This window comes from Psychromonas sp. psych-6C06, assembly GCF_002835465.1.
Taxonomy (GTDB): domain Bacteria; phylum Pseudomonadota; class Gammaproteobacteria; order Enterobacterales; family Psychromonadaceae; genus Psychromonas.
Map to the genome: position 1 here is coordinate 362,398 of NZ_PIZM01000002.1, position 115,343 is coordinate 477,740.

A 115,343-nucleotide genomic window follows, 5' to 3' on the forward strand; every position below is an offset into this window, starting at 1 on the left:
AGCTGTTAGCTGTTAGCTCAAACATTTTCTTACAGGCACAAAAAAAGGCAACCCCTTAGGATTACCTTCTATTCAAACATAATGAGCTAGTTTTAGCTCATCGAAGCAATATTAAAGAGCTACGATGTTTTCTGCTTGAGGACCTTTTTGACCTTGAGTAACAGTGAACTGTACTTTTTGGCCTTCAGCAAGAGTTTTAAAACCAGTGCTTGCGATTGCAGAGAAGTGTGCAAATACGTCTGGACCGTTTTCTTGCTCAATGAAACCAAAACCTTTAGATTCGTTGAACCATTTTACTGTACCAGTAGTAGTTGTAGACATAATAGTATCCTATTTAATTTTTGAGTAATTTAACCTTGCTATTCAAGGCATTTTTGCTAGAAGTGTTGCTATTACTTATGAAGTATAGGATTCGGTACATAATACGGAACAATGAACATAAATATAAAACTAACTCTCAAGCTGTGAAAGAGTATATATGGCTTTAAATAGCTGTCAACACCTATTTATTTAAAATATAAAATTTTTAAAAATAAAAGCCTTCTATTATATATTCCTCACATTATTGGAAATTCCGGTATAAAATGGCACACATATTGTTTATCAGGAAATAAAAAATGACGATTTGGATAGATGCAGATGCTTGCCCAGTTCCAGTACGAGAGATAGTAATAAGAGCCAGCGAACGAACTAGTACGCCACTTATTTTTGTTGCTAATAGTACATTACCAGTGCCACGCAGGGCGTTAATAAAAACCGTGCAAGTTGCACAGGGCTTTGATGTGGCAGATAACTACATTTCTCAACATGTTGGAAAAAGTGATCTTGTTGTTACACAAGATATCCCTCTCGCTGCCGAGATAGTAGAAAAAGGGATCACGGCACTTAACCCTCGTGGCGAGCTATATACTGCCGAAAATATCCGTCAACGATTAGCAATGCGCAATTTTGCACAAGAGATGCGGGATATCGGGCAGATGACGGGTGGACAATCTAAGTTTGCTGATAAAGAGAAGCAGGCATTCGCAAATGCCTTAGATAGATGGTTACAAAAGAATAAGGCTTGAAAAGACAAGAAGGTTTGAAAGCAAGAAAGTAATAAGGCTAGAAAGCGGGAAAACTCTCTAGCCTTCAAGCCTTTAACCTCTCCAGCCTTCTAGCCCTCTAGCCTTTATGCCTTACCGCTTTTAAACCTTCCAGCCTTTAAGGCTAATACCTATAATATTTGTTCGGCACTTTTAAGCTTCGCAATACGCTCAGCTTCTGCGTTTTTCTTTTTTCGATTATCACAAGGTTCCGGACAATCACACTCTTTATCGATACCTACCGATGCTAAGCCTCCGCAACTTCCTCCAATGGTTTTTTTATTAACAATATAACCAATGGCCATCGCCACGATCACCACTAAAAAGACCACAAATGTAGCAATAAAATAAATCATTATTTTTCCTCAAATAGATAAGGCTTAAATTCAGCAGTAAACTGCTCGATATATTCATCGCCTTGTTTAACAAGTAAAAATACCGCTAATTTTTGTTGTTTAGCAAAGGTAAGCCCTTCTTCTGGCCCTAATACGCTAATCACCGTAGCTAATCCATCAGCCATCATACTACTTTCATGAATAACGGTCACCGAGACTAGTTTGTGATTAATCGGTTTTCCCGTTTTAGGATCAATGGTGTGAGAATACCTAATACCATCAAATTCATAGTAATTACGATAATCACCTGAAGTTGCAATAGCATTATCACCAATTTGAAGCAGTCGCTGTACATTTTGTCCAATGTTAGGTCGCTCGATAGCAAGCATCCATTGTTCGTTCTGAGGCTTAACACCTTTAGCACGTAACTCCCCACCAATATCAACAAGATAATCATTAATACCGCGACTTTCTAAATATTGAGCAACCACATCAACGCCATAACCTTTAGCGATAGATGACAAATCAACATATAGTTCAGGTTTCGCTTTATACAGCGTATTGTCCCTCACTCCTAAATACTGACTTCCAACCCATTGTTGTCTTTTTTTGATAGTTTCATCACTCGGAACTTTAATTGGTTTTTTATCAGGACCAAAGCCCCATAAATTAACCAACGGCCCGACCGTCACATCAAAAGCACCATTAGATTGATTAAATAATGCTAAAGAAGCTTTAACAACATAAGCTGTCGCAGGTGATACCTCTAAGGTTTCCTTAGCTTTGTTAAATCGACTTAACTCTGAATCAGGCCTGTAGGTAGACATCTGATCATTCACCAATTCTAATTGTTTATCTATTTCGACTTGAATTGCTGAGATCTTATAAGCTGCGTCAAGTTGTTGCTGCTCATTGAGAGCCATAGTCACCTGGTAATAGGTCCCCATGGTTTTCCCCTGCACTAAAACAAGTTTAGTTTTTGGTGTGGGGTCACTACAGGATGAAATAAAAAAGGCTAGCCCTATTAAGGCTAGCCATTTAGTTATCTGATGCATCATTAATGATCAACCGAAGTCATCAAGCATGATATTTTCATCTTCAACACCTAAGTCTTTCAGCATTGAGATAACAGCAGAGTTCATCACCGGTGGACCACACATGTAAAACTCACAATCTTCTGGCGCTTCATGATCTTTCAGGTAATTTTCTAACAATACGTTATGGATGAAGCCAGTGTAACCTTCCCAATTATCTTCTGGTTGCGGATCACTTAGTGCAACATGCCATTCAAAGTTTTCATTCTCTTTCGCGATAGTGTCGAAATCTTCTACGTAGAACATTTCACGCTTAGATCGGGCACCGTACCAAAAGCTACATTTACGTTTTGTATGTAAGCGACGGAACTGGTCGAAAATATGTGAACGCATTGGTGCCATACCAGCACCACCACCAACAAATACCATCTCATTTTCAGTTTCTTTAGCAAAGAACTCACCAAATGGGCCTGAAATAGTGACTTTATCGCCAGCTTTAAGACTAAAGATATACGATGACATTTTACCACATGGTAGAGATAGATCACGCGGAGGTGGCGTAGCAATACGCACGTTCAACATGATAATACCTTCTTCACCAGGGTAGTTCGCCATTGAGTAAGCACGAATCGTTTCTTCGTCTACTTTTGACTCTAAATCGAAAAACTTAAAGTGCTCCCAATCACCACGGTACTGCTCTTCAATATCAAAGTCTTTATATTTAACATGATGTGCAGGCGCTTCAATTTGGATATAACCACCGGCTCTGAATGGTACTGATTCACCATCTGGGATTTGAAGTTTAAGCTCTTTAATAAAGGTTGCTTCATTACCATTAGAGATAACTTCACATTCCCATTTCTTAACACCAAAGATCTCTTCAGGTAGCTCAATGTCCATATCTTCTTTAACATTTACCTGACAAGAAAGACGCTCACCCTCCTTCGCTTCTTTTTTACTAATATGATCTAATTCTGTAGGTAGAATATCGCCGCCACCAGATTTAACTTTAACGCGACACTGACCACATGTACCACCACCACCACAGGCAGAAGATACAAAAATACCCGAGTTTGCTAATGCACCCAGTAGTTTTCCACCTGCTTGTGTTGTGATGTTTTTATCTGCATCACCATTAACAGCAATTGTAATGTCACCAGAGCTTACTAGTTTTGCTTTTGCCGATAAAATAATTACCACTAACGCCAAAACAACAATTGTAAACATGGCAACGCCGAGAAATATTTCTATCATCCGACTTTTTCCTTGTTCTGTGGAGGCCTAAGCCTCCGAAATTACTAATAGATTAAACAGTGCAATTACAACTGAATACCAGAGAATGACATGAAACCTAATGCCATTAAACCTGTTGTTACGAATGTAATACCCAGACCACGTAAACCATCTGGCACGTCTGAATATTTCATTTTTTCACGAATACCCGCTAGGGCAATAATTGCTAATGTCCAACCAACACCACTACCAATACCGTAGACCGCTGACTCTAATAAGTTATATTCACGTTGTACCATAAATGATACACCACCGAATATTGCACAGTTAACGGTAATAAGCGGCAAGAAAATACCTAATGCTTGATACAAAGCAGGGAAGTATTTATCTAATACCATCTCTAGTATTTGTACTAGCGCAGCGATTACACCGATGAATGTGATAAAGCCTAAGAAGCTTAAATCTGCATCAGGGAAACCAGCCCACTCTAGTGCGCCAGGTGCTAATAAGTTAAAGTAAATGATTTGGTTAACCGGTACCGAGATACCTAGTACCACGATAACCGCGACACCTAAACCCATCGACGTTTTAACTTTCTTAGATACAGCTAGGAACGTACACATCCCTAAAAAGAAAGCTAATGCCATATTTTCCATGAAAATAGAGCGAACAAATATGCTTAAATAATGTTCCATTCAAATTACTCCTTTGGCTCTACTTGTTCAGGTTTAACGGTACGAATCGCCCAAATAATGCCACCAATGATAAAGAAGGCACTTGGTGGTAATAGCAATAGACCGTTACCTTGGTACCAACCACCATTAGAGATTAATGGCAAGATTTCAAAACCAAACAGTGCACCAGAACCAAATAGTTCACGGAAACCACCTACAAGGATAAGAATGAAACCGTAACCTAAACCATTACCGATACCATCCATTAAACTTGGGAAAGGTTTGTTCTTCATCGCAAATGCTTCAGCGCGGCCCATTACAATACAGTTTGTGATGATAAGACCAACATATACTGATAATTGCGTCGATAAGCCGTATGCATAAGCACGTAGCACTTGGTCAACTAAGATAACCAATGAAGCGATAATAGCCATCTGCACGATGATACGTACACTATTTGGAATAAAGTTACGAATCATTGAGATAAACAAGTTAGAGAATGCAGTTACAAAGACAACCGCCAGCGTCATTACAAACGCTGTTTCTAACGTTGCAGTTACTGCTAGTGCAGAACATACCCCTAGAATTTGTAGTGCAATCGGGTTATTGCTGACTACAGGAGAGGTTAGTACCTCTTTCAATTCACTTGATTTAGCCATTATTTAGCGCTCCTTCACGTACTTTGCTAAGAAATGGACCAAATCCATTCTTACCTAACCAGAAGTCAAAGGTGTTCTGTACGCCATTTGCCGTTAATGTTGCGCCAGATAATCCATCAACATCATGCTTTGACTCTGGTGCAGCTTGACCTTTAACAACGTTAATTGCAGGTTGACCATTCTCATCAAATAGCTCTTTACCTACAAACACAGCACGCCAGCGAGGGTTTTGAACCTCACCACCTAGCCCAGGTGTTTCACCTTGATCGTAGTAAGTAAGACCTTCGATAGTATTGCCATCAGCTTTAATCGCCACAAATGCATACATCGTTGACCATAGACCAGCACCATGAACAGGCAATATGATACGTTGTAGTTGACCATTATCGTCATTCACTAAATAGACAGTTGCCAGGTTTGCACGACGTCCAATTTTAGCTACATCTTGCTCAGCATCTAGCTTAATACTTTTTGCCGGATCTTTGGCAGCAATACGTTGGTCGTATTTGGCATTATCAGCAACAAATTCACCTGTGTTTAAATCAACAATTTTCATTTTAATATTTGATTTAAAGGCTTCTTCTACTGTTTTTTCGATACCTGCAACGGCAAGAATATTACTTTGTTTATCAAGCTCTTTATTCTTAACCTGCATAGGACGTAAACCAACAGCTGCGCCCGCTACAATAATTGAACATACTAGACACACTGCTAGTACAACAATCATCGTTTTGCCGAATGTTTCTTGTTGATTAGACATTACGTGTCAACCTCCGTTTGATGTTTCCTTGCACTACAAAGTAGTCAAATAATGGAGCGAATAGGTTAGCAAATAAGATAGCCAGCATCATACCCTCTGGGAACGCAGGGTTAACCACACGAATAAGAACAACCATTACACCAATCAAAGCACCGTAAGCCCAGCGACCTTTGTTTGTAAATGATGCAGACACAGGATCTGTTGCCATGAATATCATACCAAAGGCAAAACCACCCATTACTAAGTGCCAATACCAAGGTAATTGGAACATATGGTTAGTATCACTGCCAATCGCGTTAAATAATAATGAAGTCGCAATCATACCGATCATGACACCACTTATAATTCGCCACGATGCAATGCCAGTAATAACAATAAATGCACCACCGATTAAGATTGCTAGCGTTGAAACTTCACCAACACTACCCTGCATATTACCGATGAAAGCATCCATCCAAGATAAGTTAGCCTGAACAGCTTCTAAACCGCCTTGAGACATTACACTTAGTGATGTTGCACCAGAGAATCCATCAACTGCAGTCCACACTGCATCACCAGAAATATCAGTAGGATAAGCAAAGAATAGGAAAGCACGGCCAGCAAGCGCAGGATTTAAGAAGTTACGACCTGTGCCACCAAATATCTCTTTAGCAACAACAACACCAAAGGTAATACCTAGGGCAACTTGCCAAAGTGGAATAGTTGCAGGTACGATCAATGCAAACAGTACAGAAGAAACGAAGAAACCTTCATTAACTTCATGCTTACGCACACTTGCAAATAATACTTCCCAAAAGCCACCAACAATAAATGTTACGGCATAAATAGGTAGGAAATACATTGCCCCGAACAGGAAGTTATCAAATAAATTAGCACCAGACCCCATGGTCACGCCTAACATATTTAAGATAGCAACACGCCAATCGTCAAGTGCAGCATAACCGCCAATGATTGCCTCATTAGCTTGTAAGCCGGTGTTATACATACCGTAAAACATCGCAGGGAATGTTGCTAACCAAACAAATATCATCATTCGTTTAAGGTCAAGGTTATCACGCACATGCGTGATCCCTTTTGTAACATATCCAGGAGTATAGAAAAATGTCGCAGCAGCTTCGTACAGAGCGTACCATTTTTCATGGCGTCCCCCTGCCTCGAAATGCGGCTCCATTTTCTCAATTATATGTTTAAGCCCCATGTTTAGCCTTCCTTCTCAATTTTATTTAGGTTAGCACGTAGGTAATTACCGTAGTCATACTTACCTGGACATGCATAAGTACATAACGCTAAATCTTCTTCATCTAACTCTAAACAGCCTAGTGTTTGAGCACCATCGCTGTCGCCAACAATTAAGTCTCGTAATAATACCGTAGGCAAAATATCCAGAGGCATAACACGTTCATATTGACCAATTGGCACCATTGCACGTTTACTGCCACCCGTTGTGGTAGTGAATGCAAAACGTTTAGCTTTATTTAAAGCAGAAAGGAATACACGTGCAACAGAATGTTTGTTTACACCAGGAGCCCCCCAGCCAAACAGCTCTTTTTCGTAACCTTCTAGTAAGACAGACACTTGGTTATGGTAACGACCAAGGAAAGCATGAGGGCCGTAAGCGGTTACACCACATAAAACCGAACCAGAAATAACTCGCACATCACCAGCGACCAATTCATTTGCAGTTAATTGAGCAGTTGAAGCACCTATTACTGTACGTAATAAACGTGGTTTTGTGGCAGCAGGGCCAGCAAGAGAGATAACTTTATTTACATAAAGCTCACCCGTTACAAACAGTTGACCAAATGCAATCACATCTTGGTAATTGATTGACCATACTTGCTTATTAATTGAAACCGGATCAATGAAATGAATATGTGTTCCAGCCAGGCCTGCTGGGTGAACACCAGAGAATAACTTCTCTTCAACACGACTTATGTCAGAGGTAGGTAATTTACCTTCGCCTTTACAAACATAAACATTACCAGCCGTTAGTTGCGATAACACAGCTAAACCATCGGTAAATGCTTGTTGGTTTTCATTAATAATCAACTCAGCATCTGCAGCTAGTGGATTAGTATCCATAGCAGTAACAAAAATCGATGCAGGTATTGCATCAACCGCTGGTACTTTACTGAAAGGACGCGTACGAAGGGCTGTCCATGCACCAGAATCAACTAAGTTTTCAACGATCGAAGTGCGCTCAAGTTTTGCCAGTTGTGCACTTTCATATTTTGGGAAAGAGACTGACTCTTGACCTTCAACTGAAATAACAACAGATTGCAAAACACGTTTTGCACCACGATTAATCTCTTTAACTACACCAGATGCTGGAGCGGTAAATTTAACACCAGGGTTCTTTTTATCAGCAAAAAGAACTTGGCCTTTCTTTACAGTATCGCCGGCTTTAACAGCCATTGATGGACGCATACCAACATATTCTTCGCCTAGTATAGCTACTTCAGTAATGGCTGGACCATCCTGAATAACTTGCTCTGGTGCTCCGCTAATAGGGAGATCCAGTCCTTTTTTTATAGTAATCATATTTATTTGCACTATGTTTACGGGAAGAAGAGTTAGATGCCTTTCGGCATAAAAACATTACAAGTTACGCGATTGTGAAAAATAACTTTAACAATCGATTAACAAGTAGACTAAAAAATTCCGCGCTATATTACCATTATTTGCCCTGAGATTACCATCGCTATTGCATCTAGTAACTCTATTGAGTTCAAACTTTTATGTGAAATAATTTTACATAACCGATACTGTTTTAACATTTTCTCTTTGCTACTTACCGCCTCCCATACAATCAGCTGAGAGCGGTGAACGATTGCCTTTCTCTTGCCATTGCAATGGTGTGTATGTATGCATAGCGAGCGCGTGCACGGGGCCAGCTAACTGTTCTGCTAATAATTCATTAATTAACCGATGTCTTGCAATGAGCATTTTTCCATTAAACTGCTCGCTCACAACGGTCACTTTAAAATGGGTTTCTGAATTAGCAGGAACAGCATGTCGATGACTTTCATTTTCAACCTGTAAATATAGACAATCTATATTTTCCGTTAATATTTTTTCGATAATACCTTGTACCTTCATTGATCTATCCTTAAGCTATTAATTTCACTTTATATATTTTAAAGGTAGCCGATTAGCCTGAGCCTATACCTTTATCAAATCACAATAGCAGGTGTTTTTTGTCGACTCAATCTACTTCCCTTAATGTAGGGATTACAAAGCCATTCCCTTGCTCCTATTTAGCGGATCATCAAGAAACATTAATCATGTTAATTGAACCCGAAATAAATGCTAAAACCTATTATCCAACATTGTTAGCGAATGGTTTCAGACGAAGTGGCGATCAAGTTTACCGACCTCACTGTGAAAATTGCCAAGCGTGTCAATCGCTTCGTATTCCTGTGAGCCACTTTTCACCATCACGAAGTCAAAAACGTTTAACAAATAAGAATAAGCATTTCATTATTAAAATCGCAAAAAACACCTCAGCTCAATATTTTTCCCTTTACCAGCGCTACATCTCTGAAGTTCATGCAGATGGCCCAATGTTCCCGCCCTCAAAATCACAGTATGATGATTTTATCCAAAGCCAATGGAATGAAGCATTGTTTATTGAAATTTATGATCAAGAAAAATTAATTTCGGTGAGTATTACAGATCAAATTCAGAGTGCTACCGGCATTGCATGGAGTGCATTTTACTGTTTTTATGATCCTGATTATCAAGCATTTTCACTGGGGAAATTTGCAGTATTAACACAGTTAAGGCTCGCCAATGCCCATAAAATTGACTGGCTCTACCTTGGTTATTACATCGCATCCTGTCAGAAAATGAATTACAAAACACAATTTAATCCACACCAGCGTTTTATTGATGGCGATTGGAAAAGTTTTCAATCGTAGATATTTTAGTAAATAGCACAATAAACAAGCAACAAACCTTTACCCATTCATATAATTCTGGCATGATGCGCCGATTGAAATTAGCACTATTCCTCGAAATGATTGAGGAAACCAAAAAACATTAAGGATCCATTACGAATGGCAAAAGAAGATAGTATTGAAATGCAAGGCACCATCATGGATACCCTGCCTAACACAATGTTCCGTGTAGAGCTAGAAAACGGCCACATGGTAACAGCGCATATCTCTGGTAAAATGCGTAAAAACTACATCCGTATCTTAACGGGTGATAAAGTAACAGTTCAATTAACACCATATGACTTATCTAAAGGTCGCATTGTGTTCCGTGCACGTTAATTAATAATTAACGTCCATGAAAAAACCAGCCTAGTGCTGGTTTTTTAGTTCTTAGACTTATATTTTAGCAACCTAATAATCAATCTTTTTACTTCTCAGATTTTTAGTCGCTCCACGTTGTGTTTTTTTATCAACGCGTCTTACCTGTGAATTTCGTGTCGCTCTTGTGGGACGTCTTGCTTTTTGTACCACTACCGCAGATAAAATCAGCGTTTTCAAGCGTTCCAAGGCATCTGAACGATTTTTTTCTTGAGTACGGTGATTTTGTGCTTTTAGTACAATAACACCATCACTAGTGATACGCGCATCAGAAAGCTGCAATAGACGCTCTTTATAGAACGCAGGTAATGTTGACCTATTAACATCAAATCGTAAATGTATTGCTGAACTAACCTTATTAACATTCTGTCCACCTGCCCCTTGAGCACGAATAGCCGTTAATTCTATTTGCCAATCGGCAATTTCGACGCCGTTAGAAATTTTCAGTGGCATTATATTAATCCTTTGTTTTATCTAAATAATGGCGACGGTATAGATCCGCTGGCATCTTAGATATTTGATAATCGATCATATATTCAAAGCTTTCCAGAAGTGGGAAAAACTTATCTGTGTCGTCTTCTAATTGTGATAGCAGATAATACCCCGCTTCGACTGTTGATAATCCATCATCCCGGGGAGACTTACGTAAACGATAATTACTCTTTGCGTCAGCATCAATAGAAACCCTAGGTAAGGCTTGCAAAAAAGGGTTACTCATTAAAAGCTTATAGGCTTTTTTCCAGCTCCCATCAAGTAATATAAATACGCTTTGATCGTTTAATCTAAATTGTTTATTACATTGAGTTGCGGAGATCGCTTCGTCACTCGGGAACAAGAGATAACAGTTATTGAGATCGAACTCTTGTTCATTAAACAACTCTCCCACCGAAAGTTGTACATTTTTTAAAGAGAGCTTTAAAATGCGCGCCGTTCCAATCGCTTTTTTCTCTTCACTGGGATCTTGTAAAATATGTAAGCGATGTACATTATTAATTGCTTTGATAGTGTGACAAATACAAGCAGAGCTCGCTTTTAAACAGTTATCGCAACGCGCTCTTTTAGCCATTATTTAACCTTAATGTAGAAATGAAAACACATGCGCTCACTTTATATTGAAACCACTGTTTATGTTTTACTTTGCATCAGCATCTACCTGTTTGAACCAAAAACAAGTCATTGGCTAGCATATTACCACAGCGATATCTCCCAATTCGAGCTTTGGCGATTAATAACGGCCACTTTTTGCCACACCAACTTTAATCACCTTGCCATGAACCTACTAGGATTATTAGTCACAATCGGGCTATTTTTCGAATCGTTCAAAATAATGACGCTCACGATGTTAATTATTTTTAGCTCCGTTATCATCGGCCTATCACTCTTTTTCCTTGAGCCATCTCTCATCGGGTATGTTGGACTTTCCGGAGTATTACATGCGTTATTTAGCTTCGGGATTGCTTGCGATATACAGCGTAAGACGGCATGGGGATATTTATTAGCAGTGGGACTGTTACTTAAGCTTGCGCATGAACAATTTTTTGGCGCAACACAAAGTACCATGGAATTAATTGACGCTCCTGTCATGGTAAATGCACACCTATATGGCGCAGTAGCAGGGTTACTCTTTTTTGCATTATTAAATGCAATAAATAGAAAAAGGTAGCCATAGGCTACCTTTAAATGGGCGAGTCGTCGGAGAAAATGAGAGTAAAAACCAAAGAAATTTTCACCCATTTTTCTGCGATGGAAAGCTGATGTTCAGCTTCTCATCGGCTATTACTTAACGTCTACCCTTGTAGGAGCGATAATACGTTTTGTGTACTTGCATTCGCTTGCGATAGCATAGAAGTACCAGCTTGTTGCAAGATTTGCGCTTTACTCATTTTCGACGTTTCAGCAGCAAAGTCTGCATCATAAATACGTGATTTTGCACCCGATAAGTTTTGCGATACATTTTCAAGATTCGAAATTGTTGAGCCTAAACGGTTTTGAATCGCACCTAGATTTGCTCGTGAATCTGATATTTTTTGTAGCGCGTCATCAATACGATTGATGGAGTTCGACGCATTAGCTGCAGTATTCACACTTAAGCCTTTACCCACAGCACCAGAGTTTCCGCCCATATCTGTTAAGCCAAGCTTATCAAAGGCTTGTTCCTTTTCTGCCTCTGTTGATGCTGTGCTAGTAATTGTAACATCAGCTCCATCTTGACCTGTAAGCGTTATTTCACCACGGGTTGTTAGACCAGTACCAGTCGTAGTATTACCAACAAATGGGTTACCTGTTGTTGTCGTCACATTAACGTCATTGCCTGACTGTGAGGTTAATATTAATTTACCATCTTCACTTGCGCTTGCAACTACACCTTGAATACCAGAAGCATTAATTGCCCCTACAACCTCATCAAGCGTAGTGGGTGGAGCAGCAAGGGCACTGTTAGTGGCCGTCATATCAATAACCGCACCATTAATGGTAAATCCTGTCGCCCCTTCAGCCGCCATAGTTGAAATTTCTACAGAGTACTCGATTGTTGTCGTTGCAGAAGCTGATACACCAGTCTCATCTGAAATTGCATTAATAGCAAAGGCTTTATCTGCTGCTGAAGTCCCCGTTACAGCGCCTAACTCAACACCGTTAATAACAATACCGTCATTAGCTGTAATTGCACCATTGCTCACTTTTACTTCGCCACCTTTAATGACATCCGACCCTACAGAGACATTAAAGCCCATATCTTGAACATCAGAAACAGTTCCGTTCGTCCCCGTAGATACTTCCACCGGGCTTCCGTCTGCACTAGTTAATGACACGTAGCCTTCGTAGCTATCAGCAACTAGGCCTACTTGAGCAGCACCAGCTCCACCTATAGTAATAGATTTACCAGTATCATTACTTAATATCAAACCACCTTCACTATTAAGTGCAGCTGTCACTCCACCTACATCACGGTTAATGGTATCAACTAAATCTTGAGGACTTGATGTCGCACCAATCGGAATTGCGGTCGCCCCATCAACGGAAATTGTTAAAGATCCATCAGTCTTACCATCTATGCCAGCAGCACCTTCTACAACATTGTATGCCGTTGCAGTGACACCTGTTAAGCCTTGTTTGTCATTAATCGCAGTTGCAATTACATTAGCGCTTGCAATGGTACCTGCGGTTGTTGCAACAGCGCCAATATCAACACCATTAATAGCAACCGTACCTTCGGGAATAGCACCAGCCGTACCAACAGGGGAAACAGCACCAGAAACACGTCCACCATTTAAATCACCCAAACCAGAGACTGCATTTAAGTTAAGATCGGTGGTTGTTACCGCATCAATAGAGAACGTTAAACGCTCACCGGAGTTGGCACCAATTTGAAGTGTTGTACTACCACCACTACCATCAAGTAAGTTAACGCCATTAAATTGGGTAACCGTTGAAATTCTGTCTAACTCTTCATAAAGTTGGTCAACCTCTTTCTGGATTGATGCTCTGTTTGATGATGAGTTGGTATCATTGGCAGCCTGAATAGATAGCTCACGCATACGTTGCAAAATATTGGTCATCTCATCCATCGCACCCTCAGCGGTTTGCGACATTGAGATACCATCATTGGCATTACGAACCGCTTGGTTAATACCACGAATTTGAGATTCCATACCGGTTGCAATGGCAAGACCAGCTGCATCATCTTTAGCACTATTGATACGTAAACCTGAAGAGAGACGCTCCATCGCTTCATTTTGCGTATTTTGACTTTTGTTTAACTGACGCTGTGCATTTAGCGACATTATGTTGGTATTTATCATTTGAGCCATAATTTACTCCTAGTTCCTTTGCTATCCCGTTTTGGGGGGAATCGGCAATTGTTCATTAATTACCGTCAATTTTTACTCTCATGGTTTACAATGCGATTTGCATGCCAACTTTTTAAACAGGTTGTTTTTTAAACAACAGCACTGCTAAAACAAGGGGTTAGGGGTAAAGACTATCTGTCAAAAGATCTTTTTTTAGATAGTGAATAGGGGGCAAAAAAAAAGAGGCAATTAATTGCCTCTTTTTAATCATAGAAAAACATGAGTTAAATAAGTTTAAACAAACTTAATGATTGCATCTGTACAAATGTTTGTTGCGAGACTTCAAGTAAGCTCATCTGCATTTTAAACTCACTAATAGCGGCAGCCATATCTAGATCTTCCAAATTCGACAATGTTTTTTGATTGGTTAAATTAAAGTCCTGCGTGGATTCACTTTGATTATCGATAGTTCGCATACGCGCACCTACTGAGGTACGAATACCCGAAACATTTTCCATGGCATTATCAACTTGCAGACGTGCCATGTTAAAACGCATTTCACGCTGAGCGGAGGCAACATCATCTTCACCAGGTATTCTTAAGGTATCAATGGCATCTTTAATGGTAGAAAAAATATCTTTTTCGCCACTTTGACGCAGGGCAAATGAATCGGTATTCATCACATTACCTTTTAGCTCTGTTTTAATACCATTAAATTCAATTGACTGGCCTTCCGTATATTTAGTCGGTTCAACATATTTATTAAGTGTATAACTATCAGTAACATCAGGTACCCCCTGAATGTCAAAGTTTAATCCATTCAAATTAACGCTTTGCTGATTCGTATCAGCAGGATCATACATAGCAGCTGGCGTTGCGGAAACACCGTTAACTGTGACCTCGAATAATGGCCCTACGGCAACAAAGCCAACGGTGACACCATTCGCAACGGCGGGATCATACAAAGCGGGATCGAAGCTAGCAAAGTTTGGATCGCTAATATCAACGGAAGCTAGATTGATGGTCGCATTCCCAGTCACCGTTGTTTCTTTTAAACCATACACAGAGTAATCAGGATCGGCGCCAGCGGCAGTTTCAGTGATAGCAACAGTGTAGTCTTCACTTAAAAAACCATTCGCAGCTTTGCTATCAATGACTGATGCCTCATTGATTACGCCCGAGCCATTATTGTTGATATTAGCCTCGGAAACAAAAGTCCCATTACCCTCTGCGATTTCATTAAATACAGAAGCACCAGAATCATTACCTTGCACGAAGACACCTGGTCCCACTTTGTAATTACGATCGCCGTTATCACCGTGGTATTCAATGGTGCCAAACTCATTGCTTTGGTAGGGCTGAGTATCAACTTCAAAACCGGCAAAAATAAACTGACTATTGCCATCGCGAGTATTAGCTACTCCCATGAGTTCTTCACGTAAGCCTTCCAATTCAACGGCAACCGCTTCACGGTTTTGTGCGTTATAAGTTTCGTTACCCGCAGTCACTAACAGTTCACGTACTCTTTGTAGAATATTTGTAACTTGTTGTAAGGAGGTTTCTTCCAACGCATTAGCCGTTTCAGCCATCTCACCATTCTTTAAAAATTGCTCACCCATGCTTAAATCTTGCTTCAATCGCTGAATAGTGGAAATTGCAACGGCATCATCAGAGCCATGAATGACGCGTTTAGATGTAGATAAATGCATGTTTTGCTGGCTTAATTTAGTTTGTTGCCCCAATACACTATCAACATTACGTTGGAAAAAGACCTGTGTGGAAATACGCATAATTGCCTCTCTTAATACCTTTCTAAAGCGGGTGGCTTAATCTAAGTATTTAAAAGAATGCAATAATTATTCCAGTTTGAAATTTAAAAGTATTTTTTTGAAGTGGCAAAGCGATTCAATTAATAGTTATCGCTTTGCTTAGTGTTATCGCGCGGCTTGTAAAATGGTATCAAAGATTTCAGTCGCCACAGAAATGACACGGGCAGCCGCACTATAATGCTGTTGGTATTGCAATAAATTAGCTGCCTCTTCATCCATGTTGACACCACTAGAACTTTGAATACGTTCAAATGATTGATTTTGAAGAATAGCAGTTGATTGCATCGATACGTCAGCATTAGCAGTTTTAGCACCAATTTCTGAAATCATGCCACTGTAGACATCGGCAAAAGTTGCCTTTTTATTATTCATTATTTTCTGATTCTGAAGATCAGCAATCTTCATCATATTGCGGTTATCGCCATCACCCGTTTCATTATAATTAAGCTTAAATGTATCTCCTGCTTGTGGTGATCCTTTTGTCATTTCGACTTCGACACCGGCAAGATCAAAGGTGACTTTTCCTGTTAATAGATCAGGCGTGACCGTTAAACCTGTTAATGGTGCACCAACGGCAACCGCAGGTACATAGTTGTTCGCTGAGCCTGCAGGTAATGTAACTGGAGTGCCGTTTTTATCAACGATATCATAGGTGATCACGCCACCTACATTACCTGTTACGACTATCTCTAATGGATTATCTTCATCCATATAGAGTGGATCTAAAGGGTTATTAATTGCGCTTGTGCGCAATACAGCATCACCAGTATTAGCATCATTAGCAACGGTTTTTATTTCCGCGTCCGCTGCCGCAATTTTTTCAGGATCTTTATGCTGTAGGCTTGCCTCTTGTGCAGCTAGCCTTGTAGGGCGAAGAGTAAACGTTTTACCAGGCTGTGGAAGATCTGTTGCCACAATAGTATCTATACCTAAACTTAACCCCGTATTAGGAATAGAAACGCGCTCTGTCACAGACATATCAGGAATAGAAATTGTTTGTGATGCGCCTGTAGTCCGGTTTGTAGAGATAAATGAGATGCTCTCGGGTGGCCCCACTTGGTAATCATCCACAACCAATTCATATTCATCTGGGGTTAAGGTACTTAAATCATCCACTCTTAAACTAAGTTGCATGCTTCCTAAGCCATCGTTATGCGCAAGCACTCGATTTTGCATAGATTGTAATGAATTAATATCGTTAAAGAGATCTTCACCAATCTTTCCTTCTAGCGTCATTCCCTCTTTTTGTTGTTCATTAATAGAATGTGTTAAGCCAATAATATTTTGTCCAAGCTGATTAAAGGCACGCTCCACATCGTTATTACGAGTATCGAATAACCCCGCGACAGATCCCCCTAAACGGCTCCCGTCAACAAGCGCCATATTACCATCAATATTTAATGCCAACTCTTTACGTGAAGGATCTGGGTCGCCATTAACAGAGATCATTTGTAGTGAAGTACCGCCCATCACTAAAGATTGACCACTACCAATATAGATATTTACCATTCCGTTATCAGCAGGGACAACAGAAACGTCAACATATTGACTTAACTCAGTAATAGCTTGATCACGTTGATCTAAAAGATCGTTGGCATTACTTTGTCCACCTGCTCCTAACACAGCAGAAATTTGTCTATTAATATTGGCGAGGTTATCGGCGAGGGTGGTTATCGTATCTGCTGTATTAACGATATCATTATTAATGCCGTTATATTGAATCTCTAAACTGTCATATAATCGGTTATACTGATTAATCATATTCGTAGCAGACTCAAGAAATACTTTTCTTGATTCAAGCATATTTGGGTGATCAGCAACCCCATTGATCGATTCAAACACTTCTAATACTGGTTTGGTAACTGCAGTACTTTCATCAGAAAGCAACATATCTAATTGACTAGTTTGCTGATATACCTCTTTAGAATAGCCATATTGTGAAGTATTCATAATGTTTTCAGTGAAAGCAAATTGATCGTATGCACGCTCAATGCCGGCAACAATTGCACCACGACCAACAAAATAACCGCCAAACCGATCCGCTCCCGCGGTATTCACTTCAACACTTTGACGTGAGTAACCAGCCGTATTTACATTGGCAATATTATGACCCGTTGTCGCAAGGCTTGCTTGAGAGGTGTAAATTCCCGATAGACCAATTTGAAATAGATCAGCCATTTGACTCTCCTTCTACTAGTGCAGCTTTAAACGACTCGTTGTTCATGATTTGTTTAATTTTTTCAGCATATTGTGGATCGGTTGCATAACCTGCTTTTTGTAGCTCTTCAACATATGCATCCGCATTAGTTCCCTGCTTTAAGGCTTCTTGATAACGCTGATTATGAGTAATAAAGTGTCCGTAATCCGCAAAACTTTGTGCAAAGTTTTCATAAGCTCTAAAGTCTGAACGACGTTTAATACCAACACCATTTTCAACCTCAAGGCTATCCTTAGCGACCTTATCGCCCTGCCAGCTTTTATGTGCTTTGATATTAAAAAGATTAAAGCTACTTTGATTATCAGCACCATTGATTATTTTCTTACCCCAGCCTGTTTCTAATGCAGACTGCGCAATAAGTGCAATGGGTGAAACACCTAATTTATTGGCTACTTTTTTGGCAAATGGCATTAAGGTTTCAATAAATGATTTTTGATCTGTAAACACTTGGTTTGGGGCTTGGTTATTTGAAGTCTCATTGTTTACCTTCAAAACACCAACGCTAGGTTGCATTTTATCTGGTTGATTTAAATCAACCGCAGGCTGTGATTTATTAAGCGTCATCAAAGTGGCAGCTTGCTCACTGTTTGGCATCACCAACTGTTCCTGATCAATCGCCTCAGGACGCGCAATCGAGGTAGGGTCAAGTTGTCGAACTAAAGCATCTGCAAGCCCTAAAGATCCATGACGACTAATATCAAGCGCTAATTGTTTGTCCTGCATATCGGTATAAAACTTAGTATTTTTGTTATTAAAGGGGCTGTCAGTTTCAAAGGCTTCATTCGCTTGGCGCATCGACTTAATAAGCATGCTGGCAAACATAGATTCAAACTGATTAGCAACTTCGCGGATAGATTCTTTGCTATTACCCTGCGCTTTTTGACGCAGTTGATCTAACCCCTGTAGGTCAAAGTAATTGCTTGATTGTGTTACCGCGTTATTACTCATTATCAGCCCCCGCTTTATCTATTTTTACTCTCCACATAGATAAAGCAATAATAATGCCAGTATTAAAATGCAAGGCTGATACGCTGTAAGTAATAAGGTTGATATAGTGCTCGAGTCACGTAGAATGCCCTCATCATTTTTAAGGGGAATATGTTTATGAATCCAGTTTTATTAGCCGTGTGCCTGATGCTCATTCTGTCAATGATGCGTATTAATGTTGTCATTGCATTGACACTGAGTGCACTCGTGGGTGGTTTAAGTGCAGGGTTATCACTCACCGATACGGTCAGTGCCTTCGAGGGGGGCTTAGGGGGAGGTGCAACGATTGCATTAAGCTATGCAATGCTCGGTGCATTTGCAGTTGCTATTTCAAAGTCAGGAATAACCGATCTATTAGCACAAACCGTTATTAAACGTTTGCATGGCCACCATCCAGATAAACTGTCTTTGACCATTAAATATGCAGTATTATGTAGTATTTTATTAATCACCATTTCATCGCAAAATATTATTCCTGTACATATCGCTTTTATTCCTATCTTAATTCCACCACTTCTAACCGTATTTAATAAATTACGTTTAGATAGACGCTTAGTGGCTTGTATTCTGACCTTCGGTTTGATAACCCCTTACATGGTATTACCTGTAGGTTTTGGTGGTATTTTCTTACATAACATTCTTCTTAAAAACCTACATGACAATGGCTTACAAGCGACTGCTGCACAAGTACCAACAGCGATGATTTTGCCGGCACTTGGTATGTTAACAGGATTGCTAATTGCAGTATTTATTAGCTACCGTAAACCACGCGAATACCCCATTAGTGAACAAGATGAAACAAAGCCTGAATTAAAGTCACTGAATAAACGCCATATTAGTGTTGCAGCAGTTGCCATTGTTGCCACTCTCGGTATACAGCTTTATTCAGGCTCTATGATTATTGGTGCATTAGCAGGTTTCACAGTGTTTACCGTCGGTGGTGTTATCGCATGGAAAGAGACCCAGGATGTATTCACTAAAGGGGTACATATGATGGCTATGATCGGTTTTATTATGATTGCAGCAGCCGGTTTTGCAGCGGTCATGAAAGCAACCGGTAGCGTTGAAACCTTGGTGGCATTTTTAAGTGATAGCATTGGTGATAACAAAGCATTAGCCGCATTATTAATGCTCATTATTGGTCTGTTAGTGACAATGGGAATTGGCTCTTCATTCTCAACCATCCCAATTATTGCCACTATTTATGTACCATTAGCCATTGCATTTGGTTTCTCACCAATGGCGACCATCGCATTGGTTGGTACGGCTGCGGCACTAGGTGATGCAGGTTCCCCAGCTTCAGACTCAACCTTAGGGCCGACATCAGGCTTAAATAGTGACGGTAAACATGATCATATCTGGGATACTGTTGTACCTACTTTTGTTCATTACAACCTTCCATTAATCGTATTTGGTTGGGTTGCTGCGATGACACTTTAGAAAACGCTCGAAGGCTAGAAGAAAAAAACGCTGGAAGGCTAGAAGGCTGGAAAACCCTCAAGCTTTTAAACTTTCCTGCCTTTAAGCCCTCAAGCTTTCCAGCCTTTAGACCATCCTTTATAAGTTATATAATAATTAATTCGCCCTGTATCGCTCCCGCTTGTTTTAATGCTTCAAGTATCGCCATTAAATCTCCCGGTGCAAGACCGACCTCATTTACAGCACGAACTAAGTCATTCAAACTCACGCCAGTATCAAATTTAAACATGCGACTATCTTCTTGCGTGATATTAATTGTACTGTTATCGGTAACTTCCGTATTTCCTCTGGCAAAAGCATTCGGTTGTGAAACTTCTTGATTTTCACTAACAGTGACGCTAATCCCCCCATGAGTGATAGCTGTAGGTAATAACTTCACATCTTGACCAACCACAATGGTACCTGTTCTCGAATTAACAATAATCTTTGCATTACCACGAGCGGGCTCAAAGGTTAAGTTTTCAAGCGTTGATAAATACGAGACACGTTGCGAAATTTCACGGGGCGCTAACACTTTAATCGAAGTTGCATCTAATAATGATGCGGTGTTCGGCCCAACTAAATTATTAATTGTATCAGCTAAACGCTTTGCCGTTGTAAAATCAGACTGATGTAAGTTAAAGGTAATGCTATCGCCACTTGCAAAGGGCGATATCACTTCACGCTCCACAATTGCACCATTTGAAATACGACCAACTGTTGGGGTGTTAATCACCACCTTTGAGCCATCAGCACCTTCTGCACCTAAACCACCAACCACTAAACTTCCCTGTGCGAGCGCATAAACTTTTCCGTCAACCCCCTTTAAAAAGGTTTGTAATAACTCGCCACCACGTAAGCTTTTAGCTTCACCAATGGCTGACACTGTAACGTCAATGGTTTGACCTCGCTTTGCAAAAGCTTCTAAGTTTGCAGTGATCGCAACAGGTGCGACATTTTTAATTTTCAATGTCTGCCCTGCTGGAATATTGATACCAAAATTTCTCAGCATAGTGGCAAATGCTTGCTCGGTGAATTTACTACTTTTTTCACCTGTACCCGGTAAACCAACGACTAAACCATAACCCACTAATTGGTTACTACGAACACCTTGTACACTCGCGACATCTTTAATGCGTGCAGCAAATGAAGTACTCGCAAAGCTAGCTATGATGAGACTAATGAGTATTTTTTTAAATGATGTCATGAAAAACTCCTTGAGTGAGACTCAATAGGTAAATTAGATTGGCCAATAAGGGCCATTGAAAAATGCAGTTAACCAACCTTGTTTTTGCGTATTAGCAAAGTCCCCAGTACCACCGTATTGAATACGTGCATTGGCAACACGCATTGACGATACAGTATTATCAGAGCTCACGTCTTCCGAACGAATAACCCCTTTAATACGGACATACTCTTCGCCGTTATTCAGCATCAACCACTTTTCTCCTCGAATAACGAGGTTGCCATTGCTAAGTACACGTACCACATTTACAGTGATACTACCTTGTAGGTTATTGCTTTGGTCAGCATCAGCATCGCCTTCAAATTTACTATTTTGATTTGCTCCAATAGACAAACCTGAAAGCGCTAATGGGTTAGTACCACTGCCTGGCAATGTCATCGGATCAATATCTAAGTTATAACTGTTTTTCTTTTCTTGGCTAGAGCCTGCTTTTTTACTCGCCGAAGTAGCTTCCTCTAAATAAACAGTAATAATGTCACCAATACGGTGAGCTTTAATATCAGAATAGAGATTATTAACGTAGTTATCTTGAAATAGTGAACCAGTATTAACCACATCAATACCCGCCTCCGTAGGTTCGATAGGCGCGAACTCAGGATCATTTTTCACTTCAGTATCTGGTAATGAAGTACAACCTGAAACGAGCATTAAGCCGACTAACGAGATAAACTTAAGCATAAATCCTCCTATTATAACTGCTGACTAACGTAAGAGAGCATTTCATCAACGGCAGAAATCACTTTTGAGTTCATCTCATACACTCGTTGACTTTCAATCAGGTTAACCAGCTCTTCAGTTACATTTACATTAGATGTTTCGAGCATTCCTTGACGCATAAACCCCATGCCATCAGCACCAGGAACACCTTGCAATGGCGCACCACTTGCTCCTGTTTCTGAATATAGATTCTCCCCTAAAGGTTCAAGACCCGATGGGTTAACGAAATCATTAACGTTGAGCTGGCCAACAACTTGGTTTTCTGCTTGACCGGCAACACGCACAGAGACTTCTCCCTCTGCACCAATACTGATTGATTGTGCGTCATTAGGGATTTGAATTTGCGGTAATAATGGGTAACCTGAACCTGGCGTAACAATAATCCCTTCTTCATTTAACTGAAATTGGCCATTACGCGTATATGATGAACTACCATCAGGCATCTCTATTTCAAAAAAACCACGACCATCAATCATGATATCTAAGGAGTTATTGGTTGTAAGTGCATTACCCTGTGTAAAATTCTTTTGTACGGCAACCACTTTTGCACCCGCACCAATCATCAAACCAGAGGGAAGCTTTGTATTTTGCGTCGCATTAGCACCAGGCTGATTAATATTTTGATAAAGTAAATCTTCAAAAACTGCGCGACTCTTTTTAAAACCAACGGTACTCGCGTTGGCTAAGTTATTAGAAATAGTGGCTACGTTAGTTTGTTGGGAATCTAACCCTGTTTTACTTATCCATAAAGCGGGATGCATAAATTTCTCCTTAGATTAATTAAAATGACAGTGATGACTTGTTTACACAACACGCAATAACGTTTCAGAACTTTTATCGATCTCTTCTGCGTTTTTCATCATTTTTATCTGCATTTCAAAATGTCGTTGCAAGTTAATTAAACTGGTTAACTCACTACTTAAATTCACATTGGACGCCTCAAGCGTTCCACTTTGTACCCGAACAGTTCTATCCCATTCAGGATCCTGACCGTCGATTTGTCTAAACAGACCATCCTCTCCACGCATCAAACCTTTTACATCTGGATTTACTAATTTTATTTGTGCAATCTCTTCCATCGCTTCCGCAGGTGCGCCCTCAGGACGTACTTCGACCATGCCATCTTGACGTATATTAAATTTTTCAACAGGTAGTTGGATATAAATAGGGATCCCCTGTATATCAAGTACCTGACTACCATTACTATCCACTAACATGCCGTCATTATTAATATTAAGACCACCTGAACGGCTCATACCTTCACCGCCTAGCTCGCTTTCTACGACAAACCAGCCATCGCCCTGTATGGATATATCTAAATCACGGCCAGTGGTTTGCATAATGCCACTTTCAAAGTTTTGACCAGGCTCCTCTGTCAAAGCAAAAACACGAGTAGGTTGCCCTTGTCCATAAACTTGCATGCTGCGTGCTTGTTCGAAACTGGCTTTAAATCCGGTCTTATTAGCATTAGCTAGGTTGTTAGAATGGATAGCTAACGCATTCATATTCTCTTTTGCACCAGACATTGAGATGTATAAAAACTTATCCATATGTATTCCTTAACCGAACTCATTCGATAGATAGTGACGATTGATGTGACTTATACAAATAGAAATGCAAGAGGTATGCCAAAGAAAATAAGATGCTAATAAAAACAAAAAGGCACCTAAAATTAGGTGCCTTTTCAAGGAGTAACAGTTATAGAGATTGTTTATCTGATCTGTAGAATAGTTTGCTGCAAGGTATTATTAATCTCTAAAGCACGTGAATTTGCCTGGAAATTACGTTGAGCGGTTATAAGGTCCACAAGCTCTGTCGTTAAATTGACGTTTGATTGCTCAAGCGCAGCTGAGTTAATGGATCCAAATGAACCAGATGAGGCCTCTCCGGCAATCGGTTCTCCGGAGTTTTGCGAAGCTATCCAATTAGACCCTGTCTGTGCGAGCCCCTGTTCATTACGAAAACGAACAATTGCAACTCGTGACAATGGCTGTGAAGTACCATTACTGTATGTCGCTTTCACTAACCCATCATTGCCAATCTCAACTCCCGTTAAGCGCCCTACTGTTAAGCCATCTTGCTCTAGTGCCGTTACTTCAAACGCAGAAGCAAATTGTGTCGGCTCTTTAAAGTCCAAATTAAATGCTTGAGTTCCATCTGCCCCAGGGTCAAGCACATTTGCACCACCGACACCTAGTGGCGCAAAATCTAATGCAGCAGGACTACTGCCAGTGTAAGCACCTACTGAGTCAAAAGTTAAGACAGCACCAGTACGCACGACACCATTCGCATCAGTGTAAGTGGCTTGTGCAGTCGTATCCTGTAGACCATCACCAGTAGTATCTTGGCCATAAGTACCACTCACCGGTGCTGGTGGTGTTGCATTTTTATCCCAAGCATCAACAGGTTTGCCATCAACGGTTACAAAAGTAACCCATTGGTTGGTGCCAGTAAAAGATGCATCGTCAGGTTTAATATAATAAGTACTCGTTATATGTGCTTCACCCAGTGAGTCGTAGATAGTCACAGAGGTAGCATTGTTATAAGTAGAAGGATCATTTGGATCAAAATTTGCCGGATCAAGTGTGCTATCACCAGCGGGTAAGTTAAGGGTAATACTAATTTCTGATGTTGAAACCGGTGTACCTGCCGTTTCAGGAATCTGAATCGGTTGTGTCGTACTTAAACTAACCGAAGATGATGTTCCATCAGGATTCACAGGAAATGCTTGTAAATAGTTACCACTATTATCAACAATGAAATTTTCATTATTAAGTTTAAAGGTTCCTGCTCGTGTGAAACTTAAGTCACGATCGCCAATATTGCCAGACGTTGCAAAGAATCCACTACCAGTGATCGCAAGATCTAACGGGTTATTTGTGAACTTTAAACTACCTTGATGGAACTGTTGTGCCACAGCGGCAACAGAAACGCCATCACCTGTTTTTGTTTTACTATTAGAAAATAGAGAGTTCGCATAAACACTGTCAAACTCTGCACGGGACTCTTTAAAACCTACCGTCCCAACATTGGCAATATTATTTGCCGTTGAATCCAAATCTGTTTGCGCAGCCGCGATACCACTTAATGCAACGTTAAAAGACATAATATTTCCCTCTTATTTATTTTCTGCAACTTCAATTGCATCTGAAAGCTCAATACCACCTAACCCTTGAAGGTTGAGGTATACACCAGCTTGCCCGCCACCTAAGCTCACACTTTGTACATGTGCATAACTTGCGACCATTAATTCTTCACCTTGACCATTAACTGTGCCATTTGCGTTGAAAGTATAAGTATCTTCAGGTAAACGCTCACCTGCATTATCAAGGCCATCCCAAGAAAAGCGCTTATTACCCGCACCAATATCGCCTAAACTAATTGTTCGTACCACCACACCCGCGCTATTCTCTACCGAGACCATTGCACCGTAAGCACCAGTAGCACTATTAATCGAACCATCTATACCACCAGTTTCTGCAAGATAACCCTGATTACTTGGGATCAATACCTTTTTACCTACTAAAGAAGAAGCTTGTAACGCTTGACTTGAACTTAATACTTCCTTCATGCCTGCAAACTCTGTCCCCATTGTTGTGATACCTTCAGCAGTGGTGAAAGAAGCCATCTGCGCAATCATTTCTGAATTATCAACGGGTTTAAAAGGGTCTTGATAAGCTAACTGTTGAGAAAGCAGTGCAAAAAAGTCCTCTTGTTGTAGTTTTTGCTGAGCATCAACCTCTTTATTCGCTTCAATCTGTTCATTGGTTAGCGGTGTATTGAGGTTTAGCAATGGATTAATTGCAGTCATAAGTTACCCCTTAGCTTTTGCCCATTTGTAATGTACGGCTCAACATCTGCTTAGCAGCATCGGCAATTTGTACGTTGGTTTGGTATGAACGTGAAGCACTGATCATATTTGCCATCTCTTCCATCACATTTACATTAGAATGATAAATAAATCCATTTTCATCAGATTTAGGGTGGTTAGGTGCATACTCTTGATTCAGCGGTGCAGCACTCTCTACAATCCCCTGCACTTTTACACCAACACTGCTGCCTAGCCCGCCTTTGGCGCGATTAAGTTCTGCAGCAAATACTGGATGACGCGCTTTATAGGTTTCTTCACGATTACTACTCACGCTGTTCGCATTTGCCAAGTTACTGGCAGTGGTATTTAAGCGAAGAGACTGCGCGCTCATACCGGTTGCAGATACATCTAATACTCTTAATAAGCTCATAATAATTCTCCTCGCATCAACTACTGCCCTTTAATCGCTTTACGCAGACCTGAAATTTTACTATTTAAGAAATCTAAACTAGCTTGATATTCCATGCTATTTTTCATAAACAGGTTACGCTCCACTTCTGTATCGACAGAGTTACCATCGCCTGTATCAGGCTGATTTCCTACACGGTATAATTCACCTGATTGTGCCATTGAAAATGATTGAGCAAATTTATGACTTTCATGAGTACGATTTAAAAATACACCAGATCGAGATTTAGCCTGTTGTAACGCATCTTTAAAATCAATATCTCGCGCCTTATAACCTGGGGTATCTGCATTAGCAATATTACCCGCTAAAATTTCAGTTCTTCGCGAACGAATGCCTATTGTGTGCTGATGAATACCTAATGCTTTTTCAAAGTTAATCGCCATAAATTTCTCCTCTGTAAATATAATGCAAGGCATGTGCCAAAAGAGAAAATAAGTGTAATTTATAGGGTGGGGTTAGATAATAAGTATTAAAGGGCAAGTATACTAAGTGGAACAATGGTGACCTTCTTACCAGAACATCTAAAGTGCCATAAAAGAAAGCCAGAATGGCAATAAATTGTCGCTGTTTTTAATACGGGGATAAATAGGGAGGCAACTATTGCCTCCCTCAAAATGAAAGAGGCAATGAAAAAGCTTAACCTTTAAGTTTATAGATGATACCTGGATTGCAACGCACCATATCAAACTTATCCGTCAAGCCAGTGAGGGATTCTGAAGCCCCAAGTATTAAATAACCACCAGGATTAAGGGCACTAGCAAATTGATTTAAAATGCGAGATTTAACATCACTTGAAAAATAGATTAAAACATTACGGCAGAAAATAATATCGAACTTTCCAAGCCCAGCATAACTGTCTAGCAGATTATAATTTCTAAAACTGGTCAATTTTTTGACTTCCGGCTTAACCTGCATTTTTCCAGAGCCGTCATTTACAGGAGAGAAGAACTGCTTTTTACGCTCTTCAGATAAACCGCGTGACAATGCTAAGGTATCATAAATGCCATTTTTACACTGTTCTAGCATGGTATTAGAGATATCTGTACCAATTATTTGGACATTCATTCCTAATTGCGACTGTTTCTTTTGGTACTCCATGGTAGTCATAGCAATAGAGTAAGCTTCTTGACCTGATGAACTAGCTGCAGACCATAGTTTTAAGCTTTTTTTCTTCGCTAACAGTTCAGGGTAAATTTTGTTGGTTAATAATTCAAAGGGATACCTATCTCTAAACCACAATGTTTCATTAGTGGTCATTGCGTCAATGACCGCGGTTCTCAGCTCTCTATTTTTATAACTCATGGATTGATGAATTAAATCAGCAAGTGACAAAATAGAAAACTGAGTCATTAATGGAATCAACCGGCTTTTCACTAGGTACTGTTTATTCGCACCTAGGACAATGCCACATTGCACCTCTAAAAAGTCGGAAAACTGCTTATAAATATCATCAGAAAGTGCTCTCACAGATAATTTCTCACTTATTAATTAATAATTTGATCATCTAAATTGATAACCTTTTGCACTGCAGTTGCTAACTCATCAGGGTTAAACTTAGCAATAAAGTCATCCGCCCCTACCTTTTCAACCATTGCTTGATTAAATATGCCACTTAAAGAGGTATGTAAAATAACATGCAAGGCAGATAAATCTGGATTTCCCTTCACTTCTGAAGTTAATGTGTACCCATCCATTTCAGGCATTTCAACATCAGAAATCATTAAGGCATATCGTTCAATGACAGGTTGGGTTTTAGCCACTTCTTTAAGCAGGTCTAACGCCTCTTTACCATCTTTTACTAAGTCGCATTCAATACCTAATGCACTAATTGCACGTTGTATTTGCTTTCTTGCAACAGAAGAGTCATCTGCAACCAATATTTTTTTATTAGCCATTTTTTCTTGAATATCTGTCTCAATTATTTCAGCATCAACCTCAGTATTTACGGGCGCGATCTCATCTAAAATTTTCTCAACATCTAAAATCTCAACTAACGACCCATCAATATCGGTGACAGCAGTTAAATAGTTATATCGACCCACACCATTTGGTGGTGGTAATATATTTTCCCAATTAATATTAATAATTCGCTCAACAGATCCGACTAAAAACCCCTGAATAGAGCGGTTATATTCGGTAATGATAATGAAGCGCTCTTCGATATTTTCGATAGCACGCCCCCCCGTAGCTAAATTCATATCAATGACTGAAATAGTTTGTCCACGAATATGTGCAATGCCTCGAATAGCATGGTGTAACTTAGGTAGCGCGGTCAAAGGGGGGCATTGTAAGACCTCTTTTACTTTAAACACATTAATACCATAACGTTGAATACCACCGAGCTTAAATAGCAATAATTCAAGTCTGTTTTGTCCTACCAATTGAGTTCGCTGATTCACCGAATCTAACACACCAGCCATATCATATTCCTTTTATCTTAGTTAGGCATTTACAAGCAAATCGTTCTATAATGGAGGTATTTGCATCGTTATTATTACTGCATTAACAGTAATATCTAACTTCAAATAGGACCACTATTTTGATACGTTTTGTCTTTCTTTTTCTTAGTTTAGCTTGCTCTTACAGTTTTGCTGAGGCTAATTACCGAAAAGAGTTAGAAAACTTTGCCCAATCACTTGTTTTTGACAAATATCATTCTCTCTATGAGCTACAAGATGATGAACGCCTATCGGTAAAGTCCGCCCCCTTAGACAAGCGTATTAACTATCCTGAATGCATCACAGGACTCACCGGCGAAGTAATTAAAAACAGTATAAAATCAACCACTTCAGTGAAGGTTACCTGTGCCGATGAAACACCTTGGACCACTTATTTGCGAGTTCGAGTCAAATTACTCAAACAAGCAGTTGTTGTCAGCCGTTCATTAAGCAAAGGACAAGTACTCAATTCAGAGAATATTGCCATCGTTTATATGAGCAAGTCGCAAATTAGAAATGGTAGCTTCTCCTCTCTAGAAAACCTTTATGGCGCTCGCTTAAAACGTAATTTAAACAGTAATAAAATAATAAAAAACCGCGATGTGTGTTATGTATGTACTGGCGATAAAGTCACTATTAAAGCGACAAAAACAGGACTTTCAATTAAAGCGTCAGGTATTGCATTAAGTGATGCTAATATCGGCGGTACTGTAAGGGTAAAAAACAGCCGAACAAAGCGCATTGTGGTAGGTACAGTGTCAAACCTTAAAGAAGTAAAAATCTCATTTTAGAAATAGTTACTCTTTTAATCAAATTAAAGCTAAAATAACTAAAGAAAAAGTTTAACGTGCCGACATTATTAATATGTAATCTTATTGGAAGATAATTATGAGTATAAATATCAATCGCCAAACGACACAAAAAAATATTGTTATTGAGCAAAATAATACTCAAAAACAACAGGATGTAAACAAGAAAGGTGTCAATGAAACTGCTAAGAACCAAGATTCAGTGCAGTTAACATCACAGGCTAAAAACTTAAATAAAATGCAACCTACTGCCGAGCCACAAGTTAATAAGCAACGAGTAGAAACACTGAAAGCGGCTATTTTAAATGGTGATTATAAAATCAACACAGAACGCTTAGCTGAAAAACTGACTAAGTTTGAGAGTGACTTTAGCAAGGCTTTTGCATAAAATTAATTAGTAATAATACAATACAAACTTAAGCGATAGTGATGTTAGCCTTACAATTACAACAACAGTTAAAGAATCTAAATGAACTACAAGCTTCTCTAGAAGAGGAGAAACGCTGTCTAACAGAAAAAGATTTTAGTGCCTTTAATGACATCCTATTTAATAAGCAAAAATTGCTACAAAACATTGCTAATACTGATAAACAAATAAGCACAGAAAAAAACTTAACCATCATCAGCAAAGATGACCAATTAAGCCAAGCAAAAGAATCACTTGAAAATCAGCTACGCGACTGTCAAAAACTGAATGCGATCAATGGTAGGTTAGTTGAGCTAAACATGAAAAGTAATAAGCATTTAATGCAGTTGATGACTCAGGCAACTGGAAAAAATAGCGTGACTTATAATCAAAAAGGCCTTCTTAAAGGTGGCCAACTTCTTGGTAAAAATATTCAAGCCTAGTCTTCCTACTTTTCATTCTGCACAACATTTAATAATAAACAGCCTCTTCCACTTTCAATATTGAAACTCCTTGCTCATTGAAGGATGCGTTGCTTGCAAAGGGGAGCGCCTGCATATCTAACGTCAACTCTGTAATATAAAAATCTCCTTCATGATAACTTTTTACTACACGTGCACCTTTGACTAAACCTTTAACCTTCGCTTTTATTTTATCTTCTTTTAACATAGCCCCCTCTACACGGTTATCAGCACTGAGTAAAACACCGTATATCTGTTCCGCCATTTCTTTATAAGCCTCTAGTTTAGAAGCCTTAATAGCATTCAGCATTTTTACATCAAAGCTGTCGCCTGACTGAATCTCAATTGGCGCGTAACCAACAGAGTAAAAGCTATGTTCGTAGTTAGCCTGTGATTGTGTATCAGAATTATGTGAGTTGCTACTGCAGGCCGATAAAAGACAGATCGCCAATAAAGCGGGTAGATGATATTTCATAACAGTTTCCTTGCATGGTTAATAGCTCTAACTTTAAACCAAGCAAGAAGTAAGCCAGTTGAGGTTAAATTTGTAATATTAACTGGTCAAATTAAATTGGGCTACTTGACCAGACGAACTTGAGTTTTTTTGCCTTGAACATTTCGACTATCACGCGCAAAATATTTTTTACTACGATAATCATACTCACCGCCAACAAACATACTGTGTGGAACAAAAGCGCTACTGGTTGATTCAACGATATTGGTATCTGCATTAACAATACGAATATTAAAAATCATTCCCTCTTCATTTCTAGACATTGTTCCTGTCAAAATACGTTGTACATCTAAATTTTTATTTAGCTTTTTCCAGTCACGTGTTAATGCAAATTCCCCCGCTTCAGTTAATTGAATATTACCTGTTAACTTGAAATCGATAACACGTAATTGCCTGATATGTAACTCATGAATAAACTGCTCAGAAATAGTTTGCCCTAGCCAGTTGGTCACCGAGTGATCATTAAGATCAACAATTGAAGTTAATGCTATATTTTCATTATGAAATTTTTTGGGAAAATTATATAAAAGTTGATCTGCCATTTTACTGACAACTTCCGACAAAATTAATGATTTCTCGCCGTTAAAAGAATACAAGTGCCCATAACCATTGGACTCTGTTTGTACACCAGACTTTTCTCGATTAGCATCAAGCGCCTCTTTTTCAACATCAGCTTGGCTGAAAGAATGAGCGACATAATAGTACAAATAATCATCACTATTTTTACGTACTGCATTTAATTCCGCCTGTTTTGCTACTTGCGCTTGTTTTGCCTGCGCTGCAGCATCTTCTTTACTTGTTTCCGATGTCGTTGAACAGCCCTGTAACAATAAAAGAACCGCACTAATTAGCATTATTTTTTTCATAAAAGCCTGCCTTGGAAAAATATTAATTCATCAATTCAATTAATTTATCGGCACCTTAAAGAATAACTTTAACCGATATAAAGATAAATAAATGAATAATTAATAGGGAGTGGTATAAATTTTGCTTTCTATATAAGTAACTATGTTGAAAAGTAAATATGCAATTAATAAAGGTTACCCATGAATAAATATGTGCTGTTTTTTTTCATTTTTTTCTCGACACTTACTCATGCGCAATGGTTTGAGTCCTCAGCAAGTGCACTAGTCATCGACAATGACTGGGAAAATGCACGCGAGCGCGCACTCAAAAAAGCGGTAAAAAATGCCCTTCTTTTTTCAGGTGGCGCAATATCTAGCTTGCAACAAGTAAATAATGGGGTGTTGATCGAAAATCGTTTAGTATTAAATAGCGAAGGTGAAATAAAAGCACTCAACATCACTAACGAAAGTAAGAATTCTGATAGTTTAACCTTGACTATAAAAGTTGATATTCAATCACCAGAGAAGGTCTGTTACGGTAGTAACTTCGCAAAATCGATCGCAATCACCCGCTTTAAGCTCAACACACCAGAGCAAGCTGTAGACGGTAATATATTTGATATACATAAACAAATAAGCACGACTTTATTTAATCAACTTAACCTTTCCCCTCAAAGCCTGGATGTTCGCCAGTACATTGATGCACCAGTTAAATTAGGAGAGCAATACAAAAATAATAACCAAACAGATACTCTTCGTTCGCTCGCCACAAATAGCGATAGCCAATACCTCATCTATGGTGAGATCAATGATATTTCAGTGAAGTTTGACAGTAAGAACTCAATCTCATACTGGGTAACGGATCCAATGCGACATTTTTATCTCACTATTTATCTATATGATGCATTACAAGGACAGCTCCTTTCTAGCAAGCAATATCGTACGAAAGCAGCTTGGCAATATAATCAACATGAACAAGCAAACCTAAAAAGTAAAATGTTTTGGCAAAAAGACTATGGACAAGCAATTATTTCACTACTTGATGATGTAAGTGTCGATATAGAAACACAATTACAGTGTGAAGCACCGACTGCTAAAGTAGTCTCCATTGACAGCAATAGTTTACAAATAAATCTTGGTAAGAAAAATGGACTAAATAACGGTACTATTTTATCGTTATTCTACTCCAGCAACTACAAAGACCAATTTGGCATCGAACGAAGTTCAAAAAGCCAATACCAAGGTACTATGAAAGTAATTGAAACAACGCACAATAGCGCAGTATTACGTACATTAGATAACTTACCCTTAGGTAATATTCAAATTAATGATTTAGCGCGTATTAAATAGTTGATATACTAAGGAAATCTCTTCATAGCTCAACAGGATAGAGCACCCGCCTCCTAAGCGGATGATCGGGGTTCGAGTCCCTGTGAAGAGACCACCCCCCATGTAACCACATACATAGCTATTACCCGAAAAAATTTAAAACCTATTATCGTTGAAGAAAGATCTCTAATTCCAATCGAGTTGAGTGTGTGATGCTCTAAACTTCACGCAGGGAAAGCGATTTAGCCAAAGGCCAAATATAACGTAAACATCTGTTTTATATGCGATATTTTTAACGAACAGATAAGGATTTTTAACCAGTTAGATAGGTCTGCTATTTATTTTGCTATAAGCATAAAGAATATTTACTACACGCCTCTCACCATACCTATCAAAAATAATGTTCAACTCCAATTATAAACTCAGTGTTAAGTCATCTTAACCAAAAGTTGATTGATAAAACTTTATTAATACCAATCGAATTAAGTATGCGCTCTAAATTTTGCACTGGAAAAGTGACTTAACTCAAGGCGAAACTGACGTAAATAGCTGTTCCCTTTACGAAAGTTTCAACGAAGAGGTAAGTTACTTTAACCAGTAAAATAGATCAGCTATTTATTTCATTCGGTATAACAGGGACTTATCGATAAAAAATAGCTGAACTCCTTAGTTTTCGCTAAATAGCCAAAAGATAACACTCAACAATCATTTGACATTATATGCCACAATGATAATGTATCACCACTTGCTTTTTATGTTACTTTTTACTGACAGGGATTTTACAATGGCTAATTATCAATTCTTTAAACACAACGGTGAAGGTCCACTTGTTCATTTAGATGTTGATTCAAATACTTATTACCACGAGAAAGAACAATTGATTAAACAAGGCTTTGAAACTTTTGGAGATACTATTCAAGCGGCAACAACTGAAGAAGCCTACCAGCGCGCTAACAGTATGATGGATGAAGCAGTGCAACAATACGGCATGGCCCATCCAATGGGTGGCTTGTATTATTTTGTAACAGGCATGTTTGAGCTGCTATTTAAGAAGAAAAAAAGTAGCTAAAAATAAGCTTGGCTAAAAGGTATTGTAGCTATGCAAAGTGTCTCCCAAAATATGCCAAACACTTAAACTTACTTTATAAGTTTAAGTGTTTGCTTAATAAAAAATGGAATTTATAAAGTGCTCGAGTATTGCGTAGCGAAATTTCCACTACACAAACGATAGGTGCAGAAGTGAGTTACTCTCCCTTCAAAACTCACAACACAGGTAGCGTAAATTTTAGCAAGTAAGAGCGATCACCTTTTTAATTTTTTTACTATAAGTGTTAATACTGCAAAAGATTAACCTTTCAACATTATCTAGCGACCAAATTTTTATTGTCGTTATTTTGCCAATAACTCTACAAAGCTAGGTAAATCTTCTGTTTTGTAGCAAGCATCATGCTCTTCAACATCCGCACGATTAACTAATACTGTACGCATTCCTAAGGCCTTTGCAGTAGCAATGTTTGAGGTTTGATCATCATAAAAAGCGGCATCAGAAGCTTTAAAACCAAAGTGTTGGCAAATAGTATTGTATGCATGTGGCGCTGGTTTCATTTGATAACCGGTTAATTCAACACTAAAAATACCATCAAAACAGTCGTATAAGTCGATATGTTTTAAGACTCGAGTTGCATAAGGTAACGGTGAATTGGTAAACACGTAACGTGATTTTTTAAATGCATGTAGGGCATCTTTTAACTTTGTCGCCTTTTCAACCTTGTCTAAATTAACTTGATGCGAGAATTCAGAGAACTTATTAAGGTCAACCTTGGAGTGATGTAATTGGATACCTCGTATTGTCCCACCATAGCGCTGATAATAACTATCACATAAAGCATTAGACTCTGTAATAGAAATACCAAGTTCATTACTAATAAACTCACGCATTCTAGGGGCTATTTGTTCTAAAATAGCACTCTTAGGTGGATATAAAGTATTATCAAGATCGAATAGGTGTACATCACGCTCTAATAGTGGAGTCAAAGGATCGCCTCTTTTTAATTGATAAAAATTGATACTATCATTGTTTGTTTGAAAAACCCAACAAGGTGATCATGATCACTATTTTTGACCTAAGTCTAAGCAGCACACTGACAATCACGGGCAAAATTTACAATTAACTAAAGGATATATTTTGAAGGCGTTTTATGACAATTAATCATTCAACAATACAATCAGTGAAACTCAATAATTTTATACATCGCATTGATTGCAAAGTCGCAATAACAAAAATTGTCCAGCAACATGGTGGTAACCTAAAACGTATTCGTCGCTCGAGAAACTGGCAAATAACGGGCACTGATAAACAACTGACAGTATTAGCGGAAAAGTTACGTGCGCATGGAGCTAAATGGGTTGCAGATGCAATTGAAAAAGCGCTACCAAACCCTACCATTAATTTTGCTCACGTCCTGCGCGATAATCCTGCAATCACCGTCAATGCATTAATGGCTAAATCTGGTTGTACGTTAACGGAGGCACGAACTGCTATCGATGATGCAGAAAACTTCACTTGAGCGCATAGCTTCCATTAATCACAGGATATTTTTAGGCATTATAAAATAACTGACAATCCAATAAACATAGCAATCCTCCATAAATAATTGCCACAGCAAAATAAATCATTGATCTATTTTTCATAATCACCTAGACTACAAAAAATGACGAAGCGTCACAAATATTCACGCCGTCACCAAATGTATGTTAATTATTCATTTTATAGCGAGCTTTGAGTTATACTTAGCCCCAAATAAAAAGGCCACATGCAATGAATACAATACAAACAAATAAAACACAGACCAGAAAAGCACGAGAAGTTGCAGACAGAGAACAACTGTTACTTAATATTGCACTTGAGATTATCGAGGCACATGGCTTTTCAGCGTTAACAATGGACAAACTAACGCAACAGTCAGAATACTCTAAAGGAACGGTTTATAACCACTTTTCGAGTAAAGAAGATTTATTAACAGCGCTTTGTTTGCGTGCGATACGCGTGCAACAAGTGTTATATAACAAGCTAGTTGACTTTGGCACTAATTCTCGTGAACAAGTAGTTGGTTTTGCGTTTGCCTATGAATTGTTTGCCAAACTTTACCCAGCTTTATTTATGGTTGGCTTAACCGTTAAAACTTCTGCAATTAGGGAGAAAGCATCACCACAACGTGGAAATGCGATCACCGAAGCAGAAAATGAAATGATTGAAATGATGAAATCACTGGCTAAAAATGCCATTGATGCCAATGAGCTCGACAAAAAATATGCAGATAACCTATATCAAGTCACTTTTTCAATTTGGTGCATGGGTTTTGGGACGGTTTCACTTATGCGAACATTAGGTGAGTGTGGTGCATCATCATGCATGGAAAACATCTGCGTTCATAATAGCTTGTTATACCATGTATCACTGCTATTAGATGGTTTAGGTTGGCAACCATTAAACAATAACTTTGATTATACAAAGACTTGGGAAACATTAAAAAATGAAACCTTTGCAGCAGAGATTGAGCAATTACGACAATAATTGTAAAGAGCACATTAATACAGAGAAGATAAATAAAAAAGGCAGTTAGCCTTTTTTATTTATCTTTATTGACGATTCGTCAATACATAACACTTTAATCAACAGTTTCGGCTGTTTTTTTATTAAATAAAATGACGATTCGTCATATAAATTCGAATCGTATTTCAACAAGGAATTGGCAATGCCAATAAAGAGGGAAACATGAAAAAAGCAGTGTTTAATTATGTAGTTGATAGGCCACTTATAACCATAGTGGCAATGTTTATGGCCATTTTTGCCTTTGCTTATGGCGCTCAGAAACTTTATTTCGATGGCGACTATAAGGTTTTTTTTAGTGACGATAATCCTCAAATGCTTGCCTTTGAATCGATGCAAAATGTATATAGTAAAAGTGATAATCTCGCGATTGTCATTACTCCTAAATCTGGCAACGTATTTGAACAACAAACCTTAACGCAACTCTACGAAATGACAGAGCAAGCTTGGCAGACCCCCTACTCTTTACGCGTTGATTCGATTACTAACTTTCAACATACCCAAGCTGACTATGATGATTTACTGGTTGAGGATCTGTTACTAGAAAAAGAGATGTTATCGCCAAGCAAGATAGCAAAGATAAAAGAGGTGGCACTTTCTGAGCCTAATTTAGTGAATAAGTTAATCGCGCCAGATGCTTCCGTTGCGATTATTAACGTTACTATTCAGTTACCTAATGTTAATGAGCTCACTGAAATTCCAGAAGTAGCGGCCTTTGGCCGTGCGCTTAAAACTGAATTTGAGGCGAAATACCCAGACAATAATATCCGCCTTTCAGGCATGATAATGCTAAATACAAGCTTCGCCGAATACGCACAGAATGATTCCAGCACATTAATTCCAGCTATGTTTTTAGCGATATTAGTGATGCTAGGTATTTTACTGCGTTCAATCAGTGCAACTTTTGCAAGTTTATTAGTGATTGTAGGTTCGATCGCTGGTGCGCTCGGCATTTCTGGTTGGCTTGGTATTCCACTGACCACCGCAACGGTGAATGTGCCCACGATTGTAATGACACTCGCAGTGGCTGACTGCGTGCATGTTATTAGTACCCTGCTATTTGAGATGCGAGCAGGAAAAAATAAGAAAGAAGCCATTATTAGTAGTTTAGAGATAAATTTAACACCGATTTTTATCACTAGCATTACCACAGCCTTAGGCTTTCTTGCACTGAACTTTTCTTACTCTCCTCCTTTAGCTGACCTGGGTAACTTAGTCGCTGTAGGGGTCATGATTGCCTTTGTATTAGCCATGACTATTTTGCCTGCAACCTTAATGTTCTTGCCATTAAGGGTTAAAAAAAGCATAAAAAAAACTACCCTTATGGATCGTTTTGCAGAGTTTGTTATCAAACGTAGTCGTATTATTCTGCCAGTTTCATTGCTTATTATTGTTGCCCTTGGCACACAAACAGTGAACAACCATGTCAGTGATGACTCACTTAAATATTTCAGTGAGAATACAGAGTTTCGTCAAGATGCAGACTTTATGGCTAAACATGTGTCTGGAATGACAACACTTGAGTTCAGCTTATCGTCAGGAAAAAGCAGCGGTATTAACTCGCCAGAATTTCTTAATGCGCTGAGCAGTTTTACCGACTGGTTACGCGCTCAACCTGAAACAGATCATGTGAGCTCACTGAGCGACACGATTAAGCGTTTAAATCAAAATATGCATAACGATGATAGTGCTTTTTATAAGATCCCCGACCAAAGCACACTCTCTGCACAGTACCTATTAATGTATGAGATGAGCCTGCCCTACGGTTTAGATCTTAACGGCCAAATCAACGTGAAAAAATCTGCAACTCGAGTTATTGCGACTTTCACTAACTTGGGTAGTATCGAGATACTTGATTTAGAGCGTCGCGCGACACAATGGTTTGTCACCAACGCACCCAATATAAACATCGATATCGCGAGTACGAGCTCTATGTTTGCTCATATTGGCGATCGCAATATGACCAGTATGATCCAAGGAACAGCACTCGCTTTAGTGCTTATTTCAGCATTGGTGGGTATCTCTTTACAATCCTTTAGACTTGGCTTTATCAGCTTATTACCTAACCTTTTACCGGCAATTTCTGGCTTTGGCTTGTGGGCCATTATCAGTGGAGAGATTAACCTCGCTCTGTCGGTGGTTGCCAGTCTGACACTGGGAATTGTGGTTGATGACACAGTTCATTTTTTAAGTAAATATCAACGCGCTAAAAACCAAGGGAAATCTCCACAGGATTCGGTACGTTATGCCTTTGCAAGTGTTGGGCGCGCACTGATCATTACCACCGCTATTTTATGCATTGGTTTTGGTATTTTAACGCAGTCCGATTTTGCAATGAATGCAGATATGGGTCTACTTACCTGCATCATCATCCTCATTGCGCTGTTTGTTGACTTGCTGCTACTACCAGCCTTTTTAATTATTTTTGATAGACAAAAAGCAACACAACAGACAGCAATCAATCTCCAACAGCAACCCGTTTTAGCACAAGGAAAATAAGATGAATTTATTCAATAAATTAAAATTGACTCATGGCTTAGCATTCACTTTAGCGCTGAGCTTCATTATCCCACTTACCGCCCAAGCGACACAGGATGAAGCACAAATTCGTGGTTTAGAGATAGCCAAGTCTCGTAAAAACATTGATGCCGGATGGAGAGATAGTCAGTCTTCTTTAGAGATGATACTGAGCAATAAGCAGGGTGAAACGAGTCAACGTGAATTACGCATGAAAAATCTTGAGATTGATAATGATGGCGACAAGTCTATCTCTATTTTTGATTCACCAAAAGATATCAGAGGAGCTGCTTTTCTTACCTTTGCACATGTTAAAGGCGCAGATGATCAATGGCTGTATTTGCCAGCCTTAAAACGTGTAAAACGTATCTCTTCACGCAACAAGTCAGGCCCATTTATGGGCAGTGAGTTTGCCTACGAAGATTTAAGCTCCTTTGAAGTAGAAAAATACACTTACCGTTACTTAGGAGAGGAGGAAATAGAGGGGCAAGCTACCTACATGCTTGAATCGGTGCCAACAGATAAGTATTCAGGTTATAGCAAGTTGATTACTTGGCTACATAAGAGTGATTACCGCGTGCTGAAGTCTCAATACTACGATCGTAAAGGCAGTTTATTAAAAACCTTAACCGCTAGCGACTATAAGCAATACCTTAATAAACACTGGCGTGCTCATAAGATGGTCATGGATAACCACCAAACAGGTAAAAGTACGGAACTGAAATGGCTAAGTTATCAATTTCTCACCGGATTAGAAGAAAGTGATTTTAATAAAAACAAACTTAAACGCGCTCGTTAATCAACAGTCAATAGGGCTAGCTTAGCCCTACACATCTAATTAAGGGATATTATGCGACTATTATTGATAACTTTAATCGCGCTTTTTACATCAATTGCGAGTGCGGCAGAGCTTCGAGGCTATATGGGAGGGGAAGTAAGGTATTTTTACCAAGACCCATGGCAAGACCAGCAAACAGACTGGCAAGCCTCTTTTGTAACACAACCTGAGTTTTATTGGGATTTAGACGAAAATGGCGATAACAGTTTAACGTTCACCCCATTCATGCGCCTAGATAGTGCAGATAAAGAGAGGAGCCACTGGGATATACGTGAATTAAAATGGTTACATTTAGCCGATAACTGGGAACTGGAAGTCGGTGCGGCGATCGTTTTTTGGGGGGTAACTGAATCACAACACCTCGTCGATGTGATCAATCAAACCGATGATATTGAAAGTATTAATGGCGAAGATAAACTCGGCCAGCCAATGATCCATTTCTCATGGATTGATGATTGGGGTGTGCTAGAAACTTTTATTCTGGCAGGGTTTAGGGAGCGCACATACGCTGGTGAACAGGGGCGTTTACGTTTACCCTTTTTAGTTGATAGCGATGCGAGTCAATACGAGTCCTCTCGTGGCCAAAAACATATTGATATGGCGGTACGTTATAGCCAAAATATCGATGATTTAGATTTTGGCATCGCCCTTTTTCAAGGGACTAACCGCGATCCGGTGTTAACATTTAACCCGCAGCAGCAAAACTTGACCCCCTATTACGTCCAGATGACACAATTTAGTAGTGATATTCAGCTCACTCAAAATGAATGGCTCTGGAAACTGGAATGGTTATATCGTGATACTAAACCAACCTCCTACTATGCAACAGTTGCAGGTTTTGAATATACACTTATTGGTTTATTTGAAAGTAATGCAGACTTAGGTTTATTAAGTGAATATAACTGGGATGAGCGCCAAGATGAGGCCACCACTCCCTATCAAAATGATCTTTTTGTGGGTGCACGGTTAGTGCTTAATGATGAAGATAGTAGTGAATTATTAATCGGTGTCGCACGGGATTTAAGCTATATGAGTTACAGCGGACGATTACAAGCAAGTAAACGTATCGGCGAACGTTATAAATTAAGCTTGGAAGCCTGGGTGTTTAACTCAAAAGAGCCTGCCGACCCGCTCTATTATTATCAAAATGACGATATGATTAACCTTAATTTGGATTATTATTTCTAAAAATCCTCTAATTGTTTCGCTTCGAAAACGCTGTATGCCGGTGTTTGATAAGGATGTGCTGCGATCAAAGCTTGTATTACTGCTTTAATACAGCGCTTTTCAGACACCATTTCAACACGGTATTCAGTGACTTGCGATAATGTATCAATGTCGCCAATAAAAGCATTACTGCCTTTTAGAGGGCGAAACTGCCCTCGCCCTTTCACTTGCCAAGCACATTGATCATAATCGCCCATCTTTCCCGCACCCGCTTCGAACATGGCAGACTTTACCGGTTGGCAATAATCTTCTGGGACATAAAATATAATTTGATACATATATTACCTATTTTATTTTTCGTGATTCAGTTAAGCATGGAAGAATCGTAATCGCTGTAAATAGCGCATCTGCTCTACCTGTAAATTCCCCCGCTTAAACGAAAGCGCTGTACCGGGAGCTTGTTGAGCCAGTAAACTTAAATCACAGCGAGCCACACAACCTATCTTAGGGTAACCGCCAAGTGTTTGCCTGTCCTGTAATAACACAATAGGTTGGCCACCACTGGGGATCTGAATACTGCCAAGTGCAATTCCCTCAGAAACAATCCCCGTTAAGCGCCCTTTAATAGCTTCCCCCTGTAAGCGCATGCCCATGCGATCACTTTGTTTATCGATAATATATTCACTATGATAAAAACGCTGTTTTTGGTGCACTGAAAAAGCATCGCACTGGTAAGATTCCAGCACCGATAAACAGACTGGTTGTTGGTAATCTGGAATAAATTTAGTTGGCATTTTACGAGCAATAAAAGGCGCGTTGGGTTGACTTACATGGGTGTTTTTTATTGCTAAAAAATCATTATCCTTTAATGCCTGACCATCTTCCTGCAAGCCCCCTATCGCATTACGTTTTACACAACTCAAACTGCCTAATACCGAAGGAGCATCAATCCCGCCTTGCGCTGCAAGATAAGCACGTACACCACTGCTGGCGAAGGAAAGCTGTAACCTTTGCCCTTTTTCTAAGACAAATGAGCAGTTATTAATTTGCGAAATTAGTTTTCCAGAGTGCAACTTAATTTGCGCATTCATCGGCGCACCAGTGAGTGCCAATGCAATAGTCTGTGTGGCTTCAAACTCAGCTTGCCCAAAACAGATCTCTAACACCGCGCAATCGGGTTTATTACCTAACAGATAATTTGCCCAACCGGCAGCAAGTTCATCACACACACCGCCTTGGCTTAGGCCTTGTTGCGCGTGATTAAATCGGCCTTGATCCTGAATTAAGGTAAACAGCCCAGCTTTAATGACAATTAACCCAGCTTGATCACTCATCAGTCACCTTACCGCCAAGCGCAATAAACTGTTGTCGGGTTATGGGATTAAATTTAACTCGATCTCCTATCTGAAAAGGGCTAATAGGCACTTGTGTTGTATCAAACAACGTCAGCGGACAATTGCCAATAATATGCCAGCCACCCGGACTATCAGAGGGATAAACGGCGGTTTGTGTATCAGCAATAGCAACGCTGCCAGCAGGAACAAAAGCGCGTGGAGAGGTATGTCTAGGCTGGCATATTTTTGCATCAAGCGCAGCTAAAAAAGCAAAACCGGGGGCAAATCCTACCGCACAAACTTGATAGGGTTTATCACTATGCAAAGCGATCACTTGTTCGATGGATAAGCATTTATCCGATGCGACTTTTTGCAAATCCCAACCAACCGATTGATCATAATAAACGGGTAACTCAATCAACTTACCTGTAACCTCACTCAATGTATCAGCCGATTGATTCATCTCATCACACAGGGTAAGTAGTAATGTTTCTGCCACTAACGGTGTGATCGTTAAAAGGTTTATTTGTACTAACGCCGTGGTGTAGGAAGGGGTCACATCCAATAGGCTACCTTTGGGAAAGGTAGCATCAATCTGTTTAACTAAATGAGCAATACGAGAGGTAAGAGAAAGGTCGATACGATCACTTAAGGTAATGAGAAAGCTGTTTTCATTAACCGCTTTTATCATTTAATCAGCTTAGCCAGTTGCTCTATTTGTGCTACGGCAATGGGGTTATCGCCATGCACACAAATTGAGTCCACTTGAAGTGGCAGAACATGGCCATTAATGGTAGTGATCGTTGAGTTTTCAATCAGTTGTTTAACCTGTTTTTGCACCGCTTGTGGCGTTGCCAATAATGCGCCTTTTTCACTACGCTTAAGCAAATAACCCGCATCATCATAGGCACGATCAGCAAAGGCTTCTAAGATAAGCACAATGCCATTTTTTTTTGCAATCTCTTGATAACGTTGCAGATTAGGGTGCGCGAGAATCATCAGTGCGAGACTGCCATGACAATGCAATAGACCATCAATAATCGCACTAAAAACCTGCTCACTTTGCATCATCTGATTATATAACGCACCATGAGGCTTAACATATTGCACTTCCACTGACTGTTGTTTAGCAATATGTTGCAGGGAACTGACTTGCTCAATAATGAGTTGTTTAATTTGCTCACTGGTTAAGGTCATCGGTAAACGGCCAAAATTTTCTCGGTCGTTATAACTCGGGTGCGCACCAATTTGCACGGCATTAGCTTTGGCAATACGAACCGTATTCGCCATTACATCAGCATCACCGGCATGCACACCACAGGCGATATTTGCCTGACCAATAAAAGAGATAACGCTTTCATCACTTAGACAACCTTCGCCAACATCACAATTTAATATCATCATCTACTGCTTTTTAGTTAGCTTACAAACGTGGAACGCTGTAGTTAATAGTATGATCACAGGTATCATCTGATTCACAATCATTGATACCATCATTATTCTCATCCCAAGTACTGTGCATTCTTTTTACTTGTTTGAAGTTTAAAAAATTATTTTGCAATTGCAGATAGATAGCACTGTCTTCGGTTGGGTAATCAGAATAGGGCTGATCTTTAGCATGGCTTAAAAAATCAACCTGTAGGTAATCTTTAATATACGTAATTTTTTCTTCGCGAATACGATTACCCAATAAGGCAGAATCTAAATGCACACTTTTTTTACTTTCTAGATCAAACGAAAACAACCCCACGTACACAAACACCCCACTGCCAACCGTATTGACAATAAAAGGCGCCGCATAATGAACCAGTCCAGCAGGCGACTCATTCAGTATCACCATTTTTGACATATTTAAATACAATAGGCCACGATCATAAACCGCTTCTTGATCTTCAGTCGCTTCCTGTAATACTTTTTGATAATGACCACGTAGGAAATAAACTTCCTCCGCAACTTCCTCTTTATCAACTTGCACCTGTACGCCAGATTCAGGGTAAGTCATCGTCATCGGATAACCAGACGAGAGGTTTTCATAAATGGTCTGAGTCGTACTTCGCTCACAGGTTTCTTCAATTTCATTCCAAACCCCTGCAATTTTTTGGCACTCTTCCGGTGAATTAATTTTGCTCTGCAAAAAATATAATCCCGCCATTAAAATAACAGCTATAAAAATAATTCGATTGACTAGTTTGTGCATAGTTAAATATCCAATGTTAATTCGAGTGTTGCTAATAACGCCTTAAACTTCTTATCTAAAGGTGCATTAATTTCTACTTTTTTGCCACTAACTGGGTGAGTAAAAGCAAGGTATGAAGAGTGTAATAATAAACGATCTGAATCGAAGTTATCACGAAACATCTGATTATGTTTACCATCGCCGTGGGTTGTATCACCAATAATCGGATGATGCAGATGTTTCATATGGCGACGAAGTTGATGGCGACGCCCCGTTTTAGGTGTCAATTCAACTAAAGAGTAACGAGATTGTGGATAGGGGCGAACCGCAATCGGTAATTCGGTAAATGATAACCCTTTATAATAGGTTTGTGCCTCCTGCGCTTCTTGGTCTTGATTAGCATGCTTATCGGCAATTTTATCGAGCTTCTTCTTTAAGGCATAATCAAGCAATCCCTCTCCAATATGCCCTCGCACCACCGCTAAATAGCGTTTTTCTGTTTTCTGCTCAGCAAATTGCTCCATTAAATTGTTGGCGTAACTTTTATCTAACAGAAACAGTAAAACCCCAGATGTGGGCCTATCTAATCGATGCGCAGGATAAACATGCTCACCAATTTGATCGCGTAGCTTCTGCACCGCAAACTCAGTCGCGTGGCTATCTAACCAACTACGATGCACTAATAACCCCGAGGGTTTATTAATGGCGATTAACTGCTCATCACGATAAATAATTTCTAAGTCCGGTGATGCCTGTGGCAATGTTTCTAACATCTATTTTTCTCATTCATTAATAAATCGATACGGGTGATCAGCGCCACTATTTCAAGGTTGCTGTGTGACGCTGTTTTAAAATACTCACTCGCCATCGGTGCAACCGACATCTCATTCGGTAAAGTTAGGTTTAGTTGTAATATCTGCGTCATTTTTTCGATAAAGATAAACTGCAACCATTGGGGAAATTGCAAGGTATCTATCGCAAAAGGCATTTCACTAGCGAGTGCTTGCTCACTAGGGCGAGTAGACTGCCAAAGATTTTCTTTGCGTAATAACGCTTCCAGTTCAGATAATAAAGAAGCTAACCGTTGTCGCTTAATTTGTTGCATCTATTGTACCGCACCACTGTCACATTCAAACAGCGTAATATACCCGTTCCCCCGCCGAGAAACAAAATTAAGTCGGTCAAAATGCGACGTTTAATAGTGCATGATAATAGGGCGTATTTTGTTATAATCGTGTTAATTTACGCATATATGAAACTTCTCTTATGAATATAAATACACTTACCGATTTTTTACAGCAGGCTCAGTGCCAATTTCGCATCTATGATTTAGGGCGTAAAGTCACTAAAATTTCTAATAGTGCTTTTCAAAAGATAGCGGAAAATAAGCTTCCATACCCCTACCCAATTCAACAACATGCTTACTTTGGTTTAACCTTTTGGCAAGTTAATAAACAGCTTCAAGACCACTTTATCTGGTTTTTAAAACTGCCTGTTGATGAACAAGGTTTGCTACGCATTACCGCACAAACAAGCTTCATTAAAATGGTGGTCGAGGCAATGGGTGAAAATTTAACCGGAGAGATCAGCCAAGATCTACAGGAGCGCCTTGCCAGTAACCCTTTTATTTTCAAACCAAGTACCGAAAAGCTAGCGATTTTTAATGCCATCATGAACACCAATTTTGTTCGTCCAGCTTCGATTTTTTACCCCACAGCACAGGCTTACTTTGCCGGTAAAAAACAGTGGAATGAGTGGCAAGAATTAGGTATTCAAGGGATTGCCGACCTCGCTGCACGGCTTAATTACGATAATAACCAGCAAATACTAATCAACGCGTTGCCTCACTTGCCACAACAGCCACTGCAATCATTAGCCCTTTGCTTGGAACATCAGCATGACATAAATACCGATCTTGCAACCGCCATTGCTAAGCAAGCAGAGATGGAATTAAAGGCGAACCATCAAGACAGTGCGATTTTGTTATTACGTGCCCTTTCAAGTGCCCGCGCTGTTGGCATCACGAAAGCACTGTTAGAGCAGCAATTTAACTCTGAGCTTATCCATAATGAAAACTGGTATGTCTGTATTGCAGGTCGCTGTTGGTCATTCCTAGAAGATGAAACCTTGTTAAACCGATTCTTTGAAGCATTAGCTAACCACCATGGTTCGCTATTTCCGCAACTGTTTGTGGATTTAGTGGCGATCCCTTCACTGCGTGAAAACGTATTAAAACAATTACGTTTAACCGCTCGCTCGCCAGCATTATCACAGGCGATAGGGTTACTATTTTCAGGTGCACAAGGAGAGTAACAGTGACCGATCTACTTTTTATATTATTTGTGGTGCTTTTTTTCACCCTTATTTGGAAATTAAGACAGCAGTCTGAGCATGCCAAAACATTGATTGAACAGCACTGTGTGAAGCTTGATCTACAACTATTGAGTGTGTCACGTTCAAACTTTAACTTTAAATTAGGGCCTAATTTTCTACAGGCCAGTTTTGCCTTTGAATTTAGCAGCGATAATGAAAACAGTTACCAAGGCAAACTTTACTTATCTGGCTTACACCGCCCACGTTATGAGCTTCCTGTTTATCGTTCTTTTGATTCAAACGACTCATTCTAAAAAGGTTACCCATGGACAGAATTATTTTAATTGCCCAGCAACTGGTAAAAGAGGGGAAAACCCCAAATACGGCGATGATAAAAGCACGTTTACCAAAAAATATCCCGCTACCCACCATTATCGCAGGTTTAAAGCTTTGGCAAGAAAACCCAAATAAACAGATAGATACACCAACCGAGCCGGCATTAATCGCCAATGAAAAAGCAGAGGTTGGTAGCTTTGATCAACTATTAGAGGCCAAAATTAAACAAATGTTAATCCCATTACAGGATGAGATAAAACAATTAAAAGCAGAATTAAGTACATTAAAGGCGACTAAATAGGTGTTTATTAATGAGTTAAGCTTCGAGTGTTACAAGAATACTCAATATGCGGCTGTTGAACGTGCGATCTAATATTCACAAACTTTTTAAAACAAGAATACAGAAAAGAAGGGGTGAATCATTCAATATTCGAGAGTGATTTTGTGGACTAGTGCTGAGTAGCTATGAATAAGTTGTAAAAAAACATCGCTTGAGACTGTAATAAAAACTGTGTAACTGCTTATTTATAATCCAACTATTTGGAAGGATAAGCAGTTATGGTTCAAAAACAATTAGAAGCGTTTGCTCGTGAAGTAGCTAAACGCAGAATTAGATGATCACCTTGGTTATTCTAAGCACAGTAAATCATCGACTAGTAACAGCCGTAATGGCTCTTCCACTAAGACTATCATCACTGACGATGGCCCGTTTGAGTTAGAAACGCCAAGTATTCTGTTCGAATAGACTGTATTGGCTTAATAGATTTTACTGCCAATTTAGAGGTGTTTAAATTATTGCCCATCTCAGCTTTGAAGCGCACCATAGTGGCTTAGAAAGCTATAATGTTGTGGCTAATATTAATCAGCCACAACAATGAAAAATTAATTAACTTCTTTAATGATGTTATAGGCAGATGGGCATTTATCATTAGATTTTTTATTTGTCCCAGTACCAACAAGGGCTCTGAAATTAACCTTTAGGCCTACCTGAACATACTTATGATCTATCTCTAGTTCTTCTGAACTAAAGTGAAAGCTACCTTTGGCTGTCTCTATAAAACCGAACTGCTTCATTCGCTCCCACTTACGTATTTTTCCTTTGAGTTGCTTGTAGCTAGAGGTTAATTTTTTCTGCTTTAAATGTATAAAACAGCGATCCACCTGTTCATCAACAATGGTAAAAATATCATCTTTCTCTTTAATGAGCTCTTTTAGTCTTAGACAGTTATATGTTCGAGGATCAAATGATGAGTCTAATGTCTTGAGCATGGTACCTAGATCGCCCAAGTAAACTGGCTCATTCGTTTGAGCACATTTTTTATAGGCGGCCACTAGCAAAGCATCAACATCTTCATGTTGCGCAGGGGATAACTCTGAGGCAATTAAGTTTGTTGTATAGACAAAGTTGTGACAGGCCTTTCTAAAGCGCTCAGGCGTGTTCTCTTGGCCAATAGCCATAACATGCAAGCCATGTTCTCTAATTCGCTGTGCAACGCTATAGAAGCCTCCATCGCTTGATACAATACACACTGCATTTATTCGGGTGTTGTTATTAATTAACTCAATAGCATCCATGACTAATGCATGATCTGCTGCATCTTTACCATAGTGGAACTGCTGCTTTGGACTAGAAGCAGTAGCGTGGAGTACATCTTTCCAGCCACTTTGTTGCGCAGAGGTCCAGTCAGCATAAACCCATTTGATAGCTACTAAGCCGTGTTTTTCGACCTCATTCAATATTAAATGGTAATCATTATGTGATGCATTTTCACCATCAACTAATACTGCAAAATTTAAGTTAGGCATAAACATTCTCCTTAGATAAGGTATCTGCTAACTTCATCATTTCTGATTTATCATTTTCAGATATGTCAGGTAAAGAGATCATTTGAAAGCCAACTACTTCCATTGGACCGTAATCATCATAATCCTCACCAGTATTCGCATTTATTGCTCGAAGATCGTCTTTAGTAACATCAACTTCATTATTCAACCCGTAAAGATGCCAAAACCACTTTTCATTTACTGATCTTGAATGATAAATTCTTTCTGCAATTGAATAATTACAAGGATTTACGATTATTTCACTTCCTAACCAGTCAACATAAACGTCTTTAAATGCGTCTTCTGAAAGTGTTTTATGATGATTAGATAAGTAACCAATTGCATCTAATATCATTACGGGTGCATCTTCAAAAAGGTCTGAATATTCTCGATTACAAGCTTCATTAAACTGAGAAACGATAGGTTTAATATTCATTGGAATTGGCAAGTTTGCAGCGTGTTCATCCTTTAAAATATTTTGTAGCAGGTCTTTAAAGCGCTTTACATACACAAAGTGCTCAGCAACTTGTAACTGAAAGGAATTTAACTTTTCACCAGATAATCGTTTCCCATGCCAATACTCACCACCGCGATTGTCAGGGTTATCCTCATAAAAAGATATTTCACCTAGACACATGACTAAAGTGAGTAGGCGTGCCTCTGCACAATTATCACCAATCAAAGAACTCAGAGATGCTAAAACATCTTTACTGATGACTTCTGGAGAATTTTCAAGTTCTTGGATCAACTTCTCTATTTGAAGTGTATTTTGAAGAGGCTGTTGTAATACATTACTAATTATTTTACATGAAGTTAGTCCATCCGCCGCATCAAAGCCTAAAGCAAGGCTTCTGTCAAAACACTGAGCTTGAGCATTTTCTACTTCATCGGGTGTAATTTTATTAAATGATAAGTCACTCTGATACGCAGCGTAACTGCCATAACCACAATACGCAGATACAAGCTCATATACGTGACTTTTCTTGAATTTGGGATTCGACTGTTTTAATTCTGAATAAATGGTGTGAACAAGGTTCTTTAACTTTTTCATAAATATATCCATACGCTTGAGGCATTTCTGCTGTCAATCATTACCACACGCGATTACGGCTGATTTCTCAAGCCAGATATTTATTAAAAATTAAGTTTTTTGGGGGTATTTTATCTTTCGAGATAAATGCTGTTTTTCACTCGCGTGCAAGTGCGGCTAGCGCCATTAAGATAATCCTATCTTATCCTAGGGTGCAGTTCTACAATTTACATCACAATAATCAAATTACATCTAATGAAATTATCAATTAACAAATTGATAATAAGAGAAGTTCTCTCTGGTGTTTGAACAGTAACGCCCTTAAAAAATTGCAAATAAATGCAGATTACAAATATTTCAATCAGGGGAATTCCTGTATTTGACCTACTCACTTTGGTCATCTCCGTGAGTAGGCCTTGGTCGGTGTTTAGATTTAGTTTTATTGCACTATATTCGAAACAACCATTTGCGGGCGCCCATAAACAGTCACCATTTTAAATTCAAACTCTACAACGCAAGGAAAAGTCATAGAGTCCAGCTTGGGGATTAGGCTTTCATCAAATGACACTTTTTCGATATCATAACCACCATTACCGCGTAAATTGTAATTAGTTGATGAATAGCCCTGAATTAACTTGCCACACATTAATAACGAACAATCAAAGTCTCGGCCCTTCTTGCGGGAATAACCATAGCCAGAGCTAAAACCTAGCAGTAAGACTTGATTAGGTTTTGGCTCTAGTTGCGTGTCTTGAGGGGCCTGAGTAATTGAGCTTCTACAAACCAAGTCATATTTAAGCGTTACCAATTGGCGTATTTTATCATTGATTAGCCCTATCTCCGCTTCAAGCTCCTCTTTCATTTCTTGTTGTATCTGTTCATGGACAGGATGAAAGACCCAATAACGAGGAGAGTCATACATCACAGCTTGTATAAGCTCCTCCATATCACTCATTGCACTACACGCCGAAATATCAATGGATAAGGTAGCAACACCACGCTCTTTTACCTTCTCTGTTTTTTCTGGTGATACATCATTGCTAACTACAATTTCTATAAAGATCACCCCATCATCTGTAAAGCATGTTAAGTCCGGTTGAAAGTCTCCAGCTGACTGCTCTGGTATCACGTTGTTAAATTGTAAGGTGTATTTTCTATTAGTAAATTCTTTACTGTGGTATCTACCAACAATATCTATTTCTTTTACTTCAATCGTTAATGGCGCTATTCCAACCACGCATTTATCTTGAATAATTTGCTTACCTAGCTTATGTAAAATAGATTCATTGCAGTTGTTTTTATTGCCATCGTGATGTGCAAAATGATGTACTTTTACATCCCCTTTTCTTGCGATTAAGGGGCTACCACATCCAATGCATTCACAACCACAAGCGAGTCCTTTTTCAACTTCACTAATCCTAATTACCTTGTCATTTTTCATTCCATAAGCAAATTGAGCTACATTAATTTTCGTTTTAAGTTCAGTATTCATGTTAATTATCCTTTGTGTATTTCACATAACAGGTGCAAGGGCTCTCCTTGCGACGCAAATGAATAATTAACTAATAATTAGAGTTCAAACAGAGTATTACTCGGCAATACCCAGTAATATCCACTAAATATCAGTAGGTTAATGTAGGTTCAGTATATGTGTGATAAAACGCAAGCAATGCATGATGCAATTAAAGTGGCAGAGATATTTTGGGATAAATACGATAATGAAAATAAAGGTAACTTGTTTTGGAATGTATTTTTAGCCATCATCGAATTAACAAAAGATTCACCAGAGCTTGCTGCCGAAAAAGCTAATGAATGTTATTTTTCAACAGCAGAAATGTGTCAGAAATTTGAAGAGTTAGCAGACAAAAAAGAAGGCTCTGTTAACAGTAGCCGGCTATCAAAAGAGTATCGTACACTTGGAGAACATTTAGAAGCTGTTGAAGTTAGATTCATATCGATTGCAACAGAGTCTGGCAGCCGATTTATTCCAGTGATCACTAAAGATAAAAATTCTGGAGGCCAAGGTAAACAAACAAATTACCGTTTGTCATACAAAGAAATAGAAACTAATAACTTAGAAAATCAGCCCGCTACTAATGAGCCTAATACACAAGATACTAATGAAATTGATTACTATGTTGAATCAACGCCAAAACTACTTTTCTGGTCAAGCTGGTTACAGAGTTTAAATGTAGAGAGATACCGCATACCAATTATATTATTCACAGCTAGCCCTTTCATTATTGGATTTAGTGCTCTTGTTATGTTCTGGCTAATGGTAATAGGCATTGGATTAGACATTGGCTGGACAGTGATTGGAATTTGTGCGATTTACATTTTGTGTTTTATGATGTTTTTTAGGTATTTCATCACTGCAATAGAGAATAACATAGCGCTTATTCCTGACTGGATGTTACCACTAAATTTAACATCCGCTGTTCTTCAATACGAACTAAACAAGCCAGGTACTAAGAAAAAAAGGCTTAAAAAGCTATCTGTCAAAGTCTATTCAGCTAAGTGCCCAATATGTGGTCATAGAATAATCCTTAAATCAAAAGGTTTACCCTTTAACAAAAGACTAATAGGTGAATGTGATTTAAACCCTGTGGAACACAGGTATAGTTTTGACTTTACCAACTTGCGAGGCAAAAAAATAACATAATACCATTGTAGTGGTTAGGTAAAAGTTATTATCGGTATCGAAGTCTCAACTGTTATACTTCCTATATTATACCGCCGTTAATTGTGCAGATAGATGAATAAAAAACTGCATAAGCAACCTACAACAGAAGAAAAAAACTACGTGTTTATTAAAGAATTAACATTTGAGTGCTATCAGAACACTCAGTACGCAAGCGTTGAAAGAGCCATAAATAGTTACTTCGATATGCTTCGCTACAACGGTCAAATTCTAGGCCGTGAATTTCCCATTGCCATGTTAGGCGCGGTATTCACAACACGTTTGGTTTGCCCCGAAGAACATAGTCTAGACGAACAGTATAATAGCCCGCAGGTAACACATGCACTTAATCAATTAACGCAGGCTGGTTTACTGGCGCCTAAAATTAAAACCGTGGCAGAGGATTTAAACTCACTCGAATGTGCGCCTGACTTTTCGCCAAGCTGGCAGGTGCTATACACCACCTTTTTAGATACCTGCTCACCGATTAGATGCGGTGAAACGCTACAACCGATCCCACTATATCGTACGCCAGAAGCGATCAGTAATGGCGATCGTAAGAGTGTTATAAAATGGCAGGAAGAGTGGATAAACTGTGATGAGTTACAGATGAATGGCTCCGCCGTTTCCACTGCTATTTTAAAAGAGATGGGTGAGATAGATAGCAAGCTTTTTTATCGAGGTAGTAACCTTGCCAAGCGCATTCAATATGTTACTAAAGTACCAACCTACTACTACTTATACCGCGTAGCAGGCATCAGTTTAGAAGAAGAAAGAAATAGAAAATGTCCTAGCTGCGGTGGAGAATGGCGACAACCTTCTCCGCTATTTGATATTTTCGATTTTAAATGCGATGAGTGTCAGCTAGTCTCTAACCTGTCATGGGATTTTAAAAAGTAATCTACAACAATTAAAAAGGAAGTTTTGATGTTAAAAAAGATAAAGATCTATGGTTCACTATTCATTTTATTAGTGATTGCATTCTTCATTTATAAGGGCTATTCGAAAGATGAAGTGGGTAATGTTTCACTAGGTTTGTTTACTACCAAAGACTTCCTTAATTTTTTTAACACAAAGTATGCTTAAAATAGCATAAAAAACCACCTAGTAAACCTTTACAATTTAACTACAATAGCCCTTACCTAAAAACAATATTTACAATTATCACAAGGTATTACCCATGAAAAAGATCTTAGCAATTATATGCTTAACAACTTTACTTACAGCCTGCTCAGATAATGAGGTCGGTGATATCTCACTTGGAATGTTTACAACACAGGACATAAAATTAAATATTTTAAAAGATGATATTGTGTCTGGTGTAACTTGCCATATTGCTTCAATAGAAGCTGACCTTAGTTTTTCCGACCCAAGTGACAGTTCAATCTCTTGTAGACAAACAGGTGAAATAACGCCAGAAATGATTGCTCAAATAGATAAAAGCAAATCAGGTGAAGTGGTGTTTAAAAAATCAAAAAGCATCTTTTTCAAGACAATGAAAATTAGAAGAATACTGGATGCAGAAAATCAAACACTGATGTATGTTTCTTACTCAACAAAAGAAACATCGGGTAGTTTCAAACATAGCCTTTCAACCGTTCCGTTATGGGGAACTAAGGCTTATGCAGAACCTGTATTAACCCAATAACAAAAAAGGCAACCGTGTGGTTGCCTCATTACTCTCTTTCAAATCAGATTGTGACTATATCATTTGAAAAGGTGTAATCTAATTTCCCCTTTCTTACAAAAGTAAAATTACACTCAGCCTCAGCTATCTCCATCAGCTTTAACATCTGATGCGTATAGTAGAGTCTGTTTCCTTCCAAACAATCCCTGCCAAAAATACTCTCTATAATTATTTTCAGCGTCATTTCACCTGTTTTTTCTATTAAGCAAGAGCTAACTTTACCTTCTACGTTTTGCATTTATTTTTAACTTCTTATCCCCTACTAGAGACGCTGTGAAAATTAATTTCTTGCAGACAAACAGGAGAAATGATTGATCAAGCAAATAAACCATACGGCTGCCTCATTCTTTACTCATATAAATTGAATAACAGGCATAGTTTAAAACATCCTATTAACCATAATAAAACTTCAATCATTTAATTTTAAGATCTACAAGGAGGTGGTAAATCGCTATTTTTTTATCCTCTCGAAAACGATACTCTACGGCAGTGATTAATGCAGGCTCTTTCTTCAAAGAAATAACCTCATGGTTATCTTTGTCTACATCTTTAAATCCATCATATTGCTTACTTTTTAGATTTAAAAAGTACTCTTGAACTTTTTCGGTAAAGTTAGAAAAATAACAATATGACACAATGAAAACAGGCGATAATCCTGATAAGTCATAATCCGAAATTTTGTTTAAATGTGCGTCTATGGTTGTATTGTCAAGGGAGCTTAAGTTTAATGCCTCAAAAATAGAAATGGGGGTGTTTCTATTATCCAAGATCAAGCCATCACTTTCCCCCACACCAATTCCACTTGGCGCTTTACCTGTTCTTTTTTGATCACAAAGTGTTAAACCGAACCACGATAACCTATGATTCGCCAATGAAACACACCAATCATTAATTAAATCTTCATTTTTATGTTTATTTAAAATTTCAAGGTTCTTTGCTCTAATTAGTAATTCTTCTACACAAGCTAAAATTTCTCGATATAGAAAAACCTCTACACTGTTTTTCTCATCATTTGATAGGATACATGCAAGGTCAGTCACTGACTTAGCTTTAATCTCTCTAAAAATAACTCTCAGATCATCATTTGATTTATGTGCATTAATCACTTCATGTTTCATCATCTCACGCTGAAGGGGTTGAAGCTTTTCTTTTATGGATGTTGCAATTAGTTCAACCTCTTCAATTAAGTCAGAATCATTGTCTTCTATTGCGTGATATTTTTTGTAATTATCAATTAATTCTTGAGCAACAAGAATGTTATTAGTAAGTCGTAATACCTTACAGTAAGTAATAGTTACTGGTTTGTAATTGATCTCTAACGTATTTAGTTTTGAACATAAACGAACTAGATGGTCATACTTCTTTGCCAAGAACAATGCATATAAGTAATCAGATTTGTAATTGAGAGGTAATGAATCAAACGAAAAGTGGTCACTTTGATTAATATATTCATTAATTGTATTTTCAAATTCACACACAGTTGCATCATCACTAATTAACCCCTGTATTTTCGATGTGAAAATCAAATGAGAAAACAGACTGGATTTATTCTCATTAAATAGGCGTTGAAATATTACACTTGATAATTTTGGATTGTCATGGAGATGTATTAACCCGATGACATAATTTCGAAAAATATTTGCTTCCCGCACCCAATGTTTGAAACTGCTATTGTTTTTAAATTTCACATCTAACTTTGGAATAGACAGTTCATTTATTGATTTCTCTTTTTCAAGAGGTTGATCATCAGAGTAGTATTGAACAAGCAATTCATACTTGTATTCTAAAGTAGTCCATTTAAAAATTAGTTCTTGCACTGAAACATGATTTTTATAGCGATGATTTTCAAAAAATTGTTTAGATTTATTTAAAGCAAGTTTAGCTAAATCCAATTTTGAAGACTCTAAGGCTAACGAAAATGACTTTTCAATAAAATCTAAGCTAGATTCATTTTTCTCTGAATAGTCATTAGAATCAATTTCTGATAATACTCTTTTACGCCTACTGCTAATATGCGTATTTGAAAGTAGGGTTAGCATCGCTGATAATGGGGCTTTTGAACTTAAACCATTTAATAGTTCATCAAATAAATCATCATTAAAATCGTTGAAAATATTTGTTAGCTTATCCCATAAATCGTAACTTTCTTCATTGAGCCTTGTATAACTATCATTTAAAAGTGGAAAGCTGATATCTTGATTCTCAAAGCCAAAATCAAGGATAGTATCCCGAATCAATCTTCCAATTTTATTTTTGTTTGCATTAGGCAAGGAAAATATATTAATTAAAACTTGGATGTAATTTTTAATTGTTTCCGTGTATTGAATAGGGTTATCTTTATTAGTTGAAGAAAAACCTAATGCCATTTTCATTGTTGTTGGCATTAGACTTGTGAATTTGTCTGTAAATTCTCCTTCACCAACCCCTGACCAATATAGTTCATCATAAAATTTCTCAGCCTTCAAACACGATGATTTCTTTAAAAGACTAAATTCAAAGAGCTTTTTATAATGCAGTAATATCTCACCTTTAATTTTATCTACGATACTTATCTCAGATATATTGAACTTTCTTTGGCTGCAATCCAACATCTTGAATAATACGTAGAGCGTATACTTTTCTCTTATAGGATCTAACTCAATAGTTTTAATTTCGTTTAATAAGTGAGGATAAACCTTCACTGCATTGTCTTTGTTAATGCAAGAGATGAGTATATTTAGGCAACTCAAGTTAATTGAATCATCTCGTTCATAACTATTAATACTATCTTTTGCTAAAAAGAGTATTAACTTCGACAATTCCCTTTCTCTGTTATGCTTTATTCCCATATTAATGGTTGTAATACAAAGCAGTTCTAAAATATTTTCTATTGTTTTAACATAATCATTGTGAACTCTGTTACTCGTATATTTTCTTTTAATTTGTCCTATCAGCTTATAAAACCCTGCCAGAAAAGCATCAGGTCTTGAAAGGAGGTATAAATAATAGGTGTTCGTATTTTTTACAAAAGTCTCATTCAGTAAAAAAAATCGTAACACAACGTTATCTTTTGCTTTTTCGTACAATTCATCTACAACTCCATGACTGCTAGCTTCAGAGTAATGGATAAAAATATCATGATCTATAATTGAACGTAATGAAGAACAAACCAGATTCTGATGATCATGCATTTCATGATTGCGATCTGCCCAGTTAATTAAATCAATATCAGTTTCAAAGCTAATGCAGCGATTAACACTATAACTTTTAACGACTTCATCTATATGGATGGTTTTTTCTACGACTTCATCAGCTCTCCTTTTATCTTCTTCATTACCCAAATCTATATTAATATGCATAGTTCGAGAAACAGAAATAATACTGTGATCAAAGCCTCTGTGGCTCCAGAGGATGTTTTTATAACGTTCAAACGGAATTGTTAATAAAGTTGAACACTCAATATTTTCCTTACAAAAATTTATGAATATTTGTTTTTCTTCATGGTTAAAAATATCTTCGTTCGGCATGCCTAAAACATCAATATATGATTGTCTTAAGTCATAATATTTTTCTCTTATCTCCTTTTTATTTTCGTAATGAACGAATTTTTTCCAGAAATAATAATTAATTAGATGTCCATTATGCCATCCATCTTCTGAGATAATAACGGTGTATAATTCACTCTCTTTAGTAATTTCAATATTGAAAAACTTAAACTCATAACTAGAAGGAACAATTTTTTCAAAAAGCAATTTATCAATAGAAAATTGTGTTGGGTTTAAGATCAAATGACGACTATCTATATCTTGAAGGTTTTTAGCAAACCTTATAATAGGTTTTACTGATTCATCAATTACTTCATATCGGCTTTCATTAGGTAAATGTGCGCTTATGTGTACCCATCCATGTTCAAAGAATAGTATGCCTAGCTCTTCAAGAAGAGAAAAATCAAAACTCTCAGCTAAAGATACATCTTCACCATTAATATTTGTCCAAGACATTTCGCCAGAGTGCAATTTTTTTACAACATCACGACTCAATCGAGGAGTTTTCAGTTTTAACTTAAGTAATATGTCTGCGATATAATCAGCTTCTACATGCTTGCTAGCATTAAGATCTTGCCCATTTTCCGACTTATAAAGATCGCTCTGGGTTAATAATTCATTAAGTTCTGATATTTTTAGAGGGTACATATCATAATGCATTGTAGAGGCCTTACAATGTCAGTTCAGTAACTACTGAACTGCATTTATTTAATAGGAGAAAACACAAAATACTCAGAGTTATTTACACCATCTTATATAAATCAGATGCTGCATCTTGATTTTTCGGAGCGTCCCTAGAGAATAAAGAATACCCGTTTTAAACAATTAATCATAAGTACGATTTATTGACAAACTAAAGCTACCGATCAACCTTGCTATTCCTTTAGAAAATTAGGTCGTATTTTTATCCTCCTACTTCATACTTAGATATAGGTTCGATTGGTAGACAAAGCACACCATCACAATAAAGTCGTAGTAAAATTATCTTTCAAAAATTTAAAATGAAGGCATTTTAAATAGCCTGCCATCAGTGCCACGATCATGTAACTCTCGAATAATTTCATCTTTTTGAAAGTATTCTTTTTTATCATCCTTTAAAGGTAGATCGCTATCTAAAACAGTAATAATAAACTGTAAGCCATGACTTAAAGACACATCTCGCCACTCCTCGATTAACATCAATTTAAGGCGGTCATCTAAACTTTCTAAAAGACCATCATGGTAACAAAATCTAAAGAAGTCATCTTGATAGTTCAATTTCAATAAAGTTGCATCGAAAATAGCTGATAATACCCGTGTATATGAAAAACCTTCATTAACTGAGGTTTGATCTTTTAATCCAATTTTAAATTGGATGTTTCCATCTTTATTAGTATCAGTATAAAAGAATGCTGAAAAGTTTAGAATGTGATCTACAAGTTCTGAAAAAATAGTAACCGCACTAGTCAGCTTTTCATTTCCTCTTACTTTAGTTTCAACTTCGAGTTTTTTAGCAACTTTTCCTTTATCTGTCACAGCTTCTTCCAACTTATCACCAAGCTCAGATGCCAGATCGATTTTGGCTAAACGCTCTTTCAATACAGCCACTCTAGAGTCTTCAACTCCGAGTCTGCTTTGTAACTTTTTATATTTTTCAAATGCATCTTTTTGAAGTAAAACAGAAGTCAATTCTTGTTGCCTTTTCCTCTCTCTGGCTAGTGTTAACTTGACCCCCTCCCTTTCATTTAAAATCGAACGCTTTGTTTTGACTAATCGATCTTTTCTACCTATAGACATTTCTTGGTTTATTTTTATAAGATCTTCATATGATTTGGTTAAACTCTCAGGAAAGTATAATTCGACTTCTTCAAACAGAACTAACACTTTTTCCATTTCAAAAGAGAACTCTGCTTTTAGGGATTTATCAATCGCATAAATTTTTTGATCAAGAGAGTAAATTACAGAAAGCATCGATGAGATTTTTTCAGATACATCATCAATTAACTCTTTGCTTACATTTTCATCTGATTTTTTGAAATCAAACTTGTCAAGCTCAAGCCTCATTCTACTGACTGACGCTTCAATCTGGGTTATTTCAGCTTCTAAGCTTTGTCCGCTATCACTAGGTAAATTCTTAACTTCTTTAATTGCATTTTTTAAAGACTCTACACGCCTATTTGCCCCATACTTTTCTTCAACTGAACGAGAGTTGATACCGATTACGGATGCTAAATATGGAGCCCAAGATGCGTCTCCCTCTCTACTATTATTTACCTTAAAAGTATTTTCATATTGCGTTTGTTTTCTAAAACAATAACGCAGACCATTTCGATAGTTAAACCCTAATTCAAATGCTTTTTTCGGGCATATTAGACTATTTAATTTTTCTTTAGCAGTTTTGAAGGCTAATTCTGGATGGTCCCAATTGTGACTATCACTTAAACTAAACCTAGTTTTTTGAGAGGTAGAAGTGATTGATATTTTCCCAACTACAGGTCGTTTTATAGTTACAAAACAACACTCGCTGTATTGAACTTCTAGAAAAAACTCAAAATCAAGGAAGCAATTTTTCTTTAATATATGCTCTTTTGAGATCTGTTTTAACAAACAAAATTCTATAATATCAATTAGTGTTGTTTTTCCAAGACTATGAGATGACTTGTTATCAGCATGATTACTCACACTAGCAAAAATAACATTTAACCCATCTTTAAACTCTATATCAGGGAAAATATTCTTTTTGTTAGAGTATACTTTACTTAATTTAATCATTATTAATCTCACAAATACAAACTAAATCCGTTTCATTTTTATATTCAACCTTTCCAAGTAAATACAAAAAACTTATAGCCAGCATTACATCTTGTTCATTGATTTCCTCACAGCTAGTTTTCGCATATGAAAGCACCTCATGTAATTGCTTATTACCTCTTTCTTTCAAACACTGTAAAACTTGCGATGCGACATGCACTAGCGAATAATCTAAATTCATAAAGCGATGAGGTTTTAACATATAAGCTCCTCTTCTATTTTTCTTCCTATAAAACAATTCGCATACAGGTAAAATAAAAACAAGCTTATTGAATCTTCTTTATTACATAAGGAAGCATATTGTGAGTCTAATAAAACATTTTCAATTGACATCAGAAGCTCTTCGAAAGTATCAAATTGCTTATGTCCAACCAATATTTTTTTGTTTAAACTTTTAATAATTTTACCGACAAGACCTTGTAAATTTTCACTTGCTCTTTGCTTCAAAAAACAATCTAACTCAAAAAAATATGGTTCATAATCTCTGGAGATTATTTCATCATAGAAAGACTGGCTTAAATTATTTAGCTCATTTTTCTTTTCAATGCTGATAGAGCCAAAATCACAAGGTTTCTGCTCCAATTCATGGTATTCATCAGCGATCGCTACAATAACATCACGTAAAGAATTAGGATCAAACGTTATAGCTCCCTTATGCGTCTTCACAAGGTTCTCATATACCAATGGGTAATTATGAATACTTTTATCTATATTTATACTCTGAGAGCCAGAACTACCAAAAGCTTGGGATTGATTAACACTTAACTCATTTGTCATTTTGATCTACTTTCAAATCGATTTTTTGGTCACCTTTTGAGAAAGTACCCGAAGTTTGGTTTATATTAAATTTTGCAGACTTCGAGGCATTGATACGGAAAATTTGAATCAATCCAATTAATATAGCGACAACAATTCCAATTATTGCAATCCATTCACCTGTTGATAAATCACTCATTTAAATACTCCATTGGTCGTAAACGATTTGTAGATATCACTCAATTTCACACTTTATCTTCTCTATTTTAGCTTTCATTGTTTGCATAGAGTCTTTGGGTTTATTTGCCTTACTCAGCAAAATAAATAACTCAATTAAAACAAGCCCTGAACCAATATAAACACCAGCAATGAACAAATCGAAAAATTTTAAACATGCTTGAGTAAGGAGAAAGAACATAGCAAATGATTTAATTCCTAGAGTTATCAATACGACACCACCAACATAACTAAACGTATGAAAACAATCATGTAACATGTTTTTATAGCCAGTTTGACTGACGTAAGTTTCTATTTTAAAAAGTTTATTTTCGTGTTCAACTAGTTTTTTCTTTAAACGTATATTTCTTGTGCCGTAATACCAAGCAAGTAAAACGGATATCAACCCCAAAGAAACACCTAATAACTCTGCAATAGTAATAATGTTCACCTCATAAAATGCAACAGTGTAAATGGCTTAACATATTTTTATCGTATGACTTTAATATACCGCCACTGAATTTTTAATCAAAAACATACTTTATATTTTCTAGCAAGAATAACAATGACCTAGCGTTATATCTGAAAAGAAAGTGAATACTGTAGTGTTATTTGCGGGGGGAGTCACTTGAAGTTGGTAGGAGTCTGATTTGAAAAATAATAAATAAGCCAACCTTAATCATAAGGGTTCCAAATTCTTAAATAATATCAACACCTCATGATAAGATACTGATTAAAAATAAAAAGAAAACTGTTATAGTTTGTGTAATAGAGGCAACATCAAAAGATATTAAAATCGAAAAACTCAGCGATCCGCAAGTGAATGGTGTTACCTGCCATATCTCTAACATTGTTGCTGATTTAGATTTTGCAGATCCTTCTGAGTCTTCAATTAGTTGTCGTCAAACCGGACAAATAACCGCAGATATGCTGGCTAATATTGATAAATCAGCCACGGGTGAAATCGTTTTTAAAAAGTCTAAAAGTATTCTTTTTAAAAGCTTAAAGATAAGACGTATTTTTGATCAGTCTACCCAAACGTTGATGTATATCTCGTATAGCACGAAGGAAGTTAATGGCAGCTATAAACACGCTATGTCGACGGTACCTCTCTGGGGAACAGAGGCTTATACCACGCCTGTTGTTACGCCTTAAAGACGCATAAAAAATGCCCGCTAAGTTCAACTTAGCGGGCATTTTATTGTTAACTTAATAAAATTTTTTAACGATGGAAATTACCTAACATACGACTAATCGTGCCATCTTTATCAATCAGTTGATGCTTTAATCCGCCCGCGACATGCAAAAAGAGTAAAACCAAAATAACGATAACCGCACCGGTATGAATACTGTTGGCTAATTGAGCTAGCCACTCAACTTTATTCTCGCTACCAGCAACCACTTCGAAACCAAACACATTCAACCCGCGCCCGCCACTAATACTCATTACGATACCAGATAGTGGCATCATAACCGTCGCGAGCAACAACAAATGGTGTACCGATGTAGATACAATCGACTGTAGTCGGCTTAATTCTGATATAGGCTTAATACTACCCTCTTTAAAGCGCCATATTAACCTTGCAACGGCGACCACAAATACAATCGCACCAAATGATTTATGTAAGCCCATGATTTCACCTTTCTCTGGGCCTCTTGGCAGGTAATCAAAATAGAGGCCTAATGCGAGTACCAAGATAAAGGTTAAGCCGGTTAACCAATGCAAAAGAATGGTCATTTTTGATAAGTTATTGTTCATTGCTATGCGCCTTTTACGATAAGTAATAGTGAATTGATGATACGCTTAACTTGCCAAATTCAAAATATCATATCACTGTTTACATAAAGTAAAAGTGATAATAATACGATGATAATAGGACAAAAAACGCTTATTCTGTAGCTGTTTTACAGGCTAATTTATAATACTGATTATTATTAAAACTAAACTCATTGATCACCGTTAACGGGGTTTTACGCGTATGCGCTTGATAAGATCGAGGATTAATTTTATTAATAAAAGTCACCATAATCGGATAACGCTTAGCCATTTCAGAAAGAGAGAAGTGAAACACTTTTTCAAACACACCTAAACCACGTACCGATTTATCAACACAAACAGGCCCATATTGATAAGAATTATCCGCCGTTATCGTATCACCCAAGCAGGTTGAATCATCAAGATGCTTGACCATATATTGAAACATTGGCCACTGTGACCAAAAAACCCAAGAAGCCGCCATTGCGTATGCCACCACTTCACCATCAAGCGTTGCGATAAACAGCCCTTGTTCATCGCTAATTAATGCACTTAAATGTGCTTGCGTAAATGCAGTTGTAATAAAACCATCAGCTTTATCTTGCTCACTAATAGAGTCTATTTGGTAACGGTAATGCAATGCTAAAACAGCGTCTACATCATTTAATGTTGCGACTTTTAATTCAATATTCATCTATTAAAATTTCCCTTTTCCGTTACTGATTATTTTTATTGTTGCCAATATAAGGAAACTTAACATGCCCATAACGAATAACCAATATGGCAATGGCAATCACTAGCATCGCACCGGATACCGCTAGCATTCTCGTTGTATCTAAATTCTTCATATCTAAGATCATATAACGTGCTAAGGCGACAATGACAATGTACAACGGCATACGAACCGGTAGTCGTCCTGACTTTAAGTACAAGCCAACCATTGCTAATACTTCTAAATAGATGAACAGCAATAATAGATCTGCTAAACCAACGTGCATTTTTTGAATCATGGTCCAAATTTCACCACCCATTGCAATTACAGCAAGTAGTGCAATGACTAGTAAACTGACATCTTCAACCCACACTAGTGCTTTATGGCCAGTGCTTTTCATTTTATTCACTTTTGACTCCCTTTAACGCGTTACTCATTTAAAAAAACGCATTAGATTACAAATCATCAGTAAAAACAAATTTTTATTGAATAAAAACAGGTGATGGGTGGATAAAAGTCGATAAACAGAGAGGGCAAATTTTAGGCAAAAAAAAGCCCAGATAAACTGGGCTTTTTTGCAATTCGTAAACGTAATATTAACGTTTTGAGAATTGTGGACGTTTACGTGCTTTATGTAAACCAACTTTCTTACGCTCAACGATACGAGAATCGCGAGTAACAAAGCCAGCTGAACGTAGTTCAGAACGTAAAGATTCGTCAAATTGCATTAACGCACGCGTAATACCTAAACGGATAGCACCAGATTGACCAGTAGTACCGCCACCTTTAACAGTGATGTTAAAGTCGAATTTTTCTTCAGCGTTAACTAATTCTAATGGTTGACGAACAACCATTACAGCAGTTTCACGACCGAAATATTCAGAGATATTGCGCTTGTTGATAGTGATTTGACCACTACCAGCTTTCATAAATACACGAGCTACAGAGCTCTTGCGACGACCAGTGCCGTAGTATTGATTTGCCATTGTTTTATATTCCTATTAGATGTCTAAAACTTGTGGTTGCTGTGCAGAATGTTGATGCTCAGTACCAGCATAAACTTTCAACTTACGGAACATTGCGCGGCCTAGAGGGCCTTTTGGCAACATACCTTTAACAGCTTTCTCAATAACACGCTCAGGTGCACGTTCGATAAGATCTTCAAAGTTAATTGATTTAATACCACCGATGAAACCAGTGTGGTGGTAGTAGATTTTACCTTTCGCTTTATTACCAGTTACGGTAATTTTCTCAGCATTTAATACGATGATGTAATCACCAGTATCAACGTGAGGAGTGTATTCAGCTTTATGTTTGCCACGAAGGCGTAATGCGATTTCAGTAGCTAGACGACCTAAAGTTTTACCTTCAGCATCAACTACAAACCACTCACGTTTAACGTCAGCTGGTTTAGCAACAAATGTTTTCATTAAGTTATACCCAAATTAATGATTTAAAAAAATATGATAAGCAATAATTGCATATCAAAAATGTGTTTTCGCCAATTCGTATCCCTTCGAATACGTCTAAAGCGTAATCAAATCCACCATATAAATTTTGGGGTGTGGATAAGGTGGGCGGCGAGATTATACAGAAATAAGAGGGGTAGATCACCCCTTTATTATAAAAAACTGTAATTTAATTATTATCCCGACTTTTTCATCGCGTTGTCATCATTACAGGTCAACATGGTGGGCTTTTTGTAAGTACTCTTGACTCTGCATTTCTAGTAATCGAGAGATACAGCGCTGGAATTCAAACGCCAGCTTATGCCCTGCATAAAGGCTATAAACATCGACTTCTGCAGAGATGATTAACACCACGTGATGATTATAGAATTCATCGACCATGGCAATAAAGCGCCTTGCCATGTCATTCGTTTGTAAATTCATCTGTGGCACATTACTTAAAAGAATAGTGCGATATACAATTGCGATCTCAATATAATCTGCCACTGCACGTGGTCCATCACACAAACTTTCGCAATCAATTAACAGGCTATCCACACTGTAAGCACGAGTGGTAATAGCGCGATCGTTAATCATCAGTGGTGTATTATAATGTTTCTCACCATTAGCTAGGCTTTCAAACGTTTGACTCATTAACGCATCGGCTTCACTACCTAATGGTGAATGATAAATTTCAGCTTCTGTGAGGCGATCCAGACGATAATCTTTACCGCCATCTAAATTATAAATTTCACAATGAGATTCGATCAGTGCAATCGCAGGTAAAAAACGCGCGCGCTGCAATCCATTTTTATAGAGATCTGTAGGGTGGATATTTGAAGTGGCAACTAATACCACCCCTTGCGCAAACAAGGCTTCAAACATACCCGCTAAGATCATTGCATCGGTAATATCATCAACGAAAAACTCATCAAAACAGATTAGATCGGTTTCACTGGCAAACTTTTTCGCTATTTTAACTAATGGATTCTTCTCACCCGCCAATAGCGTCAACTCTTTGTGTACACGCAACATAAAATGATGAAAATGCAGACGCGATTTTCGTTCACTCGTTAAACTATTAAAAAACAGATCCATTAAATAGGTTTTACCGCGACCAACACCGCCGTAAAAGTACAGGCCTTTAATGTCATTTTTTTTAGGCTCAGGGCGTTTAAATAAGCGAGAGAATACCCCATTAGATTGAGTGGGCGGAGTACGATTTTGTAAATCATCGTATAAACGTTGCAGATACTGAATCGCTTGCGCCTGCGAGTCATCGGCGAAAAAATGGGGCTTTTGTAAATCAGCTTGATATAAAGATAACGGAGTCACGTCGAGATTCGCTTGTTAAAAATAAAAACAGCATTTTGTAATTATTTAAGCGGAACTGCAATGAATTCATTAACATTTTGCTAACAAGTGAGAAAACTCGCTATTTTTAGAACTTTTCGCACTGCTTTCAGTCAATACTTTTATATTTTCTCTTTTATATAAGGAAGGATAAAAAACATGAAAAAATCATTTTCAGTATTTCTCATACTATTTACACTAGTTACTTTTCAATCTTCTGCATTCGCAGCCCTGCCCTTTTTTTCCGATGAACCTCCGACACTAGCTCCTTTAGTTGAAAAGGTAAGCCCTGCTGTGGTGAGTATTTCTGTATCAGGTAAGGCAACTGCACAATCGCCAATGAATGACCTCTTTGAGTTTTTTAACCAGCAACGCAGGGCGCCAATCGAACGTGAATTTAGAGGGTTGGGCTCAGGGGTAATTATTGATGCAGATAAAGGTTATATCATCACCAATCATCATGTCATTGAACATGCCGATGAGATAAAAATTGAATTAAAATCAGGAAAAATATTAGATGCTCAATTAATTGGTCAAGATAAACAAAGTGATATCGCGCTACTTAAGGTGGATGTGACCAAGCATCGTAATATAACTTTAAACGAAATAAAATTTGCAGATTCAGATAAATTACGGGTGGGTGATTTTGCTATCGCGATTGGTAACCCCTTTGGATTGGGGCAAACAGTTACCTCGGGTATTATCAGTGCACTTGGACGTAGTGGCTTAAACCTTGAAAACCTAGAAAACTTTATCCAAACCGATGCAGCTATTAATAGTGGTAACTCTGGTGGTGCCTTAGTTAACCTTGACGGGCAGCTGATAGGTGTTAATACCGCTATCCTTGGTCCTAATGGTGGCAACATTGGTATCGGCTTTGCTATCCCTTCCAATATGGTAAAAAACCTTGTCGAACAACTAGTACAGCATGGGGAAGTACGTCGTGGTGTATTAGGGGTGCGTGGTGGTGAAATAACGCCAGAGTTGGCAAAAAGCTTTTCTCTAGACTCACAACATGGCGCCTTTGTTTATGAAGTTAATACCGATTCAGCTGCTGAAAAGGCAGGCATTAAAGCCGGCGATATTATTGTTGCAGTTAATGGACGAAAAATTAAGAGTTTTGCTGAGCTTCGGGCTAAAGTGGGGACTTTAGGCAGTGGTAAAAAAGTTGAGTTAACACTGGTTCGCGATGGAGATACGCTAACTCGTAACGCTATCCTGCAAGATCCAGCGCAAATACAACAAAAACAGGCGGCAACTGTACACCCTGCACTTAACGGTGCGACCTTAGCAAATCTAGGCAAGCGTAAAGGGGTAGAAGTAGTTGCCATTACGCAAGGTTCAATGGCAGAACGTTATGGCTTACAAGTATCAGATGTGATTATCGGGATTAATAGAACACGCATTACGGATTTAGATTCATTACAAAAAATGATTGAATCGGCTCCGGCTGTTGTCGCATTAAATATTAAACGTGGCAATCAACACTTATATATCATCTTAGAGTAGTGATAATTGCCAACTTATAGCCCTAGTTTGCTAAAAATGTAATTAATTTTCAAAAAAAAGCCGAAAAAGCGAAGAAAAATGATCACAAATCATTTTTTCTTCGCTTTTTTCTTGTAAAATATGCGCCATTGAATAGGGATATCAAAAAGATTTAAAATTTTTTTATAAACTTGTAAGAAAACAACATAATCACTCTTGGAGAAAAGACGGTGAGAAAAACTAAAATAGTATGTACGATTGGTCCAAAATCAGAATCAAAAGAGATGTTAGCGAAGCTTGTTGAAAACGGTATGAACGTGATGCGTTTAAACTTCTCTCACGGTGACTTCGATGAGCATGGCGGTCGTATTACTCGTGTTCGTGAAGTATGTGCAGAAACAGGTAAAAACGTAGCAGTATTATTAGATACTAAAGGTCCAGAAATCCGTACGGTTAAATTAGCAAACGGCGATGACGTATTATTAACTGCGGGTCAAGAGTTCACTCTTTCTACAGACCAAACAATCGTTGGTGATAACACTATCGTTGCGGTAACTTACGAAAACCTTACTAAAGATTTAGCAGTAGGTAACACTGTATTATTAGACGATGGTCTAATCGAAATGACAGTTAAAAGCATCACTGATACAAACGTAGTTTGTGAAGTAATGAATACTGGCGAGCTTGGCGAAAACAAAGGTGTTAACTTACCAGGTGTTAAAGTTCAACTTCCTGCACTATCTCCTAAAGATAAAGGCGACCTTAAATTTGGTTGTGAGCAAAACGTTGACTTCGTTGCTGCATCATTCATTCGTAAGAAAGAAGACGTACTTGAAATCCGTGAGCTATTAAAAGCAAACGGCGGCGAAAACATCCAAATTATCTCTAAAATTGAGAACCAAGAAGGTGTTGATAACTTCGAAGAGATCCTAGCTGTTTCTGACGGTATCATGGTTGCTCGTGGTGACTTAGGTGTTGAAATCGCTGTTGAAGAAGTAATCTTCGCACAAAAAATGATGATCGAAAAAGCCAATGCAGCACGTAAGCCAGTAATCACTGCTACGCAAATGCTTGACTCAATGATCAAAAACCCACGTCCAACTCGTGCTGAAGCGGGTGATGTTGCAAATGCAATCATCGATGGTACTGATGCTGTAATGCTTTCTGGTGAGTCTGCTAAAGGTAAATACCCTGCAGAAGCTGTTGAAATCATGGCAACTATCTGTGAACGTACTGACGGCACTATCGCATCAAAAACTGATGAGAAAGAAGCTAACATCCGTATCACTGAAGCAGTATGTAGCGGTGCAGTAAACAACGCTGAGCAACTTGATGCTAAATTAATCATCGTTGCAACAGGCCAAGGTAAGTCTGCACGTTCTTTACGTAAATACTTCCCTTCTGCTCAAATCTTAGCGCTAACAAGCAATGCTAAGACTCGCCAACAGTTAGCATTAACTAAAGGTGTTTCTGCTAAAGTGATTGAGCAACAAGATTCTATCGAAGAGTTCTACAAGCTAGGTATGGACTTTGCTAAAGAGCAAGGTTTAGTAGTTGCTGGTGACAAAGTCGTTATCGTTTCTGGTGCGCTTGTTTCTTCAGGTACTACAAACACTTCTTCTGTACACGTTATTGCTTAAGATTGGCTACAAAATACTTAATATTCTGTTTTCAAAATAGAATAAGATATTTTGTAACGATTTTATAATCACTAACTCAGAATCAAACAAAGCACTGCCTCGGCGGTGCTTTTTTTTAAGTGCAATTTATTAGCTCACAAATCCCATCAAAACATCACTAACTCAACGACATATTACGCTATACTCCCTCTTTTATTTTTCCGATTGATAGGGCCATAAAAGATGAGTGAATCCTTAGATTTAAGCTTACAGGGAATCGAACAATTACCGCTGGCTAAATTTACTGAAGATGCCTACCTCAACTACTCAATGTACGTGATCATGGACAGGGCATTACCACATATTGGTGATGGTCTAAAACCGGTGCAACGTCGTATTGTATACGCGATGTCAGAGCTGGGTTTGTCTGCACTTTCCAAGCATAAAAAATCAGCGCGTACTGTCGGTGATGTATTGGGTAAATACCACCCACATGGTGATAGCGCCTGTTACGAAGCAATGGTATTAATGGCGCAACCTTTTTCATATCGCTACCCATTAATCGATGGTCAAGGTAACTGGGGCGCGCCGGATGATCCAAAATCGTTCGCAGCCATGCGTTACACAGAATCACGTTTATCGGCATTTTCCGAATTATTACTGTCTGAAATAGGACAAGGCACAACAGATTGGAAGCCTAATTTCGATGGCACCATGAAAGAGCCTGAACTGCTACCCGCTCGCCTTCCCCATATTTTGTTAAATGGCATTACCGGCATTGCCGTAGGTATGGCAACCGATGTACCACCACACAATGCACGTGAAGTTGCTAATGCCTGTATTCATCTGATTGATAATCCTAAAGCAGATATCGATCAATTGCTCGAGATTATTCAAGGCCCAGATTATCCAACAGAAGCTGAGATCATTACCCCTAAAAGTGAAATCAAGAAAATCTATGAAACGGGCCGTGGTAGCTTTAAAAGTCGTGCAGTATATAACGTAGAACAGGGTGAAATCGTTATCAGTGCACTGCCTCATCGTGTTTCAGGTGGCAAGATATTAAAAGATATTGCCAAACAAATGGTCGATAAAAAGTTACCGATGGTCGCTGACCTACGTGATGAATCGGATCGTGAAAACCCAACGCGTTTAGTTATCGTACCTCGCTCAAATCGCATTGATATAGAAGCACTAATGCAGCACCTTTTTGCTTCAACTGACTTAGAAGTTAACCATAAAGTTAACCTAAATATGATTGGTCTTAACAAGCGCCCACAGGTAAAAGGGTTAGTTAAAATTCTGAGTGAGTGGCTAATTTACAGAAAAGAAACGGTGCGTCGCCGTTTACAGTTCCGCTTAGACAAAATTGAAGCGCGTTTACATTTATTAGAAGGCCTTTTAATCGCTTACCTCAATATTGATGAAGTGATTGAGATTATCCGTACCTATGATGATGCCAAAAGTGAATTAATGAGTCGTTTTTCACTTTCGGAGCGTCAGGCACACGCTATTTTAGAAATAAAGCTACGCCAACTTGCTAAATTAGAAGAGATTCAAATTCGTGGTGAAATGGATGAACTGAGTGAAGAGCAGAAAAAGCTCGCTTTATTACTCGGCTCAGATAGACGTCTTAATACTTTAATTAAAAAAGAGATCAAAGCCGATGCCCTTAAGTATGGTGATGATCGACGCTCACCACTGATCGAACGTCTTGAAGCAAAAGCGTTATCAGAAAAAGAACTCATGCCAAGCGAACCGGTAACGATTGTGCTTTCTAAGCAAGGCTGGGTACGTGCAGCCAAGGGGCATGATATTGATGCAGCAGCATTAAGTTATAAAGCCGGCGATGAGTTTTTAAGTAGTGCAACGGGTAAAAGTAATCAAAGCTGTACTTTTATTGATGCAACAGGTCGGGCTTATTCGCTTGATGCGCATTCATTACCCTCAGCACGTTCACAAGGTGAGCCACTGACAGGACGCTTTAATCAAAATGATAATGTCCCCTTCGTAGATACTTTCATGGGTGATGATAGCGATCGTTATATCATTAGTAGCGATCATGGTTATGGTTTTGTGGCTAAATTTAGCGATATCAATAGTCGCAATAAAAATGGTAAAGCGCTCATTAACCTTGGTGAAAATGCGCTTCTCATGCCAGCCAAAAAAGTGCACGATAATGAAACAGATCTTTGCCTAACCATCAGCAATGAAGGGCGCATGTTAGTTTTCCCAGTCAGTAGCTTACCAAACCTAAGTAAAGGTAAAGGTAATAAAATGATTAACATCATGGGAGCAAAAGCGACTAAACGAGAAGAGTTTGTTACCATGTTGCAAATTATCCCAGAGAATAGCGCCGTTACCCTGCATGCAGGCAAGCGTAAACTTACCTTAAAAGCCACAGACTTGGCACACTATCAAGGTGAACGAGGTCGACGAGGCAGCAAACTGCCACGTGGTTTGCAGCGAGTCGATAAGGTAGAAGTGCTTAATGTTTTAGAAGAAGAGAATTAACATGTTATTTATTATCCGCTTTATTTTAATTATCCTGAGTGTAGTTTTGCTGAGTATCTACTCACTACTATATTGTGCATTTAGTCCTCGCAACCCTAAAAATACGCATCACTTTGCCATTATTTTTAGCAAAATGGCGCGTATTGTTGGCCTAAAAGTCACCTACCGCATTCCCGATAGTGTCAAAGACAACGGTTCAGTGGTTTACATTGCGAACCATCAAAACAACTACGATATGGTCACAACGACAGGCTCAGTTCAGCCCGGCACCGTTACCATTGGTAAAAAGAGCCTTGTTTGGGTCCCCTTCTTTGGCATCATCTACTGGCTGACGGGCAACATTATGATTAACCGTGAAGATCAAAGTAGCGCTAAAGAGACCATTAAAGATGTTGTAGATCAGATGAAAGCCAAAGATCTATCAGTAATGATTTTTCCAGAAGGGACACGAAGTCGTGGCCGCGGTTTAATGCCTTTTAAAATGGGAGCTTTTCATACCGCGTTACAAGCAGGTGTTAACGTAGTGCCAACTGTCATCTCAAATACACATGAACAGGTTAATTTAAACCGTTGGGATAATGGGGAAGTGATTGTCGAAATCTTAGATCCTATCGATATCAGCCAGTATAAAAAACGCGAAATACGCCGTTTAATGAATGATGCACATGAGATCATGCTTGCTAAATATATCCAACTTAATGAAGAAGTAAAACGCCCAGATAACAATACAAACTGTTGCGGTTAAGGAACTAAACATGACAGAAGAAAATACAAACGAAGAACAACTTACTCAAGCAGAGTTACTACAAGAGCTTGCCGATGAAACACAAGATATTGTTGAAGCCATTTTAGATGATGGTAGTAACCCTGATGCGGTATATATGATTGAACATCATATCTCCTGTGATGATTTTGACCTACTAGAAAAAGCCGCGGTAGCTTGTTTTAAAAAAGGTTATGAAGTGACAGATCCAGAAGAGCTTGAACTTGAAGATGGCTCGATCATCTTAGCCTTTGATGTAGTGGTTGAGATGAACCTTGATGAGCAAGCTATATTTGAAGATGTAGAAAAACTGTTTCACTTAACACAATCTTTCGGAATTGATTACGACGGTTGGGGTACTTACCCAGAACAGTAAAAACTCATTAAACAAAAAAGCCCGATTAAGTGTTACTTAATCGGGCTTTTTATTATCTTATCATAACTTAATTAATGGACTAATTAATGGACAGTCTCATCGCCACTTTCATCTTGAGCAAGCTTTTGAGATTGTTCAATTAATGAGCTTTTGAGTACCTGTGCTTCGATCTCCAAACCGTATAAGTTTTCATCCCAGTTAACACCAGCAAACACATTTTGCTTTTGCATACCGTCTAACCATGAATCAAGAAATACACCTAAATGAATTGGCGTCACTTTATAATTTGACCACTCTTCATTCTGTAATTTAGCTGCCGATTTTTCATCGGACCAAAAGAGGTAAACAGCAGTCGCATCGGCATTATCATGTGCGTGGCAATTTGCCCAACCTTCATTTTCATCGAATAAACCATAAAGGTTCAGGTTTTCACATGCCTCTTCAACGAACTTTTCTGCTTGTTTTAAGTATTGTTCTTTCATTTTATTTCTCAGTTTCTTCTTCTGCGATTGCTTTTGGCGCATTCAATTTACTTTCAAGTTCAGCAAATTTTGCTTCCATCTCAGCGAGTTTTTCGCGAGTACGCAATAGAACATGTGTTTGTACATCAAACTCTTCACGGCTCACCATATCGAGTTTACCCAACTGTGATTGTAATACCTGTTTGATTTTACGATCGACATCTTCACCAAAACTTTTTACGCCAGTGGGCATCGCATCGCTAACTTGCTTGGCAATCTCTTCTAATTTTTTAGGGTTAAACATCGTTGGCTCCTTAAATTTTAAGCCCCATTGTAAACGCACTCAGCGCTTATTTCTATATATTCACCAAAAAGAGTCGCTATATACGAATGAGCAGTGAGTTAAAACATAATAGTTATAGAGGTTAAGATTTTATCGTTCATGAGGGATAGAAGTGATAGGTTTAGCGCCTCATTAAATATTGAAGCGCTAAATAGCGAGCTAACTTACTGAATAGATAGCCCAGATGCTATTTAACCTCAGTTCTGGATAAACAAAGCGATACAGTGCCCCCTTTATTACGAGGATCATCGCCTTGAATTACGCGAAATAACGGCACTGTATTTTAAAAATAATCACTCTCAGATTGAAGGTATTATCATGCCTCTATTACCAGAGTTGAGCTAATTTATTCACAGTCCATCACTTTTTGCCATGGACTCCAATCGACATCCTGCATCGTGGTATTGTAACTCCACCACTTCGCCTGCCATAACGCACCGTCTTGCAGTACTTTATCACCCTCTTCATAAGCAACATTGGTCGACCAAGCCTCTCGGTAACAATGCTCTGTTCCTAAAGCAACAGGAGCTTCCATCCAATCAAGTAGCTCAGCATGACTGACGACACGCACATCTGGTTTACTTAATGCGTAATCAAGAAAATCTTCTAACATTGCTCGGCGATCGGCAGCAAAGGATTCAGCGGGTACCCAACTATCAAATTGATCTGCATAATGCGCAGTGTGTGCAAGAAAGGTCATTGGCGCATGGTTGCCTTTTAAACGCAGATCTAAGTTATGTTTTAAAATCGCTAACACTTCATCAGATGTCAGTCCATATTGGTAAAATAGATTGTAATCAACGGACTCTACTTTGCCGGCGTTAACATCAAACCAAGAAACTTTGGCAGCCATCTTTTCGCGTAACGAGTAGTCAATGCCATATTTTTCGAGTTCTGCTTGTGTTGGGACAATAAACGCATAAATTGGCACTTCCCATAACCCGATATGTTTACCAATCTCAGGTTTAACGCCCCAACTTGCTGAGAGTTCAGCACCAGGGCTGCCGTTATCTAATGTATAAGGCCAAAAGTTATTACTGCCATCTTGGTCCCACTGATAACCTTCCATAATACTTGCATCGTAACGGAAGTTAAGTGCAGTTAATGTTTCATACATCGCGGCGTTATAATCTAAATACGGCGTTCTAAAACCAACACCTGATGCACCGATCCCATCATCATTACTTGGCACCCACATATTTTGTTCAGGATTATAAGGTTTTGCCATCGCTTGATTACAGCCATCGATTTGCGTCGTCCAAGTGGCGATATCCATCCATGCACCACCCCATAAATGTGATGTTGTATGGTTAGCAACTTCATGACCAGCTTCTTTTGCTTCAAACCAAGCTTGTTTAATAAAACTTGCATTCCAAGTGGTGCTATCAATATAGCTACAGGTATTAAAGAAGGTAGTGTGTAGAGATAAACCATCAAAGGTATCTAAGTTGCCATTTCCTGCGGGGTTACGTAAACGCCCCCAAAGGTCAACAACCCATGCTTGACCACCTAACGTGGCTTCACCAGGCGTACCATTATCAATCATATTGTTATCATCAAAAGCGATTGCGATAAATTGCGGAGCTTTGGCCACTTGCACATTACCAGGTGGTAATTGTGAAGGAGGCGTACCAGTGATCATAGGTGGTGGCGATAGCGCAAGTGCTGTCCCCATTGATGATGCTAATGTAATTGCGACACAAATTTTACTTAATTGGGTATTCATAATAATCCTTTATTTGAATGTTCATAAAAACGTACACTGTGTTTTTTCTTTTTAATTAGTTACTTAGATGCAACCAATCAAAAACTTAACATTTAAATAACAATTATTAGTGGCAACAATTATAATTGTGTGGGAAGCATCCCAATTTAACTCACTGTCATAAATTATTTTGTGAGCTACGTTTCAACACAGCTTATAAAAGCATCAATCAATGGTTCATGTAGGCGCTTCTTATGACAACAAACCCCTAAATCAAAGGATTGTATTGTTGCTTCACTGACTAAGTTTTGAACACGTTCACGCACAGGGCTAGTTTCTATCACAACATCAGGAGCAATACCCACACCACAACCAAGCGCGACCATACTTAACAACGCTTCGTGCCCAGCAACAATCGCATAGATATGAGGCTTGCCCACTTTAAACTTCCGAAACCAAGTATCAAAACGACGCCTTACAGCACCATGTTCAGGTAAAATAAAGGGGATATTTTTCCAATCTATATGGCTTTGACTTACCATCGGAGTCACAGCACAGGGTATAGTTGGTGCGATAATAGACAGCGGTATCTCTGCCAGTTTTTTAAAATACAGACCAGAAGGAAAGTTATCAGGATAAGCGGTGATAGCAAAATCCACCTGCTCTTGTAATACTTGATCTACCGCCACTGCGCTATCACCCGTATTAAGCTTGATCTCTATTTTAGGGTGAAGTTGCCTGAAGCGATCTAATATTGCAGGTAGATGGCTATAAGCAGCAGTCACCGAACAGTATAAATTTATCTGTCCTTCAAGCTCACTGTTAGCACTTTTTAACTCCCGCTTTAGCTGCTCCCACTGCTCTATTTGTTGTAGCGCATAGTGTCGAAACAGTTCCCCCGCTTTAGTTAATCGCACAGAGCGATTATCACGCACTAACAGCACACTGCCTAACTCATCTTCAATACGCTGAATGCAACGACTTAAAGTTGATGGGCTAACATGTTTTGCCTGCGCCGTTTTACTAAAATGTAAACTTTGGCTGAGGTGTACAAACAACTTGAGAGATTTAAGATCCATTTAGCTCACCACAGGCAACGATGGATCTGCGCCCCACTCTGTCCAAGAACCATCATAAACAGCCATATTTTGATAACCACACAGTGATGCGCCGAGCGCTAATACACAGGCAGTAACTCCCGAGCCACAACTAAAGATAGCCTGTTGAGAAGTATTTATTCGTTGCCCATAGAGTGTTTTTAATTGCTCGATGTCACGCATTTTTCCATTTTCAAGTAATGTGCTAAAAGGCAAGTTTTTAGCATTTGGCATATGCCCACTTCGTAAATCATCACGAGGCTCCGGCACCTCAGCTAAAAAACGATTTGCAGCGCGCGCATCGATAATTTCAATATTAGGGTTATCAAGCGCAGTGAATACTTGTTGCTTATCAACAATACAATGAGCTTGATATTGCGCAATAAAATTACCCTCTACTATTTCTGCATCAGCTTGCCCTTTAGCAACGGGAAGTCCAGCGTCTATCCAACTGTTTAACCCGCCATCTAAAACGGCAATATTTGCAAAGCCCATGCTTTTAAACATCCACCAAACGCGGGGGCTTGAGAAGATACCAAGGCGATCAAAAACCACGACTGCTGAGTCATGATTAATCCCTAAGGCACGTACCGATTGCTCGAATAAGCTTTCGCTAGGCATCATATGGGGCAATGAACTTGATGCATCACAAATACTTTTATCAAAATCGAAAAATTGCGCCCCAGGAATAGTTTGCTGTTTCCATTCTACTTTTCCATCACGCTTTAACATCGGCATGAACCAACTTGCATCAAGTAAAACTAATGCAGGATCTCCTCTATTTTCTGCCAGCCATTGCACCGACACTAAATCACTCGGAAGCGTTAATAAAGTCATTGAATTATCCTCATTTGAATTGAATATCTATATTTCATATTTTGCAACGTAGTATTGCTAATATATCATTTTGCGCAATATAAGTTATGCGCTATAGTCGCTTTCGTAAATAATTAATTGAATTAATTATCCTTAACTAATGATAGAAAATGGAGCACAGCTAATATGGCTAACTACTTTAATACCCTTCCTCTACGTGAGAAATTAAACCAACTAGGTCAATGTCGTTTTATGGATCGTAGCGAATTCGCTGACGGTAGCGAAGCATTAAAAGGCAAAAAAGTAGTGATCATCGGTTGTGGCGCACAAGGTCTGAACCAAGGTCTTAACATGCGTGATTCTGGTCTTGACGTTTCTTACACACTACGTGCTGAAGCAATTGCTGAAAAACGTCAATCTTGGAAAAATGCAACAGAAAATGGTTTCACTGTTGGTACTTACGAAGAGTTAATCCCAGAAGCAGATCTGCTATGTAACCTGACTCCTGACAAACAGCATACAGCTGTAGTTGGCGCGGTTATGCCTCTTATGAAAGAAGGCGCGACACTTGCTTACTCTCACGGCTTCAACATTGTTGAAGAAGGTATGATCGTGCGTGAAGATATCACTGTAATCATGTGTGCACCAAAATGTCCTGGTTCTGAAGTACGTGAAGAATACAAGCGTGGTTTCGGTGTTCCTACACTAATCGCTGTTCACCCAGCAAATGACCCACAAGGCCACGGTCTTGCATGGGCTAAAGCATACGCTTCAGCTACCGGTGGTGATCGTGCTGGTGTTCTTATGTCTTCTTTTGTTGCTGAAGTTAAATCTGACTTAATGGGCGAGCAAACTATCCTTTGTGGTATGTTACAAACAGGCGCAATCCTAGGTTACGAAAAAATGGTTGCTGACGGTCTAGAACCAGGTTACGCATCTAAACTAATCCAATACGGATGGGAAACGGTAACTGAAGGTCTTAAATACGGTGGCATCACTAACATGATGGATCGTCTATCTAACCCTGCTAAAATCAAAGCGTTTGATATGTCTTTAGAGCTTAAAGATATCCTACGTCCACTATTCAACAAGCACATGGATGACATCATTGAAGGTGAATTCTCTGCAACGATGATGGCTGACTGGGCAAACGATGACGTTAACCTACTTAAATGGCGTGCAGCAACTGCTGAAACTGGTTTCGAAAAACAACCAGCTGGCGACATGGAAATTGGTGAGCAAGAGTTCTACGATCACGGTATCTTCTTAGTAGCAATGATCAAAGCGGGTGTTGAGCTTGCATTTGAAGCGATGACAGCATCAGGTATCATCGATGAATCTGCATACTACGAGTCTTTACATGAAACTCCATTAATTGCTAACACAATCGCTCGTAAGAAACTTTACGAAATGAACGTTGTTATCTCTGATACTGCTGAATACGGTTGTTACCTATTCGACCACGCTGCTAAACCTCTACTTGCAGACTTCGTTAAAGCGATGAGCCCACAATTCTTAGGCTCTGCACTTGAAGTTAAATCTAACTCTGTAGACAACGCACGTTTAATCGAAGTAAACGAGGCTATCCGTACTCACCCAGTTGAGATCATCGGTAAGAAACTACGTGGTTACATGACAGACATGAAAACAATTGTAGAAGCTTCTTAATTAAAGCTTTCAGTTATTAGCTGTCAGCTTTCAGCTTTCAGCTAAAGACTAAAACAGTTCAAGCCAAGCATTTGCTTGGCTTTTTTGTGTCTGCATTTTAGTAAAACTACGTTGTGTTTATTAACAAGACGACTGAGATGTAAACTATCGTTGAAGCTTGTTAATTAAAGCTTTCAGTTATTAGCTGTCAGCCGTCAGCTAAAGACTAAAACAGTTCAAGCTAAGCTGATAGCTAGAAAGCTGAAAACTGAAAGCTGAAAGCTGAAAGCTGAAAGCTGAAAGCTGAAAGCTGAAAGCTGAAAGCTGATAGATGATAGCTGATAGCTGATAGCTGATAGCTGATAGATGATAGCTGATAGCTGATAGCTGAAAGCTAAATTCCAAAAGCATCATTTTTCAACTTGATTATCTATTTTTCTTCACACTGTTTCTGTAAAAATGTTAATCTCTGCAGATTATTATCTACGACCCTAGGACCCTTGAATGTCTAGCTACGAACAACGCTTTGGCGGCATTAAACGCTTATATGGCACCACTGCATTAACACGTTTTAAAAACAGTCATATCTGTGTTGTTGGCATTGGTGGTGTTGGCTCTTGGGTCGTGGAATCACTCGCGCGTTCAGGTATCGGACAGATCACCCTTATTGATATGGATGATCTATGTGTCACTAATATTAATCGTCAAGTACATGCACTTACTGAGTCAGTGGGTAAACAAAAAATAGAGGTGATGGCTGAACGTTGTAAGCAGATCAACCCTGATATTATTGTTAACTGCGTTGATGATTTTATTGATAAGCAAAACTGTTTTGATTATCTCTCTAAAGACATGGATTATGTGTTTGATGCTATTGATAGCATTCACGCAAAGGTCGCATTAGTCGCACACTGTAAACGTAATAAGCTCCCACTGCTTACTTGTGGTGGAGCAGGTGGTCAACTAGACCCGACACAGATTCAAGTGACCGATTTAGCTCGTACTATTCAAGACCCATTAGCAGCGAAGGTACGCTCGGAACTACGTCGCCATTTTAACTTTACCACTAACCCGAAAAGAAAATTTAGAATCGATTGTGTATTTTCAACAGAGCAACTGAGTTACCCAGATATGAATGGCGAAGTGTGCAAAGAGAAAGCGGAATCTGACGGTAATATGAAAATGGACTGTGCCAGTGGTTTTGGCGCATCGACCATGGTTACTGCAAGCTTTGCCTTTGTAGGGGTGAGTTTTATGCTACAAAAAATGCTCAAAAGAATGGATCGACAAGCGAGTTAACTCTATAAATGCCACTTGTTGTAAGGCTCATGACTTTGCATATGGCAGTTTTCTTACGCAGGTCTAAATTTTAAAGACCCCCACTGGCTTTAAAAGTTAATTCTACTTTTCATGTAATTAACCTCAGATCTGGATAAGTAAAGCGATACAGCTACTTCCGCGGACTTGTTTATAAATTATCTAACAACAACCGATTATTGTGACGATAATTCGCCTTGAATTACCTAAAAATAGTGGCACTGTATATTAAAATCATCACAGTCTGATTAAAAATACTATAACACTTCCATTGATTATAATTGAGGTTAGTTAAGATAAACAACTAACGACACATCATTTTAAAGCACAACTCTTCGCGCTAACTAAAGGTTAAATTTAACCGAATAAAAGTAAAATAATTGTAACTTTTAAGCAAAGGTAGATCCCCACACTTAAAGTTATAGATACTTTATATATACTCCTTATGATCACTTAGTTGGCATAGTTTTTTCATTTCTGAGTAATGCTGGTCTTTATATTTTTAATGGTTTATTCAGGCTATTTAAACTGCAGTTTTGTTTCATTATGGGTAATGCTCCCCCTAGACATAACCCTGTCTAAAGTGGCAAGTACATACTTGAAAGGTTAGCCGCCCCTAATAATTTACATACTCATTCGGGCCAATAAAAAGGAATTTACATTGTTATTCAATAGCGTTTGTTTTAGACAGCCCCAACTTAAATATATTGTGGTTTTCCTATTATCAATATTTACAGTCGGTTGTGGCTCAGGATCTGAGGAAAGTAACGCTAACGCCTCACTACTAGATGAGATAGAACAAACAACTGTTAAAGATGATCATTCATACAAAGAAGATATACCGACTGATAACGAAAACACACCGACTACTGATAACGAAAACACACCGACTGAAAATAAAACTGCGCAGGAGCGTGTTGCATTAGCAATGGCTTCGGGAGATCCGTCATTGCTTCCCGAAGGTGATCAAGCAATACTCGATGCGATTTTGGCACGTATTAAACATTACGAAACTCAAGGGCAAGGCTTTCTAACCCAAATTTATAAAGATGACCCCATCAGTTATAGTCCAAGTCGACACTCACAATTTGTCTCTATCAATAAACGCGAAGGTACCTACCCATTAATACTTGGAAATAAAGGCCTTAGACTTGCAGCAGCAAGTGAAATAGATGGACAACGAAATGCAGCCTTTGGCACCAATATTATTCTTAGCTTTAATGATGGTAATTACCTTAGTTATGAGAAGCACTTTAAAAATTTATTAGCTTGGCTGTTAAAGCGCAGTGAAAGTAATTTAGCAGAGCAAGCCGATGTTCGCTTGATGCTGATGGATAACACGACTTACTCACGTACAACCGCGTGGTTAAATAATCAATACCCGAATTGGACCGTCACTCGCTGTGATGATGCGAATAACCTCATCAACTGTGTCAGCAACAATGCAGATTTAGTGATCACTGGTTCATCAACAGATACCGATAGCGCAGTCGTTTCAACAGCGCTTGCTAATGCACAGTCTCAAGGCTCAGCCAAAATTTATGTGCATTTACACAGCTGGAACACAACAGGCTTAACTAACAAAGTGTTGGCTGGTATGAACTTTTCTATGCAATCGCCTGGCAGTGCGGGTAATTATTTTAGTCAAGATGTTGCATCTTGGAACAACTACCAAGAGATGTTCGCATCCACTTGGGATTTAGAAGCGACTCGTACCTTAGTCAAAAACTTTAAAGCTGGCACTTTTCCCTTTGATCTAACAAGCTGTGCAAGTAGCTGTGAAACCGCTTATCAAAATGAGTTTTATGCAGCCACTGAAGCACTACGTTCGACTATTAAGCAATATGATAACAATGCCACCGATATTTTTAATTCAAAAGATTACGATATTGAAAAGTTACTTGTATTATTAGGCGATGTTTACCGTCAAGGTATTGAATACCCAATGGATGTCAGTAGCACAGATCCACTTACCTTCTTAAAAGCTTGGTATGCAGACCACAGCGTTTATAATTATCGTGATATTAATCCTGTGCAAGCGGATCTAGGTAACTTTAGTCGTAGTGACTTTAGCCATATCCAACCAAGCAATAAAGCAGTGAGCTTAACGAGTAAAAAGAGTTTCCGCTCTGCAGGTGTTTATGCACTCCCCGGACAAACGTTTACCGTCACTCGTACAGACAATAGTGCAGTGGATACCTCGGTATTTATCAATTCAATTCGTTCCAGCTCAACTAAGCAGTTTGAGAGCAATAAATATATTCGCCCTAAATATTTATGGTCAGCATCGGTGCCTATTAAATCGGGTGAAACTATTCGCATGACCTCCCCCTACGGAGGCCCAATACAAATCAGTTTTAGCAGTAATGATTTAGCTGTCGAGTTAACCTTTAATAACATCGGCTTACACCCTCATTGGCGAAGCAGTGCTGATGATAATCAATTTTCCGAAGCGCTTGATGCGGGTGAATATGATTGGGCAGAAGTGGCAACAGAACATTTTGAAGTTCACTCTCAACTGAGCAAAATGCGCACTTCGTTATCGGGCGACATATGGACTGATGCTAAAACATTAGCGGCAGGAACTGAGCAATATATACATAATTACCCGCATGTATTAGCCGGTTTTCAAGGACCTGGTATTGATGTAGTGCCTGAAATTCATGATTTTGCGACAAATCGTGGCTGGCTAATTGAGCAGTTAGATATGGTTAAACATATGAATGCCGATCAACCCACTTGTGGTGCAGGTTGCTCAGGTAATCCCTATGATGCGGGCTGGAATTTCAACCCAACAGGGCATGGTGATATTCATGAATTAGGTCATGGTTTAGAATCAGGTCATTTACGGTTTTCAGGCTGGGAAGGTCACGCAAGTACTAACCCTTATTCCTATTATTCAAAAAGCCAATATTCCAAAATCAACAATACTAGTAGTACCTGTCAAAATTTACCTTTTGACGATCTATTCAATCATTTAAAAGAAAGTGTAAAACAACCTGATCCTTTTGCTTACATGCAATCAGCGGATCTTAATGGTTGGAATGAAGGTATGGCTATCATGGTACAGCTGATGATGGCAGCCCAAGCCGAAGGCGCTTTAATTGACGGCTGGCATCTATTAGCACGTTTACATATTTCACTTAGAGAGTTCCAATGGGCTGATGACGAAGAAGTAGTTTGGTTAGTAAAACGTGATAGTTTAGGATTTTCTAACTTTAGCCTTAACGAGGCTAAAACATTATCCACCAATGATCGCTTAGCCATTAGCTTATCCAATGTTACTGAACTAGATTATCGCAATTTACTGACTATGTGGGGACTCAGCTTTAGCAATGCAGCCTCAGCTCAAATAGCTAGCTTTGGTTATCCCGTAATTAATAATAACTTTTATCAAGCCAGTGGTAATAATTATTGCTTAGGGTTGGATAAACCTGCTATTGCAATTATTGATAGTGACAATGATGGCGTGATTGATAGCGAAGATGCTTTTCCTAATAATATCAATGAAAGCAGTGATGCCGATGGAGATGGTATTGGCGATAATGCAGATAGCGAATACACCATCTCCGATGCGGAGCTTCTTTATAAAAATGTACAGGTTTCATCGCAATACAATGGTCGTTGTTTAGCTATAGATAATAATATTGCTCTTGCCGGACAACAGTTGATGGCAGTAGATTGCTCAGCGGGTTTAGGAACACGCTGGAGCTGGGAAAATGATGGTCGCTTGCATAGCAGTGCTGACTTAAGTTACTGCATAGAAGCTAACTCACTTAATAGCGGCGCATCTTTAATACTTTCTAGTTGTAGTAACAGCGCTAACCAATTATGGGAATATAATGTGAATAGCTCAGTTATTTCTGCAACTAATAAAACCACTCAATCCTTTGACTACTACACAAGTAATGGCCAGGTAAATTTATATTCTAGTCACGGCAACACTAATCAACGCTGGAACATTGCACAGTAATACCAATTACACTAATATAGAGTTCAAATTTTACGCAGGAAAAAAGGAGATAGCACAAGGCGAAAGTTACGGTAAATAGTTGTTCTATTTGCAAAACTTTTAACGCAGAGATAGCTTCTTTTAACCAGTAAAAATGATCAGTTATTTAATGGATTTGGTATAAGATTCAAAAATACAGTCTTCATCCATAAAAAACGGTAGCTTGTCGCTACCGTTTAATTAACTTAAAGGCGTTGCTAAGATCACACTTTAAATTGACTCGTTAGCCCAAACAGCTGCTGAGATAAACGTGCTAATTCGTTACTTGAGCAACGTATCTGCTCTGCACTAGCAGAGGTTTGAATAGCACAACTATTAATATTATTCACATTTTCACTTAGCTCTCCAGAAACAACAGCCTGCTCCTCAGAGGCACTGGCAATTTGTGCATTTAGTCCACTAATCGTGCCAACACCTTCTGTGATGGAATCCAATGCAATACCTGCTTGCTGTGTTTGATTAACCACAATATCTGCCGATGTACGACTCACATGCATCACCTCAGTGGCACTTTCAACGCCTTCTCTTATACCATTTACCATGCTTTCTATCTCGTTCGTTGCACTCTGAGTGCGTTGCGCTAATGCACGTACTTCATCCGCAACAACCGCAAAACCACGGCCCTGCTCACCTGCTCTAGCGGCCTCAATGGCGGCATTAAGCGCTAATAGATTAGTTTTGTCTGCGACATCGCGAATTACATCTAAAATTCCACCAATTGAAATAGAGCGCTCTGCCAGTTTTTCAATGACATCAGACGCTAGCTGTACTTCTTTGGCTAGTTTTCGAATCGCACAGCTACTTTCATTAAGGACACTTTTACCCTGCAAGCTATGCCCATTAGCCTGTTCAGTTGCCTCTGCAGCTACAGAGGCACTTCTGGCAACTTCAGCAACTGTTGCACTCATTTGCTGAATCGCAGTGGCAATCTGGTTAGTTTCTTGTTCCTGCTTACTTAACATTGTCGCAGTTTGATCCACCGATACAGCGGATTGCTCAGCCGCTCCGGCTAAACTTGATGAGGCATCCGAGACCTCTTTCACCACGCCTTGAATACGCGCAACGAAGCAGTTAAAAGCGGCCGACAAACGTGACATTTCATCACGCCCTTGATCTGGCAAACGCACCCTTAAATCGCCTTCGCCGGTGGCAATATTATTCATCTCTTTAATTAAGCGCTCTATTGAACCGACAATATTACGCACCATTAATAACAAAACAATCACTAACAAAGCTGATAATAACAAAGCGACACTGGTGATAGTAACTTCCACCTGCGCCTGCTCTTTTTTCGCTAGTACCAAGGTGCTTTCAATTGTCTCTTTTAGTAGGGTCTCAGATTGATGTACGCTATTACGCATTTCACCTAAGACCCCCTCTTTAACCGTTAGCCCCCTTGTTTGATACGCTTTGGTCATCGTTATAAATGCTGCTTGGTATTGCTTCATCAATGATGAGATAGCTGTCTTTCTTTGTTGAGCTAGGTTGCTTTCATCTAACTTTTGCAAAAAAAGTGAAATATTGGCATTAAATTTTGTGATTGAATTAAGATCAAGGCGCTGAATAAAGTCTTTTTCATTTTTCCGCAGTTTCAATGCAACGACTAGCAGACTATCGCCATTCATTAATGCTAATTGATTCTCAACATTTTTAACCGATTCACGTAACTCGCCATGCAAGCCTGATTGATGATCAAAACCAATTAACTGATCAATCTCCACCAAACGTTTAAAATGTAATTGGTATTGGTCGAAAGTTTCGAGTAATTGATTAATAGATTGCGTCGGCATATCTAACGCTTTATTAATGACCGCAAGCTCTGTAACTTGTTGATTAAGCAATTGCATGCTTTCCTCAAACCTTTCTTGATATTTCACCTCTTTACGGGTGATAAAATCTTTCTCGTGGCGGCGGAGCATCAGCATCTGTGAATTAACCTGCCTTGCTAGATTTTGCGCCGTGGAAATTTTATGTAACGATTGAATACTTGACAGAGACAGTGCAACAATTGCAAGTGAAACAAGCCCAACAACTCCTGCAAAGAGATACATCTTTTCTTTTATCGTCAGATTAATGTTCATTTCAACCTCTAATACACCAATGAATGTATAAGAACTTTAGAACAAAAAATCAAAAAAACACCAAATATGTTGCATTTTTGTTACAAAACGTAAAGGTGACGACAAATTATTTATCTTGATACGCTATGGGGATCTTTTAAAGGAAGGGTATATATAAAATAAAAAGCCGGTTCACTACGATGTAGCGAACCGGCTTTGTGGCTAGGTGTTACCACCTAAAACATATGTTTATCTTAAAGAGGACAAACAGGGTTCCAACCAGTTACCCAGTTCTCAGCAGAACCAGGAGTACCGTCATTACCACCCCATGCACGAGCCCAAACTTGGCCATCGTACGTTACCATATCACCTTTTGCGTAGTTAGCAGACCAACCACCTGTCCAAGGTTCTAAAGTAGATACATCAATACCACGTGCTTCACAGCCACCATCAGTGATCATTTTCACTTCTGTTTTAGCAGCGAACTCACCTGAGCCAGTTGTGAATACGAATGAAGATGGACCACCACCAATTGGTAAGTGAGCATCAATCTTAATCGTATGGCTTGCACCCGGTGCAAGGCTTACCGATGTAGCGAAACGATGGAAATCGTCTTGCATACCAGGGGCACCTTTGTTGCCACCGTTATTAGCATGGTTTAGTAACGTACCAACTGCGTTGAGGTCTTTACTCACATCAGTTGAAGACGGAATACTAAATGCAATCTTCGAGATAGTTTGCGTACTGTTATTAGTAAACAACCATTCAGAAGTTTGTGGCCATGCAACACTTTCGTCAGTAACGTAACCAACTAATGAAACAGCAACATCCAATTTCTGAGTAGGAAGATTAACTAAAGGATCAGTCATGTTCATATCCGGTGCGCCTGCAGCGACTAGAATTTCATGACCTAAAGAAGTTAATGTACTACCCATGAAGTACTCACCGTTACCAGCAGCACAGTTAGATTCAGGCACGATAGTTGTTGTACGAACACCATCGACTAACGCGTAACAGTTGTAGTCACCCGCCATTTCCCAGAACATGATACCGCCTAAGCCTTTTTCTGCTACATATTTAGATTTAGCACGAACCGCTTGCTCATCTTCAATATTTAACATTACTTTCTTAGTTGGATTCCATAACCAAGCAGCTTCAGCATCGTTATCGTAGTAACGTGTGTACGTACCTACTAACTTGTCAGCTTCGTTGTTGATTGGATCTAAACCATGTTTCTCAGCGTATGTACCAATATGTGCATTAGCTAAGTTTTTAACATGCCAGATTGGGTTTGCCCCCGCACCTAGCTCATTACCTAAAGGATCTGAATCGTGCCACATGTTGTCGATACCGATAGCACCGTTACCACAACCTTGCTCTGTACCAGTTCCTGTACCACGTTCACATTGGTCAGTTGGTGCTTTACCGCCGTAACCATTTACGCCGCCTTCAACGCCTTTCCAACCACGAGTGTAGAATGGTAGACCAACGTTAATACGACCCGCTGGCACTACGCCACGGAAGTAATGGTAAGCCCAGTCAATGTTTAAGTAACCAATATTATCGTAAGCACCGTATACACCGTAAAGGTTCATTTCTGGATCTTTACCGTTATCGTATAAAGGACCATTGAAACCAACTACTTCACCCCATGAACCAGAGAAGTCGTATGTCATCATATTGATGAAATCAAGGTATTGACCTGCTGAGTAAACTTCCATACCACGTAACAAGTAACCTGATGAAGGCACAGCTACCGTTAGGTAATAATGAACGCCATCTTCAGCAGAGGCTTTATCGATTGCTTCACGCATGTCTTTCATTAATACATTGTAAGACTTCATTAAGCTATTACGACGCGGATTTTGAACTGCGCGATCGTATGGGTTACCACCGTCAGTTAATGCCGTTGGGTATTCGTAATCTAAATCGATACCATCAAAGCCATAAGCTCGAAGGAAATCAACAGAAGATTTAACAAAGGCATCAATACCCGCTTGGTTCACCGAACCATCCGAGTTAGTTGTCATTGAGTAGAAACCACCGTTAACAACACGACCAAGATCATCAATCGGACAAGGACCTGTATTTAACACGCCATTTTTGTCAGTTTGACCAGGCATAGTCCATTTATCATCCGCCGTTGGCGCATCAGTCATTGGACATGTAGAGCCAGCATTCTCGCCCCAGAAACCACCTGTTTCAGCCCAACCACCAACAGAAATAAGTGTTTTCACACCTGTTTCTTTCTTGTATTTGTTGATTAGGTTTAAGTGACCGTTGTACTTCATGCTCGGATCCATATCGGCTTCCGTAGCACCCGGTACATCATTCCAAACCATACCTGTATTTGGGTTCGTTGGATCAACTTTATAGCCAGCTTCTGTTGGATAAACATTATCACCAATAGAAACACGGTAGTTATTATCGATATGTGCAAACGCGTAGTTAATATGCGTTACTTTATCCCATGGCACATCCGTTGCTAAGTAAGTCGGCTGACCATTAGCACCGTTACGCCAGTTAGTGAAGTAACCAATGATACGACGAGATGTACCGTTGATCTCTTGCTCGATACCACCTTTTTGGTAAATCGTACAGTAAGGCACATCTACACCAGGTGTTTTGTATAGCCCTTCAGGACGACACTCTTCGTGAGAAGAGAAAACAGGTGTTGGTGTTACTGTTGGCGTTGGCGTCACTGTTGGCGTTGGCGTCACAGTTGGCGTTGGCGTCACTGTTGGTGTTGGTGTCGCTGTTGGCGTTGGTGTCGCTGTTGGTGGCGTAGTTGGTGTTGGTGTAGCCGTAGGCACACTCACATCTAGCGCTTTCCAAACACCCCATTCACCAGTAGTACCAGGCTCCTGACCTTTAGTCCACCAGCCAGCAACATAAGTCACACCATTGTGTGTTACTTCATCACCCGTGTTGTAAACCGTTGCTTTATCCCAACCACTGCCTACGACAGGTGTTGGTGTTGCAGGAGGAGGAGTTGGTGTTGCTGTGACTGTAGGCGTTACAGTAGGCACAGGTGTAGCAGTTGGTGCTGGTGTAGCAGTTGGCGTTGTGTCACCACATGCTGTTGATGACCAAAACCATGTTGCTGCTGCTGAAGGTGTTTCCCAAGTCCCTGGGTTATTCTGTGCAACATAGCACTCACCTTGATAAGTCACAACGTCACCGTTGCTTACTTTTGTTTTTCCGGGTATCCACTCTGTAGCATCGGCAGCGAATGCTGACGAAGTGCCAAGAGCAGCACTTAGCGCAATGGCTAAGACTGACATATTTTTATTCATAAATTCCATCCTTTGAAATCGTAACCATCCATTGGTTACGATCCCATAAGCTACCAGAATTTAAGCGAAATTTCATAAATAAATCATGAAATTGTGTGCTATTTCAAAGTGTAAGCTGTACTTTAAAATTATCCGTTCACAGGAAAAATTGAATCACGATTGATAAAGCTTGGCGTAATTTTCAAACATTTATCGATTGATTGTTTATTATCTAGTTGATCTAAGAGTAGTTTTGCTGCGGCCTCTCCCATCTCTCTACTGGGCTGTTTAATTGTGGATAATGCAGGGAACATATGTTTTGCATGGAAGTTATCGTCATAACCAATTACCGACACCTGTTTTGGTATGTTAATATTGGCTTCACGTAACGCGAGATATACACCAGCGGCAATATCATCATCACCAGCACAAATAGCGGTGAAAGCAAGGCCATTCTTGAGCAATAACTTAGTAGCAGAATATCCAAACTGATCTTCATATTTTCCACGTACGACATAATAATCGTTATTTGCATATTCTTGCATTGCCTGCTCAAAACCCGCTAAGCGCTTGCCTGCATCTTGATAACAACTCAGGCCAGCGAGGTGTACTATTTTTTTATGCCCCGCCTCTAGCAAACTTTTGGCTGCTAAATATCCCCCCGCGTGATTATCAATTTCAACCGATGCTTGTGCTTGAAAAGCACTAGAGGGGCCAATCGTGATCAAGGGCGTCGTAAATCGTTCCGTTAAAGAAAGATCCGTCGCATCAACACTGTTTTCTAAGTAAGTGATTAATCCATCACAACGACGTTGCATTAAGGACTTGATAGCTTGGATCTCTTTTTCTTTAACTCCATAACCGCTGGCAACTAAAACACTCATACCCTGCTCAGAAAAAACATATTGAATCCCTTCGAGCAAACTACAAAAATACGCGCTAGTCATATCCACCAAAACCACCCCGATGGTATTGGAGCAGTTACGACGATAACCCTGTGCAAATTTATTGTTATGGTAATCAAGTTGCTTAATTGCCAACAACACTCTTTTTCTTGCTAACTCGGAGACACTTCCTGTGTCCGTTAATACTCTGGAAACTGTCGATTTGGAGACATTCGCCAGTTTTGCAACATCAATAATGGTTGCCATTTAACCCCCCTTCCCTAAACGCGCTAAAACATCCGTTGTCTTAGCTCACAAAAGTAAGCGATAAAAATATTTGTTAACTAATTGTTACGCTTACAAACCTCTTTAAAAACAGTAGCTTTCAGTAAAAAAGAAGCGATTCCCACACTTTGTCCCAACCTAAATTTATCTATTGTATTGAACTTAAGTGAGTGATTATCATACAACAAATGGGAACGATACCAAAATAAACCAATTATGAATTGAGAAGGAGATCATCATGTTCAAACGTTCATTATTAGTCACCGCCATAATGTTAGCCTGCGCAACGCAACAGGGATGTGTATCGGCAGATGACACAACTACATCACCAAGGATGCTCAGCAACGACTTAAAAAATGATGCTTTTCTTCGCTACAACCAAGTTGGTTATTTACCCAAGGCTGATAAAAAAATGCTGGTTATTGCTGACCATGATCTCAAAGGCAACTTATGGGTAGTAACGCGTAATAGTAAAAACATCACAGAAGGGATTATTGGTGACTCTATATCGGGCCGAAGCGAATTTGCGGCCAAGCCTTTTAATCACACTATCGATCTAAGTGAATTACAAACTGAAGGTGAATATAAGCTATCGATATACAATAAAGAGCATTTAATCACGCAAGAAAGCTTTTCAATAAAGGCGGATTTATATCCGCCTTTGGCCAATGAAATGCTCAAACATTTAAGTGTTGCACGTAGCGGAGAGCAACGCATCGCGCCCTTTCCTGCATCTCACTTAGGCGATAAAAAAGCCCCCATTTACCAACCTCAAGGAGATTGGAGTGAAGGGCAATGGCAAGCAGATAAACAACAAACTGTTATCGATGTCAGTGGAGGTTGGTATGACGCAGGTGATTACATTAAATTTACAATTACCAATGCGCTGACAACTTATCTATTACTTAAATCATACCAAGTAAACCCTGATTTTTTTCAACAGGACAATGGCAAAGCGTTATTAACAGAAGCGCAGTTCGGTCTTGATTATTTGATGAAGCTTTATCAGCCTCCCTATTTTATTATTCAAGTTTCCTCCGGCGATGACCACAACGAGGGTTACCGCTTACCCGAAAATGATAGCCGTGATGGTAAACGTGAAGCCTTTTCTGCTTATTCCATGCCTCACATGGGGTTAACAGCAGCCGCTTTAGCACTCGGCTCAAGCGTTTTCAAATCGATTGATGAAGAAGAACTGGCAAGCCAATATTTGCAACAAGCAATCGCTATTTATGATGCGATTGATATTAACCAACCACAAGCAGGTGCTTTTGAAAACAACAGTGTTAATGAATTTTATCGGGATAAAACTGGTTACGATAACTTAGCACTGGCAAGTAGTGCCTTATTTCAAGCCACTGATGCCCCACGTTATCGTGATGATATCAATAAAATAGCGAGTAAAGTCGAGATCGGTTATTGGGTAAGTTGGGCTGACTTACAACTCGTTGCAAACAATGCGTTAGCAAGCATACATTCAGAAAGTGCTCGAAAAGCCCAACAAGAATTACAGTATTTTCGAGATTTCTCCAGTGAAAAAGCCAATATTTGGGGCACTTTGACAGCGCCAACTTGGGCCCCAATTCCGAATGCTTTATTGAACTCAGCCACGGCAGCGGAACATGACATAGCTAGCCAAGAAAACAAAAATAAAACCATGATTCAAACTAGCCTCGATTATCTACTAGGTAAAAATAATTGGGGGGTTTTATTTATCGCACTTGAAGATCAACCCAATAGCGCTAAAAACATCTACGGGCAAATTTATAACCTCAGTCATACCTTTCCACAGGGTGCAATCGCAGAAGGTCCGGGCGATAAGACCACCCACGATGAAATGTTGCAATGGATGTCAGTTGATCTAGACACTCCGCTTAGCACATTTAATACAGAGACAGAAGTTTTTTACGATGACAGCCACGACTTTCAGACCATGGAAACGGTGGTATGGGGGCAAGCAGCAGGCATCTATCTGCTTAGTGCCTATGACAAATTAATGAAGCAATAACGATTTCCTTACACTGCCTTTGCACGACCGTCACAGCAAAGTACCTATACGCACTGGCAGTTTTTTTACCCTTTTTAATAAACACAGATGACAGGAGTCAACCATGAAAAGTAACAAATCTCTACTCTCGATTGCCGTATTAACTGCCCTAGGCTGTCTTTCAAGTGGCGCTCACAGTGCAGAAAAAAGTGCCACGGTGCCCGGCTATACCGAAGCCATCGATGAATTTGTTCAAGATGCGACACTTTCGGCAGCAGCATTTGTCGATACGCGTATTCAGAAAAATAAAATAGGTGAAGAGGGAGAGCTTGAAGATGCGCTCAACTACACTGATTATAATTTAGTGTTGGCCTTTCAATCTGGTTTTACCGGTGATAATGGAATCGGCGTCGATTTAACCGGCCTCTATGCAGGCACATTAGATCAAAAAACCACCGAATGTACTGAGATAAGTTATTGTTCTGGCTGGTCAAATAATCCAAGTGAAGATGGCACCTTCAAATTCACTAAAGCGGCGATTAAATATCAACTTGCCAATGTTAATGGTGACTTTGGTTATACCGACATGGGCGTCGGGACACTGGGTAACGTTTGGGGATATGTACCAGGAACTTATCGCGGAGCTAAAATTTTCGCTGCCTTTGAACACTTTAATTTAGGTTACGCTTTCGTAGATTCACATACTGCAACGTGGCAAAAAACGGTGGCTGACTCACCTGATGGTAAATTAAATTACAAATATATTCATGCTGCAGAGATCACCGGTAATATTGCAGGCATTGATGCAAAATTAGGCCTAGGTTACGCTAAACTTACCGAAGAGTATGCGACCGCATGGAAAGAGATAGAAGGCGGAGAATGGGTACAGGGTGATGACGATAGTAGTACCTCATTACAAATAGCACTTGATTATTGGGGCGAAAGCTTTTCTCTCGGATACGATGTTTACATGGTTAATTCTGAACGTGATTATGCCGGACTAGGAGCAATGCATGGTCTGAAATTTGAATTACCTGTTGGCGGTTTAACATGGAATTCAGAACTACAATATACACATTTAGCCGATGCAACCACAGCAGGTCCTGACGGCTTTGCTAACAGAATGGTGGCGGGCGCTTATAGTACTAATGCTGGTACCTTTAGTTTATGGTGGGATGCGATGTCTGACTTTAATCAAAACCAAGAACTTGCTTGGTTCAATAAGGTGAGTTATAGCTTCGATAACGGTATTTGGCTAAATGGGGGGGTTGTATTGGCAACCATTGGTGATGATCAAGCTTATATGGATAAAGAGTGGGCTGTGAATGGTAACATTGGTTATACCGTTCCAACTGGCAACCTAAAAGGTTCAACACTGCTATTTCACGTTACACATCTAAACAGAAATGAGCAAAACCCAGACCTCAATGGAGGTTGGTATGCACAATCTCAACAAGACTTCCGTTTACAGTTGATCATGCCGTATAACTTTATCTAAAGTTATCATTCAGCCAATAAAAAATGGCTCGATTAAAGAGCCATTTTTAATAATAAAAGTTAAACCGATTCTCGCTCGACTAAAGTAGCACCTAGTACCGCATTGATATTGGTACTATCGTTACTTTGCATCATGTTAAGTAACATTTTACCCGCCTGTAGACCAATCTCTTCAATCGGCTGACGCATCGATGTGAGGGGGGGGTTCATATGCCGAGCATGGAAGTTATCATCGTACCCCACTACAGCGATATCCTCTGGGATCTTTTTACCCGCTTCACGAAGTGCCATATAAACACCCGCAGCAATATCATCATCACCCGCACAAATAGCATCAAAATCAGCGCCCTCGGCAAGCAGTGATTTAACGCTTTCATAGCCAAACTCTTCGGTATATTCACCAATCACATCGCGACAATCACTTTTTTGGATATCAGCACTTTCTTCCACAGCCTTCCAGAAACTGTGCAAACGATCACGAGCATCTGATAGGTTTTGTGGGCCAGCAAGATGTACTATTTTACGGCGCCCTGCCTCAATCAAACGTGTAGTCGCAACATAACCACCACTTTGATTATCGACCTGCACAGAACTATAACCGAAAGGGATACCATTGCGTCCCATCAATACAATCGGAATATCACGATTGCATAGCTTGTTAATTTCAGCTTTTGTAAAGTCACTCTCAAGAAACAGCAATAGCCCATCACACTGCCTATCTATCAATGAGCTGATAGTATCAAACTCAATGGTTTTATCGCCGTAACCACTACTCACCATCAAATGTTTGTCGCTATCGATAAATGCTTTTTGAATGCCCCCTAGCATTTCAGCGTAAAAAGCACTGCCCATATTAACAACAACAACACCAACAACATTAGACTTATTACTTTTAAGGCTACGAGCAAAACTGTTTGGGCGATAGCCAAGTTCTGCGATAGAAGCTTCTACTTTTGCGCGGGCTTTTTTAGAAACAGAACCATTATTAGCAATAACACGTGAAACGGTGGATTTTGAAACGCCAGAGTGGGCTGATACCTGCTTAATTGTGACCATATTTTCTTCTTATTTGGGTGATGTAATCAGGGTTTCCTGGAAACTCATTATTGCGCATACGTCACTCATTTTAATATTTCATAATAAGAGGTTACGCAACCAGAAACGAAATAAAGGCTTGCCATTTAGAGGACGTAAAAAAGGGCTTTCGCCCCTTTTCGATACTACTTAATAACATAAACTTTTAGCAGGAAATTGCAAGTAAAAACCAAGCACTATGCGGTATCCACTGCTCACTCCATCGCCATGCATGGTTAGGATCATGGGTTGGTGAAAATGCAATGCTATTTTCATCCCACAATCCCGAGGTGATGCCGTTGCAGATCCCCCCTTTAATGCTTTCATGTAGAGGGTCAAATTCCGGTGGATTATGATAACCTAAGCCATTGAGCATGCAGATATCCATCGGATTTTTTCCTAGAATCCAATCTAATGAGCTCTGCGCAATCAATGCTAACTTATGCTGTAAGGTCGTTTCAACAATGCCACTTTTAACTAATAATTTAAATGCACTCGCGAGGGAGGCCAAACGAGCATTTTCTCCTTGCCACCAATATCCGGACTCATTTTCATGCGGGTAAAAAAAGCTACTCGCTTTCGGGCTGGTGCTGGTCATTTTGTACATGCGCGGATAACTAAAAGGGTTGTTCACCTCTTCCGCTAGTTTTACATAACAACGAGCCATCTGCTGTAAGGTAGAATGAATCTTATCACGCAGTGAGTCTTCGACTGGCATCACCGATAAAAAGCGTAATAATGCAATCATCGGTAACCCCTCTTCTGCAGCGTGAAAATAAGGACGCTCTCCTAAATGATCAGCGCTTAACCAACCATAAAATTGACTGTCATAAGTCAGACGTTTGATTAACGAACTGACACGTGCAACAGCAACTTTTTGATAACGAGACTGCTTAGTGGCAGCATACAACTCAATGGCAGCTAACAATGCACAGTAATCATCGATAATATTTTCAATACCATCATCTAGATAGGAAAGATTGTGCTCAACAAGATGCCAAAAACCAATTTCAGCTTTATGAAGATATAATTCACGCAATTCACAGGGAATTAAACTCGCACGTGCTAAAGAAGCAATCGCCATACCGCCCCCCATTCGCCACCCAGCTTGCCACTGACTATTTAAATATCCTGACTGCGTTTTGTAACTACAGATCATGCGCTTCTCGGGGTCATGGCTCCATTGATCAAACACAGTGGTATAGAAATAGCCCTGTTCATCTTGCATACGCGCTAAAAATTCAGCGCCATATAATATTTCATTTTTTAACGCTTCGCATTGGGGCGCGCTTAACAAAGGGTTTTCAAAGCTGGCCAACATATTCCACACCACCATTGGTGTTTGTTGTGGGTTCATATAATTAGCGTAGGAAAGATGACTCAGATATTTACTTTTATCACCCGAGGCATCATACCAACCGCCATGCACATCCACATTGTCTTTACGTTTATCACCATAAAAACCGATTGAACGATCTTTTTCATCCCACATATCCTGACAGCGTTGATTACTAAAATAACTTAATAACAGATCGAAACTTTGCTTAAAATGCGTCGAGTTTTTAATAACAAATGTCTCACTCTCAATCACCTCTGCCAAGCAATTAACGCGCATAATATATGACCCCTGCTGTTCAAATGCAGAAAAATCTAGAACGCTAAAATACCCCTGAGACCAGTTATCAACACTGCCAATATAATCAATGTAACCACTAAATTCGCATTTTAAGGTTTCACTATTTAGTAATTCAAACAGTACTTCTTGCTCAGCAAACAATGGACTTGTTTGTTGCAAAATAATTTGTTTTGGAGCGTTGCAGTCATAACCTAAATGATTAATTAATAACTTATTCATTTTCTCACCTATAGATATTCAAATTGGCGAATAAAGTGGTTTTTTCCAACTTCCACAATCGGCGCGTTCATATGCGAACACTCTCCAAATTTTCCACTGCATTTTTGTGAATAAACACAACCTTTTCCAAGTGGATCCCAAATATCTCGTAGTGGGTTTTTACCTTCCTTGATACGCTCTGCAATTGGTCGTTTAGGATCAGGAACTGAATCAAGTAATAAGCGTGTATAGGGGTGTTGAGGATTTTTGGCCAAAGTTTGGCTATCGCCCCATTCAACAATATGCCCCCGATAAAGCACCGCAGTTTCTTCAGCGAAATAACGCGCAGTAGCCATATCGTGAGTGATATAGAGAAACGCGATACCCATCTCTTCTTTGAGTTTTTGCAGTAGATCCAATACCCCGGTGCGTAATGATACGTCTAGCATTGAGGTAGGTTCATCGGCAAGAATAATATCGGGTTTAATTGCAAGTACACGCGCAATGGCAACACGTTGACGTTGTCCACCACTTAGCTCATGCGGATAACGAGCAGCCATCTCTTCAACAGGGGTCAACTCAACTAATGCTAATAAGCGATATATTTCATCCTGTATTGCTTGCTCACTGTCAAATTGATGGTGTAATTCAAGTGGCCGACGAAGGTGATAACCGATGGTTAAAGTCGGGTTAAGTGAGCTAAAGGGATCTTGAAAGATCATCTGCACTGCTTTTTGGTAATCACGGATCGATTGCTGGCTCTGTAGTTCAGTTGAGCAGATCCCTTTGTAATGCAATTCCCCTGCACTCGGTGGATAAACTCGCGATAAGATTCGAGCGCAAGTACTCTTACCACTACCAGACTCACCCACTAAAGCCATTGCACGGCCTTTACGTAATTTAAATGAGACATCATGCAATGCATTGAATTTTTTATGGCTAAACCACCCCTGTTTAGTTTTAAAGGCCTTATGCACTCCTTTTAATTCGAGTAACGGGGTTGCTTGTCGCTCTTCATCACTGATCGGCGTAAGCTTTTCTCCCTTTGCTTCATCTAAGGTTAAAAACGCATCACCTAACTGTTTAGTATATGCGTGTTCAGGGTTATCCCATACTTTGGCAGCGGGTGCTATCTCAAGTAATACGCCCTCTTTCATGACGCCAATACGATCAGCAAATTCAGCCATCATACTCAAATCATGGCTAATGAATAGTACGGCAAAGCCTAACTTCTCTTTTAACTCAAATATTTTCTCAATGATATCTCGTTGCACCACTACATCTAATGCAGTGGTTGGCTCATCCATAATAATCAGTTCAGGTTCAAGCGCCATCGCAAGCGCAATCCCGATGCGTTGGCGCATGCCACCACTAAATTGATGTGGAAACTCATTTAATCTGTCAGGATCTAAATCAACCATCATCATCAATTCTCGAGCACGAATCAACGCATCATCAGGTGAGATAGGTTTATGAGCTAGAATGGTGTCACAAATCTGCTCTTTAATACTAATCACTGGATTTAACGAGTCCATCGCGCTTTGAAATACTAAGCTGGTACAAGCCCAACGATAACAGCGAAGTTGATTTTCGTTATAACGCAATACATCATCGCCCTTAAACAGGATTTCACCATCAGTGATTAAGCCGGGTAAACTAGTCAAACGAGCAATCGCAAAAGCAATAGTACTTTTACCACAACCAGATTCTCCCGCTAAACCGAGCACTTCACCTGGGTGGATAGCAAAGCTTACTTTTTTAACAGCTTGCGATATTTCATTGCTACCGATGTAATGTATGGAGAGGTTTTTAACCTCTAAAATAGCCTGTTGCTGCAGGTGCTCTTTAGCGGACTGTTGCATCTCATCTGCATTAATAAGTGGATTATTCATAACTAGCAATGCCTCGACTGTTTAAAAATTTATTAATTTTACGAATTCCTTTTTTCGCGCCTAAGGCAGGGTTAGTTATCTGATCAACAGAAAAATTAATCATTACTAATGCAGCGCCTGTCCACATAATAGCGATTGCCTCAGGAAAAACTTCCCACCATGCACCTTGCTGAAGTGCTTGGTTACTTTCAGCCCAATGCAACATAGTTCCCCATGTCACAGCACTCGGATCTCCAATACCGATAAACTCCAGTCCCGCTTCCGCTAAAATTGCGTAAATGGTACCAAGTACAAAACCACCCACCGTTAAAGAGAGCATGTTAGGAAAAATCTGAACCAAAATTATCCGTAATCGGCTTTCTCCCATTAGCTCAGCAGCAGTGACAAACTCTTTCGTACGGATAGTCATGGTTTGTGTGCGTAAAACACGTGCCATCCATGCCCAGCCGGTGATAGCAAATACTAAGCCGATCACCATTGGACTTGCCCCCCCATCAAAAAAACTCGCTAATACAATGATTAACGGTAACCCCGGTATGACCAACATTACATTGGTAAGAAAAGTTAATATCTCATCGACTTTCCCCCCCATGTATCCCGAGGTCACACCAATCACTACTGCAATTAATGTTGATAACACACTCGCGACAAAACCTACGGTTAAAGAGGTTCGCCCACCATATAAAAGCTGGCTGAAAACATCTTTCCCCATACGAGTGGTCCCCAGTAAATGTTCACTGCTTGGTGGCTCATGAGAAGCACCCGAGCGACGGTAAGGATCATGAGGTGCTAGCACAGGTGCAAGTAATGAAATCAGCACAATAAACAGCAACATTAATGAGCCTATCGCACCTCGTTTATCAAGTACAAAAACACGTAATGGTGCAGGTAACCAAGTTAATTTGGGCTGTTTGCCCAGTTTCAAATCCGCAGATAATTGTTTAATACTCATCGTTAAGATATCCCTTTCGAAATGTTAAGCACCTGCATAACGCAAGCGAGGATCCAGCCATAAATTAAGCAGATCAGAGATGATATTTGCCACTAGAACACATACCGTTACAAGTAGCAGTTGGCTTTGAATAAAGGCGTAATCTCGTGATTGAATAGCAGCTAACGTAAACTTCCCTAAACCGGGGTAGTTAAAAACATATTCGGCGATGAAAGAGCCACCTAAGACATAACCAAAGGTCAGCGCTAATGACGTGATCTGTGGCAAAATGGCATTACGCGCAGCATAACGGTACATCACGCGACGCTGGCTTAATCCCTTAGCACGGGCCATGGTGATAAAATCTTGGTTTAACAAGTTAATCATGGTGTTACGCATACCAAGGTGCCAGCTACCGACTCCGATCACCACCAGCGATAACAGCGGAATAACTGCGTGATAAGCGACATTGCCAATAAATTCAAAGGTAAACCCTGGATCTAATGCAGGATCATGTGCTCTTCCTAGTGGAAACCATTCCAGTTCAATACAAAAACCATAAAACAGCAATAAACAGACAACCGGTTGGGTAAATGCATATAACATCACGTTAAAGGGAGTAAAAAAGGTATCGAAAAAACGCCCCTGACGCCATGCAGACTTAACCCCTAACATCATGCCTAATACAAAACAGATAGCGATTGAGATCCCCACTAAAAACAGTGTCCATCCCGCAGCATAAAAAAGTGTTTCCGAAACCGGAGCAGGAAAGTTGGTAGTTGAAATACCAAAATCACCGCTAAATATTTTTCCTAAATAAGCTAAATATTGGTCCCACAATGAACCATCAAAACCATAGGCTTTTTTAATCGCCTCCAGTGCTTCAGGGCTCATTTTACCTTTTAAACTAACGAACAGATGCGTCGCAGGATCACCCGGCATCCAACGCGGTAAAAAGAAATTAAGTGTGATTGCGACCCAAAACGCACTTAGATAAAAACCTAAACGGGTCAATAGAAACTTCATGTGAAACTCCAGTTGTATTAATCATTAATATATTGAGAAAGTAGAAGTTATAAATGTTGATAAAATTTAGTGACTCAGCGCTAAGTCATTTTGATTAAGTACAAGGCGAAAGCGCAGAGCTTGGTTTACCAAGTGAGCACTTTCAACGCAGTAATTAATCTAAAGAACAACGCGCCGAGTTATTAAGGGGTTATTTTTGATGCAGCTGTAATACATGGAACCAACGCTCAGGCGTTCCACCATGTACCATTGGTCGCACATATGGATTTTCCTCTGTTACCCATCCGGTAATGTTACGCGTTGAATATTCGTACCATTCAGGATTAGCAAACAGTGAGATAACCGGTAAGTTTTCAGCAACTATTTCATGCACTTTTCCAATCAAAGCTTTTTGCTCATCTAAATCAATGGTTTGTGTAAACTTATCAAGTTCAACCATTAATTCAGGCAAACGCATCTGATGCATCGCTTGAAAGCTTAATTTGGGTGGGTTCATATCCTTTGGGTTGAACATATCGTTGTAGGTTCCCCATGGCACAACATTAGAATGAGTCCACATAATGTAGGCATCAAAGTCACCCGTTGGCACAGCATCAAACCATGCATTTTCATCAGGTGTATGTGCACGTGCATTGATCCCGATATCTTGTAGGTTTTCAGAAATTTGCATAACCGAATTTACCCAGTCAGTCCAACCACTTGGTACCGATATTTTAAAGTTAATCGGCGTACCGTCGGCATTATCACGCCAACCATCACCATCAATATCCTTAATACCAGCATCATCTAATATCTTCATCGCAGCTTTAGGGTTGTATTCCATCAGATATTTATATTTAGCGAGATTCTCTTCGTTGTACCAAGACTTATAAAACTCACCAGTACCAATCGGATATTTTGTCGCCGTGGTTAATCCAAAGGTGGCAAACTCAACCAAATCCGTACGGTTAATGGCCATACTCATCGCTTTACGGAACTCAAGGTTATTAAAAGGCGCTTTAGTCGTGTTTAACTGCAAGTTTGTATTACCACCAGGCGATAACCAGAATTTATTATCTTTGGACTTTTTGCTGTAAGACTTGGTATCAGATAAGCCGACACCGAGCCAATCAACACGGCCTTTAGCAGCAGCTGCTAAGGCTTGCTCATTACCAGAGTATTGTGGGAATTTAAGACAATCTAAGTAAGGCTTGCCCTGTTGCCAATAGTTTTCGTTACGACAAACTTTAATAATTGAAGGTGTAAAGCGTTTAACATTAATAAAAGGTCCCGTCGCAACTGGGTTTTCATTACGGAAATTTTTAGGATCTTTGACATCTTTCCAAATATGTTCAGGGAGTGGGTACATTGCCCCTAGACCTAAGTAAGCAAGACCATTTGGTTTTTGTAAGTTAATGCGTACCTGATACTTACCCAATTTTTCAACTGAGGCAATATTGCCTTCGCCACTTGTTTCGTCGTACCACAATACGCCTTGCACATTATAAGCAGGAAATTTTTTAGCAAGTTCAACGGTAAACACGACGTCATCTGCAGTAAACTCTTCGCCATCAGACCACTTCACCCCTTCACGCAAATTAAAAGTGACACTTTTAAGGTCTTTTGCCACATCGTAGGAGGTCGCAAGAACAGGGATAGGTTTATCGGGGTGCATAATATTTGGGATCCACAGCGTCTCATACATAAAATCACGCGCATAATACTGCCCCACAGCATCGTTATAAGGGTTAAAATTGCGAACATGGGCATCTACTAATTTAGTGATCAACGTTAAATCACCACCTTGCTTTATTTGTGCCTTTTCGCTTTGTGCAACAACTGCGCTAGAAGTAGCAAGCCCCGCTAATAAACAACTGACCAGAACTGTTTTTTTCATTTTGACTCTCCATGTTTAATAAACTTGTTATATTCATAAAAAACAATATGTTAAAAGAATACGTCACTGTAATTCACACATTAATAGTGCATATTACATACTTAGTAAGTGCTTTTAATAAATAATGGGAACGAACCCATTTTTACATCGAGATAAATATCAATCAACTATCAGCAAGGCTATTTGTGAGTAAGATCGAATTAAAAACAGACAGTTTATTTGTGAAATGACAGGTTAAAAGCAAATATCAAATAAAAACAGCAAGTTAAAATGTAAAAATAAGAATGGGATCGATACCATTATTTAGCGTAAAATATACGCCTCATGAAGTATAGCTAAGGAAATGATATTTATTTCACAAATAGAAGATCGGCATCACAATATTAACCTCTCATCATCAATATATTAATAAATTAAAGCTTAACTTTAAATTTCAAATGTTTTTAGAATTAATAACTTAGCTTTAAAGCAGGTGAGTCGTACCGCTAAAAAGTAGCAAGCACAGTAGGTCTTGTTGATCTTTCGAGTTTATTTTTGCAACAATTTGTTGGCTATTTGCATCCATTGACTACGTTAATAGCAAGTAATACAAGGCTGAGCCTATGCAATGCAGTTATTCCAGATTAATAGGAGAAAACACAGTAAAGTGCTCAACAAGTATTGCGCTGCGGTTTCAACACAATACGTATTGCATTAGGTTATTTTACTACGCGACAAAGCACATAATGTAAACCCCAAAGTGCTTTGATTTGTTTGAATTAAATCATGTTGATTGACACATAATCTCTATCTCTTCAATCAAGTTTTCAGGCTTTACAGAAGGAGAGTATCGCTTTATCTGGCTTGCACCAGGTGAAACCAAAAACTTTGTAAAGTTCCATTTTATTTTTTCACTGCCAAATATCCCAGGCGCTTGACTCTTTAAGTATTGAAATATTGGGTGAGTATGCTGACCATTTACCGCTACTTTATGGGCAATATCAAAACTAACACCAAAATTTAATTGGCATACCTGTGTCATACTTTGATCAGTTTCTGGCTCTTGTTTGAAAAACTGATCACAGGGAAAGGCAATCACAACAAGTCCTTGCTCATGAAATTTTTCATGCAAATTTTGTAAACCAGTAAATTGCGATGCCAATGCACACTGAGTTGCACTATTCACAATCAAAAGAGTTTTATCTCGCCACTGCGCTAAGGTATTTTGCTTTCCTGCAATGAGAAATTCTGAGTCATAAAATGTTGCCTTCATAAACCTTCCTAACTAGTTGATATATAATTGTAGATCACGCTTGCCAATAACCAATAAAATAAACACACTAGGCTTTGTCTAATGGTTTTGTTAGTGCATTTCCATTACTTATAGTGGCAATACGAAAAGGAAGTCAGATGACGATCACTAATCCGATACAAATAACTATCGACGCTCCATCATTAACTAATAACCGCTTAGGTGATAAGTTACAACGTGAAGTGCTCGTTTATTTGCCGCCTAGCTATCAAGCATCAACAACGCGCCACTATCCTGTCATTTATTTGATGCATGGTTTTGGTGGTAATGCCAACGCATGGTTCAGTGATGAGATACCACTACACGAAATAGCAGATAGCTTAATCGAGCAGGGAAAGATCAACGAGATGATTATCGTTGTACCAGAAAATAGCACGCGCCAAACCTGTAGCGCTTACCTTAATTCACCTATCCAAGGAAATTGGCAAGACTTTATCTGCCATGATTTAATCAACGCCATTGAAGCTAAATTTAGGTGTCAGCAGGGGTGGGAAAATCGTGCCATTATTGGCCATAGCTCAGGTGGCGACGCAGTTTTAAAAACACTGTTTTTATCACCTAATGTATTTAAACATGGTTTTGCGATGAGCGCCCCTAATATCAAGCCCACCTCTTTGATGGAGCTTAAAGAGTTTTACGATGCGCATTTTGAGTCTCTGCAACAGGCTTCGTTAGGAAAACTTGCTATAGAAAATTTAGATATATGGGCACATATCCTATTAAATAACTTACAAATCACACTACCAGAGAGTAATAACCCACCTTTATTCTGTAAATTTCCACTTAGCGGCTTAGACTGGCAAGTCTTGATTAAAGGGACACACTTAGGTAATTACCAGCGCTATGGTAACAATTTAAGTGAAGTTAATTTAGCGTTCGATGTCGGTTTGAAAGAGTATTTTATACAAGATAGTCATGATTTATTTGAACTGCTTCAAACGGATGGACACAAGGTGAAACTGATTGAGTTTGATGGTGGGCATGTTGATCATATTGCCAAAAGCATGCTTTATGTTTTAGCGTTTATCAGTGAGTGTTTTAGTGCAGAGTATTAAATAACCTCCGTTCTAGATAGACAAAGCGATACAGTAACTTCCGCGAAACTTTACCTGAAATTATCTAATGACAACTCATTGTTGCCACGATAATTCGCCTTCAATTATGCAAAACAAACGACACTCTATATTAAAAATCAACACTCTCTGACTCAAAATACTATTACGTTTCCATTAACCAAAATTAAGGTTAAATAGCCATTTTCCGTTGCGTAAAATGGCTATTTATAAACAACAGTAGAGAGTCAAAACTTATTACTCCTACTTGAAGTTACTTCAGTGAGTTTGTTGGTATTGATTAACCTGCTCAATACGATCTTGAGTTCTGGGATGAGTAGATAAGAAGTCGGTTATCTTTCGCTCTTGATTGCCCTGCTCATCACTTTCATAATGGTTTGATAATAGCAACATTATTTCAGCAAAGGTTGCTACTGGAATATTTGATTGCTTTAACATCTCCAATGCATATTTATCTGCCTCAAGCTCAAACTCTCTCGAATAAGCCAAATCAACGACTAGCGTGGGAATACCAGTGAGCATATCCACACTATCAATATCACCCGTTATTAGAAACACCGCTAATGTGATCATCGAATCCTGCAATATACGCCGAGTAATATGTTTATGCTTTAAATGGCCTAATTCGTGAAAAAGGACCGCAACTAATTGCTGATCATTATCAGCCAATTTTACAAGCTCGTCGGTAAAAACGATATCACCGTTTGGAAGTGCTAATGCATTGGCATCCATTCCGGAGCGAAAATGTACAGTTGGATGAAGCATTTCATGATCTTGTAAATAAGGTTTAAAAAATAAGTGCAATTGTTGCTGGCGTGTAGTCGATAATTGCGAGGGCTCTAATATCGTCGCATCTAATACTTCAAGACTTGAAGATAAATGTCCTTCAACATACTCAGGCATTTCAAACGCAATTGTTTTGGCAGCATGGGGAATGCCATGCACCGCTAATGCCCATATAAAAACAATCACAGAAAGTGTAAAGCAGATAACGCTAACAAGGTTATGTTCTAGTTTATGCACCAGTGAAAACGGAAAGCCACCTTGCTTTATTAATTTGCTCAGTTGCTCAATCTCTTCATGTTCTTCACTGATGAACAAGCCAGATTTACCCAATGAAACCTCCCTTGGTGTATTACCAAGCGCGGCTTCTATGTTGATATCAGCGCACTCAATCGAGATAGATTGCTCTTCTGTAAGCAGTGAAAAACCACTGCTATTTTGAGATTGAAGCGTCGCATCTACGCGTTTAGCACTTTGACCATCAAGGTAATAACCGCGTATTGTTAACATGCAAAGTTTCCTTTTTTAAGCAAAGTCAAAGACTTGCCCCATCTCTTCACCTAATGCACTGACATTTTCTTCTTCAGCTGCAGAGAAGTCATCAAGGTTACCGTTTACTTTCATAACTATATTTTCGCTTAAGTATTTGGTCATACGTACTTTAGCGGCTGGCGCATAAAGGCCAACAGTTAACATGATTAATAACATATTAATCAGCATTACTTTAAAATAACCTGCGATGGTCAACTCACAATCAAACTCGTGCTCAACCAATGCAAGTTTCTGATAAAAAAGATTTGTTGTAGACACTAAGAAAAATAGAATCATGGCAAAATAGAAGATCATCGCTACTAATGGCCCAACAGCAAGTAAGAATGCGTCAGGTAAAATAAGGCTTACAATTCCGCCAATAATGGCCGCAATAACCCCAAAACCAAGCATCATTAAAAATATCATGCCGTAATCTTTATAAGTGGCATTAAATTTAAAAGGGGAAGTCCCGTAGGCACTATTATTAACCACATATTGATTCATTTTTAATATTGCCATTGGCATTAAAATACCAAAGGTTAACATGCCTAAAATTGGCCAAACAAATAGCACCATAGCAGCTCCACCGTAACTACCTTTAAAACGAAATTGAATGTTTTTATAGGCTGACATACGCATTTTAAATGCCAGTGATTGATTATAAAAATAAGGCATCAAAATAAAGAGCGCGAGAACAAAGACAACCACTAAATCAGGTGAGTAAGTAGCGGCTGCAAAATAAAGGCCTAATGCTATCAAAGCAATTATGCGCCCTTTTAAGATAGCAAGAGGCTCAGCTAAATACCTGAAATTGTTATCATCTAAATAAAGGTTAGAGTGAAAATATTTATTGTTGCGAACGGTTGCCCAGGCAGAGTAGATGCCTAATGTAGCAATAGTGAGCAGTACATTTACAATCCATATTTTAAAGTATTCGCTCCCATCCCCATTGAATCTAAAAGGCGCGATTGAAGTAGAGGCGCTATTGCTCTCGTTGGTCATATCTGTCATAAAAACTTCCTTGATAAAATAAATTTAAGTGAATGAATAAAAATGTTTTTGCCCTGTTTTAGGGGATCTTTAGTCGCAGTATCTACCTAAACGATAACAATCAATGATTGAAACTAACCAAAGGGCCGCAATTGCGATCGTCATAAAAGTATGAATTTCAGATGAGAATGCGCCAGGTGTAGTTCGAATTTGGATAATTAACCCATTAATATCAGTGGGAATTTGTCCGCTACTTACAATCTGCTGCGAGATAGTTAATGCTTTTTGCAGTGAATCGTAAATAATCAAAGCGAGTAAGGAGAAAGATAGGGTAACGAAGCTATAACCACGTAATAAATTTCCAACGAGAAAGTAACCTGCCCCAGGAAATATACAGCCAGAAAACAGTGCTGCTTTTTTAGATAATTGCATTACGCAGTCCATGATAAAATTGAACGCGAATTATAAATCAATTTAAGAACACAAAAAAGACACAAATATCATTATTTTAAAATAAAAAATTTACTTTTTATGGTGGGTAAATTAGCCAAAAAAAGCCCTAAGTAGATAATCTACATAGGGCTTTTAAGCTATAATTTCAGTTAAATTATAGTGCTAAGAATTGCTTGACTTGGTTAACAATACCTTCTGCGATAGTTTGGTTTTCCATCTCAGAGAAAATACGTAACAGTGGCTCAGTACCTGAGAAACGAGCAATCACCCAACCGCCATTTTTAAAGTAAACTTTAAGGCCATCAGCGTAACTTACTTTTTCAATTTCGTAAGCAAAGTCAGGCAATGATTTTTCTACGTAGATCTTGTTGTAAACGATCTCTTTTTGCTCAGCTTTAAAAGTACAGTCGCCTTCAGCAGTATATGAGTAACCGTAGATATCGTAAATTTCATCAAGTAGCTCAGATATTTTCTTACCTGAAACAGCAATCATCTCAACTAAAAGCGAAGCTGCAAATACACTGTCTTTACCTTTGATGTGGCCACGAATCGTTAAACCACCAGAGCTTTCACCACCGATTAATGAGTCATCTGCTTCCATTTGCGAGCTGATATGTTTGAAACCAACCGGAACTTCAAATGATTTTTGACCGTGATCCGCTGCAATCTTATCTAAAATATGAGTAGTTGCGATATTACGTACTACAGAGCCAGTCTGTTTTTTATATTTAAGCAAGTAGTAGTAAAGTAATATTAAGATTTCATTTGGATGAACAAAGTTACCTTTTTCATCGATAATACCAATACGGTCAGCATCACCATCAGTGCCGATACCTACATCATAACCACCGTGAACAACAAGGTGTTTAAGCTGGTAAAGCGTTGCGGCAGAAGGTGAAGGCATCATGCCACCAAACGATGGGTTCTCACCATCATTGATAACATCAACGTCACAACGGCCTGTAATTAGCACTGTTTGTAATGCATTTTTAGCCACACCAAACATTGGATCAATTAATACACGTAGGCTTGCTTGTTTGATCGCTTCAACATCTAATAATGCTAATACTGAATCAACAAATTCGTTCATTGGATTGATGACAACCACTTTGCCTGCTTCAACTGCTTTATCAAAATCAAGTGCTTTAATATCACCTGATTGAATGTTCGCCATTTGTGCTTCAATTTTTTCAGTGATCACTTCATCAGCATCACGACCACCTTCGATGAATACTTTAATACCATTGTAATCATGTGGGTTATGTGAAGCCGTGATACATGCAGAATAGATACAACCCATCTCTTTAGCTTTGTACATTACGATAGGAGTTGGTACGAAACGATCGATGAAACTAACTTTAATACCATTTGCAGCTAATACTTCCGCAAACCATTTTGATGCTTTATCTGAAAGAAAACGACGGTCATAACCAACAACAAAGCCCTTTTCTTGTGCACTTTCGTTAACCATGATATTTGCGACAGCTTGTGCAACTAGACATACATTAGCTTTAGTAAACTCATCACCAATAATCGAGCGCCAACCACCTGTTCCGAACTTAACCATTTTAATCTCCGTATTTTTTATAAACAGCTTTTGAAAAGCTTTTTTGAATAGTCTCTACTGACAAAGGGAGCCGAAGCTCCCTAAAATCAATTGCAATTACGCACTAGTATCATTCGAGTACAAGGCAGGTGATTGACGTTTATATCCGCATAAACATCAGCGCCTAACGCCGTAATCGATTGATACAGCAAGTAATTAGCCCATAGTCACGATTACTTCGTTAACAGAACCCGCAGCTTGTACTGGGATTGCACCTTCAACTTCAACGCCGTTTAATGTAATAGATTTAACACCTTTACTTACATTGCTTGGATTTTTAACTTCAATGTTGAATGTTGCATCACGCCATTTACGTGAAACTTCAAAACCAGGCCAGTCAGTTGGAATACATGGATCAACGATTAGGCCGTCAAAGCCTAAACGCACACCTAGAATAAAGTTAGTTACCGCGAAGTAAGCCCAACCAGAAGTACCTGTTAACCATGGGTGGTTAGCACGACCGTGGTCTTGATGATCACGACCCATAATGAACTGTACGTATGAGTAAGGTTCAACAACACGTTGATCCATATTCTCATTTTGGTTGTAAGGGTTAAGTGCATCGTAGAACTTCATTGCACGATCACCACGACCTAATTTAGCTTCAGCTACCCAAGCCCATGGGTTTGGATGCGAGAAGATAGCACCGTTCTCTTTAACACCTTGGTATACACGCGTTACAAAACCGATGTCATCATTTGGTGTTGAGAATGAAGGTGAGTTTAGGTGTAGACCGAACTCTGAGTATAAGTGCTCATCAACACTGTCCATTGCACGCTCACCACGTTCTTGAGAAACCGCACCAGACAATACAGCAAGTGTGTTTGACTCTAAGTGAACGCGACCTTCAGTTTGTTGTGCAGTACCAATTTTGTCGCCATCTTTAGTTAGACCACGGATGTACCAACCACCCTCGTCATCCCAAAGTACTTCTTCACACGCTTTTTGCACGCCTTCAGCCATTGCAGTGTATTTAGCAACGTCATCTTCTTTACCTAAGTGCTTAGCAAGTTCTAAAAACTCCTGCAGTGCCCAATAATGTAGGAAAGAAACCATTGATGACTCACCGCCACCTAGGTTTAGACAGTCATTCCAGTCAGCACGTAAACCTTTACAGATACCTGTTTGGCCGACGTATTCAGCAGAGAAGTCTAACGCTGCTTTCATATGGTCATATACTGTTGCTTCACCGCCGTTAGCGTAAGGAATTACTTCGTCAAAGAAGCTATCTTCGCCAGATTCCATTACATATTTACAGATTGTAGGTACGATCCATAAATGGTCATCAGAACAGGTGTCTTCGATACCGTGGATTTTGTCATCATCAGATGGCGTTGGTACAACTGTTGGAGATTTAGATGGTACAACGTCTGCTTTTTCTGGATCGAACCAATCTGGATCAAATAGGTGTAAACCGTAACCTTCTTTAACTTGACCACGTAATAAGTCAACTAAACGCTTACGTGTCATTTTCGGGTTAGCATGCGGTACTGAGATAGCGTCTTGCGCTGTATCACGGTAACCAAGACCTGTACGACCACCTACCTCAATAAACGAAGCGAAACGCGACCATACAACACATGTTTCAGCTTGGTATAACGTCCACGCATTGATCATTGAATCAAGACCCGCGTTTGGTGATTTAACTTGGAATTTGCTGCAACGCTCTTCCCAGTGATCAAGAATACCTTGGAAAGCAGCATCTACATTTGCTAAATCTTGGTACTTCTTACGTAAGCGATCGCCGTTACCTTTACCTAGACCAAGTACAAATGCGAAACGTACTTTTTCGCCTGGCTGGATAACAAATTGCTTGTGAAGTGAACCACAGTGGTTGTTACACGTTTGCGCAGAGTTAGAACATTTACCATTTTCAACTGCAATTGGATTTGCTTCGTCACGGTAACGACCTAAGAATGCATCACGTTGACCATCGTATGAATCAGGATCAAACGTAGATGCTAGGTAGTAGAAACCTTCAAAGTCATCGGTATTGTAGTAAAGGTCGTATTCTAAAACGCCATCATTGTATGAAGTACCCGCAGAGTACAAAGACATCTGGTGGTTTTGATTATCAGACTGGATGTGTGAGAAAGAGAACTCAACAAAAGAGAATGCAGAGATAGTACGTGGCTTATCACCCGTATTTTCAATAGTAACATCCCATACTTCTGCGTCTTCGCCTTTTGGTACGAATAATGTTTTAGTCGCAGTGATACCATTGTATTCACATTTAAATTTAGAGTAAGAAAGACCGTGACGAACTTCGTAGTTCGCTTCGTCTAAGCTCTTAGCAACAGGCTGCCATGAGATTGACCAGTAATCACCAGTCTCGTCATCACGAAGGTAAACGTAATGTCCAGGGCGGTCAAATGACGCGTTTGGACGGAATTTAGTTACACGATTGTACTCTGGAGAGTTGTAGAATGAGTAACCACCTGCATTATGAGAGATAACCGTACAGAATTTTTCAGTACCTAAATAGTTCGTCCATGGCGCTGGTGTGTCAGGACGCGTTATTACGTACTCTCTGTTTGCATCATCAAAAAAACCGTATTTCATTGTATTTCCTTACATTGTTATGAAACATTTTTACTTACAAAATTAAATTTATGTGCACAATTTATAGATATATGATTATCTCGTAAAACGTTGTTTGCAGGTAAATATTTACCTTTACCCGCTACAATTAAAACTTTCTATAATTGATTTTATTACGCTCAAAATAGGGCTTTTGTGCCTGTAAACGGGCACAGAAATCCCCCCAGTTTTTATCCTGCGTAGCAGACCAAGCCACTTCGGCAGTCGCTAATAGACGGGGGAAAAACATATGATCAATACGATCTTGTGTTAATACGACCTCTGACCATAATGCGCACTGTACGCCCATAATATGCTCACGCAGTGGGTCATCACTTTTTAGATCAGCTAACGGTTCATAACCGTAAGCCTGTTCAAGTGGCAATGTACCAGCCCAATCAACACCTAGCTCTTCGGGCGCAAAGTCTTGCACGATATCAAAGTAGGTATATTTACTTGGTTGCATCACTACGTCAAAACCGCGGTTAACACACTCAAGAGCAGCCTCTTCACTTATCCAAGAAAAGATAACTGTATTTTTACTTACTTTATCGCCAAACTTGACCTCTTCCCAGCCAAACATACGTTTGCCATTGCTTTTTATTCTATTTTCGACATGACGCAATAAATGCCCCTGTAATTCCATCTCTTCACTGTAACCATGCGCTTTCATGAGGGCTTGACACTTAGCACTTTTTTCCCATACACCTTTAGGTACTTCATCTGCACCGATATGAATATAAGGTGAAGGGAATAGCGCACAAACTTCATCAATGACCGCATCTAAAAATTGATAAGTCCCCTCTAGAGCTGGTGATAACACATTATCTGTATAAGCTTGTATGCTACGATATTCGGATTTGTCATCCGTATCAACCAGCAGTTCTGGCAATGATTTAATAGCTGCACGACAATGACCAGGGATATCAATTTCAGGCACAACTGTAATACCACGTTTGGCCGCGTACTCAATCACCTCTTTAACTTCTGCTTGACGATAGTAACCACCGTACTTTTCAGTTAAATGTGAAAATTGTGCTTCTAACGCAGTGCCTGGACCACGCCAAGCACCAATATCGGTTAATTGTGGGAAAGCATTTATCTCTAAACGCCAGCCTTCATCATCAGTAAAGTGCCAATGAAAGTGGTTTAATTTAAAGTGTGCCATTTGATTGATTAAACGTTTGACCGTCGCAATAGAGTGAAAATGGCGAGAACAATCAAGCATTAAACCGCGATAATCAAAACGTGGTTTATCCTTAACTTCCACACAGCTCAAGAAATACTGTCCTTCGCTATCGGTTTTCACTAATTGTAATAAGCTTGCAACAGCATGAATAAAACCAGACTCAGAAGAAGCCTCAATATCAATTGCCGTATCACTTACAGTCAGTTTGTATTCTCCCGCTTGTAACGATTTAGCAAAGTTGAATTCAAGATTCGCATCACAACTGGTTGCCGGCGTTAATTGCGCTGCATAACGGAGCTCATCAACTAACCAATGGCTAGCCAACTTTGCCTGTTCACAACTTACAGTAAACGCCAACATGTCAGCTAATTGAAACTGCCCTTGTTGAACTGTTAATTGATTTACTTTTGGAATTAACGAAATGTCAGCAGCTTTAGTCGTTATTTTATCAACAGGCTTTACATCTGGAAGTTGTAGTGTGATCTGTGAAACACTTAATGGATGATGTGTTACAAAATTATCTTGGGCACTACTGATATAACCTTCACGTACACCACATTCATAATTAGTGAAAGGCGCA

Annotated in this window: 104 protein-coding genes, 1 tRNA gene and 2 pseudogenes (1 of these 107 running past the window's edge); 35 read left to right on the forward strand and 72 right to left on the reverse strand. The window is 39.1% G+C overall.

Features of this window, described 5'->3' with window-relative positions:
• Positions 1-111: 111 nt before the first annotated feature.
• On the reverse strand, positions 112-321 hold the full coding sequence (locus tag CW745_RS04795; RefSeq protein ID WP_028866731.1) for a cold-shock protein: 210 nt from the start codon (positions 319-321) through the stop codon (positions 112-114).
• A gap of 296 nt (positions 322-617) precedes the next feature.
• Here CW745_RS04795 and CW745_RS04800 point away from each other — a divergent pair, with 296 nt between their 5' ends.
• A complete protein-coding gene (locus CW745_RS04800) occupies positions 618-1,067 on the forward strand; it encodes a YaiI/YqxD family protein (protein ID WP_101107378.1) in 450 nt (149 codons plus the stop codon).
• Positions 1,068-1,216: 149 nt separating this feature from the next.
• Here the strand turns inward: CW745_RS04800 and nqrM are convergent, their stop codons facing one another.
• The 9 genes from nqrM to CW745_RS04845 all read right to left on the reverse strand — a co-directional run bounded on the left by nqrM (position 1,217) and on the right by CW745_RS04845 (position 8,879).
• Entirely contained in the window at positions 1,217-1,441 is a 225-nt protein-coding gene (gene nqrM / locus CW745_RS04805) for a (Na+)-NQR maturation NqrM (RefSeq protein WP_101107379.1), read from the reverse strand.
• Entirely contained in the window at positions 1,441-2,367 is a 927-nt protein-coding gene (locus CW745_RS04810) for an FAD:protein FMN transferase (RefSeq protein ID WP_343226075.1), read from the reverse strand. The genes nqrM and CW745_RS04810 overlap by 1 nt, the downstream gene beginning before the upstream one ends.
• A 117-nt stretch (positions 2,368-2,484) precedes the next feature.
• Entirely contained in the window at positions 2,485-3,708 is a 1,224-nt protein-coding gene (gene nqrF / locus CW745_RS04815; RefSeq protein WP_101107381.1) for an NADH:ubiquinone reductase (Na(+)-transporting) subunit F, read from the reverse strand.
• 65 nt (positions 3,709-3,773) lie between these two features.
• On the reverse strand, positions 3,774-4,382 hold the full coding sequence (nqrE, locus tag CW745_RS04820) for an NADH:ubiquinone reductase (Na(+)-transporting) subunit E (RefSeq protein WP_101107382.1): 609 nt from the start codon (positions 4,380-4,382) through the stop codon (positions 3,774-3,776).
• A gap of 5 nt (positions 4,383-4,387) precedes the next feature.
• Positions 4,388-5,020, reverse strand: a complete 633-nt coding sequence (locus tag CW745_RS04825; RefSeq protein ID WP_101107383.1) for an NADH:ubiquinone reductase (Na(+)-transporting) subunit D — start codon at positions 5,018-5,020, stop codon at positions 4,388-4,390.
• Positions 5,013-5,780 (reverse strand): Na(+)-translocating NADH-quinone reductase subunit C, encoded by a 768-nt coding sequence (locus tag CW745_RS04830; RefSeq protein ID WP_101107384.1) that lies wholly within the window; start codon positions 5,778-5,780, stop codon positions 5,013-5,015. The genes CW745_RS04825 and CW745_RS04830 overlap by 8 nt, the downstream gene beginning before the upstream one ends.
• A complete protein-coding gene (locus CW745_RS04835) occupies positions 5,773-6,978 on the reverse strand; it encodes an NADH:ubiquinone reductase (Na(+)-transporting) subunit B (RefSeq protein ID WP_101107385.1) in 1,206 nt (401 codons plus the stop codon). Before CW745_RS04835 ends, CW745_RS04830 begins: the two co-directional genes overlap by 8 nt.
• A gap of 2 nt (positions 6,979-6,980) precedes the next feature.
• A complete protein-coding gene (locus CW745_RS04840) occupies positions 6,981-8,321 on the reverse strand; it encodes a Na(+)-translocating NADH-quinone reductase subunit A (RefSeq protein WP_101107386.1) in 1,341 nt (446 codons plus the stop codon).
• A 246-nt stretch (positions 8,322-8,567) separates the two neighbouring features.
• A complete protein-coding gene (locus tag CW745_RS04845) occupies positions 8,568-8,879 on the reverse strand; it encodes a BolA family protein (protein ID WP_101107387.1) in 312 nt (103 codons plus the stop codon).
• A gap of 98 nt (positions 8,880-8,977) precedes the next feature.
• On the opposite strand from CW745_RS04845, the gene CW745_RS04850 reads away from it, so the two are divergent.
• Together CW745_RS04850 and infA are read left to right on the forward strand one after the other, a co-directional pair.
• A complete protein-coding gene (locus CW745_RS04850) occupies positions 8,978-9,700 on the forward strand; it encodes an arginyltransferase (RefSeq protein WP_101107388.1) in 723 nt (240 codons plus the stop codon).
• A gap of 138 nt (positions 9,701-9,838) precedes the next feature.
• Positions 9,839-10,057, forward strand: coding sequence for a translation initiation factor IF-1 (infA, locus tag CW745_RS04855; RefSeq protein WP_015465665.1), 219 nt, complete (start codon positions 9,839-9,841; stop codon positions 10,055-10,057).
• Between the two features lie 72 nt (positions 10,058-10,129).
• Here the strand turns inward: infA and arfB are convergent, their stop codons facing one another.
• Together arfB and CW745_RS04865 are read right to left on the reverse strand one after the other, a co-directional pair.
• On the reverse strand, positions 10,130-10,549 hold the full coding sequence (gene arfB, locus CW745_RS04860) for an alternative ribosome rescue aminoacyl-tRNA hydrolase ArfB (protein ID WP_101107389.1): 420 nt from the start codon (positions 10,547-10,549) through the stop codon (positions 10,130-10,132).
• A gap of 4 nt (positions 10,550-10,553) precedes the next feature.
• Positions 10,554-11,162: a tRNA-uridine aminocarboxypropyltransferase gene (locus tag CW745_RS04865; protein ID WP_101107390.1), complete on the reverse strand. Its 609-nt coding sequence runs from the start codon at positions 11,160-11,162 to the stop codon at positions 10,554-10,556.
• 30 nt (positions 11,163-11,192) lie between these two features.
• Between CW745_RS04865 and rrtA the strand changes: the two genes are divergently transcribed.
• Positions 11,193-11,759, forward strand: a complete 567-nt coding sequence (gene rrtA, locus CW745_RS04870; protein ID WP_101107391.1) for a rhombosortase — start codon at positions 11,193-11,195, stop codon at positions 11,757-11,759.
• 124 nt (positions 11,760-11,883) lie between these two features.
• Here rrtA and CW745_RS04875 read toward each other — a convergent pair whose 3' ends face one another.
• The 4 genes from CW745_RS04875 to flgJ form a co-directional block, all read right to left on the reverse strand.
• Positions 11,884-13,905: a flagellin gene (locus tag CW745_RS04875; protein WP_101107392.1), complete on the reverse strand. Its 2,022-nt coding sequence runs from the start codon at positions 13,903-13,905 to the stop codon at positions 11,884-11,886.
• Between the two features lie 263 nt (positions 13,906-14,168).
• Positions 14,169-15,674, reverse strand: a complete 1,506-nt coding sequence (gene flgL / locus CW745_RS04880; RefSeq protein ID WP_101107393.1) for a flagellar hook-associated protein FlgL — start codon at positions 15,672-15,674, stop codon at positions 14,169-14,171.
• A gap of 144 nt (positions 15,675-15,818) precedes the next feature.
• Positions 15,819-17,891 (reverse strand): flagellar hook-associated protein FlgK, encoded by a 2,073-nt coding sequence (gene flgK, locus CW745_RS04885; RefSeq protein ID WP_101107394.1) that lies wholly within the window; start codon positions 17,889-17,891, stop codon positions 15,819-15,821.
• Positions 17,884-18,879, reverse strand: coding sequence for a flagellar assembly peptidoglycan hydrolase FlgJ (gene flgJ, locus CW745_RS04890; protein WP_101107395.1), 996 nt, complete (start codon positions 18,877-18,879; stop codon positions 17,884-17,886). Before flgJ ends, flgK begins: the two co-directional genes overlap by 8 nt.
• Positions 18,880-19,035: 156 nt before the next feature.
• On the opposite strand from flgJ, the gene CW745_RS04895 reads away from it, so the two are divergent.
• On the forward strand, positions 19,036-20,358 hold the full coding sequence (locus CW745_RS04895) for a Na+/H+ antiporter family protein (RefSeq protein ID WP_101107396.1): 1,323 nt from the start codon (positions 19,036-19,038) through the stop codon (positions 20,356-20,358).
• Positions 20,359-20,482: 124 nt separating this feature from the next.
• On the opposite strand, the gene CW745_RS04900 is transcribed toward CW745_RS04895, so the two are convergent.
• The 10 genes from CW745_RS04900 to CW745_RS04945 form a co-directional block, all read right to left on the reverse strand.
• Positions 20,483-21,583: a flagellar basal body P-ring protein FlgI gene (locus CW745_RS04900; RefSeq protein ID WP_101107397.1), complete on the reverse strand. Its 1,101-nt coding sequence runs from the start codon at positions 21,581-21,583 to the stop codon at positions 20,483-20,485.
• Positions 21,584-21,616: 33 nt separating this feature from the next.
• The gene (gene flgH / locus CW745_RS04905; protein ID WP_101107398.1) at positions 21,617-22,300 is read right to left on the reverse strand and encodes a flagellar basal body L-ring protein FlgH; all 684 of its coding nucleotides are present in this window, start codon (positions 22,298-22,300) and stop codon (positions 21,617-21,619) included.
• Between the two features lie 11 nt (positions 22,301-22,311).
• A complete protein-coding gene (gene flgG / locus CW745_RS04910) occupies positions 22,312-23,100 on the reverse strand; it encodes a flagellar basal-body rod protein FlgG (protein ID WP_101107399.1) in 789 nt (262 codons plus the stop codon).
• A 42-nt stretch (positions 23,101-23,142) separates the two neighbouring features.
• Positions 23,143-23,889 carry a flagellar basal body rod protein FlgF gene (locus tag CW745_RS04915; protein WP_101107400.1) on the reverse strand — a complete coding sequence of 249 codons (747 nt, stop codon included), beginning with the start codon at positions 23,887-23,889 and terminating at the stop codon, positions 23,143-23,145.
• 161 nt (positions 23,890-24,050) lie between these two features.
• Positions 24,051-25,445, reverse strand: a complete 1,395-nt coding sequence (gene flgE / locus CW745_RS04920; RefSeq protein WP_101107401.1) for a flagellar hook protein FlgE — start codon at positions 25,443-25,445, stop codon at positions 24,051-24,053.
• A 12-nt stretch (positions 25,446-25,457) separates the two neighbouring features.
• Entirely contained in the window at positions 25,458-26,150 is a 693-nt protein-coding gene (locus CW745_RS04925) for a flagellar hook assembly protein FlgD (RefSeq protein WP_101107402.1), read from the reverse strand.
• A 10-nt stretch (positions 26,151-26,160) separates the two neighbouring features.
• Positions 26,161-26,580: a flagellar basal body rod protein FlgC gene (gene flgC / locus CW745_RS04930; RefSeq protein WP_101107403.1), complete on the reverse strand. Its 420-nt coding sequence runs from the start codon at positions 26,578-26,580 to the stop codon at positions 26,161-26,163.
• A gap of 20 nt (positions 26,581-26,600) precedes the next feature.
• Positions 26,601-27,002, reverse strand: a complete 402-nt coding sequence (gene flgB, locus CW745_RS04935) for a flagellar basal body rod protein FlgB (protein ID WP_101107404.1) — start codon at positions 27,000-27,002, stop codon at positions 26,601-26,603.
• Positions 27,003-27,255: 253 nt separating this feature from the next.
• Entirely contained in the window at positions 27,256-28,086 is an 831-nt protein-coding gene (locus CW745_RS04940; RefSeq protein WP_101107405.1) for a CheR family methyltransferase, read from the reverse strand.
• A 17-nt stretch (positions 28,087-28,103) separates the two neighbouring features.
• On the reverse strand, positions 28,104-29,039 hold the full coding sequence (locus tag CW745_RS04945; protein ID WP_101107406.1) for a chemotaxis protein: 936 nt from the start codon (positions 29,037-29,039) through the stop codon (positions 28,104-28,106).
• 119 nt (positions 29,040-29,158) lie between these two features.
• Here CW745_RS04945 and flgA point away from each other — a divergent pair, with 119 nt between their 5' ends.
• The 3 genes from flgA to CW745_RS04960 all read left to right on the forward strand — a co-directional run bounded on the left by flgA (position 29,159) and on the right by CW745_RS04960 (position 30,715).
• Positions 29,159-29,848 (forward strand): flagellar basal body P-ring formation chaperone FlgA, encoded by a 690-nt coding sequence (gene flgA / locus CW745_RS04950; protein ID WP_238596698.1) that lies wholly within the window; start codon positions 29,159-29,161, stop codon positions 29,846-29,848.
• Positions 29,849-29,945: 97 nt separating this feature from the next.
• On the forward strand, positions 29,946-30,254 hold the full coding sequence (gene flgM / locus CW745_RS04955; RefSeq protein WP_101107408.1) for a flagellar biosynthesis anti-sigma factor FlgM: 309 nt from the start codon (positions 29,946-29,948) through the stop codon (positions 30,252-30,254).
• 41 nt (positions 30,255-30,295) lie between these two features.
• Entirely contained in the window at positions 30,296-30,715 is a 420-nt protein-coding gene (locus CW745_RS04960) for a flagellar protein FlgN (RefSeq protein WP_101107409.1), read from the forward strand.
• 28 nt (positions 30,716-30,743) lie between these two features.
• Here the strand turns inward: CW745_RS04960 and CW745_RS04965 are convergent, their stop codons facing one another.
• Together CW745_RS04965 and CW745_RS04970 are read right to left on the reverse strand one after the other, a co-directional pair.
• Entirely contained in the window at positions 30,744-31,208 is a 465-nt protein-coding gene (locus CW745_RS04965; protein ID WP_101107410.1) for an LPP20 family lipoprotein, read from the reverse strand.
• Positions 31,209-31,309: 101 nt separating this feature from the next.
• Complete coding sequence (locus CW745_RS04970; RefSeq protein WP_101107411.1) at positions 31,310-32,113, reverse strand: FlgO family outer membrane protein; 804 nt, start codon at positions 32,111-32,113, stop codon at positions 31,310-31,312.
• Positions 32,114-32,293: 180 nt separating this feature from the next.
• Between CW745_RS04970 and CW745_RS04975 the strand changes: the two genes are divergently transcribed.
• From CW745_RS04975 to CW745_RS04985, 3 genes are all read left to right on the forward strand, one after another.
• Positions 32,294-33,442 (forward strand): flagellar assembly protein T N-terminal domain-containing protein, encoded by a 1,149-nt coding sequence (locus CW745_RS04975; protein WP_101107412.1) that lies wholly within the window; start codon positions 32,294-32,296, stop codon positions 33,440-33,442.
• 18 nt (positions 33,443-33,460) lie between these two features.
• Positions 33,461-33,536: transfer RNA gene (locus tag CW745_RS04980), tRNA-Arg, on the forward strand.
• A gap of 669 nt (positions 33,537-34,205) precedes the next feature.
• Positions 34,206-34,490 (forward strand): hypothetical protein, encoded by a 285-nt coding sequence (locus CW745_RS04985; RefSeq protein WP_101107413.1) that lies wholly within the window; start codon positions 34,206-34,208, stop codon positions 34,488-34,490.
• 320 nt (positions 34,491-34,810) lie between these two features.
• Here CW745_RS04985 and CW745_RS04990 read toward each other — a convergent pair whose 3' ends face one another.
• Positions 34,811-35,455, reverse strand: coding sequence for a pyrimidine 5'-nucleotidase (locus CW745_RS04990; protein ID WP_101107414.1), 645 nt, complete (start codon positions 35,453-35,455; stop codon positions 34,811-34,813).
• Positions 35,456-35,619: 164 nt separating this feature from the next.
• On the opposite strand from CW745_RS04990, the gene CW745_RS04995 reads away from it, so the two are divergent.
• From CW745_RS04995 to CW745_RS05015, 5 genes are all read left to right on the forward strand, one after another.
• Positions 35,620-35,988, forward strand: coding sequence for a ribosome recycling factor family protein (locus CW745_RS04995; protein WP_101107415.1), 369 nt, complete (start codon positions 35,620-35,622; stop codon positions 35,986-35,988).
• A 251-nt stretch (positions 35,989-36,239) separates the two neighbouring features.
• Complete coding sequence (locus tag CW745_RS05000) at positions 36,240-36,995, forward strand: TetR/AcrR family transcriptional regulator (protein ID WP_101107416.1); 756 nt, start codon at positions 36,240-36,242, stop codon at positions 36,993-36,995.
• A 201-nt stretch (positions 36,996-37,196) separates the two neighbouring features.
• Positions 37,197-39,530 (forward strand): MMPL family transporter, encoded by a 2,334-nt coding sequence (locus CW745_RS05005; protein ID WP_101107417.1) that lies wholly within the window; start codon positions 37,197-37,199, stop codon positions 39,528-39,530.
• Position 39,531: 1 nt separating this feature from the next.
• Positions 39,532-40,347, forward strand: coding sequence for an outer membrane lipoprotein-sorting protein (locus CW745_RS05010; RefSeq protein ID WP_101107418.1), 816 nt, complete (start codon positions 39,532-39,534; stop codon positions 40,345-40,347).
• Positions 40,348-40,398: 51 nt separating this feature from the next.
• Entirely contained in the window at positions 40,399-41,574 is a 1,176-nt protein-coding gene (locus CW745_RS05015) for a hypothetical protein (RefSeq protein WP_101107419.1), read from the forward strand.
• Here the strand turns inward: CW745_RS05015 and CW745_RS05020 are convergent.
• From CW745_RS05020 to CW745_RS05050, 7 genes are read right to left on the reverse strand one after another with little or no spacing between them, the layout of a single operon-like run.
• Positions 41,571-41,891 carry an NGG1p interacting factor NIF3 gene (locus CW745_RS05020; protein WP_101107420.1) on the reverse strand — a complete coding sequence of 107 codons (321 nt, stop codon included), beginning with the start codon at positions 41,889-41,891 and terminating at the stop codon, positions 41,571-41,573. The genes CW745_RS05015 and CW745_RS05020 overlap by 4 nt on opposite strands.
• A gap of 30 nt (positions 41,892-41,921) precedes the next feature.
• The gene (locus tag CW745_RS05025) at positions 41,922-42,887 is read right to left on the reverse strand and encodes a biotin-dependent carboxyltransferase family protein (RefSeq protein ID WP_101107421.1); all 966 of its coding nucleotides are present in this window, start codon (positions 42,885-42,887) and stop codon (positions 41,922-41,924) included.
• Positions 42,880-43,578, reverse strand: coding sequence for an allophanate hydrolase subunit 1 (locus tag CW745_RS05030; protein ID WP_101107422.1), 699 nt, complete (start codon positions 43,576-43,578; stop codon positions 42,880-42,882). Before CW745_RS05030 ends, CW745_RS05025 begins: the two co-directional genes overlap by 8 nt.
• Positions 43,575-44,291 (reverse strand): 5-oxoprolinase subunit PxpA, encoded by a 717-nt coding sequence (locus CW745_RS05035; protein ID WP_238596700.1) that lies wholly within the window; start codon positions 44,289-44,291, stop codon positions 43,575-43,577. The genes CW745_RS05030 and CW745_RS05035 overlap by 4 nt, the downstream gene beginning before the upstream one ends.
• A gap of 19 nt (positions 44,292-44,310) precedes the next feature.
• On the reverse strand, positions 44,311-45,084 hold the full coding sequence (locus CW745_RS05040; protein WP_101107424.1) for a hypothetical protein: 774 nt from the start codon (positions 45,082-45,084) through the stop codon (positions 44,311-44,313).
• 2 nt (positions 45,085-45,086) lie between these two features.
• Positions 45,087-45,836, reverse strand: coding sequence for a tRNA pseudouridine(65) synthase TruC (gene truC / locus CW745_RS05045; protein ID WP_101107425.1), 750 nt, complete (start codon positions 45,834-45,836; stop codon positions 45,087-45,089).
• Positions 45,830-46,168, reverse strand: a complete 339-nt coding sequence (locus CW745_RS05050; protein WP_101107426.1) for a YqcC family protein — start codon at positions 46,166-46,168, stop codon at positions 45,830-45,832. Before CW745_RS05050 ends, truC begins: the two co-directional genes overlap by 7 nt.
• A 161-nt stretch (positions 46,169-46,329) precedes the next feature.
• On the opposite strand from CW745_RS05050, the gene CW745_RS05055 reads away from it, so the two are divergent.
• From CW745_RS05055 to CW745_RS16570, 4 genes and pseudogenes are all read left to right on the forward strand, one after another.
• Positions 46,330-47,376, forward strand: a complete 1,047-nt coding sequence (locus CW745_RS05055) for a DUF3549 family protein (RefSeq protein WP_101107427.1) — start codon at positions 46,330-46,332, stop codon at positions 47,374-47,376.
• Between the two features lie 2 nt (positions 47,377-47,378).
• Complete coding sequence (locus CW745_RS05060) at positions 47,379-47,690, forward strand: DUF3301 domain-containing protein (RefSeq protein WP_101107428.1); 312 nt, start codon at positions 47,379-47,381, stop codon at positions 47,688-47,690.
• Between the two features lie 11 nt (positions 47,691-47,701).
• The gene (locus CW745_RS05065; protein ID WP_101107429.1) at positions 47,702-48,013 is read left to right on the forward strand and encodes a hypothetical protein; all 312 of its coding nucleotides are present in this window, start codon (positions 47,702-47,704) and stop codon (positions 48,011-48,013) included.
• 297 nt (positions 48,014-48,310) lie between these two features.
• Positions 48,311-48,439 (forward strand): annotated as a pseudogene (locus CW745_RS16570) (transposase); the annotation flags it as partial.
• Positions 48,440-48,594: 155 nt separating this feature from the next.
• Here the strand turns inward: CW745_RS16570 and CW745_RS05070 are convergent.
• The 3 genes from CW745_RS05070 to CW745_RS05080 form a co-directional block, all read right to left on the reverse strand.
• Positions 48,595-49,518 (reverse strand): NYN domain-containing protein, encoded by a 924-nt coding sequence (locus CW745_RS05070; RefSeq protein ID WP_101107430.1) that lies wholly within the window; start codon positions 49,516-49,518, stop codon positions 48,595-48,597.
• On the reverse strand, positions 49,511-50,587 hold the full coding sequence (locus tag CW745_RS05075; RefSeq protein ID WP_101107431.1) for a hypothetical protein: 1,077 nt from the start codon (positions 50,585-50,587) through the stop codon (positions 49,511-49,513). The genes CW745_RS05070 and CW745_RS05075 overlap by 8 nt, the downstream gene beginning before the upstream one ends.
• Before the next feature lie 418 nt (positions 50,588-51,005).
• Positions 51,006-52,058, reverse strand: coding sequence for a hypothetical protein (locus CW745_RS05080; protein ID WP_101107432.1), 1,053 nt, complete (start codon positions 52,056-52,058; stop codon positions 51,006-51,008).
• A 156-nt stretch (positions 52,059-52,214) separates the two neighbouring features.
• Between CW745_RS05080 and CW745_RS05085 the strand changes: the two genes are divergently transcribed.
• The 3 genes from CW745_RS05085 to CW745_RS05100 all read left to right on the forward strand — a co-directional run bounded on the left by CW745_RS05085 (position 52,215) and on the right by CW745_RS05100 (position 54,894).
• The gene (locus tag CW745_RS05085; RefSeq protein ID WP_101107433.1) at positions 52,215-53,228 is read left to right on the forward strand and encodes a hypothetical protein; all 1,014 of its coding nucleotides are present in this window, start codon (positions 52,215-52,217) and stop codon (positions 53,226-53,228) included.
• A gap of 93 nt (positions 53,229-53,321) precedes the next feature.
• Positions 53,322-54,146 carry a Zn-ribbon-containing protein gene (locus CW745_RS05090; protein WP_343226076.1) on the forward strand — a complete coding sequence of 275 codons (825 nt, stop codon included), beginning with the start codon at positions 53,322-53,324 and terminating at the stop codon, positions 54,144-54,146.
• A gap of 280 nt (positions 54,147-54,426) precedes the next feature.
• Positions 54,427-54,894 (forward strand): CreA family protein, encoded by a 468-nt coding sequence (locus CW745_RS05100; protein WP_101107434.1) that lies wholly within the window; start codon positions 54,427-54,429, stop codon positions 54,892-54,894.
• A gap of 452 nt (positions 54,895-55,346) precedes the next feature.
• Here the strand turns inward: CW745_RS05100 and CW745_RS05110 are convergent, their stop codons facing one another.
• The 6 genes from CW745_RS05110 to CW745_RS05135 all read right to left on the reverse strand — a co-directional run bounded on the left by CW745_RS05110 (position 55,347) and on the right by CW745_RS05135 (position 62,670).
• Positions 55,347-59,117 carry a hypothetical protein gene (locus CW745_RS05110; RefSeq protein WP_101107436.1) on the reverse strand — a complete coding sequence of 1,257 codons (3,771 nt, stop codon included), beginning with the start codon at positions 59,115-59,117 and terminating at the stop codon, positions 55,347-55,349.
• A gap of 336 nt (positions 59,118-59,453) precedes the next feature.
• Positions 59,454-61,208 carry a DUF2326 domain-containing protein gene (locus CW745_RS05115; protein ID WP_101107437.1) on the reverse strand — a complete coding sequence of 585 codons (1,755 nt, stop codon included), beginning with the start codon at positions 61,206-61,208 and terminating at the stop codon, positions 59,454-59,456.
• Entirely contained in the window at positions 61,201-61,449 is a 249-nt protein-coding gene (locus CW745_RS05120; RefSeq protein WP_101107438.1) for an ABC-three component system middle component 6, read from the reverse strand. Before CW745_RS05120 ends, CW745_RS05115 begins: the two co-directional genes overlap by 8 nt.
• Positions 61,443-62,024 (reverse strand): ABC-three component system protein, encoded by a 582-nt coding sequence (locus CW745_RS05125; RefSeq protein WP_101107439.1) that lies wholly within the window; start codon positions 62,022-62,024, stop codon positions 61,443-61,445. The genes CW745_RS05120 and CW745_RS05125 overlap by 7 nt, the downstream gene beginning before the upstream one ends.
• Positions 62,014-62,202 (reverse strand): hypothetical protein, encoded by a 189-nt coding sequence (locus tag CW745_RS05130; RefSeq protein ID WP_101107440.1) that lies wholly within the window; start codon positions 62,200-62,202, stop codon positions 62,014-62,016. Before CW745_RS05130 ends, CW745_RS05125 begins: the two co-directional genes overlap by 11 nt.
• 36 nt (positions 62,203-62,238) lie before the next feature.
• A complete protein-coding gene (locus CW745_RS05135; protein WP_153069740.1) occupies positions 62,239-62,670 on the reverse strand; it encodes a hypothetical protein in 432 nt (143 codons plus the stop codon).
• Between the two features lie 326 nt (positions 62,671-62,996).
• Between CW745_RS05135 and CW745_RS05140 the strand changes: the two are divergent.
• A pseudogene (locus CW745_RS05140) lies at positions 62,997-63,374 on the forward strand (CreA family protein); the annotation flags it as partial.
• 67 nt (positions 63,375-63,441) lie between these two features.
• On the opposite strand, the gene CW745_RS05145 reads toward CW745_RS05140, so the two are convergent.
• The 6 genes from CW745_RS05145 to zapE form a co-directional block, all read right to left on the reverse strand.
• Positions 63,442-63,978, reverse strand: coding sequence for a cytochrome b (locus tag CW745_RS05145; protein ID WP_101107443.1), 537 nt, complete (start codon positions 63,976-63,978; stop codon positions 63,442-63,444).
• Between the two features lie 130 nt (positions 63,979-64,108).
• Positions 64,109-64,669, reverse strand: coding sequence for a GNAT family acetyltransferase (locus tag CW745_RS05150; protein WP_202973156.1), 561 nt, complete (start codon positions 64,667-64,669; stop codon positions 64,109-64,111).
• A gap of 22 nt (positions 64,670-64,691) precedes the next feature.
• Complete coding sequence (locus tag CW745_RS05155) at positions 64,692-65,087, reverse strand: phosphate-starvation-inducible PsiE family protein (protein WP_101107444.1); 396 nt, start codon at positions 65,085-65,087, stop codon at positions 64,692-64,694.
• A 196-nt stretch (positions 65,088-65,283) separates the two neighbouring features.
• The gene (rpsI, locus tag CW745_RS05160) at positions 65,284-65,673 is read right to left on the reverse strand and encodes a 30S ribosomal protein S9 (protein WP_101107445.1); all 390 of its coding nucleotides are present in this window, start codon (positions 65,671-65,673) and stop codon (positions 65,284-65,286) included.
• Positions 65,674-65,688: 15 nt separating this feature from the next.
• On the reverse strand, positions 65,689-66,117 hold the full coding sequence (gene rplM, locus CW745_RS05165) for a 50S ribosomal protein L13 (protein WP_101107446.1): 429 nt from the start codon (positions 66,115-66,117) through the stop codon (positions 65,689-65,691).
• Between the two features lie 246 nt (positions 66,118-66,363).
• Entirely contained in the window at positions 66,364-67,470 is a 1,107-nt protein-coding gene (gene zapE, locus CW745_RS05170; protein ID WP_101107447.1) for a cell division protein ZapE, read from the reverse strand.
• A gap of 177 nt (positions 67,471-67,647) precedes the next feature.
• Between zapE and CW745_RS05175 the strand changes: the two genes are divergently transcribed.
• The 5 genes from CW745_RS05175 to rraB all read left to right on the forward strand — a co-directional run bounded on the left by CW745_RS05175 (position 67,648) and on the right by rraB (position 74,248).
• Positions 67,648-68,997 carry a DegQ family serine endoprotease gene (locus CW745_RS05175; RefSeq protein ID WP_101107448.1) on the forward strand — a complete coding sequence of 450 codons (1,350 nt, stop codon included), beginning with the start codon at positions 67,648-67,650 and terminating at the stop codon, positions 68,995-68,997.
• Positions 68,998-69,206: 209 nt separating this feature from the next.
• Complete coding sequence (gene pykF, locus CW745_RS05180; protein ID WP_101107449.1) at positions 69,207-70,616, forward strand: pyruvate kinase PykF; 1,410 nt, start codon at positions 69,207-69,209, stop codon at positions 70,614-70,616.
• 222 nt (positions 70,617-70,838) lie between these two features.
• Entirely contained in the window at positions 70,839-73,109 is a 2,271-nt protein-coding gene (gene parC / locus CW745_RS05185) for a DNA topoisomerase IV subunit A (RefSeq protein ID WP_101107450.1), read from the forward strand.
• A 1-nt stretch (position 73,110) separates the two neighbouring features.
• Positions 73,111-73,854 carry a 1-acylglycerol-3-phosphate O-acyltransferase gene (locus tag CW745_RS05190; RefSeq protein WP_101107451.1) on the forward strand — a complete coding sequence of 248 codons (744 nt, stop codon included), beginning with the start codon at positions 73,111-73,113 and terminating at the stop codon, positions 73,852-73,854.
• 10 nt (positions 73,855-73,864) lie between these two features.
• Complete coding sequence (gene rraB, locus CW745_RS05195; protein WP_101107452.1) at positions 73,865-74,248, forward strand: ribonuclease E inhibitor RraB; 384 nt, start codon at positions 73,865-73,867, stop codon at positions 74,246-74,248.
• Positions 74,249-74,331: 83 nt separating this feature from the next.
• On the opposite strand, the gene CW745_RS05200 is transcribed toward rraB, so the two are convergent.
• The 5 genes from CW745_RS05200 to CW745_RS05220 all read right to left on the reverse strand — a co-directional run bounded on the left by CW745_RS05200 (position 74,332) and on the right by CW745_RS05220 (position 78,691).
• Positions 74,332-74,730, reverse strand: a complete 399-nt coding sequence (locus tag CW745_RS05200; RefSeq protein ID WP_101107453.1) for a DUF2750 domain-containing protein — start codon at positions 74,728-74,730, stop codon at positions 74,332-74,334.
• A gap of 1 nt (position 74,731) precedes the next feature.
• The gene (locus tag CW745_RS05205) at positions 74,732-75,013 is read right to left on the reverse strand and encodes an accessory factor UbiK family protein (protein ID WP_101107454.1); all 282 of its coding nucleotides are present in this window, start codon (positions 75,011-75,013) and stop codon (positions 74,732-74,734) included.
• Between the two features lie 385 nt (positions 75,014-75,398).
• Complete coding sequence (locus CW745_RS05210) at positions 75,399-76,778, reverse strand: polysaccharide deacetylase family protein (RefSeq protein WP_101107455.1); 1,380 nt, start codon at positions 76,776-76,778, stop codon at positions 75,399-75,401.
• Between the two features lie 176 nt (positions 76,779-76,954).
• A complete protein-coding gene (ilvY, locus tag CW745_RS05215; RefSeq protein WP_101107456.1) occupies positions 76,955-77,836 on the reverse strand; it encodes an HTH-type transcriptional activator IlvY in 882 nt (293 codons plus the stop codon).
• Positions 77,837-78,691, reverse strand: coding sequence for a sulfurtransferase (locus CW745_RS05220; RefSeq protein WP_101107457.1), 855 nt, complete (start codon positions 78,689-78,691; stop codon positions 77,837-77,839).
• Positions 78,692-78,856: 165 nt separating this feature from the next.
• Between CW745_RS05220 and ilvC the strand changes: the two genes are divergently transcribed.
• The 3 genes from ilvC to CW745_RS05240 all read left to right on the forward strand — a co-directional run bounded on the left by ilvC (position 78,857) and on the right by CW745_RS05240 (position 85,607).
• Positions 78,857-80,338 carry a ketol-acid reductoisomerase gene (ilvC, locus tag CW745_RS05225; RefSeq protein WP_101107458.1) on the forward strand — a complete coding sequence of 494 codons (1,482 nt, stop codon included), beginning with the start codon at positions 78,857-78,859 and terminating at the stop codon, positions 80,336-80,338.
• A 483-nt stretch (positions 80,339-80,821) separates the two neighbouring features.
• Positions 80,822-81,616, forward strand: a complete 795-nt coding sequence (tcdA, locus tag CW745_RS05235) for a tRNA cyclic N6-threonylcarbamoyladenosine(37) synthase TcdA (RefSeq protein ID WP_101107459.1) — start codon at positions 80,822-80,824, stop codon at positions 81,614-81,616.
• 679 nt (positions 81,617-82,295) lie between these two features.
• A complete protein-coding gene (locus tag CW745_RS05240; RefSeq protein WP_101107460.1) occupies positions 82,296-85,607 on the forward strand; it encodes an ImpA family metalloprotease in 3,312 nt (1,103 codons plus the stop codon).
• 242 nt (positions 85,608-85,849) lie between these two features.
• On the opposite strand, the gene CW745_RS05245 is transcribed toward CW745_RS05240, so the two are convergent.
• The 3 genes from CW745_RS05245 to CW745_RS05255 form a co-directional block, all read right to left on the reverse strand.
• A complete protein-coding gene (locus CW745_RS05245) occupies positions 85,850-87,727 on the reverse strand; it encodes a HAMP domain-containing methyl-accepting chemotaxis protein (protein WP_101107461.1) in 1,878 nt (625 codons plus the stop codon).
• 233 nt (positions 87,728-87,960) lie between these two features.
• Positions 87,961-91,002 (reverse strand): glycosyl hydrolase family 18 protein, encoded by a 3,042-nt coding sequence (locus CW745_RS16655; RefSeq protein WP_101107462.1) that lies wholly within the window; start codon positions 91,000-91,002, stop codon positions 87,961-87,963.
• Between the two features lie 128 nt (positions 91,003-91,130).
• Positions 91,131-92,132: a LacI family DNA-binding transcriptional regulator gene (locus CW745_RS05255; protein ID WP_101107463.1), complete on the reverse strand. Its 1,002-nt coding sequence runs from the start codon at positions 92,130-92,132 to the stop codon at positions 91,131-91,133.
• A 256-nt stretch (positions 92,133-92,388) separates the two neighbouring features.
• Between CW745_RS05255 and CW745_RS05260 the strand changes: the two genes are divergently transcribed.
• Positions 92,389-94,158: a glycoside hydrolase family 9 protein gene (locus tag CW745_RS05260; RefSeq protein ID WP_101107464.1), complete on the forward strand. Its 1,770-nt coding sequence runs from the start codon at positions 92,389-92,391 to the stop codon at positions 94,156-94,158.
• Positions 94,159-94,261: 103 nt separating this feature from the next.
• On the forward strand, positions 94,262-95,635 hold the full coding sequence (locus CW745_RS05265; protein WP_101107465.1) for a porin: 1,374 nt from the start codon (positions 94,262-94,264) through the stop codon (positions 95,633-95,635).
• 59 nt (positions 95,636-95,694) lie between these two features.
• On the opposite strand, the gene CW745_RS05270 is transcribed toward CW745_RS05265, so the two are convergent.
• From CW745_RS05270 to CW745_RS05300, 7 genes are all read right to left on the reverse strand, one after another.
• Positions 95,695-96,690 (reverse strand): LacI family DNA-binding transcriptional regulator, encoded by a 996-nt coding sequence (locus tag CW745_RS05270; protein ID WP_101107466.1) that lies wholly within the window; start codon positions 96,688-96,690, stop codon positions 95,695-95,697.
• A gap of 184 nt (positions 96,691-96,874) precedes the next feature.
• On the reverse strand, positions 96,875-98,563 hold the full coding sequence (locus CW745_RS05275) for a glycoside hydrolase family 9 protein (protein WP_101107467.1): 1,689 nt from the start codon (positions 98,561-98,563) through the stop codon (positions 96,875-96,877).
• Positions 98,564-98,571: 8 nt separating this feature from the next.
• Positions 98,572-100,434, reverse strand: a complete 1,863-nt coding sequence (locus tag CW745_RS05280) for an ABC transporter ATP-binding protein (RefSeq protein WP_101107468.1) — start codon at positions 100,432-100,434, stop codon at positions 98,572-98,574.
• Complete coding sequence (locus tag CW745_RS05285) at positions 100,427-101,386, reverse strand: ABC transporter permease (protein WP_101107469.1); 960 nt, start codon at positions 101,384-101,386, stop codon at positions 100,427-100,429. Before CW745_RS05285 ends, CW745_RS05280 begins: the two co-directional genes overlap by 8 nt.
• Before the next feature lie 24 nt (positions 101,387-101,410).
• Positions 101,411-102,391 (reverse strand): ABC transporter permease, encoded by a 981-nt coding sequence (locus CW745_RS05290; RefSeq protein WP_101107470.1) that lies wholly within the window; start codon positions 102,389-102,391, stop codon positions 101,411-101,413.
• 190 nt (positions 102,392-102,581) lie between these two features.
• Positions 102,582-104,267 carry an ABC transporter substrate-binding protein gene (locus CW745_RS05295; protein WP_101107471.1) on the reverse strand — a complete coding sequence of 562 codons (1,686 nt, stop codon included), beginning with the start codon at positions 104,265-104,267 and terminating at the stop codon, positions 102,582-102,584.
• A gap of 763 nt (positions 104,268-105,030) precedes the next feature.
• The gene (locus CW745_RS05300) at positions 105,031-105,519 is read right to left on the reverse strand and encodes a glutathione peroxidase (RefSeq protein ID WP_101107472.1); all 489 of its coding nucleotides are present in this window, start codon (positions 105,517-105,519) and stop codon (positions 105,031-105,033) included.
• A 137-nt stretch (positions 105,520-105,656) separates the two neighbouring features.
• Here CW745_RS05300 and CW745_RS05305 point away from each other — a divergent pair, with 137 nt between their 5' ends.
• Positions 105,657-106,613 (forward strand): alpha/beta hydrolase-fold protein, encoded by a 957-nt coding sequence (locus CW745_RS05305; RefSeq protein WP_101107473.1) that lies wholly within the window; start codon positions 105,657-105,659, stop codon positions 106,611-106,613.
• Between the two features lie 276 nt (positions 106,614-106,889).
• Here the strand turns inward: CW745_RS05305 and CW745_RS05310 are convergent, their stop codons facing one another.
• The 6 genes from CW745_RS05310 to CW745_RS05335 form a co-directional block, all read right to left on the reverse strand.
• Positions 106,890-107,924 (reverse strand): M48 family metallopeptidase, encoded by a 1,035-nt coding sequence (locus tag CW745_RS05310; protein ID WP_101107474.1) that lies wholly within the window; start codon positions 107,922-107,924, stop codon positions 106,890-106,892.
• Positions 107,925-107,939: 15 nt separating this feature from the next.
• A complete protein-coding gene (locus CW745_RS05315; protein WP_101107475.1) occupies positions 107,940-108,956 on the reverse strand; it encodes a YjgN family protein in 1,017 nt (338 codons plus the stop codon).
• Between the two features lie 69 nt (positions 108,957-109,025).
• The gene (locus CW745_RS05320) at positions 109,026-109,367 is read right to left on the reverse strand and encodes a hypothetical protein (RefSeq protein ID WP_101107476.1); all 342 of its coding nucleotides are present in this window, start codon (positions 109,365-109,367) and stop codon (positions 109,026-109,028) included.
• Between the two features lie 175 nt (positions 109,368-109,542).
• The gene (locus tag CW745_RS05325; protein ID WP_101107477.1) at positions 109,543-110,955 is read right to left on the reverse strand and encodes a phosphoglucomutase/phosphomannomutase family protein; all 1,413 of its coding nucleotides are present in this window, start codon (positions 110,953-110,955) and stop codon (positions 109,543-109,545) included.
• A gap of 195 nt (positions 110,956-111,150) precedes the next feature.
• Positions 111,151-113,556 carry a N,N'-diacetylchitobiose phosphorylase gene (locus CW745_RS05330; RefSeq protein WP_101107478.1) on the reverse strand — a complete coding sequence of 802 codons (2,406 nt, stop codon included), beginning with the start codon at positions 113,554-113,556 and terminating at the stop codon, positions 111,151-111,153.
• Positions 113,557-113,683: 127 nt separating this feature from the next.
• On the reverse strand, positions 113,684-115,343 hold the 3' portion of the coding sequence (locus CW745_RS05335) for a beta-N-acetylhexosaminidase (RefSeq protein WP_101107479.1). It continues 251 nt past the right edge of the window; 1,660 of the gene's 1,911 nt are visible here — the last part of the coding sequence; the start codon falls outside the window, past its right edge; the stop codon is at positions 113,684-113,686.

Excerpts from the sequence above, each read along its gene's own strand:
- CW745_RS04795 (WP_028866731.1), bottom strand. The coding sequence starts at position 321 with ATGTCTACAACTACTACTGGTACAGTAAAATGGTTCAACGAATCTAAA.
- CW745_RS04800 (WP_101107378.1), top strand. The coding sequence starts at position 618 with ATGACGATTTGGATAGATGCAGATGCTTGCCCAGTTCCAGTACGAGAG.
- nqrM (WP_101107379.1), bottom strand. The coding sequence starts at position 1,441 with ATGATTTATTTTATTGCTACATTTGTGGTCTTTTTAGTGGTGATCGTG.
- CW745_RS04810 (WP_343226075.1), bottom strand. The coding sequence starts at position 2,367 with ATGGGGACCTATTACCAGGTGACTATGGCTCTCAATGAGCAGCAACAA.
- nqrF (WP_101107381.1), bottom strand. The coding sequence starts at position 3,708 with ATGATAGAAATATTTCTCGGCGTTGCCATGTTTACAATTGTTGTTTTG.
- nqrE (WP_101107382.1), bottom strand. The coding sequence starts at position 4,382 with ATGGAACATTATTTAAGCATATTTGTTCGCTCTATTTTCATGGAAAAT.
- CW745_RS04825 (WP_101107383.1), bottom strand. The coding sequence starts at position 5,020 with ATGGCTAAATCAAGTGAATTGAAAGAGGTACTAACCTCTCCTGTAGTC.
- CW745_RS04830 (WP_101107384.1), bottom strand. The coding sequence starts at position 5,780 with ATGTCTAATCAACAAGAAACATTCGGCAAAACGATGATTGTTGTACTA.
- CW745_RS04835 (WP_101107385.1), bottom strand. The coding sequence starts at position 6,978 with ATGGGGCTTAAACATATAATTGAGAAAATGGAGCCGCATTTCGAGGCA.
- CW745_RS04840 (WP_101107386.1), bottom strand. The coding sequence starts at position 8,321 with ATGATTACTATAAAAAAAGGACTGGATCTCCCTATTAGCGGAGCACCA.
- CW745_RS04845 (WP_101107387.1), bottom strand. The coding sequence starts at position 8,879 with ATGAAGGTACAAGGTATTATCGAAAAAATATTAACGGAAAATATAGAT.
- infA (WP_015465665.1), top strand. The coding sequence starts at position 9,839 with ATGGCAAAAGAAGATAGTATTGAAATGCAAGGCACCATCATGGATACC.
- arfB (WP_101107389.1), bottom strand. The coding sequence starts at position 10,549 with ATGCCACTGAAAATTTCTAACGGCGTCGAAATTGCCGATTGGCAAATA.
- CW745_RS04865 (WP_101107390.1), bottom strand. The coding sequence starts at position 11,162 with ATGGCTAAAAGAGCGCGTTGCGATAACTGTTTAAAAGCGAGCTCTGCT.
- rrtA (WP_101107391.1), top strand. The coding sequence starts at position 11,193 with ATGCGCTCACTTTATATTGAAACCACTGTTTATGTTTTACTTTGCATC.
- CW745_RS04875 (WP_101107392.1), bottom strand. The coding sequence starts at position 13,905 with ATGGCTCAAATGATAAATACCAACATAATGTCGCTAAATGCACAGCGT.
- flgL (WP_101107393.1), bottom strand. The coding sequence starts at position 15,674 with ATGCGTATTTCCACACAGGTCTTTTTCCAACGTAATGTTGATAGTGTA.
- flgK (WP_101107394.1), bottom strand. The coding sequence starts at position 17,891 with ATGGCTGATCTATTTCAAATTGGTCTATCGGGAATTTACACCTCTCAA.
- flgJ (WP_101107395.1), bottom strand. The coding sequence starts at position 18,879 with ATGAGTAATAACGCGGTAACACAATCAAGCAATTACTTTGACCTACAG.
- CW745_RS04895 (WP_101107396.1), top strand. The coding sequence starts at position 19,036 with ATGAATCCAGTTTTATTAGCCGTGTGCCTGATGCTCATTCTGTCAATG.
- CW745_RS04900 (WP_101107397.1), bottom strand. The coding sequence starts at position 21,583 with ATGACATCATTTAAAAAAATACTCATTAGTCTCATCATAGCTAGCTTT.
- flgH (WP_101107398.1), bottom strand. The coding sequence starts at position 22,300 with ATGCTTAAGTTTATCTCGTTAGTCGGCTTAATGCTCGTTTCAGGTTGT.
- flgG (WP_101107399.1), bottom strand. The coding sequence starts at position 23,100 with ATGCATCCCGCTTTATGGATAAGTAAAACAGGGTTAGATTCCCAACAA.
- CW745_RS04915 (WP_101107400.1), bottom strand. The coding sequence starts at position 23,889 with ATGGATAAGTTTTTATACATCTCAATGTCTGGTGCAAAAGAGAATATG.
- flgE (WP_101107401.1), bottom strand. The coding sequence starts at position 25,445 with ATGTCTTTTAACGTTGCATTAAGTGGTATCGCGGCTGCGCAAACAGAT.
- CW745_RS04925 (WP_101107402.1), bottom strand. The coding sequence starts at position 26,150 with ATGACTGCAATTAATCCATTGCTAAACCTCAATACACCGCTAACCAAT.
- flgC (WP_101107403.1), bottom strand. The coding sequence starts at position 26,580 with ATGAGCTTATTAAGAGTATTAGATGTATCTGCAACCGGTATGAGCGCG.
- flgB (WP_101107404.1), bottom strand. The coding sequence starts at position 27,002 with ATGGCGATTAACTTTGAAAAAGCATTAGGTATTCATCAGCACACAATA.
- CW745_RS04945 (WP_101107406.1), bottom strand. The coding sequence starts at position 29,039 with ATGGCTGGTGTGTTAGATTCGGTGAATCAGCGAACTCAATTGGTAGGA.
- flgM (WP_101107408.1), top strand. The coding sequence starts at position 29,946 with ATGAGTATAAATATCAATCGCCAAACGACACAAAAAAATATTGTTATT.
- CW745_RS04960 (WP_101107409.1), top strand. The coding sequence starts at position 30,296 with ATGTTAGCCTTACAATTACAACAACAGTTAAAGAATCTAAATGAACTA.
- CW745_RS04965 (WP_101107410.1), bottom strand. The coding sequence starts at position 31,208 with ATGAAATATCATCTACCCGCTTTATTGGCGATCTGTCTTTTATCGGCC.
- CW745_RS04970 (WP_101107411.1), bottom strand. The coding sequence starts at position 32,113 with ATGAAAAAAATAATGCTAATTAGTGCGGTTCTTTTATTGTTACAGGGC.
- CW745_RS04975 (WP_101107412.1), top strand. The coding sequence starts at position 32,294 with ATGAATAAATATGTGCTGTTTTTTTTCATTTTTTTCTCGACACTTACT.
- CW745_RS04985 (WP_101107413.1), top strand. The coding sequence starts at position 34,206 with ATGGCTAATTATCAATTCTTTAAACACAACGGTGAAGGTCCACTTGTT.
- CW745_RS04995 (WP_101107415.1), top strand. The coding sequence starts at position 35,620 with ATGACAATTAATCATTCAACAATACAATCAGTGAAACTCAATAATTTT.
- CW745_RS05000 (WP_101107416.1), top strand. The coding sequence starts at position 36,240 with ATGAATACAATACAAACAAATAAAACACAGACCAGAAAAGCACGAGAA.
- CW745_RS05005 (WP_101107417.1), top strand. The coding sequence starts at position 37,197 with ATGAAAAAAGCAGTGTTTAATTATGTAGTTGATAGGCCACTTATAACC.
- CW745_RS05010 (WP_101107418.1), top strand. The coding sequence starts at position 39,532 with ATGAATTTATTCAATAAATTAAAATTGACTCATGGCTTAGCATTCACT.
- CW745_RS05015 (WP_101107419.1), top strand. The coding sequence starts at position 40,399 with ATGCGACTATTATTGATAACTTTAATCGCGCTTTTTACATCAATTGCG.
- CW745_RS05020 (WP_101107420.1), bottom strand. The coding sequence starts at position 41,891 with ATGTATCAAATTATATTTTATGTCCCAGAAGATTATTGCCAACCGGTA.
- CW745_RS05025 (WP_101107421.1), bottom strand. The coding sequence starts at position 42,887 with ATGAGTGATCAAGCTGGGTTAATTGTCATTAAAGCTGGGCTGTTTACC.
- CW745_RS05030 (WP_101107422.1), bottom strand. The coding sequence starts at position 43,578 with ATGATAAAAGCGGTTAATGAAAACAGCTTTCTCATTACCTTAAGTGAT.
- CW745_RS05035 (WP_238596700.1), bottom strand. The coding sequence starts at position 44,291 with ATGATGATATTAAATTGTGATGTTGGCGAAGGTTGTCTAAGTGATGAA.
- CW745_RS05040 (WP_101107424.1), bottom strand. The coding sequence starts at position 45,084 with ATGCACAAACTAGTCAATCGAATTATTTTTATAGCTGTTATTTTAATG.
- truC (WP_101107425.1), bottom strand. The coding sequence starts at position 45,836 with ATGTTAGAAACATTGCCACAGGCATCACCGGACTTAGAAATTATTTAT.
- CW745_RS05050 (WP_101107426.1), bottom strand. The coding sequence starts at position 46,168 with ATGCAACAAATTAAGCGACAACGGTTAGCTTCTTTATTATCTGAACTG.
- CW745_RS05055 (WP_101107427.1), top strand. The coding sequence starts at position 46,330 with ATGAATATAAATACACTTACCGATTTTTTACAGCAGGCTCAGTGCCAA.
- CW745_RS05065 (WP_101107429.1), top strand. The coding sequence starts at position 47,702 with ATGGACAGAATTATTTTAATTGCCCAGCAACTGGTAAAAGAGGGGAAA.
- CW745_RS05070 (WP_101107430.1), bottom strand. The coding sequence starts at position 49,518 with ATGCCTAACTTAAATTTTGCAGTATTAGTTGATGGTGAAAATGCATCA.
- CW745_RS05075 (WP_101107431.1), bottom strand. The coding sequence starts at position 50,587 with ATGAAAAAGTTAAAGAACCTTGTTCACACCATTTATTCAGAATTAAAA.
- CW745_RS05080 (WP_101107432.1), bottom strand. The coding sequence starts at position 52,058 with ATGAATACTGAACTTAAAACGAAAATTAATGTAGCTCAATTTGCTTAT.
- CW745_RS05085 (WP_101107433.1), top strand. The coding sequence starts at position 52,215 with ATGTGTGATAAAACGCAAGCAATGCATGATGCAATTAAAGTGGCAGAG.
- CW745_RS05090 (WP_343226076.1), top strand. The coding sequence starts at position 53,322 with ATGAATAAAAAACTGCATAAGCAACCTACAACAGAAGAAAAAAACTAC.
- CW745_RS05100 (WP_101107434.1), top strand. The coding sequence starts at position 54,427 with ATGAAAAAGATCTTAGCAATTATATGCTTAACAACTTTACTTACAGCC.
- CW745_RS05110 (WP_101107436.1), bottom strand. The coding sequence starts at position 59,117 with ATGCATTATGATATGTACCCTCTAAAAATATCAGAACTTAATGAATTA.
- CW745_RS05115 (WP_101107437.1), bottom strand. The coding sequence starts at position 61,208 with ATGATTAAATTAAGTAAAGTATACTCTAACAAAAAGAATATTTTCCCT.
- CW745_RS05120 (WP_101107438.1), bottom strand. The coding sequence starts at position 61,449 with ATGTTAAAACCTCATCGCTTTATGAATTTAGATTATTCGCTAGTGCAT.
- CW745_RS05125 (WP_101107439.1), bottom strand. The coding sequence starts at position 62,024 with ATGACAAATGAGTTAAGTGTTAATCAATCCCAAGCTTTTGGTAGTTCT.
- CW745_RS05130 (WP_101107440.1), bottom strand. The coding sequence starts at position 62,202 with ATGAGTGATTTATCAACAGGTGAATGGATTGCAATAATTGGAATTGTT.
- CW745_RS05145 (WP_101107443.1), bottom strand. The coding sequence starts at position 63,978 with ATGAACAATAACTTATCAAAAATGACCATTCTTTTGCATTGGTTAACC.
- CW745_RS05150 (WP_202973156.1), bottom strand. The coding sequence starts at position 64,669 with ATGAATATTGAATTAAAAGTCGCAACATTAAATGATGTAGACGCTGTT.
- CW745_RS05155 (WP_101107444.1), bottom strand. The coding sequence starts at position 65,087 with ATGAAAAGCACTGGCCATAAAGCACTAGTGTGGGTTGAAGATGTCAGT.
- rpsI (WP_101107445.1), bottom strand. The coding sequence starts at position 65,673 with ATGGCAAATCAATACTACGGCACTGGTCGTCGCAAGAGCTCTGTAGCT.
- rplM (WP_101107446.1), bottom strand. The coding sequence starts at position 66,117 with ATGAAAACATTTGTTGCTAAACCAGCTGACGTTAAACGTGAGTGGTTT.
- CW745_RS05175 (WP_101107448.1), top strand. The coding sequence starts at position 67,648 with ATGAAAAAATCATTTTCAGTATTTCTCATACTATTTACACTAGTTACT.
- parC (WP_101107450.1), top strand. The coding sequence starts at position 70,839 with ATGAGTGAATCCTTAGATTTAAGCTTACAGGGAATCGAACAATTACCG.
- CW745_RS05190 (WP_101107451.1), top strand. The coding sequence starts at position 73,111 with ATGTTATTTATTATCCGCTTTATTTTAATTATCCTGAGTGTAGTTTTG.
- rraB (WP_101107452.1), top strand. The coding sequence starts at position 73,865 with ATGACAGAAGAAAATACAAACGAAGAACAACTTACTCAAGCAGAGTTA.
- CW745_RS05200 (WP_101107453.1), bottom strand. The coding sequence starts at position 74,730 with ATGAAAGAACAATACTTAAAACAAGCAGAAAAGTTCGTTGAAGAGGCA.
- CW745_RS05205 (WP_101107454.1), bottom strand. The coding sequence starts at position 75,013 with ATGTTTAACCCTAAAAAATTAGAAGAGATTGCCAAGCAAGTTAGCGAT.
- CW745_RS05210 (WP_101107455.1), bottom strand. The coding sequence starts at position 76,778 with ATGAATACCCAATTAAGTAAAATTTGTGTCGCAATTACATTAGCATCA.
- ilvY (WP_101107456.1), bottom strand. The coding sequence starts at position 77,836 with ATGGATCTTAAATCTCTCAAGTTGTTTGTACACCTCAGCCAAAGTTTA.
- CW745_RS05220 (WP_101107457.1), bottom strand. The coding sequence starts at position 78,691 with ATGACTTTATTAACGCTTCCGAGTGATTTAGTGTCGGTGCAATGGCTG.
- ilvC (WP_101107458.1), top strand. The coding sequence starts at position 78,857 with ATGGCTAACTACTTTAATACCCTTCCTCTACGTGAGAAATTAAACCAA.
- tcdA (WP_101107459.1), top strand. The coding sequence starts at position 80,822 with ATGTCTAGCTACGAACAACGCTTTGGCGGCATTAAACGCTTATATGGC.
- CW745_RS05245 (WP_101107461.1), bottom strand. The coding sequence starts at position 87,727 with ATGAACATTAATCTGACGATAAAAGAAAAGATGTATCTCTTTGCAGGA.
- CW745_RS16655 (WP_101107462.1), bottom strand. The coding sequence starts at position 91,002 with ATGAATAAAAATATGTCAGTCTTAGCCATTGCGCTAAGTGCTGCTCTT.
- CW745_RS05255 (WP_101107463.1), bottom strand. The coding sequence starts at position 92,132 with ATGGCAACCATTATTGATGTTGCAAAACTGGCGAATGTCTCCAAATCG.
- CW745_RS05260 (WP_101107464.1), top strand. The coding sequence starts at position 92,389 with ATGTTCAAACGTTCATTATTAGTCACCGCCATAATGTTAGCCTGCGCA.
- CW745_RS05265 (WP_101107465.1), top strand. The coding sequence starts at position 94,262 with ATGAAAAGTAACAAATCTCTACTCTCGATTGCCGTATTAACTGCCCTA.
- CW745_RS05270 (WP_101107466.1), bottom strand. The coding sequence starts at position 96,690 with ATGGTCACAATTAAGCAGGTATCAGCCCACTCTGGCGTTTCAAAATCC.
- CW745_RS05275 (WP_101107467.1), bottom strand. The coding sequence starts at position 98,563 with ATGAATAAGTTATTAATTAATCATTTAGGTTATGACTGCAACGCTCCA.
- CW745_RS05280 (WP_101107468.1), bottom strand. The coding sequence starts at position 100,434 with ATGAATAATCCACTTATTAATGCAGATGAGATGCAACAGTCCGCTAAA.
- CW745_RS05285 (WP_101107469.1), bottom strand. The coding sequence starts at position 101,386 with ATGAGTATTAAACAATTATCTGCGGATTTGAAACTGGGCAAACAGCCC.
- CW745_RS05290 (WP_101107470.1), bottom strand. The coding sequence starts at position 102,391 with ATGAAGTTTCTATTGACCCGTTTAGGTTTTTATCTAAGTGCGTTTTGG.
- CW745_RS05295 (WP_101107471.1), bottom strand. The coding sequence starts at position 104,267 with ATGAAAAAAACAGTTCTGGTCAGTTGTTTATTAGCGGGGCTTGCTACT.
- CW745_RS05300 (WP_101107472.1), bottom strand. The coding sequence starts at position 105,519 with ATGAAGGCAACATTTTATGACTCAGAATTTCTCATTGCAGGAAAGCAA.
- CW745_RS05305 (WP_101107473.1), top strand. The coding sequence starts at position 105,657 with ATGACGATCACTAATCCGATACAAATAACTATCGACGCTCCATCATTA.
- CW745_RS05310 (WP_101107474.1), bottom strand. The coding sequence starts at position 107,924 with ATGTTAACAATACGCGGTTATTACCTTGATGGTCAAAGTGCTAAACGC.
- CW745_RS05315 (WP_101107475.1), bottom strand. The coding sequence starts at position 108,956 with ATGACAGATATGACCAACGAGAGCAATAGCGCCTCTACTTCAATCGCG.
- CW745_RS05320 (WP_101107476.1), bottom strand. The coding sequence starts at position 109,367 with ATGCAATTATCTAAAAAAGCAGCACTGTTTTCTGGCTGTATATTTCCT.
- CW745_RS05325 (WP_101107477.1), bottom strand. The coding sequence starts at position 110,955 with ATGGTTAAGTTCGGAACAGGTGGTTGGCGCTCGATTATTGGTGATGAG.
- CW745_RS05330 (WP_101107478.1), bottom strand. The coding sequence starts at position 113,556 with ATGAAATACGGTTTTTTTGATGATGCAAACAGAGAGTACGTAATAACG.